Origin of the sequence: Kocuria sp. CPCC 205297 (genome assembly GCF_040981035.1) — a bacterium.
Taxonomy (GTDB): Bacteria; Actinomycetota; Actinomycetes; order Actinomycetales; family Micrococcaceae; genus Kocuria; species Kocuria marina.
On record NZ_JAVKPY010000010.1, the window covers coordinates 1 to 115343 of the forward strand.

The 115343-nt window shown below is 69.9% G+C and carries 103 protein-coding genes, 1 tRNA gene, 4 pseudogenes and 1 riboswitch (1 of these 109 running past the window's edge); of the genes and pseudogenes, 51 read left to right on the plus strand and 57 right to left on the minus strand.

Features of this window, described 5'->3' with window-relative positions; translation table 11 throughout:
• The first annotated feature begins 402 nt into the window (after positions 1-402).
• The 3 genes from RF650_RS10265 to RF650_RS10275 all read left to right on the plus strand — a co-directional run bounded on the left by RF650_RS10265 (position 403) and on the right by RF650_RS10275 (position 1328).
• Entirely contained in the window at positions 403-660 is a 258-nt protein-coding gene (locus RF650_RS10265) for a hypothetical protein (RefSeq protein WP_131333663.1), read from the plus strand.
• A gap of 75 nt (positions 661-735) precedes the next feature.
• Positions 736-912, plus strand: a complete 177-nt coding sequence (locus tag RF650_RS10270) for a hypothetical protein (protein ID WP_165489823.1) — start codon at positions 736-738, stop codon at positions 910-912.
• Between the two features lie 176 nt (positions 913-1088).
• Entirely contained in the window at positions 1089-1328 is a 240-nt protein-coding gene (locus RF650_RS10275; RefSeq protein WP_242670505.1) for a VOC family protein, read from the plus strand.
• Between the two features lie 201 nt (positions 1329-1529).
• Here RF650_RS10275 and RF650_RS10280 read toward each other — a convergent pair whose 3' ends face one another.
• The 5 genes from RF650_RS10280 to RF650_RS10300 form a co-directional block, all read right to left on the minus strand.
• Positions 1530-2720, minus strand: coding sequence for a cystathionine gamma-synthase (locus RF650_RS10280; RefSeq protein WP_131333661.1), 1191 nt, complete (start codon positions 2718-2720; stop codon positions 1530-1532).
• A gap of 31 nt (positions 2721-2751) precedes the next feature.
• Positions 2752-4059: an aminotransferase class I/II-fold pyridoxal phosphate-dependent enzyme gene (locus RF650_RS10285; RefSeq protein WP_131333660.1), complete on the minus strand. Its 1308-nt coding sequence runs from the start codon at positions 4057-4059 to the stop codon at positions 2752-2754.
• Positions 4060-4134: 75 nt separating this feature from the next.
• Positions 4135-6624, minus strand: coding sequence for a 5-methyltetrahydropteroyltriglutamate--homocysteine S-methyltransferase (metE, locus tag RF650_RS10290; protein WP_368814847.1), 2490 nt, complete (start codon positions 6622-6624; stop codon positions 4135-4137).
• Between the two features lie 197 nt (positions 6625-6821).
• Positions 6822-7811, minus strand: a complete 990-nt coding sequence (locus RF650_RS10295; protein WP_035964997.1) for a methylenetetrahydrofolate reductase — start codon at positions 7809-7811, stop codon at positions 6822-6824.
• 44 nt (positions 7812-7855) lie between these two features.
• Positions 7856-7972: riboswitch (SAM riboswitch) on the minus strand.
• An 860-nt stretch (positions 7973-8832) separates the two neighbouring features.
• Entirely contained in the window at positions 8833-9681 is an 849-nt protein-coding gene (locus RF650_RS10300; RefSeq protein WP_368814848.1) for a thermonuclease family protein, read from the minus strand.
• A 367-nt stretch (positions 9682-10048) separates the two neighbouring features.
• Between RF650_RS10300 and RF650_RS10305 the strand changes: the two genes are divergently transcribed.
• The 12 genes from RF650_RS10305 to RF650_RS10360 all read left to right on the plus strand — a co-directional run bounded on the left by RF650_RS10305 (position 10049) and on the right by RF650_RS10360 (position 20156).
• Positions 10049-10918 (plus strand): fructosamine kinase family protein, encoded by an 870-nt coding sequence (locus tag RF650_RS10305; RefSeq protein WP_368814849.1) that lies wholly within the window; start codon positions 10049-10051, stop codon positions 10916-10918.
• A gap of 172 nt (positions 10919-11090) precedes the next feature.
• On the plus strand, positions 11091-11597 hold the full coding sequence (locus RF650_RS10310) for a MarR family winged helix-turn-helix transcriptional regulator (protein WP_085106588.1): 507 nt from the start codon (positions 11091-11093) through the stop codon (positions 11595-11597).
• Entirely contained in the window at positions 11594-12880 is a 1287-nt protein-coding gene (locus tag RF650_RS10315) for a polyprenyl synthetase family protein (protein ID WP_368814850.1), read from the plus strand. The genes RF650_RS10310 and RF650_RS10315 overlap by 4 nt, the downstream gene beginning before the upstream one ends.
• Positions 12881-12891: 11 nt before the next feature.
• Positions 12892-13791: a phytoene/squalene synthase family protein gene (locus RF650_RS10320; protein WP_368814851.1), complete on the plus strand. Its 900-nt coding sequence runs from the start codon at positions 12892-12894 to the stop codon at positions 13789-13791.
• The gene (crtI, locus tag RF650_RS10325; RefSeq protein ID WP_368814852.1) at positions 13788-15416 is read left to right on the plus strand and encodes a phytoene desaturase family protein; all 1629 of its coding nucleotides are present in this window, start codon (positions 13788-13790) and stop codon (positions 15414-15416) included. The genes RF650_RS10320 and crtI overlap by 4 nt, the downstream gene beginning before the upstream one ends.
• Positions 15416-15781, plus strand: coding sequence for a lycopene cyclase domain-containing protein (locus RF650_RS10330; RefSeq protein ID WP_311254209.1), 366 nt, complete (start codon positions 15416-15418; stop codon positions 15779-15781). The genes crtI and RF650_RS10330 overlap by 1 nt, the downstream gene beginning before the upstream one ends.
• Positions 15778-16179, plus strand: a complete 402-nt coding sequence (locus RF650_RS10335; protein WP_131333651.1) for a lycopene cyclase domain-containing protein — start codon at positions 15778-15780, stop codon at positions 16177-16179. The genes RF650_RS10330 and RF650_RS10335 overlap by 4 nt, the downstream gene beginning before the upstream one ends.
• Positions 16169-17044 carry a prenyltransferase gene (locus RF650_RS10340; RefSeq protein ID WP_239321628.1) on the plus strand — a complete coding sequence of 292 codons (876 nt, stop codon included), beginning with the start codon at positions 16169-16171 and terminating at the stop codon, positions 17042-17044. The genes RF650_RS10335 and RF650_RS10340 overlap by 11 nt, the downstream gene beginning before the upstream one ends.
• Positions 17045-17193: 149 nt before the next feature.
• On the plus strand, positions 17194-17556 hold the full coding sequence (locus RF650_RS10345; protein ID WP_098053664.1) for a GntR family transcriptional regulator: 363 nt from the start codon (positions 17194-17196) through the stop codon (positions 17554-17556).
• Positions 17553-18488, plus strand: a complete 936-nt coding sequence (locus RF650_RS10350; protein ID WP_368814853.1) for an ATP-binding cassette domain-containing protein — start codon at positions 17553-17555, stop codon at positions 18486-18488. Before RF650_RS10345 ends, RF650_RS10350 begins: the two co-directional genes overlap by 4 nt.
• Positions 18488-19201, plus strand: a complete 714-nt coding sequence (locus tag RF650_RS10355) for a hypothetical protein (protein WP_131333649.1) — start codon at positions 18488-18490, stop codon at positions 19199-19201. The genes RF650_RS10350 and RF650_RS10355 overlap by 1 nt, the downstream gene beginning before the upstream one ends.
• Positions 19202-19340: 139 nt before the next feature.
• Entirely contained in the window at positions 19341-20156 is an 816-nt protein-coding gene (locus RF650_RS10360; RefSeq protein ID WP_131333648.1) for an alpha/beta fold hydrolase, read from the plus strand.
• A gap of 125 nt (positions 20157-20281) precedes the next feature.
• Here the strand turns inward: RF650_RS10360 and RF650_RS10365 are convergent, their stop codons facing one another.
• Positions 20282-21259, minus strand: coding sequence for an LLM class flavin-dependent oxidoreductase (locus tag RF650_RS10365; protein WP_131333646.1), 978 nt, complete (start codon positions 21257-21259; stop codon positions 20282-20284).
• A 281-nt stretch (positions 21260-21540) separates the two neighbouring features.
• Between RF650_RS10365 and RF650_RS10370 the strand changes: the two genes are divergently transcribed.
• From RF650_RS10370 to RF650_RS10385, 4 genes are all read left to right on the plus strand, one after another.
• Complete coding sequence (locus RF650_RS10370) at positions 21541-22251, plus strand: alpha-ketoglutarate-dependent dioxygenase AlkB (protein WP_368814854.1); 711 nt, start codon at positions 21541-21543, stop codon at positions 22249-22251.
• A gap of 141 nt (positions 22252-22392) precedes the next feature.
• Positions 22393-22920: a flavin reductase family protein gene (locus tag RF650_RS10375; protein ID WP_368814855.1), complete on the plus strand. Its 528-nt coding sequence runs from the start codon at positions 22393-22395 to the stop codon at positions 22918-22920.
• A 222-nt stretch (positions 22921-23142) separates the two neighbouring features.
• Positions 23143-23802 carry a flavin reductase family protein gene (locus tag RF650_RS10380; protein WP_368814856.1) on the plus strand — a complete coding sequence of 220 codons (660 nt, stop codon included), beginning with the start codon at positions 23143-23145 and terminating at the stop codon, positions 23800-23802.
• A 152-nt stretch (positions 23803-23954) separates the two neighbouring features.
• Positions 23955-24509, plus strand: coding sequence for a YceI family protein (locus RF650_RS10385; protein WP_368814857.1), 555 nt, complete (start codon positions 23955-23957; stop codon positions 24507-24509).
• 111 nt (positions 24510-24620) lie between these two features.
• On the opposite strand, the gene RF650_RS10390 is transcribed toward RF650_RS10385, so the two are convergent.
• Positions 24621-24872, minus strand: a complete 252-nt coding sequence (locus RF650_RS10390; RefSeq protein ID WP_318541144.1) for a hypothetical protein — start codon at positions 24870-24872, stop codon at positions 24621-24623.
• Positions 24873-24912: 40 nt separating this feature from the next.
• Entirely contained in the window at positions 24913-25668 is a 756-nt protein-coding gene (locus RF650_RS10395; RefSeq protein ID WP_368814858.1) for a cell division protein CrgA, read from the minus strand.
• 189 nt (positions 25669-25857) lie between these two features.
• On the opposite strand from RF650_RS10395, the gene RF650_RS10400 reads away from it, so the two are divergent.
• The gene (locus RF650_RS10400; RefSeq protein WP_368814859.1) at positions 25858-26499 is read left to right on the plus strand and encodes an aminodeoxychorismate/anthranilate synthase component II; all 642 of its coding nucleotides are present in this window, start codon (positions 25858-25860) and stop codon (positions 26497-26499) included.
• An 85-nt stretch (positions 26500-26584) separates the two neighbouring features.
• On the opposite strand, the gene pknB is transcribed toward RF650_RS10400, so the two are convergent.
• From pknB to RF650_RS10435, 7 genes are read right to left on the minus strand one after another with little or no spacing between them, the layout of a single operon-like run.
• Entirely contained in the window at positions 26585-28555 is a 1971-nt protein-coding gene (gene pknB / locus RF650_RS10405; RefSeq protein WP_368814860.1) for a Stk1 family PASTA domain-containing Ser/Thr kinase, read from the minus strand.
• 5 nt (positions 28556-28560) lie between these two features.
• Positions 28561-30372, minus strand: a complete 1812-nt coding sequence (locus RF650_RS10410; protein ID WP_368814861.1) for a protein kinase — start codon at positions 30370-30372, stop codon at positions 28561-28563.
• Complete coding sequence (locus RF650_RS10415) at positions 30369-31811, minus strand: peptidoglycan D,D-transpeptidase FtsI family protein (protein ID WP_368814862.1); 1443 nt, start codon at positions 31809-31811, stop codon at positions 30369-30371. The genes RF650_RS10410 and RF650_RS10415 overlap by 4 nt, the downstream gene beginning before the upstream one ends.
• Positions 31808-33538 (minus strand): FtsW/RodA/SpoVE family cell cycle protein, encoded by a 1731-nt coding sequence (locus RF650_RS10420; RefSeq protein ID WP_368814863.1) that lies wholly within the window; start codon positions 33536-33538, stop codon positions 31808-31810. The genes RF650_RS10415 and RF650_RS10420 overlap by 4 nt, the downstream gene beginning before the upstream one ends.
• Positions 33535-35127, minus strand: a complete 1593-nt coding sequence (locus RF650_RS10425; RefSeq protein WP_368814864.1) for a PP2C family serine/threonine-protein phosphatase — start codon at positions 35125-35127, stop codon at positions 33535-33537. The genes RF650_RS10420 and RF650_RS10425 overlap by 4 nt, the downstream gene beginning before the upstream one ends.
• 3 nt (positions 35128-35130) lie before the next feature.
• Positions 35131-35652 carry an FHA domain-containing protein gene (locus RF650_RS10430; protein ID WP_131333633.1) on the minus strand — a complete coding sequence of 174 codons (522 nt, stop codon included), beginning with the start codon at positions 35650-35652 and terminating at the stop codon, positions 35131-35133.
• A gap of 1 nt (position 35653) precedes the next feature.
• Positions 35654-36499 carry a DUF3662 and FHA domain-containing protein gene (locus tag RF650_RS10435; RefSeq protein ID WP_131333631.1) on the minus strand — a complete coding sequence of 282 codons (846 nt, stop codon included), beginning with the start codon at positions 36497-36499 and terminating at the stop codon, positions 35654-35656.
• 281 nt (positions 36500-36780) lie between these two features.
• Between RF650_RS10435 and RF650_RS10440 the strand changes: the two genes are divergently transcribed.
• Positions 36781-37512, plus strand: a complete 732-nt coding sequence (locus RF650_RS10440) for a hypothetical protein (protein ID WP_368814865.1) — start codon at positions 36781-36783, stop codon at positions 37510-37512.
• Between the two features lie 172 nt (positions 37513-37684).
• Here the strand turns inward: RF650_RS10440 and RF650_RS10445 are convergent, their stop codons facing one another.
• On the minus strand, positions 37685-39733 hold the full coding sequence (locus RF650_RS10445) for an FAD-dependent oxidoreductase (RefSeq protein ID WP_368814866.1): 2049 nt from the start codon (positions 39731-39733) through the stop codon (positions 37685-37687).
• Positions 39734-40429: 696 nt separating this feature from the next.
• On the opposite strand from RF650_RS10445, the gene RF650_RS10450 reads away from it, so the two are divergent.
• Positions 40430-41014, plus strand: coding sequence for a Dps family protein (locus tag RF650_RS10450; RefSeq protein ID WP_368814867.1), 585 nt, complete (start codon positions 40430-40432; stop codon positions 41012-41014).
• Between the two features lie 175 nt (positions 41015-41189).
• Here the strand turns inward: RF650_RS10450 and RF650_RS10455 are convergent, their stop codons facing one another.
• The 7 genes from RF650_RS10455 to RF650_RS10485 all read right to left on the minus strand — a co-directional run bounded on the left by RF650_RS10455 (position 41190) and on the right by RF650_RS10485 (position 49531).
• A complete protein-coding gene (locus RF650_RS10455) occupies positions 41190-42818 on the minus strand; it encodes a DASS family sodium-coupled anion symporter (RefSeq protein ID WP_368814868.1) in 1629 nt (542 codons plus the stop codon).
• 58 nt (positions 42819-42876) lie between these two features.
• A complete protein-coding gene (gene serA, locus RF650_RS10460; protein ID WP_064845622.1) occupies positions 42877-44073 on the minus strand; it encodes a phosphoglycerate dehydrogenase in 1197 nt (398 codons plus the stop codon).
• A 126-nt stretch (positions 44074-44199) separates the two neighbouring features.
• Positions 44200-45315 carry a glycosyltransferase gene (locus tag RF650_RS10465; protein ID WP_368814869.1) on the minus strand — a complete coding sequence of 372 codons (1116 nt, stop codon included), beginning with the start codon at positions 45313-45315 and terminating at the stop codon, positions 44200-44202.
• Positions 45316-45320: 5 nt separating this feature from the next.
• Complete coding sequence (locus RF650_RS10470) at positions 45321-45857, minus strand: DapH/DapD/GlmU-related protein (protein WP_035964957.1); 537 nt, start codon at positions 45855-45857, stop codon at positions 45321-45323.
• 80 nt (positions 45858-45937) lie between these two features.
• A complete protein-coding gene (locus RF650_RS10475) occupies positions 45938-47587 on the minus strand; it encodes a hypothetical protein (protein WP_368814870.1) in 1650 nt (549 codons plus the stop codon).
• Positions 47588-47627: 40 nt separating this feature from the next.
• A complete protein-coding gene (locus RF650_RS10480; protein ID WP_368814871.1) occupies positions 47628-48890 on the minus strand; it encodes a hypothetical protein in 1263 nt (420 codons plus the stop codon).
• Positions 48887-49531, minus strand: a complete 645-nt coding sequence (locus RF650_RS10485; RefSeq protein WP_368814872.1) for a YveK family protein — start codon at positions 49529-49531, stop codon at positions 48887-48889. Before RF650_RS10485 ends, RF650_RS10480 begins: the two co-directional genes overlap by 4 nt.
• Before the next feature lie 375 nt (positions 49532-49906).
• Here RF650_RS10485 and RF650_RS10490 point away from each other — a divergent pair, with 375 nt between their 5' ends.
• The 3 genes from RF650_RS10490 to RF650_RS10500 all read left to right on the plus strand — a co-directional run bounded on the left by RF650_RS10490 (position 49907) and on the right by RF650_RS10500 (position 52403).
• Complete coding sequence (locus RF650_RS10490) at positions 49907-50761, plus strand: glycosyltransferase family 2 protein (RefSeq protein ID WP_368814873.1); 855 nt, start codon at positions 49907-49909, stop codon at positions 50759-50761.
• Complete coding sequence (locus RF650_RS10495) at positions 50755-52014, plus strand: lipopolysaccharide biosynthesis protein (RefSeq protein WP_368814874.1); 1260 nt, start codon at positions 50755-50757, stop codon at positions 52012-52014. Before RF650_RS10490 ends, RF650_RS10495 begins: the two co-directional genes overlap by 7 nt.
• A gap of 173 nt (positions 52015-52187) precedes the next feature.
• Positions 52188-52403 (plus strand): phosphatase PAP2 family protein, encoded by a 216-nt coding sequence (locus tag RF650_RS10500; protein WP_368814925.1) that lies wholly within the window; start codon positions 52188-52190, stop codon positions 52401-52403.
• 70 nt (positions 52404-52473) lie between these two features.
• Here RF650_RS10500 and RF650_RS10505 read toward each other — a convergent pair whose 3' ends face one another.
• The 4 genes from RF650_RS10505 to RF650_RS10520 form a co-directional block, all read right to left on the minus strand.
• Positions 52474-52830: a zinc-binding dehydrogenase gene (locus RF650_RS10505; RefSeq protein WP_368814875.1), complete on the minus strand. Its 357-nt coding sequence runs from the start codon at positions 52828-52830 to the stop codon at positions 52474-52476.
• A 126-nt stretch (positions 52831-52956) separates the two neighbouring features.
• Positions 52957-53958, minus strand: coding sequence for a GDP-L-fucose synthase family protein (locus tag RF650_RS10510; protein WP_368814926.1), 1002 nt, complete (start codon positions 53956-53958; stop codon positions 52957-52959).
• A gap of 59 nt (positions 53959-54017) precedes the next feature.
• Positions 54018-55058, minus strand: a complete 1041-nt coding sequence (gmd, locus tag RF650_RS10515; RefSeq protein ID WP_368814876.1) for a GDP-mannose 4,6-dehydratase — start codon at positions 55056-55058, stop codon at positions 54018-54020.
• A 51-nt stretch (positions 55059-55109) separates the two neighbouring features.
• Positions 55110-56369, minus strand: coding sequence for a glycosyltransferase family 4 protein (locus RF650_RS10520; RefSeq protein WP_131333603.1), 1260 nt, complete (start codon positions 56367-56369; stop codon positions 55110-55112).
• 523 nt (positions 56370-56892) lie between these two features.
• Here RF650_RS10520 and RF650_RS10525 point away from each other — a divergent pair.
• The 8 genes from RF650_RS10525 (at position 56893) to RF650_RS10560 (ending at position 66501) form a co-directional block, all read left to right on the plus strand.
• Positions 56893-58566 carry a hypothetical protein gene (locus RF650_RS10525; RefSeq protein ID WP_368814877.1) on the plus strand — a complete coding sequence of 558 codons (1674 nt, stop codon included), beginning with the start codon at positions 56893-56895 and terminating at the stop codon, positions 58564-58566.
• A complete protein-coding gene (locus RF650_RS10530; RefSeq protein WP_368814878.1) occupies positions 58554-59699 on the plus strand; it encodes an alpha/beta hydrolase in 1146 nt (381 codons plus the stop codon). The genes RF650_RS10525 and RF650_RS10530 overlap by 13 nt, the downstream gene beginning before the upstream one ends.
• On the plus strand, positions 59696-60151 hold the full coding sequence (locus RF650_RS10535; protein WP_098053640.1) for a holo-ACP synthase: 456 nt from the start codon (positions 59696-59698) through the stop codon (positions 60149-60151). The genes RF650_RS10530 and RF650_RS10535 overlap by 4 nt, the downstream gene beginning before the upstream one ends.
• Before the next feature lie 82 nt (positions 60152-60233).
• Positions 60234-60488, plus strand: a complete 255-nt coding sequence (locus tag RF650_RS10540) for an acyl carrier protein (protein WP_064845610.1) — start codon at positions 60234-60236, stop codon at positions 60486-60488.
• The gene (locus RF650_RS10545) at positions 60481-61686 is read left to right on the plus strand and encodes an acyl-CoA dehydrogenase family protein (protein ID WP_368814879.1); all 1206 of its coding nucleotides are present in this window, start codon (positions 60481-60483) and stop codon (positions 61684-61686) included. The genes RF650_RS10540 and RF650_RS10545 overlap by 8 nt, the downstream gene beginning before the upstream one ends.
• On the plus strand, positions 61683-62624 hold the full coding sequence (locus RF650_RS10550; protein WP_368814880.1) for a hypothetical protein: 942 nt from the start codon (positions 61683-61685) through the stop codon (positions 62622-62624). Before RF650_RS10545 ends, RF650_RS10550 begins: the two co-directional genes overlap by 4 nt.
• Positions 62621-63727 carry a DUF1839 family protein gene (locus RF650_RS10555; RefSeq protein WP_239321254.1) on the plus strand — a complete coding sequence of 369 codons (1107 nt, stop codon included), beginning with the start codon at positions 62621-62623 and terminating at the stop codon, positions 63725-63727. The genes RF650_RS10550 and RF650_RS10555 overlap by 4 nt, the downstream gene beginning before the upstream one ends.
• A gap of 5 nt (positions 63728-63732) precedes the next feature.
• Complete coding sequence (locus RF650_RS10560) at positions 63733-66501, plus strand: glycoside hydrolase family 2 protein (RefSeq protein WP_368814881.1); 2769 nt, start codon at positions 63733-63735, stop codon at positions 66499-66501.
• A 162-nt stretch (positions 66502-66663) separates the two neighbouring features.
• On the opposite strand, the gene RF650_RS10565 is transcribed toward RF650_RS10560, so the two are convergent.
• Positions 66664-68415 carry an alpha/beta hydrolase gene (locus tag RF650_RS10565; RefSeq protein ID WP_368814882.1) on the minus strand — a complete coding sequence of 584 codons (1752 nt, stop codon included), beginning with the start codon at positions 68413-68415 and terminating at the stop codon, positions 66664-66666.
• Between the two features lie 215 nt (positions 68416-68630).
• Positions 68631-69584, minus strand: coding sequence for a hypothetical protein (locus tag RF650_RS10570; RefSeq protein ID WP_242670499.1), 954 nt, complete (start codon positions 69582-69584; stop codon positions 68631-68633).
• Positions 69585-69708: 124 nt separating this feature from the next.
• On the opposite strand from RF650_RS10570, the gene rlmC reads away from it, so the two are divergent.
• Entirely contained in the window at positions 69709-70848 is a 1140-nt protein-coding gene (gene rlmC / locus RF650_RS10575; protein WP_318541124.1) for a 23S rRNA (uracil(747)-C(5))-methyltransferase RlmC, read from the plus strand.
• Between the two features lie 167 nt (positions 70849-71015).
• On the opposite strand, the gene RF650_RS10580 is transcribed toward rlmC, so the two are convergent.
• The 3 genes from RF650_RS10580 to RF650_RS10590 all read right to left on the minus strand — a co-directional run bounded on the left by RF650_RS10580 (position 71016) and on the right by RF650_RS10590 (position 73226).
• Complete coding sequence (locus tag RF650_RS10580; RefSeq protein WP_368814883.1) at positions 71016-71546, minus strand: gluconokinase; 531 nt, start codon at positions 71544-71546, stop codon at positions 71016-71018.
• 5 nt (positions 71547-71551) lie between these two features.
• Complete coding sequence (gene manD / locus RF650_RS10585) at positions 71552-72781, minus strand: D-mannonate dehydratase ManD (protein WP_098053633.1); 1230 nt, start codon at positions 72779-72781, stop codon at positions 71552-71554.
• A gap of 106 nt (positions 72782-72887) precedes the next feature.
• Positions 72888-73226, minus strand: coding sequence for a hypothetical protein (locus RF650_RS10590; protein WP_368814884.1), 339 nt, complete (start codon positions 73224-73226; stop codon positions 72888-72890).
• An 18-nt stretch (positions 73227-73244) separates the two neighbouring features.
• Between RF650_RS10590 and RF650_RS10595 the strand changes: the two genes are divergently transcribed.
• From RF650_RS10595 to RF650_RS10605, 3 genes are all read left to right on the plus strand, one after another.
• Positions 73245-73865: a rhomboid-like protein gene (locus RF650_RS10595; RefSeq protein ID WP_368814885.1), complete on the plus strand. Its 621-nt coding sequence runs from the start codon at positions 73245-73247 to the stop codon at positions 73863-73865.
• 127 nt (positions 73866-73992) lie between these two features.
• Positions 73993-74604, plus strand: a complete 612-nt coding sequence (locus RF650_RS10600; RefSeq protein WP_368814886.1) for a GntR family transcriptional regulator — start codon at positions 73993-73995, stop codon at positions 74602-74604.
• Positions 74601-75824, plus strand: coding sequence for an MFS transporter (locus RF650_RS10605; RefSeq protein WP_368814887.1), 1224 nt, complete (start codon positions 74601-74603; stop codon positions 75822-75824). The genes RF650_RS10600 and RF650_RS10605 overlap by 4 nt, the downstream gene beginning before the upstream one ends.
• A 79-nt stretch (positions 75825-75903) precedes the next feature.
• Here RF650_RS10605 and RF650_RS10610 read toward each other — a convergent pair whose 3' ends face one another.
• Positions 75904-76653, minus strand: coding sequence for a sulfite exporter TauE/SafE family protein (locus tag RF650_RS10610; protein WP_064845599.1), 750 nt, complete (start codon positions 76651-76653; stop codon positions 75904-75906).
• A gap of 149 nt (positions 76654-76802) precedes the next feature.
• On the opposite strand from RF650_RS10610, the pseudogene RF650_RS10615 reads away from it, so the two are divergent.
• A pseudogene (locus RF650_RS10615) lies at positions 76803-77180 on the plus strand (urea transporter); the annotation flags it as partial.
• Between the two features lie 59 nt (positions 77181-77239).
• Positions 77240-77818, plus strand: a complete 579-nt coding sequence (locus tag RF650_RS10620; protein WP_242670497.1) for an urea transporter — start codon at positions 77240-77242, stop codon at positions 77816-77818.
• Positions 77819-77926: 108 nt separating this feature from the next.
• Here RF650_RS10620 and ureG read toward each other — a convergent pair whose 3' ends face one another.
• From ureG to RF650_RS10660, 8 genes and pseudogenes are all read right to left on the minus strand, one after another.
• Positions 77927-78538: an urease accessory protein UreG gene (gene ureG / locus RF650_RS10625; RefSeq protein ID WP_131333577.1), complete on the minus strand. Its 612-nt coding sequence runs from the start codon at positions 78536-78538 to the stop codon at positions 77927-77929.
• 34 nt (positions 78539-78572) lie between these two features.
• Positions 78573-79295 (minus strand): annotated as a pseudogene (locus RF650_RS10630) (urease accessory protein UreF).
• 98 nt (positions 79296-79393) lie between these two features.
• Positions 79394-79879, minus strand: coding sequence for an urease accessory protein UreE (gene ureE / locus RF650_RS10635; RefSeq protein ID WP_144998489.1), 486 nt, complete (start codon positions 79877-79879; stop codon positions 79394-79396).
• A 146-nt stretch (positions 79880-80025) separates the two neighbouring features.
• A pseudogene (locus RF650_RS10640) lies at positions 80026-81550 on the minus strand (urease subunit alpha).
• Positions 81547-81735, minus strand: a pseudogene (locus RF650_RS10645) (urease subunit beta); the annotation flags it as partial. The pseudogenes RF650_RS10640 and RF650_RS10645, both read right to left, overlap by 4 nt.
• 12 nt (positions 81736-81747) lie before the next feature.
• Positions 81748-82059, minus strand: coding sequence for an urease subunit gamma (locus RF650_RS10650; protein ID WP_131333572.1), 312 nt, complete (start codon positions 82057-82059; stop codon positions 81748-81750).
• A gap of 330 nt (positions 82060-82389) precedes the next feature.
• The gene (locus RF650_RS10655) at positions 82390-82686 is read right to left on the minus strand and encodes a hypothetical protein (RefSeq protein ID WP_368814888.1); all 297 of its coding nucleotides are present in this window, start codon (positions 82684-82686) and stop codon (positions 82390-82392) included.
• A gap of 46 nt (positions 82687-82732) precedes the next feature.
• The gene (locus RF650_RS10660) at positions 82733-84064 is read right to left on the minus strand and encodes a DUF2254 domain-containing protein (protein WP_368814889.1); all 1332 of its coding nucleotides are present in this window, start codon (positions 84062-84064) and stop codon (positions 82733-82735) included.
• Positions 84065-84184: 120 nt separating this feature from the next.
• Here RF650_RS10660 and RF650_RS10665 point away from each other — a divergent pair, with 120 nt between their 5' ends.
• Entirely contained in the window at positions 84185-84790 is a 606-nt protein-coding gene (locus RF650_RS10665; protein ID WP_368814890.1) for a class I SAM-dependent methyltransferase, read from the plus strand.
• Positions 84791-84823: 33 nt separating this feature from the next.
• Here the strand turns inward: RF650_RS10665 and RF650_RS10670 are convergent, their stop codons facing one another.
• Genes RF650_RS10670 through RF650_RS10680 form a run of 3 tightly spaced genes read right to left on the minus strand, consistent with a single transcriptional unit; the run spans position 84824 to position 86720 of the window.
• A complete protein-coding gene (locus RF650_RS10670; RefSeq protein WP_368814891.1) occupies positions 84824-85171 on the minus strand; it encodes a GNAT family N-acetyltransferase in 348 nt (115 codons plus the stop codon).
• Positions 85172-85200: 29 nt separating this feature from the next.
• Positions 85201-86211: a pirin family protein gene (locus RF650_RS10675; RefSeq protein ID WP_368814892.1), complete on the minus strand. Its 1011-nt coding sequence runs from the start codon at positions 86209-86211 to the stop codon at positions 85201-85203.
• Positions 86208-86720 (minus strand): carboxymuconolactone decarboxylase family protein, encoded by a 513-nt coding sequence (locus RF650_RS10680; protein WP_131333566.1) that lies wholly within the window; start codon positions 86718-86720, stop codon positions 86208-86210. Before RF650_RS10680 ends, RF650_RS10675 begins: the two co-directional genes overlap by 4 nt.
• A gap of 319 nt (positions 86721-87039) precedes the next feature.
• Here RF650_RS10680 and RF650_RS10685 point away from each other — a divergent pair, with 319 nt between their 5' ends.
• A complete protein-coding gene (locus RF650_RS10685; protein WP_064845586.1) occupies positions 87040-87510 on the plus strand; it encodes a MarR family winged helix-turn-helix transcriptional regulator in 471 nt (156 codons plus the stop codon).
• 129 nt (positions 87511-87639) lie between these two features.
• Positions 87640-88770, plus strand: coding sequence for a DUF808 domain-containing protein (locus tag RF650_RS10690; protein WP_368814893.1), 1131 nt, complete (start codon positions 87640-87642; stop codon positions 88768-88770).
• On the opposite strand, the gene RF650_RS10695 is transcribed toward RF650_RS10690, so the two are convergent.
• On the minus strand, positions 88748-89887 hold the full coding sequence (locus RF650_RS10695) for a trans-acting enoyl reductase family protein (protein WP_131333560.1): 1140 nt from the start codon (positions 89885-89887) through the stop codon (positions 88748-88750). The two genes, RF650_RS10690 and RF650_RS10695, sit on opposite strands and share 23 nt — an antisense overlap.
• 88 nt (positions 89888-89975) lie before the next feature.
• Entirely contained in the window at positions 89976-90719 is a 744-nt protein-coding gene (locus RF650_RS10700; protein ID WP_368814894.1) for a hypothetical protein, read from the minus strand.
• 129 nt (positions 90720-90848) lie between these two features.
• Here RF650_RS10700 and RF650_RS10705 point away from each other — a divergent pair, with 129 nt between their 5' ends.
• The 3 genes from RF650_RS10705 to RF650_RS10715 all read left to right on the plus strand — a co-directional run bounded on the left by RF650_RS10705 (position 90849) and on the right by RF650_RS10715 (position 93778).
• Positions 90849-91688 carry an arylamine N-acetyltransferase gene (locus tag RF650_RS10705; protein WP_368814895.1) on the plus strand — a complete coding sequence of 280 codons (840 nt, stop codon included), beginning with the start codon at positions 90849-90851 and terminating at the stop codon, positions 91686-91688.
• Positions 91689-91924: 236 nt separating this feature from the next.
• On the plus strand, positions 91925-93397 hold the full coding sequence (locus RF650_RS10710) for a hypothetical protein (protein ID WP_368814896.1): 1473 nt from the start codon (positions 91925-91927) through the stop codon (positions 93395-93397).
• Between the two features lie 168 nt (positions 93398-93565).
• Positions 93566-93778: a DUF2087 domain-containing protein gene (locus RF650_RS10715; RefSeq protein WP_035964901.1), complete on the plus strand. Its 213-nt coding sequence runs from the start codon at positions 93566-93568 to the stop codon at positions 93776-93778.
• Between the two features lie 179 nt (positions 93779-93957).
• Here the strand turns inward: RF650_RS10715 and RF650_RS10720 are convergent.
• The 3 genes from RF650_RS10720 to RF650_RS10730 all read right to left on the minus strand — a co-directional run bounded on the left by RF650_RS10720 (position 93958) and on the right by RF650_RS10730 (position 95951).
• A tRNA-Leu gene (locus tag RF650_RS10720) sits at positions 93958-94041 on the minus strand.
• Positions 94042-94160: 119 nt separating this feature from the next.
• Entirely contained in the window at positions 94161-95024 is an 864-nt protein-coding gene (locus RF650_RS10725; protein ID WP_085106523.1) for a metal-dependent hydrolase, read from the minus strand.
• A 288-nt stretch (positions 95025-95312) separates the two neighbouring features.
• Positions 95313-95951 (minus strand): YdcF family protein, encoded by a 639-nt coding sequence (locus tag RF650_RS10730; RefSeq protein WP_239321661.1) that lies wholly within the window; start codon positions 95949-95951, stop codon positions 95313-95315.
• A gap of 117 nt (positions 95952-96068) precedes the next feature.
• On the opposite strand from RF650_RS10730, the gene RF650_RS10735 reads away from it, so the two are divergent.
• Complete coding sequence (locus RF650_RS10735) at positions 96069-96545, plus strand: thioesterase family protein (protein ID WP_131333552.1); 477 nt, start codon at positions 96069-96071, stop codon at positions 96543-96545.
• Between the two features lie 33 nt (positions 96546-96578).
• Here RF650_RS10735 and RF650_RS10740 read toward each other — a convergent pair whose 3' ends face one another.
• From RF650_RS10740 to RF650_RS10750, 3 genes are all read right to left on the minus strand, one after another.
• A complete protein-coding gene (locus tag RF650_RS10740) occupies positions 96579-97130 on the minus strand; it encodes a DUF2617 family protein (RefSeq protein WP_064845577.1) in 552 nt (183 codons plus the stop codon).
• Between the two features lie 183 nt (positions 97131-97313).
• Positions 97314-98381, minus strand: a complete 1068-nt coding sequence (locus RF650_RS10745; protein WP_368814897.1) for an aldo/keto reductase family oxidoreductase — start codon at positions 98379-98381, stop codon at positions 97314-97316.
• Positions 98378-99013 carry a tetratricopeptide repeat protein gene (locus tag RF650_RS10750; protein ID WP_368814898.1) on the minus strand — a complete coding sequence of 212 codons (636 nt, stop codon included), beginning with the start codon at positions 99011-99013 and terminating at the stop codon, positions 98378-98380. The genes RF650_RS10745 and RF650_RS10750 overlap by 4 nt, the downstream gene beginning before the upstream one ends.
• A 105-nt stretch (positions 99014-99118) precedes the next feature.
• Between RF650_RS10750 and RF650_RS10755 the strand changes: the two genes are divergently transcribed.
• Both RF650_RS10755 and RF650_RS10760 read left to right on the plus strand, forming a co-directional pair.
• A complete protein-coding gene (locus RF650_RS10755; RefSeq protein ID WP_368814899.1) occupies positions 99119-99565 on the plus strand; it encodes a YsnF/AvaK domain-containing protein in 447 nt (148 codons plus the stop codon).
• Between the two features lie 197 nt (positions 99566-99762).
• On the plus strand, positions 99763-100308 hold the full coding sequence (locus RF650_RS10760) for a histidine phosphatase family protein (protein ID WP_368814900.1): 546 nt from the start codon (positions 99763-99765) through the stop codon (positions 100306-100308).
• Between the two features lie 13 nt (positions 100309-100321).
• Here RF650_RS10760 and RF650_RS10765 read toward each other — a convergent pair whose 3' ends face one another.
• Positions 100322-101155 carry a formate/nitrite transporter family protein gene (locus tag RF650_RS10765; protein WP_167318880.1) on the minus strand — a complete coding sequence of 278 codons (834 nt, stop codon included), beginning with the start codon at positions 101153-101155 and terminating at the stop codon, positions 100322-100324.
• A 340-nt stretch (positions 101156-101495) separates the two neighbouring features.
• Between RF650_RS10765 and RF650_RS10770 the strand changes: the two genes are divergently transcribed.
• Complete coding sequence (locus RF650_RS10770) at positions 101496-106574, plus strand: NAD-glutamate dehydrogenase (RefSeq protein ID WP_368814901.1); 5079 nt, start codon at positions 101496-101498, stop codon at positions 106572-106574.
• Between the two features lie 53 nt (positions 106575-106627).
• On the opposite strand, the gene RF650_RS10775 is transcribed toward RF650_RS10770, so the two are convergent.
• Positions 106628-109375 carry a multicopper oxidase domain-containing protein gene (locus RF650_RS10775; RefSeq protein ID WP_368814902.1) on the minus strand — a complete coding sequence of 916 codons (2748 nt, stop codon included), beginning with the start codon at positions 109373-109375 and terminating at the stop codon, positions 106628-106630.
• Between the two features lie 245 nt (positions 109376-109620).
• Between RF650_RS10775 and RF650_RS10780 the strand changes: the two genes are divergently transcribed.
• Entirely contained in the window at positions 109621-110124 is a 504-nt protein-coding gene (locus RF650_RS10780) for a DUF456 domain-containing protein (RefSeq protein ID WP_368814903.1), read from the plus strand.
• A gap of 286 nt (positions 110125-110410) precedes the next feature.
• Here RF650_RS10780 and RF650_RS10785 read toward each other — a convergent pair whose 3' ends face one another.
• From RF650_RS10785 to RF650_RS10795, 3 genes are read right to left on the minus strand one after another with little or no spacing between them, the layout of a single operon-like run.
• On the minus strand, positions 110411-111802 hold the full coding sequence (locus RF650_RS10785) for a molybdopterin molybdotransferase MoeA (protein ID WP_313362126.1): 1392 nt from the start codon (positions 111800-111802) through the stop codon (positions 110411-110413).
• Between the two features lie 22 nt (positions 111803-111824).
• Positions 111825-112433: a molybdenum cofactor guanylyltransferase gene (locus RF650_RS10790; RefSeq protein WP_368814904.1), complete on the minus strand. Its 609-nt coding sequence runs from the start codon at positions 112431-112433 to the stop codon at positions 111825-111827.
• Positions 112434-112436: 3 nt separating this feature from the next.
• Positions 112437-112826 (minus strand): hypothetical protein, encoded by a 390-nt coding sequence (locus RF650_RS10795; protein WP_131333536.1) that lies wholly within the window; start codon positions 112824-112826, stop codon positions 112437-112439.
• 408 nt (positions 112827-113234) lie between these two features.
• On the opposite strand from RF650_RS10795, the gene RF650_RS10800 reads away from it, so the two are divergent.
• Positions 113235-115343: the 5' portion of a nitrate reductase subunit alpha gene (locus RF650_RS10800; RefSeq protein WP_131333534.1), read on the plus strand. 1626 nt of this gene lie beyond the right edge of the window; 2109 of the gene's 3735 nt are visible here — the first part of the coding sequence; the start codon lies at positions 113235-113237; its stop codon lies off the right edge, out of view.

A 115343-nucleotide genomic window follows, 5' to 3' on the forward strand; every position in this document is an offset into this window, starting at 1 on the left:
AACATGAAAGAAAGAAGTGGTCGAGGCCGCACCCCCTTTAGGGGGCGCGGCCTCCCACCATTTAACACGCCGGAACGCTGTAGTGTCTGGGGCTATGGCCGTTGAAGCAGCTGTGAAGCCTCCGAACCGAGCGCGCGTCGGCGTGACACGGGTCCATCCCGAACTCTCCACGGTGACCCTGGGCAGCGGCGCGACGATCGGCTACGACCAGCTCGTGCTCGCCGCCGGCTCGCGTCCCGACTGGGACTTCATCCCGGGATCGGCTGAGGCCGTCCTGTCCGAGAACGCGTCCACTAACTATCTGTTCGACCTCGCCCCGAAGACGTGGCGACTCGTGGACGCCGCCACCTCGGGGACTGCTGTGTTCACATCGAGCTACGCACGCGCACCCGTGTCCGGTCGGTGGACTCGGGGACGACCGCGATCACGATCGAATCCGACGGTGCCACGGAGGAGATCTCGTACGACTTCCTGCACCTCACGCCGCCGCATATCGCCCCGGACTGGTTGGTGGACTGCGGCCTCTCCGCCGAGGGAGCGCGCGGGTTCGTGGACGTGGATCCCGAGACCCTGCACCATCGTCAGTACGAGAACGTCTGGGCACTCGGGGACATCGCGGCCACCCCGGGCTCCAGTTCCGGTGGTGCGCTGCGGAAGTAGACACCGGTCGTCGCGCAGAACATCCTGTCCGCGCTGCGCGGGCAGCCCGCCACTGCCCGGTACTCCGGGTACACCGTGAGTCCGTTCACCGTCTCCCGCCGCACGCTGGTGCTGGCGGAGTTCACCGCGGACGGCACCCCCAAGCCCAGCAGCAAGGTGTCCGACCTGCGGAAGGAACGCAGGTCTGCGTTCCTCCTCGACCGCTGGGGCCTTCCTTGGATCTATTGGCACCGCATCCTGCGGGGTAAGTGACGCTTCGCGCTTCCCCGCCCGGAGCGACCCCGCACCGATCACCGACCCCGAGGCGGGATCCCATGCAGAAAAGGTCATCCCGCATGTGTGGTGCCAGGGCACCGCGGAGGAAGCAGTCGCGTTCTACCGGAATGCCCTGCCGGACTGCACGCTCGCCGGCTCGTCCCGATATCCGGATGTACTGCGGTCCGGCGCAGAATCGCGCCGCGGAAGCCCTCCATTTCTACATCGATCACTTGTGGGTGGCGCTGTCCAAGCACCCCGAGGCGGAGGCCTGCGTGTGGTGCATGGACGATTTCGGCGTGAGCTGGCAGATCGTCCCCCGGGACAGGGGGGACTTGATGCAGCACCCCGGCGCGCATCCACGCATGCTGGAGATGAAAAAGCTGAGTATCGCGGGGTTGCGCGGGGACTGACCCCGAGGATCCCGCGCGTCTGCCTCTGGGTCGGCCCGCGCAGGTCGTTCCGGTCAGTTGCACCGGGCAGGTGGGTGACGGCTGCATTCTCGGGGGCCACCTGCCCGGGCCAAGATCGACGGTCCCCTGTTCCGGGCCATGATAGACGGGCCCCTGTCCCGGGTCGGGGTCGACGCGTCCCTCTTCCGGGTCAGGACCGGTTCACCTGGCTGCGCCGAGCGCCCGGTCCAGGTCCGCCAGGTGATCCTCGATGTCCTCGATCCCCACGGACAGGCGCACCAGATCCTCGGGAACCTCGTACGAGGTGCCCACCCGGGAACCGTGGGTCATGCTGTGGGGCACGCAGGTGAGGGACTCTACACCCCCCAGGCTCACCGAGAGGTTGTAGAGCTCGGTTTCGCGCACGAACGCGTGGGCGGCCTCGATGCCCCCGGCGGGCCGGAACGAGATGATGCCGCCGAATCCGCCGGTGAGGGTTTGTGCAGCCAGCTCGTGCTGCGGGTGTTCCTCGAGACCGGGGTAGTTGACCTCCAGGACGTCGGAGCGTGAGCGCAGGAAGCGGGCCACCTCAAGCGCATTCGAGCAGTGCCGTTCCATGCGCAGTGGGAGGGTCTTCAACCCCCGGGCCGCGAGGAACGAGTCGAACGGGCCGGCCACCGCGCCCCCGGCGAACTGCTGGAACCCGATGAGCTCGGACAGCGGCTGACCCCGCCACTCGGTGTCACCCACGACCACGGCACCGCCGAGCACGTCCGAGTGCCCGCCGATGTACTTGGTCGTGGAATGCACGACCACGTGGGCGCCGAGCACGAGCGGGTTCTGCAGGGCGGGGGACGCGAAGGTGTTGTCCACGACGAGGAGGGCGTCGGCGTCGTCGGCCACCTGCGCCCACGCGGCGATGTCCGCGACGCGCAACAACGGGTTGGACGGCGTCTCGAGCCACAGGACCTTGGTGCGTCCGGGGAGGACGGTCTCCGCGGCGTCGGACGCGGAGGCGGATGGCACGAAGCCGTGCTCGATACCCCACTTGGACAGCACCTGGTCCACGAGGCGGAACGTGCCGCCGTAGACGTCCGAGGCGAGCACGATGTGATCCCCCGGGGCAAGGACCGCGCGCAACAAGGCGTCCTCCGCGGCCATGCCGGAGGCGAACGCGAAGGCCCGGGTGCCCTGCTCGAGGGAGGCGAGCTGTTCCTCGAAACCGTTGCGTGTGGGATTGGAACCGCGGCTGTATTCGTGGCCCCCGGTGCGGAACTGGTTCACGCCGTCCTGGACGAACGTGGAGGTCTGGTAAATGGGCGGGACCACGGCGCCGGTGGTCGGGTCGGGCTGTTGGCCGTCGTGGATGGCGCGCGTGGCGAGTCCGGGCAGGCGGGTGTCGGTGCGGATCATGGGGTGGTCTCCTTCGGGGGGTGCGGGCAGCTCAGTGGGCCGCGGTGGTCGACGCCGAGCGGAGCTGCGGTGCGTGCGCCGGGGCGATGACCGACAGGGCTTGGAAGAGATCGGCCGTGAGATCGGCTTCGTCCTCGAGCCCCACGCTCACGCGCAGGGTCCGTTCGGTGATCCCGCTCGCGCGGAACTGCTCGGGCGTGAGGCGGCAGTGGGTCATGCTCGCGGGGTGCGCCACGAGGGTGCGGACGTCACCGATGTTGGCCGCGAGTTTGATCAGACGCAGCGAGTTCACGGCATGCTCGACCTGTTCCGGGGTTCCCTTGAGGTCGATCGAGAACACGCCGCCCACCCCGCGGTAGCCGCCGGTCTCCCGCAGCTGTTGCTGTCGCGGATCCCCGAAGCGGGGGTGGTGGACACGCTCCACCGCGGGATGCTCGGCCAGGGTGAGGGCGAGTCGCTCCGCCGTGGCGGACTGGCGTTCCACGCGCACACCCAGGGTCGTGATGCCCTGCAGGATCTCGTGGGCCGTGGTCGCGCCCATGCACGGGCCCAGGTCGTTGAGGTACTTGCACCGGGCGACACCCAGCAGCGCACGCCGGGCACCGAAGACCTCCACGGGAGAACGGTCCCCCCAGCGGTGGTGCTTGCGGGTCAGCCACGGCCACCGTTCGGGGTCCTCGGTGGGGTCGAAGGCCCCGGTGTCCACGAGCACACCGCCCAGGGGCCCGCCGTGTCCCGAGAGGTACTTGGTGGCCGAGTGCACCACGAGGTCCGCACCGTGGCGCCCGGGAGTGTAGAGGTGCGGCGTGGCCACGGTGTTGTCCACGATCACGACCACACCGTTGCGGTGCGCGATCTCCGCGATCGCCTCGAGTTCGGGCAGTTCCGTGAGCGGATTGGCCACGGATTCGAGGAAGAACACGCGCGTGCCGGGGCGCAGGGCATCCTCCCACTGCTGCGGTTCGCGGGGATCCGCGAACGTGACCTCCAGGCCCGTGTCCGCGAGGGTGTCCGTGAGCAGGTCCACCGTCCCGCCGTAGATCCGCGAGGAGACGACGACGTGCGCGTCCTTCGCGGGCCCGGTCAGCGTGAGCAAAGCGAGGCTCACCGCGGCTTGTCCCGACGACGTCGCGACCGCGCATTCCCCTCCCTCCAGCCGCGCGACCTCGGCCTCGAGCGCCGCGACGTTCGGATTACCCGTGCGGGCGTACGTGAAACCGCTCGCGCGCTGGGCGAAGACCTCGCGGGCGTCGGCCAGGGTCTCGAACGCGTACGCGGCACTGTGGTGGATGGGCCGGACGATGGGTGTGCCCAGCGGTGCGGGGGTGGCTGCGGTCATGGTCTTCTTCCTTCCTCGGCGCACCCGGTGGCCGCGCGGCGGCGGCCACCGGGTGGACGTTCCCTTACGGGTGAATCAGCGCTGCGCCGGAGTATCCGCGGCAGGGGTCGACGACGCGGCGACAGTGACGCTCCCGGACACGGTCGTCGCGTCGTTCGGGTCCACGTTCGCCGGTGCACCTGCGGGCGCGCCGGCCGTCCGAGCGGCGTCGTCGGCGGAGAGTTCCGCGCGCACGGTGACCGCCGCGGCGACCAGCCGGTCCAGTGCGGCCTCGGTCTCGGGCCAGCCGCGGGTCTTCAACCCGCAGTCGGGGTTAACCCACACGCGCTCGGCGCCGATCTCGTGCGCCGCGTGGCGGATGCGCCCCGCGACCTCCTCGAACGTGGGGACCCGGGGCGAGTGGATGTCCCACACGCCGGGACCCACGTCCCGAGGGAAGTCGGATGCCGCGAGCCCGGTCACGATGCCCGAACCGGAGCGGGACGCCTCGAGCGTGGTGACGTCCGCGTCCAGGGCGTCGATCGCGTCCAGGACGGTCTCGAACTCCGAATAGCACAGGTGGGTGTGGATCTGGGTGTCCGTGGCCGCCCCGCCCGTGGCCAGGCGGAACGCCCCCACGGACCATTCGAGGTACGCCGGGCGCTCGGCCGCCCGCAGGGGCAGCAGCTCGCGCAGCGCGGGCTCGTCCACCTGGATCACGGGCGTTCCCGCGCGCTCGAGATCCGCGATCTCGTCCCGCAGGGCGAGTGCGACCTGGTCGGCGACCTCGGCGGCCGGAGCGTCGTCGCGCACGAAGGACCACGCGAGGATCGTGACCGGCCCGGTCAACATGCCCTTGACGGGGCGCTCGGTCAGGGACGCGGCGTACGAGGTCCAGTCCACCGTGATGGGCGCGGGGCGCGAGACGTCCCCGAACAGGATCGACGGGCGCGTGCAGCGCGATCCGTAGGACTGCACCCAGCCGTGCTGCGTGGTCACGAAACCGTCCAGGCCCTCCGCGAAGTACTGCACCATGTCGTTGCGCTCGGGTTCGCCGTGCACCAGGACGTCGAGCCCCAGTTCCTCCTGGACGCGCACCGTGTGGGCGATCTCCGCGCGGATCGCGTCCGTGTACTCGGCCTCCGTGATCCGCCCCGCGCGGTGGTCCGCCCGGGTCTTGCGGATCTGCGGCGTCTGCGGGAAGGATCCGATGGTCGTGGTGGGCAGCACGGGCAAGCGCAGACGGTCGCGCTGGGCAGCGCGGCGCTGTTCGGCGTCCGCGCGCTGGCGGTCCGCGTCCTGCACCGCGGCGGTGCGCTCGCGGATCTCGGCCTTGTGAGTTGCCGGGTGCTCGGCGCGGGCCGCGCGGATCGTGGCGTCCTCGTCCAGGGTGTCCCGGATGGCATCCCAGCCGTGCTCGACGCCGCGCGCGAGCCCGACCACCTCGGTCACCTTCTGGTCAGCGAACGCGACCCAGCTGGTGACGTCCGGATCCAGCGCGGTCTCGCGGGCGACGTCGTGCGGGACGTGCAGCAGCGGCGTCGCGGTGCCCACGGCCACCGGCCCGCGGGCCGCGGCGCGCAGCCGGTCCAGGGTCTCGACGGCGCGCGCGAGGTCGGTGCGCCACACGGTGCGCCCGCCCACGACGCCGCCCACGACGGGGCGTTCGCCCCATGCCTCGAGTGCCTCCTTGCCGGGGACGTCCCCGCGGTCGAGGTCGATGGCCAGGGCGTCGACGTTCGTGTGGGCCAGGGCGAGCTGGGCGTCCTCGCCGGCATCGCCGTAGCCCACCGTCACGAGGATCGCGGGGCGCTGTTGCTCGTTCGAGAGTTGGGTGTAGGCGCTCTCGAGGGCGGCCACGAGTTCGGTGCGTTCCACACTCCACCCGTCCGCGGCGAGGGCCGGCTCGTCGAGTTGCACCCATTCGACGCCGGCCTCGGCCAGGGCTCGCAGGATCGCGGCGTATTCGGCCACGACGTCGTCGAGGCGCTGCAGGGGGTGACTCGCGACGGCATCGGTGGTCTCGGGGCGTGAGAGCAAGAGCAGGCTCACGGGACCCACGAGGACCGGGCGGGTGGTGATCCCGGTGGTCCCGAGGGTGGTCCGGTAGCGGGACACGAGGCTCTCGGGGTTCGCACGCAACGAGGTGTCCGGGCCGATCTCGGGTACGTAGTAGTGGTAGTTGGTGTCGAACCACTTGGTCATCTCGAGCGGCTCCAACCGATCGGTGCCGCGGGACAACGCCGTGATCAGCTCGATCCCGCGGGGCGTGTCCGGGGCTGCGGGCTCGTAGCCGTCCGCGATGAACCGCGTGGGAACCGCGCCCAGCGCCAGGGACGTGTCCAGGACGTGGTCCACCGCGAACCCCTCGGACGGCACAGCGTGATCCGCGGTGAGGCCGAGTTCGGACAATCGCGTGGCGGTGCGCTCACGCAACCGGGCGAGGGTGTCCAGCACCGTGGTGGCGGGGTGCTGTTGCGGGTCCTTCCAATAGGACTCGAGTGCGCGCTTGAGCTCGCGGTCGGGGCCGATGCGGGGGTAGCCCAGGATCGTGGCGGCGGGGAACGGGACGGGCTGGGTGCTCATGGGAACTCCTCGGAGCTGGTGTGGGGTATGGCGGTTAGGGGGTGTGATGAGCCGCGGCAACGGGTGTGCTCCGGCGCGGCGGGGTAAGGGGAACGTCAGCGTGGGTGGTGCCGCTACGAACGGTTTTCGGCCTGCCCGGATGTGGCGGTCGAAGCCAACACGATCGGTTCACGGGTCGGTCGGGGCTGGTGCGGCGGTCAGGCCGCGGGGCTGCGGCCTCGGTATTCGCGTGCGGCATCCCGGACCCGCAGGTGCTCCAGGATGGTCAGCGCCGCCTCGGGGCGGTTGAACGTGTACAGGTGGAAACCGGCGCAGCCCAGATCCATGAGGTCGTCGATCAGGGACAGGGTGGCCGCGACCCCTCGGTGGCGCAGTTCCTCAGGAGTGTCGGCGCGCAGGAACCGGGTGAGGCGTTCCGGGACCCGGACCCCGGTGATCTCGGTCATGCGCTGCAACCGTTGCGGGTTGCTCAGCGGCATGAGCCCGGCGACCACGGGGATGTGGATGCCCTCCGAGCGCGCGCGTTCCAGGAACGTGGCGTAGTCCTCGGGTTCGTAGAGCACCTGCGTGATCGCGTAGTCCGCGCCGGCCTCCTGCTTGTCCCACAGGGACGCGAGATCCGCCTCGAAGTCGCGGCCTCGCGCGGGGGACGGGTAGCACGCCACCGACACGGACAGCGGTCGCTGACCCGGGCGGAACCCGGTGCCGAAGCGACGTCGTTCGACGTCCCGGATCAGCTCCACCAGTTGGGAGGCCCGGCCCAGGCCACCCGCGGGGGTCCGCCATTCCCCGGTACCCAGGGGCGGGTCGCCGCGCAGCGCGAGGAGGTCGCGAACGCCGTCGTCCAGCAACTGGTCCACGGCGCGCTCGAGACCCGCGCGGTCCGTGCCACCGCACGTGAAGTGCGCCATGACCGGGGTCTTGGTCGTGCGGCGCAGGTGGCGCAGCGCCTCGCGGGAGACGCCGTGATGGCCGGCGTGACCGTGGGTGACGGAGAAGAAATCCGGCCCGGCCTGGGCCATGGCGTCGATGTTGCGCCACACGGTGTCCGGGTCCGCGGTGGGCCGCGGCGGGAACACTTCGAACGAGACGAGCGTGGAGCGGCGCGGGCGCCGGACCAGCCAGGACGTCCCCGTGGGCGGGCCAGTCACGGGCGCGGGTTCTGACGCTGCGAGGGGTGCGGGCATATAAAAAATCCTCCGGCCTTAGGACGCCGGAGGACGAGCTCCGAGCGCCGTACTTGCCGACCACGCGGTTGCGCGGCGGCCGGATCCTCATCTGGGGCACCCCACTACAGCTGGAGGGTTGCCGCCCGGCTAGCCAGAGCTTCGCGCCGGGACTCATGATCCTTTGTTACGAGTAAGCGTAGCACAGCCCCGCGACGCGGCCCACGAACGATGACGGAACCGCCGGCCTCCCGCCGCGCTCGTCTTCCCAAGCGGGCGGATTGGACCGCACGGGGGCACCTGGGCCCTGCCGTGGTCATCCTGCCCCACGACGTGCAGGACATGAAGATGCCCGAGTTGGGAGCCGAGAACTGGGTCTTGCGCTCGATAGCCGTCGCGCCGTCGACCGCGGAAGCCTCGGAGCAGGACAGTGTGACGCCGTCGCCCTCCGTCACCGCCACGCCCACCGCGAGCGAGGCGGCGGTGACGGCCGGGGCACTCACCCAGACGTTCACGACCCCGGGCGGGACCACGAGTTTCCGATACCCGACGAACTGGACCGTGGCTCCGTCCGCGACCTCCACCCCCGAGTACCGTACGAGGGACGTCCGGGTTGCCCGCCACGAGAAGGTCCTGATGCTGTCGCTGCGGCCCGACGCCGGCATCGCGAGCCCCGCGATCCCCACGCACGAGACCACGCTGGGGACTTTCCCCGGGGCGCGCGACGCACATGGCACTCCGTTGCGGATCGCCGCCGGCCCGTTGTCGGGGCAGGCCCCGGGTGTGAACATGGCGGTCATCTACGGCATCACGCCCGCCGCGGACGACGCCGTCCCCCTTGCGCAGCGCGACCGCCAACCCCGGTCGTCACGACCCCCGGGACCTGCCGGGATCGACGTCGTCCACGCAGGAACCCTGAGTTCGGGCCGCCGTGCATCCGGCGGCTCGCCGGTGCACCCGCGTGACGAAAGCGCGGCGAAAAGCAGGGACGCCCACCCGGTCAACCGATCGGTTGGGCGCGCCTTGGCGTGTCATCAGCGACTCAGCACGGGTGCCAGACCTTGCCTCCCGGTTCGTAGCACCGGGGGCCGGTGTAACCGGGATAGCCGCCATCACTCTCGGGAGCCGGGGGCACGTGGGGTGCCGCCGGCAGCTGCGGGGCAGCAGGTACCCGGGGCGCGGCCGGTAGCTGAGGTGCCGCGGGCTGCGCGGGGGCGGGGTCGTAGTTGTAGCTTGGTTGCGGAGCGGGATTGGGTTGGGGTGCCGGATCGCCCACGGCGACCTCGTCCTCCACGACCGCGGGAGGCGCCTCGAGCGTCGGCGTGGGAGTGGGTGTGGAGGACGGGGTGGGACTCGGCGTCGCGCTCGGGCTCGCGGTGCTCGAAGTTGTGGTGCCGGGGGATGCGGATTCCCCCGGCGGTGCGCAGTCCTGCTTCGGGTCGAAGAAACCGACCTGCATGGCCTGGGCCACGTTGTACGCGCTGTCCATCTCTCGCCGGTACGTGCTGTTGGCGCCCACGGTCATGGGCGTTGCCAGGCCCGCCTTGACGAGTGCCTGGTTGACGTTCAACCCGTCGTCGTCGCGGGTCACTCGGGCGAGGGTGCGCCCGTAGCGGTCCGTGCGTTCCACGTCGTAGTCCAGGTGGATCGTGGTTCCCTTGGGCAGGAGGTCGTCAAGCTTGGCCGTGGCCTCGTCCGCGAGGCACTCGCCGGGCTGACCGTCCCGCGCGACCTCCGGGGTATTGATGTTCAGCAGCCGCACCCGCGCGGACTTCCCCGCGATCGTGGCGTCCAGGGTGTCCCCGTCCACCACGCGTTCCACCGTGGCCACCGAGTCGTCCGGGGTGGGCGCGGACTCTGCGGCGCCGCCGCACGCGGTCAGGGCGAACAAGCTCGCCAGGACGACGGTGCTCGCACGGGCCCTCGGACCGGCGGCCCACCGGCGGCGGGCAGGATGGTGAATGGTCTCGGCAGGCATCGCGGTCCCGGGTCTCGGAGGAAGCACCCGGCATCATGTCGGTGCATTTGCAACGACGTTATTGTGCCAGAGGGTGTTCACCCTGCAGGGATCGGCGATCCGTGTCGCGTCACGTGATGCCTAGTGGAGTAAAAGCACCTGGGGGTGCCTCAAAACTGCTTTAGCTCAGTAAAAGCAGAGGGGGGGGGTGAGGCGGAGCTAGGTGTCGGGCGGGGGATGCGTTCGGGGCAGCGGGTGGGCGCGGGGTGGTGCGCTGTGCGGCATGGTGTAGACAAGACGCATGGCCACCATCGATGAGCTTCCCGGTGAGATCGTCGCGGACCTGCGTGTGAGCGATGCCCGTCCCCTGAGCGGCGGGGACACCGCCCACGCATACTGGCTCGAGACCCCGGACGGGCCCCTGTTCGCCAAGACCATGCCGGGTGCCCCGGCGGGCGTGTTGGCGTTGGAGGCGGCGGGACTCGAGGAGCTGCGCGCCGTCGCCCCCGCCGAGGTGCGGGTGCCCAGGGTGCATCACGTGGGCGATGAGGCCCTGGTGCTCGAGTGGATCGACGAGGGTCCCGGACGGCAGGACCGTGCCACGGAACGCAGCATGGGGGCCGGTCTCGCGGCCATCCACCGCGCGCGAGCCCCGCACGTCGGGTGGCTCTCGGCGGAGCTGCCGGAACGCATCGGCTCGTTCCCGGTGGATCTCACGCCCACGGACGACTGGGCCGACTTCCTGTTGCACCGCCGCATCGAGCCGTTACTGCGCGCGGCGATCGACGCGGGACACCTGGACCTCGCGGCGTCGGACCTGCTGGCGCGCGTGGCGCCGCGAGCGGACGAACTCGCGGGCCCTCCCGAGCCACCGAGCCTGCTGCACGGTGACCTGTGGGCAGGCAACCGCGTGGTCGATCGCAACGGGACGAACTGGCTCATCGATCCGTCCTCGTTCTACGGACACCGCGAGTACGACCTGGCCATGATGCAGCTCTTCGGCGGTTTCGGGCGGGAATGCTTCGCGGCGTACGACGACGTCTACCCCCTCGCGGACGGCTGGCACGACCGGGTGCCGTGGTACCAGTTGCCGCCGCTGCTGGTGCATGCGATCAGGTTCGACGGTGGTTACGGCGGGGCGGTCCTGCGGGCCCTGCGCAGTCTGATGTGACACTACGGGGCGCGTCCATCACCCGCTGAGGACAGGGCGTTCTCGGCCGATGACCGCGACAAGGCGGGTGCGGACAACGTTTTCCACCCGCGTGACATGGGTGGACACGTCCCCCGCACGTGCAGCATGATGTTTACTAGATTGTCTAGTTATCCACAACGCGAGGAACGCGATGGAGAGCAGTGCAACGTGGTACGGGCCGGTGAGCCCGCAGTCGCGTGCGCTGCGCCGGGTGGTCGTGCTCAACGCGGAGATCGCGTACGAGATCCGCCGCATCTTGGGGCTCAAGGGAACCGATTACGCGGCCATGGCCATGCTCATAGTCCATTCCATGGGGCCCACGGAGCTGGCTCACGCGCTGCACATCACGACGGCCTCCGCGACCGCGGTGGTGGACCGACTGGTGCGCGCGGGTCATGTGGTCCGGGAGCCCGTGGAGGGGGATCGACGCCGGATGACTGTGCGCGCGGTGACCTCGTCCAGGGAGCGGACCCGGGAGCACGTCGTGCCGGTAATCGGGATGGTCGAGGACGAGCTCGACGCCCTGGACGAGCCCGGGCGTGAGGCCGTCCTCCGGTTCCTGAGAGGTACCGAGTCCCGTCTGGAGGAGTACTTGGAAGACTTGCGTGGGCGCGCGGACCAGGCGTCCCAGGACGATCCCGGGGCGGGTGGGTCATGACCGAACGCGTACGCACCGCCCGGTCCCGTGAATCCCACCGAGCGGCTCCCGGGATCCCGTCCGTTACCGATCCTGGGGCCTCCCCGAGTGTCGCCCCCGCCGACGACGCCGCCTGGCGCCGTTTCCGCACCGCCGTGGGGGAAGAGCTGGACGCGTTCTTCGCGGCCCCCGCGAATCGAGTTCCCACGAGCCCGGGTTTCGGGGTGCTGTGGGAGCGGGTGCGCGAGCACATGGTGGGCGGCAAGCTCATCCGACCGCGACTGACGTGGATCGCGTGGTCTTCCTTCGCCGGGGGCGCGGGGGATGGATCGAGCGCGCCTGACCCGCTCGTCGCGCCGGACGCCGGGGATGCCGCGGAGACGCCGGGTGTGCGCGATGCGGCCGGAGACGGGAACCACACGGCGGGCGACCGAAAGACAGAGGTGCCGGACCCCGAGTGCGTGCGCCTGGCGGCGTCGTTCGAGATGCTGCACGCGGCCCTACTGGTCCACGACGACGTGGTGGACCGCGACTGGCTGCGCCGGGGCATGCCCACGGTGGGAGAGCTGTTCCGCCGTGACGCGGCCCGCGCCGGCGCACCCGAGCACGAAGCGGAACACGCGGGGGCCTCGGCGGCGATCCTCGCGGGGGACCTGTTGTTGGCGGGGGCACTGCGGCTCGCGACCACGTGCGCATCGGACCTCGCGCGGTGTCGCGCCGTGGCGGACGTGGTGTTCGACGCCGTGACCGCCTCCGCGGCCGGGGAGCTGGATGACGTGCTGTTGTCCCTGCATCGCTTCGGCGCCGAGCACCCCGGGGTGCAGGACATCCTGGACATGGAGCGGCTCAAGACCGCCACGTATTCGTTCGAGGCCCCGCTGCGGGCCGGCGCACTGCTCGCGGGTGCTCCCGCGGACGTCGCGGAGCGGCTGGCCCAGGCCGGCGCCATGCTGGGCGTGGGGTACCAGGTGGTGGACGACGTCCTGGGGACGTTCGGTGACCCGGGACTGACCGGCAAATCGGTGGACGCGGATCTACGTTCGGGCAAGGCCACCGTGCTCACCGCCCACGGGATGGGGGTACCCACGGTCCGCCGGGTCCTCAAGGACCTGGCGGCGGAACGCACCACGGTGCATCACGCGCGGGAAGCGCTCACGGCCTCCGGCGCCAAGGACGTGGCCGTGGAACTGGCCACGGATCTCGTGGACCGCGCCCGGACCACCCTGGACGAACTGCCCCTGCCCGCGGCGCAGCGCGATCAGCTCGTCGCGCTGTGCCACCACGTCCTGAACAGACACTCGTAGTGAGGACCCCCATGCCGGATTCGGACGCGCCGCCCCTCGTGTCGCTTCGCCTGTACACCGCCACGGCCCTCGCGGCCTCCGGGTCGGTCATCGGCCGGTACTCCACATCCTTCTCGCTGGCGTGCCGCACCCTGCCGCCCGCCGTGCGCCGGGACATCGCGGGGATCTACGCGCTCGTGCGCGTCGCGGACGAGGTCGTGGACGGCACCGCGGGCGCCGCGGGTCTCGAAGCCGCCCGCGTGCGCACCGCCCTGGACGGGTACGAGGCGGCCGTGAACTCGGCCCTGGCCACGGGATTCGCCACGGACCTGGTGATCCACGGCTTCGCGGACGTCGCCCGCCGTCACGGTTTCGGGCGGGAGCTGACCGAACCGTTCTTCGCGTCCATGCGCGCCGACCTGGACGTGGCCGAGCACGACGGCGCGTCGCTCGAGTCGTACATCTACGGTTCCGCGGAGGTCGTGGGACTCATGTGCCTCGAGGTGTTCATGGACATGCCCGGCACACGGGCGGACACCCCTGAGCAGCGGGCCATGCTGCGGGCCACGGCCCGGCGGCTGGGAGCGGCCTTCCAGAAGGTGAATTTCCTGCGTGACCTCGGGGCGGACCACGACCAGCTCGGTCGCACGTACTTCCCGGGCGCGGACCCCGCCCACCTGGACGAGACCCAGAAGACGCAGCTGCTCGCGGACCTCAATGCGGATCTCGACGCCGCGATGCCCGGGATCCTGGCCCTGGACCGGCGCGCTCGCCGGGCGGTCCTGATTGCGCACGGACTGTTCACGGAACTGTCCCGGCGGATCGAACGCGTCCCCGCGCGGGAACTGACCAGACAACGCATCAGCGTGCCCACCGCGGTGAAACTGCGGATCGCGGCGCGCTCCCTCTCGGATTCGGTGGTGACACGATGACACGGACGGTGGTGATCGGCGGCGGTTTCGCGGGCCTGGCCACGGCGGGGCTGCTCGCCCAGGACGGGCACCGCGTGACCCTTCTGGAACAACAGGACATCCTGGGTGGGCGCTCCGGGCGTTGGTCCGCGGAGGGCTTCTCGTTCGACACCGGCCCCAGTTGGTACCTCATGCCGGAGGTCATCGACCGGTGGTTCCGGCTCATGGGCTCCAGCGCCGCAGCAGAACTGGACCTGCGCACCCTGAGCCCGGGCTACCGCACGTTCTTCGAGGAGCACCTGGACGAGCCACCGACGGACGTGGTCAGCGGGCACGCGGAGGAACTGTTCGAGCAACTGGACCCGGGATCCTCCCGCGCGCTGCGCATGTACCTGGACTCCGGCGCGGAGGTCTACGAGCTCGCCAAGAAGTACTTTCTCTACACGGATTTCGCGCACCCCCGTGAGCTCATGACCCCGCAGGTGCTCAAGAACCTCCCGCGGCTCGGCACACTGCTGACCCGGTCCATGAAGGGCTACATCGACCAGCGGTTCACCGATCCGCGGGAACGCCAGATCCTGGGGTACCCCGCGGTGTTCCTGGGCGCCTCGCCCTCGAGCGCTCCGGCCATGTACCACCTCATGAGTCACCTCGATCTCACGGACGGAGTGCAGTACCCCGTGGGTGGGTTCAGCGCGCTCGTGGACGCGATGGCCGAGCTGGTGCGCGCGGCCGGGGTCGAGATCGTGACCGGGGCGACCGTCACGGGGATCGACGTCGAGCGGGCACCGCGCTCCGTGCGTTCCCAGGTGGCGGCCGCCCGTTCACGACGTCGCTCGGCCGGCTCCGTGCGCGGCGTACGCTACCGCGCGACGTCATCGGCCTCGAATGCGCCGCGGACGGCGGCCGACGGTGCGGAGACCACCGTGCCCGCCGATCTCGTGGTGGGTGCCACGGACCTGCACCACATCCAGACCAGGTTGCTGCCCGAGCGGTACCGGGCCCCGGAATCGCGGTGGAAGCGCCGGGACCCGGGCCCGTCCGGGGTGCTCGTGTGCCTGGGCGTGCGGGGGAAACTGCCGCAATTGGCCCACCACAACCTGCTGTTCACGGCGGACTGGGACGACAACTTCGCGCGCATCGGTACCGGGCGGGAGCTCGCGGAGGAGACCTCGATCTACGTGTCCATGACGTCGGCCACGGACCCCGCCACTGCGCCCGAGGGGGACGAGAACCTCTTCATCCTGGTGCCCGCACCGGCCGTCCCCGAGTGGGGTCGCGGCGGGATCAGCACGCCGGAACGCCACGAACCGGGTTCGGAACAGGTCGAGCGGGTCGCGGACGCGGCCATGGCGCAACTGGCCCGCTGGGCGAAGATCCCGGATCTCGAGTCCCGGGTCGTGGTGCGGCGCACGTACGGGCCGGGGGACTTCGTCGCCCAGTTCAACGCGTGGCGCGGTTCCCTCCTGGGCCCCGGTCACACGCTCGGCCAGTCCGCGATGCTGCGCCCCGGTGTGACCGATCCCGGGATCCGGGGCCTGTTCTACGCGGGGTCCTCGGTGCGCCCGGGGATCGGCGTGCCCATGTGCTTGATCTCATCCCAGGTGGTGTGGGACGCCATCCGCGAGGACAGCGGGGTGTCCTGATGTATTTGCTCATGCTGCTCGTGTTCCTGGGGTGCTACGCGCTGATCGACCGGCGGTGGAACCTCTACTTCTGGTCGGGGCACAAACTGCGGGCGTGGCTCGTGCTCGTCGTGGGGGTCCTGTTCTTCCTCGCGTGGGACGTTGTGGGGATCGTCAACGGGCTGTTCTGGCACGGCGAGAACTCGCTGACCCTGGGGATCTTGGTGGCCCCCGAACTGCCCCTCGAAGAGGTCTTCTTCCTGGCATTCCTGTGCTACCAGACCATGATCTACGTGCTCGGGGCACCCGTGCTGTGGCGGTGGCTGCGCGACCGGCGGGGCACCGCGGCGTCGTCGTCCGAACTGCGAGGAGGTCACGGAGCGTGACGTACTGGAGCGTGAACTTCATCTTCTTGGGCATCTCGGCAGTGGTGCTGCTCGTGGCCGTGCTCGTGCGGCGCCCGCGGGGGCTGTTCTGGGGATCCCTGGTGGCGTCCTTCGTGCTGCTCGGGGTGCTCACCGCGATCTTCGACAACCTCATGATCGCCGCCGGGATCATGACCTACACGGAGCACAACATCTCCGGCGTGCAGATCGGACTGGCCCCGCTCGAGGATTTCGCGTACCCGTTCGCGGGGGTGCTCCTGCTGCCGGCGCTGTGGTTGTTGCTCGGTGGTGCCCGCCAAGAACGCGGTGCCCGTGAAGAACGTCGTGCCGGCGACGGACGCGGCGCTCGCGGTGCCCGAACGCCGGAGGCTGAGGAAAGGGGAGTCCGTGCTGAGTAAGCTCTTCTGGGCCTCGCGCCCCCTGAGCTGGGTGAACACCGCGTACCCGTTCACCGCGGCGGTGCTGTTGACCGGGGGCATCCCGTGGTGGCTCGTGGTGCTCGGCACGGTGTTCTTCCTGGTGCCCTACAACCTGGCCATGTACGGCATCAACGACGTCTTCGACTACGAGTCCGATCTGCGCAATCCCCGCAAGGGCGGTGTGGAGGGTGCCGTGGTGGACCGTGCGGCGCAGCGCCCCGTGTTGCTGGCCTCGTGCCTGGTCCCGGTGCCCTTCGTCCTGGTGCTCCTGGGGTACGCGGTGGCCACGGGCAACTGGGTGTCCATCGCGGTGCTCGCGGTCTCGCTGTTCGCCGTGGTGGCGTACTCGTGGGCCGGGCTGCGGTTCAAGGAACGCCCGTTCGTGGACGCGATGACGAGTGCCACCCACTTCGTCTCGCCCGCGGTCTACGGCCTGACGCTGGCGGGCGCCACGTTCACACCGGGACTGTGGGCGCTGCTCATCGGGTTCTTCCTGTGGGGCATGGCCTCCCAGATGTTCGGCGCGGTCCAGGACGTGGTCCCGGACCGGGAGGGCGGACTCGCGTCCGTGGCCACGGTGCTCGGGGCCCGGCCCACCGTGTGGGTGGCCGCGCTGCTGTACGCCCTGGCGGGCGGGCTCATGGTGTTCACCGAGTGGCCAGGCCAGCTCGCCGCACTGCTCGCGGTGCCGTACCTGCTCAACGTGCTGCGCTTCAGCGGTGTCACGGACACCGATTCCGGGCGGGCCAACGCGGGGTGGAAGACCTTCCTGTGGTTGAACTACCTCACCGGTTTCCTGGTGACCATGCTGCTCATCTGGTGGGCCGCGGTGCGCCCGGTCTGACCCCGGCCGGTCGCTCGACGCCGCTCGCCCCCTTCCGGGGGCGGGCGGCGTCGTCGTTCTCGTCCTGATCCGATTCGTGAACCCTTGACCGCCTCGCCGGTTATGTGGTTCATTAGTAGAGTAATGAACCAAGGAGCTGGAAGTTCTCCATGACACCCAAACAAGACGGTCGCCCGATCTTCATGGTCCTGGCCGATCAGATCGCGGACGACATCCTCCAGGGCAACTACCCGGTGGATTCCGCGGTGCCATCCACCAACGAACTCGCCGCGTTCTACCGCATCAACCCCGCGACGGCGGGGAAAGCGCTGGGACGCTTGGTGGATCAGGGAGTCTTGGAGCGGCGTCGTGGGATCGGGACGTTCGTGGCCGCGGATGGCCCGGACATCCTGCGAGCGCAGCGCCGGGAGGCGTTCCATGAAGACTTCATCCAACCCGCCGTGGCCGAGGCCCGGAGGCTCGGACTCACACTCGACGACATGGTCGCACTCATCAGAAAGGTCTCGCCATGAGTTCTCCCGTACGACACACGGATCACCGCGAGAGCGCGCCGGGGCAGGGGATCCGGATCAGGAACCTGAACAAGTCCTTCGGCAAGAAGCACGTGCTGCGGGACATCACCGTGGATTTCGCGCCCGATCGGGTGCACGGGCTGCTCGGGGCCAACGGGGTGGGCAAGACCACGCTGATGTCCGTGATCCTCCATCACACGTTCCGCAGCTCCGGTGAGGTGCTGATCGACGGTGAGGATCCGCGGGAGAACGCGCGGTTGCTCGAACGCACGTGCTTCATCCACGAGGACCAGAAGTTCCACGACGACGACACCCCGGCCTCCCTGCTGCGCATCCTGCCCACGTTCTACCCCACGTGGGACACCGGGCTGGCCGAGCGCCTGGCGTCCCGGTTCAAGCTGCCGATGAGCACGCGCACCACCAAGCTCTCCCGCGGGCAGCGCAGCGCGCTGGCGATCGTCATCTCACTGGCCGCGCGGGCGCCGTACACCTTCATGGACGAGCCGTACCTGGGGCTCGACCCCGGGCACCGTGCCCTGTTCTACGAGGAGTTCGCCCGCGCCCTGGCCGAACACCCGCGCACCGTGATCCTCTCCACGCACCTGATCGACGAGGTGTCCGACCTGCTCGAGAACGTGGTCATGATTGAGGACGGCCGGGTCACGGTGGACGCGGACATCGACGACGCCCGGGACAGCGCGTTCGTGCTGCGCGGACTCGAACCCGTGGTCCGGGACGTCGTGGGCGCTCGCAGGGTCCTGCGCGAGTACCGACTCGGCAACATCCTCTCCGTCACCGTGGACGGCACCGCGACCGCTGAGGACCGGCGCCGCGCGGACGCCGCCAATGTCTCGTTGGAACCCGTCACCTTGCAGGAACTCGTGGCCGCGCGGGGCATGCGCGGCACCGACGACGCAGAAATGAGTGTGTGATGCAGTACGCCCGCCGGAACCTCGCGCTGTACCTGACCAACCGACTCAACTCCTTCGTGGTGGCCCCGGCCATCCTGGTCCTGGTCGCGATCCTCACGGTCGTGATCGGGCTGATCATCGGCATCCGCACCGGTCTGCCCCTACCGCAGCCTGTCCAGGACGGATTCCAAGCCAACCTGGCCGTGTTCTGGGCCCTCCCGGGCTTCCTGATCTCCCACGGCGCGCTGACCGCCAACCGGGGTTTCGCCGGCGCGCTCGCGTTCGGCAGCACCCGCCGGAACTTCTGGGCGGGCACGGCCATGGGTTTCATGATCACGTCCCTGGTGGTCGCAGCCGTGGGTCTCGTGATCCTGGCCGCGGAGGCCGCGACCGGGTTCGGGCTGGGGATCAGTTTCCTCACCATTCACGCCCTGGGTGACGGCAACCCCCTGATCGTGGCCGTGACATTGTTCCTGCTGAGTCTCATGAGCCTCTTCGCGGGCATGAGTTTCGGCGGGATCTACCGCGCGGCCGGGGTGATCTGGACCGTGATCTCGATCGTGGCCGTGGTGCTCGTGGCACTGGGTCTGCTCGCCGCGATCGTGGCCTGGCCGGACTTGTGGTTGGACCTCGCGAGCGAGCTCGGACGGTGGGGCATCCCGCTCGGCCTCGTGGTCGTCACGCTGATCGCCGGTCTCGCGAGCCGCGCGGTGGTGCGGTACGCGGAGATCTGAGCTCCCGGTACGACGCCGCTCGCTCCCTTCCCGGGGGTGGGCGTCGTCGTCGTGTGCGGGCCGTGTCGTGCGGGCGGTGCGTGGACTGCACCCCTGACACCACCCGCTCCCGGGCCACCCCACCTGACATCATGGCCCCATGAGCCGATCGACATTCACCACGCACACCGCCCACGTCAACGACACCGAGCTGGCCTACACGGACGAGGGCCGGGGCGAGTCCATCGTGCTGCTGCACGGCCACGCGTACGACCGCTCCATGTGGGACGGGCAGGTCACGACTCTCGCGGAGCAGGGTTGGCGCGTGATCGCCCCGGACCTGCGCGGGTTCGGCGAGTCCCAGGTCACCGAGGGGATCGTGTACACCGAGGAGTTCGCCGCGGACATCGTCGCGCTGCTGGACGAGCTCGGCCTGGAGACCGTGATCCTGTTGGGCTTCTCGATGTCCGGTCAGGTGGCCATGCAGATCGCCGCGTCGTATCCCGAACGGGTGAGCGCGCTGATCATCAACGACACGGTGCCCACGTCCGAGGACGCGGCAGGGCGGCGGCGTCGTCATGTGGCGGCGGACGGGATCGTGCGGGACGGAATGGAGACCTACGCGCAGAACGTGCTGTCCAAGATGATCGCGGAGGAGAACGTGGAGCGGCTGCCGGAGGTCGCCGAGCGCGTGCGTGAGATGATCCGGACCGCCCCGCTCGAGGGCTCCACCGCGGCCATGCGCGGGCGCGCCGAACGCAACGACTTCACCGAGACGCTGCGTGCGTGGGAGAAGCCCGCGCTCGTGATCGTGGGGGACTCGGACGCGTTCGACAACGGCGCGGGCCAGGTCATGAGCGAGCTGCTGCGCCACGGTGAGCTCGAGGTGGTCCCCGCAAGCGGGCACACGCCCAACATGGAGAACCCCTCGGAGTACGACGCCGCTCTGGGTGCCTTCCTCTCGCGCCTCGTCTGATCGGGAGGCTCGCGGGTGCCGCTCACGGGCGGAATGGCGGGCGAACATCTGAGTCCCGAGAATGCCTCGGAATCGCGATCCGGGTGCTTTATCGGGGCATGGATGTACCCGGGGATGCCCGGCGCTCAGTTCCAGTTGTCGGCGAGCAACTCCATGGCTGTGAGGACGTCCGGTTGACGCGTGGCGGTGGGGGAGATCATCAGCTCGTCCGCATCAGCGTGTTCTGCGAACCGGTGCAGGTAGTCCACCACGGTGTCCGGGGTGCCCGCGCCGGTGTAACTGATCATGTGCAGGATCTGGGCGGCAGCGGGGGAGGCCATGACCATGTCCATCTCCTCGTCCGTGAACTCCCGGCCGCGGCCCACCATGGCCTTGACCCGGGAGCGCTGGGTCGCTTCCAGCTGACGGGCGGCGTCCTGCGCGTCCTCGGAAATGATCACGTTTACCGCGGCAATCACGTACGGCTCCGCGAGCTGTTCGGACGGCTGGAACTGGGACCGGTACGCGGCCACGGCGTCCACGAGGGCGTCCGGCGCGAAGTGCGATGCGAACGCATAGGGCAGCCCGTAGGCCGCGGCCAACTGGGCCCCGAACAGGGACGAGCCCAGGATCGTCAGCGGCACGTCGGTCCCCGCACCCGGCATCGCCTGCACGCCCGGGATGAGTGAGTTGCCGGTCAGGTAGCCCCGCAGTTCCTTGACGTCCTGGGGGAAGCTCTCGGCGGATTCGGGGGAACGACGCAGTGCGCGCAGCGTGCGCGGATCCGTCCCCGGGGCGCGGCCGAGCCCCAGGTCGATCCGGCCGGGGTGCAGCTCCGCGAGGGTGCCGAACTGTTCCGCGATCGTGAGCGGGGAGTGATTGGGCAGCATGACGCCGCCCGAACCGAGCCGGATGCGTTCCGTGTGCGCGGCCACGTGGGCGATCAACACTGCCGGTGCGGAGGACGCGATCGTGGGCATGTTGTGGTGCTCCGCGTACCAGACCCGCGTGTATCCCAACCGCTCCGCGTGCCGGGCAAGGGTCACGGAATCCGCGAAACTCTCACCCACCGATTGGTTCTCGCGTACGGTGGCGAAGTCGATGACCGATAGGGGCAGTGCCATGAATGAAACCCTTTCCAGAGAAAACTTGCTGTAGGAATAACGGGCTCACGGGGCCCGATATTCCGCGGGCCGCTGCTCTCCCGGGTGTGCTGAACGGGTTGCTCGGGGTGGGAGGGGATGAGCGGGGGAGCGGGATGAGGGAGCGCCTACCGGCAGACTCGGGGCCACCACCGGACCCGGACTTGCCGGTTCAGTTCTCGGGGCGCCCTGCTCGGATCGCCCCAGCCGGCGCCTGGCGGCGCGCGTTGTGGGTGTCGCGGGTCGGTCATAGGCTCACGGGCATGGCCGAGTACGAGGTCACCGAGCTGTTCACCGTCCCCCGCGAGCCCACCGTGCTCGCGCCCGGGGCCGTGCACGTTCCCGATTGGCTCCCCGTCGCCCGGCAGCACGATCTCGTGGCCGCGTGCCGTGACTGGGTGCGCTCGGCCCCCATGCGTCACCAGGTGATGCCGGGCGGCGGTCGGATGTCCGTGCAGTCGGTCATGCTCGGCGCGAATCGGACCCCCTACCGCTACGGGGCCACCGGGGGAGCGGAGGTCGCGGTCCTGCCGGACTGGCTCGTGGACCTGGGTGCGCGGGCCGTGGCGGACGCGTACGGGGTGGTGGACGCGGGAGATGTGGGCGCCCCCGAAGTCGAGGACGTCGTCCGCGGTTTCGTCCCCGACTCCGCGCTGGTCAACTACTACGACGGCGCCGCGCACATGGGGATGCACCAGGACAAGGACGAGTTCTCGGCGGCGCCCATCGTGTCCCTGTCCCTGGGGGACACGTGCACGTTCCGCTTCGGCAACACCGAGACCCGCACGGCTCCGTACCGGGACGTGGAGCTGCGCTCGGGGGACCTGTTCGTGTTCGGCGGACCCTCCCGGTACGCGTTCCACGGCGTGCCCAAAGTGTTCCCCGGAACGGGTGGCCTGCACCTGGGGTTGAAGAACGGCGGGCGGTTGAACATCACGCTACGCATGACGGGTGGGCACCGGCGAGCGCGCTGACGTGCTGAGAGCGACCCCGTCTGTCGGCACACGAGGGCGGGCGCCCCGCTCGAACGCGAGGGTCTGCGCGCCGCTCGGCCACGAGAACCGGTGCCCCGCTCGGACCCGGGGCCGCGACGGGCGCGATGACACACTGGGGTCATGCAGAACGAGGCCCTGGATCCCCGCCCCACGGACGTGCAGGTGGAGCGCTACCGCACCCTGGCCGCCGATCACGCGGTGGGGGTGGGCGTGGTGTGCTCGCGCTACCGGGGCAAGGACCACGCGATCACCGTCACGGCGTTCGCGGACGTCTCCTACGATCCGCCCACCATGCTCGTGTGCCTGTACGACATGGGGCGGATGTGCGAGGCCGTGGAGGGCTCCGGATCCTGGGCCCTGTCCCTGCTGAACGCGGATCAGCGCTCCGTGGCGAATTGGCTCGCGAGTCCGGGCAACCCCGTGGACGGACTGCTGGACACCGTCCCGTTCCACCGCACCGAGCGCACGGGGACGCCTGTGATCGACGGGTGCCTGAGCTGGTTCGAGCTGGACACCGTGTCCACCCACACCGCGGCAACCCACCTGGTGGTCGTGGGGCGTGTCACGGCCATGGGCCGAGGGGTGGACGCGGGTGCCGCGGACCGTCCCCTGATCCATTTCGCGAGGGAGTACAAGAGCATCGGGTGATCCCGGCCGCGGGTGGGCGTACGGTGAGAAGTGGGGGCTCGCTCGTCGCACGGTGCGTAGCGGTGGTGTCCCCCCAATGTGACGTCTCATTGCGCCGTGTGGCCCAGAATGTGGACTACGAAACCATGTGTTGGACATGAGATGCCTGGCAGGATTTAGCCTGTCCGGATAACGGCGGCCGGACCGCCGATCCGGGAACACAGCCGTGTGAGAGGACCCACCATGCCGGACCGCGTCAGCCAGAACACCTCAGCAGATCCCGAGACCCCCGACCCCGGCCAGGGGTTGGACGGTGTCCCGGCATCCGGGGGTGAGGCAGAACGGGTCGCCGCACATGCCGTGGACCTCGTGGCCCCCACGGAGGCGCTGCACAGCGATCCGCGCCTGACGGAAGGGTTCAAGTCCGCGTTCGGTCAGCATCCCGCGGGCATCGCGATCATCACGGTCGCCGGGCCGGAAGGCCCCGTGGGCCTCACGGCGTCCTCCGTCTCCTCCATCTCCGCCGACCCCCCGATCCTCGGCTTCTCACTGCAGGCCAAGCGCGGTTCAGCGGCCGTCGTGGCAACGGCCGATTCCTTCGTGGTGCATTTCCTGGATTCGGACAACGTGGAACTCGCACGATCCTTCGCCATTTCGGGTGCACCCCGTTTCGGGGACGACATGGAGTGGACCACGCTGTCCACAGGCGAGCCCCGCTTGCTCGGGGTGCGCCGCGTGCTGAGGGCCATCCCGCTCGCGCGGATCAAGGCCGGGCCGGCGCTCGTGTTCAATGCCGCCGTCGTGGAGGTCCTGGGTGAAGAGGGCTCGGGCAGCCCGCTTGTGTACCACCAGCGGCAGTTCCACGGCCTCAGCGACAGCTCGGTGCTGGACCTGCACCTCTGACGGGCGGGCCTTCGCCGTGCCGTGTGTGACGCTGTTCACCCAAAGTTTTCTCCAGAATAGGTTGACGCATCAAACAGCGGGTCGTAAATTAGTTTCCGAAGCAACCAATTGGGCCGTCCGACGACGGCCCGCCCGATGCCAAGGAGAAACGAATGACCACGCTCGAAGGTATGACCCCCGGAACTTGGACCCTGGACCCCGCCCACACGGAGGTCGCGTTCTCCGTCCGCCACGCCGGTATCTCCAAGGTGCGCGGTGTGTTCAGCGACGTCTCCGGTGAACTCAACGTGACCAAGGACGCTTCGCAGTCCAACGGCCAGGTGGCCGTGGGGATGAACTCCGTGGACACCAAGAACGAGACCCGCGACAACCACGTGCGCTCGGCCGAGTTCTTCGACGTGGAGAACCACCCGCAGATGACCTACAAGATCACCGGCCTGGAGCTCAACGACGGTGAGGGCACCGTGACCGGCGAGCTCACCCTGCGTGGCGTGACCAAGCCCGTGAAGCTGGACGCCGAGTTCAACGGCGTGGCCGTGGACGCCTTCGGCACCACCCGCGCGGGCTTCACCGCCTCCACCTCGATCTCCCGCAAGGAGTTCAACGTGACCTGGAACGCCGCCCTCGAGGCCGGCGGTGTCATGGTCTCCGACAAGGTGCGCATCGACCTGGACGTGGAGTTCACCGCTCCGGAGTCCACCAACTGAACGACTCGCACCTGAGCATCTCGTGCCCGAGCGACTCGCTCCCCGCGTGAACAGTGCCCCACCGGTTGTCCGACCGATGGGGCACTTGCGTTCTGCGGGGCAGGAGCGCGGCTAGCGCAACGACTGCACGATGAAGTAGATCAGCGGCACGAGCACGAGTCCCACGAGCGCAATGCGCCGCACCCGCACCTCCATACGCGCGGGGTTGATCCGGTACCCCTCGCGGCGAGTTCCGTTCGCGCCTCGGCGCGACGACGCCTCGGACAGGGGCCCCGGAGCGGCGTCGTCGTCCGGGAAGTTCCGATCGGGGGGCCCGGCGCCCCGCCCGTCCTCGGGTGACGAGGGGTGAGGGGAAGTGTTCACGAGGCCTCCTGCGGGGCGCGAGTGCGGATCGGTGGCAGGGTCAACGCCATCTGGTGGTCATGATGAGCCCCGCCAGCATGAACCCGAGCCCGATCACCAGATTCCACACGCTGATCCCGGGGATGGGCACCACGCCTTGGAACAGGTAGTAGGTGATGATCCACAACAGCCCCAGGATCATCAACCCGATCATGACCACCTTGTACCACAGCGGCGTGGGCTGGTAGTCGGTGGACCGGCGCTCGCGCTTCTCCGCCTGGGCGGCCTTCGCCGCACGACGTCGCTCGTCCCGCCGCAGCTTCTTGCGCGCCGCGGGCGTCTCCGCGTCCTCGCCCGTATCGGACGTGCCGACGCCCGGCTCGTCGGTGGACCCGGCCTCGCCGGACGCGTCCGCTCCGGACGTACCGGCCCGGGCCACCTTCATGCCGGATTCGTTCGCTACAGCGGTCCCGGAAGCGGACACGGATGCCGCGGCCGCCCGCTTCTTCCTTGCCCGGCCCTTACCGACGGACGTCGTCGTGCCAGCGGGCACAGCCGGGTCACCGGACGCATCCCCGGTACCGGGCGCAGCGGCGTCGTCGGTGAGACCGTGGTCGGTCGCCGCATCCTTGGTGGAGACGGCCGAGGACCCGGATTTGCGCGCGGCAGAACGCTCGAAGGACGCGGCGGCGCTGTTGCGGGGAAGGATCTCCGCCGCGAGGGCGGCGAGTTCGCGGTCCCGTTCCGTGAGGGCGAAGTCCTGTGTGTCGTCCTGCGACTTACGGGATCGACCGAAGCGCTTCTTGGGCTCAGACACTGGCGTTCTTTCCTCCTGCTGCGTGGGCACCACGTCCGGGCGTGGCCCGGGGGCGGGTTCGCGGCCGTGGCGGCCCGCGGGTGCGGCGGGGACCGGTTCCTGCCGCGAGATCGGCGTTCAGTCTATCCGCCCGAGCGGGCGTAGACTGGCGCGAGTTCTGTCAATTGGTGAACGCGCAGGAGTTCTTGAGTGTCTGTGAAGATTCTCGTCGTGGATAACTACGACAGCTTTGTCTACACCTTGGTGGGGTATCTGCAGCAATTGGGGGCCCAGACGACCGTGGTGCGCAACGACGACCTGGACGTCGCCGCGGCCACCGCTCTCGCCGGTGAACACCAGGGTGTCCTGCTGTCCCCCGGCCCCGGTGCCCCCGCGGACGCCGGCGTGTGCGCGAACCTGATCCGCTGGGCGGAGCACACCAGGACACCGTTGCTCGGCGTGTGCCTGGGCCACCAGGCGCTCGGTGAGGTCTACGGCGCTCGCGTGGGCCACGCCCAACAGCTCATGCACGGCAAGACGTCCCAGTTGGTGCACCACGGGGACAGCGTCTTCGCCTCGGTCCCGTCGCCGTTCACCGCGACCCGGTACCACTCGCTCGCCGTGGCCGCGGACACCGTCCCGGACTGCCTCGAGGTCACCGCGACCACCGAGGACGGGCAGGTGGTCATGGGTCTCAAGCACCGCTCCGCCCCGCTGCACGGTGTGCAGTTCCACCCCGAGTCCGTGCTCACGGAGGGTGGCTACCTCATGCTCGGCAACTGGCTCGAGGAAGTGGGCCAGCACGGTGCCGCCGCGGCGGCCGCGGGGCTGTCCCCGCTCATGACCGCCTGAGAACCATTTCCGTCAGAGGCACCCGGACCGCACACTCCGTCGGAGCGAGGTCCGTCGGGCCCCGCACAGTAAGGCCCGGCCGATCTCAGCCGTCGCCCCCGCGGGATGCGGTGGGGCGACTCGTGGGTTGGGGCTGCGTGGGTTGGGGTGCGGCATCCGTGGGTTCGGCGGGAGTCGTGGGTTCCGCCGTGGGCTCGTCCTCGTTCGTCGGGGACGGGGTGGGGCTCGGCGTGGGCGTCACCTTCCGGGCCACCGTGAGCGTGATCGTGGACCCCTGGCTCACGGAGGACCCCGCGGGAGCGGACTGCCGCAGCACCGTGCCAGCCTCAGCATCCTCGGTCTCGCGGATCTCCACGTCGTAGTTGAGTCGCACGTCGTCCGCCCGCAAGGCCTGTTCGGCCTCCGCGCGGCTGCGGCCGACGACGTCCGGGACCGTGACCTTGCCCGTGGACACCTGCAGTTTGACCGCGCTGTCCCGGGCCACCGAGGCGCCCTGTCCGGGATCGGTCGAGAGCACCACGTTGTGGGGCACGGTGGCGCTGTTGACCGTGCTGACCGGGCCCGCCGTGAGGCCGGCCTGCTGCAGGGACTGGCGGGCGTAGTCCAAGGATTGGCCCACGAGATCGTTGGGCACGGTCACGTTCTCGGGCCCCTCGGAGACCACGACGGCCACCGAGGACCCCTGGTCCACCTGGGCCCCCGCGGCGGGGCTCATGCTGATCACGTGCTTGTCCGGCACACTGTCACTGTGCTGCGTGGTGAACGTGGGGTTCAGCCCCGCGTCCCGCAGGGTGTTCTCCGCCGTGGTGCTGTCCATCCCCGTGACCTGGGGGACGCTCACCTGCGCGACCTGTTCGACCTGCTGGTCCTGCCACCACCGCACGCCCAGCACGGTTCCGCCGACCAGCAGCGCGAGCACGAGCAGCAGCACCACGGGCACGACCCACAGGGGCCTGCGACGGCGCCGTTCGTACCGCGCGGAGGCGGACGCGGGGGCGGCGACGGGCGCTGGGTCGTCGGCCGCGGCGTCGTCGTCGAACCGGCCGTACTGTGCGGAGACGGTGGGCTCGGCGTCCTCGCTGCGTCCCGCGGCGGTCACGGCGGCGGCCGGGGTACCGGCGCCCACTGCGGGCAGGGTCTTGGTGTGAGAGTCGGCAGTGTGGGCGACGTTGATGGGCTGGGTCGCCCCGAGGTTGCCGGGCAGTTGCCCGCCGAGTTCCCGCAGCGCCCGGCGCATCTGCCCGGCGTCCACGAACCGGTCCCTGGGGTTCTTGGCCAGGGCGCGCTCCATGAACCGGTCCACGGCGGGCGGCAACTGCGGGTTCACCGCCGACGGCGCGGGCGGCGCGTCCCGCACGTGCTGCGCGGCGATCGCCACGGAGGATTCCCCCACGAACGGCGCGCGCCCGGTCAGCAACTCGAAGAGCACGCACGCGGCGGAGTACAGGTCCGAACGGGGATCCACCGCGGCCCCGCTGGCCTGTTCGGGGGAAAGGTACTGTGCGGTGCCGAGCACCGCCTGGGACTGGGTCAGCGCGGCCTGCGTGTCCTCCACGGCACGCGCGATCCCGAAGTCCATGACCTTGACGCTGCCGTCCGGGGTGACCTTGACGTTGGCGGGTTTGATGTCCCGGTGCACGATCCCCGCGCGGTGGCTGAAGGACAGGGCGTCCATGATGCCGAGCATGTACTCGATGGCCTGTTCCGGGGTGACCCCCGGCCCGTGCATGAGTTCCCGCAGTGTGCGCCCGGGGACGTATTCCATGACGATGTAGGGGCGCAGGACACCGTCCGGGCCCTGGGGGCGGATCTCACCGGTGTCGTAGATGGCCACGATCGAGTGGTGGTTGAGGGACGCCACGGCGTGGGCCTCGCGCTGGAACCGCTCGTGGAACGTCTCGTCCGCGGCCAGCTCCGGGCGCAGGATCTTGATCGCCACGCGACGGCCCAGACGCACGTCCTGTCCCACGTGCACCGTGGCCATGCCACCGCGGCCGATGACCTCACCGACCTCGTACCGGTCGTTGATCAGATCCGGCAGTCCCGACGTCCCCATGCGTGTCAGCCGCCCGCGCCGCTGCCGGGAGCGCTTGGAGCCGCGAGCGCCCCGTCACCGGTGCCCTGCACGGGGTCGGACTGCCCCGATCCTGCCTCGGTGCGGGCGCTCTGATCCGTGGTCCCCCGGGCGCCGGTGTCCGCCTGGGTGTTCGCTCCGTTCTGGCCGGTCTCCCCGGCGCCGTTGGTGGCTCCGTTACCGGCCCCGCCGTTGTCCGCGCCGCCGCCGTTACCGGCGCCATTGCCCCCGCCGTTGGTGGGAGCGGGCTGAGCGGTCTGCTGCGGTGCCTGGGTGTTCTGGTTCTGCTCGGGCTGTTGCTGCGGTGACCGCGTGGCACCGGTGCCCCCGGTCCCGGCGCCCGAGGTCGTCTGGGCACCCGGGGTCCACGCGACGTACATCACCACGGTGGAACCGACCTTCACCCGCGAACCGGCCGCGGGTTCCACGGAGACCACGGTGTTCTCCGCCTGACCCGTGCCCTGCTGCAGCCGCTTGTCCACGTTCACGCCCATGGCGGTGATCTCGGAGGCGACCTTGTCCGCGTCGCGGCCCACCATGTTGGCGGGCAACACCACGGTGTTCGCGGTGGGGCTCACGGTGGAGGACGTGACGGTGCCCGGTGCGGGGGAGCCGGAATCGTCCCGCGAGGAGAAGAAGTACACCCCGGCCACGGCCAGGGCCACCAGAAGTGCAAGCAGCGGCAACAACCACGCCCACACGGACGTCTTGCGCCGCTCACCCTGCGGGGTGGAACCGCGCTGCGAGTTCGGTGGCCGGTTCACGGCGTCGAACTGTGCGGTAGAGGGGTGGGCGCTGTACTTGGGGTCCGGCTGGGCCGCGGCTGCGGCCGAACCGGTCACTCCCGCGGCGGCCGTCCCGGACATGGGCCGGGTGCTCGGTCCCGAGACCGGTGCGATGGCCTCGGTGGGTTGCTCGTCGGAGAAGTCCTGGGACAGGAACGGCTGCATCCCTGGGACCATCGTGACCGCGGCCGTGACGTCCCCGCGGCGCAGCGCATCCACGGCGTTGGCGAGCTTGCCCGCGTTCTCCGGGCGTTCCTCCGGGTCCTTGGCAAGCATGGACATGATGAGGGCGCGCACCGGGTCCGGGATGGAGTCCGGCAGCGCGGGAGGGTTGTCGTTGACCTGGGCCAGGGCGATTGCGATCTGGGATTCCCCCGTGAAGGGGCGCCGGCCGGCGAGCAGTTCGTAGCCGATGATCCCCAGGGAGTAGATGTCCGAGGAGCCCGTGGCGGTCTGACCGGTGGCCTGCTCGGGAGCCAGGTACTGGGCCGTGCCCATGACCTGGCCGGTGGCCGTGAGCGGCACCTGGTCCGCGAGCCGGGCGATGCCGAAGTCGGTGACCTTGACGCGGTTGTCCGGGGTGATGATCAGGTTGCCGGGCTTCACGTCCCGGTGCACGAGCCCTTGCGCGTGCGCGGCGGCCAGGGCGCGGGCGGTCTGGCCGATGTAGTTCAGGACCGTGTCCGGGTCCAACGACTTCTGCCGGTCGATAATGTTGGACAGCGGTTCGCCGGGCACGAGTTCCATGACCAGGAACGCGGAGCCCTCGTCCTCGCCGTAGTCGAAGACGTTGGCCACACCCGGGTGGTTGAGCAGGGCGGTGTGGCGGGCCTCCGCCCGGAACCGCTGCAGGAACGTGGGATCCCCGTTGTACTCGTCCTTGAGGATCTTCACCGCGACGATCCGACCCAGGACCTGATCCTTGGCCTTCCACACCTCGCCCATGCCGCCGATGGCAATTCGTTCCGTCAGGGCGTAACGACCGCCCAGGGTGGTGTTCGACGATGGTCTCACTTGTTCAACACCGCCTCGAAGAGTTGCCGTGCACTGGGGCTGGTCAGGGAAGACCCTGTGGTGACGTCCACGTCCTCGACCACCACGGCCACCGCCAACTGGGGGTCGTCGGCGGGCGCGAATCCAGTGAACCACGAATCGTTCAATCCGTCCCTGCCGATCTCCGCCGTGCCGGTCTTCCCGGCCACCTGCACGCCGGGCACGGCCGCGCCGGACGCGATGCCGTTACTGACCACGGAGGTCATCAGGTCCTTGACGGTGCGCGCGGTCTCTGCGTCCGTGGAGCGGCGCAGCTGCTCGGCCTGGAACTGGTCGATCACGGACAGGTCCGAGGAGCGCACGGTCTTGATGAGGCTGGGACGCATCATCACACCGTCGTTGGCTATAGCCGCGGAGGCCATGGCCACCTGCAGCGGGGTGGTGCGGACGTCGTACTGCCCGATCGAGGACAGGGCGAGTTGGGCCTGGTTCATGTCCTCGGGGAACATGGACGGGGTGACCTGCAGCGGGATGTCCAGGTTCTGGCCGTAGCCGAAGTTCTGCGCTGTCTGGCGGATCTTGTCCTGGCCCAGGTCCATGGCGATGTGCGCGAACGGGGTGTTGCAGGACTGCTCGAGCGCGAAGCGCAGGTCCACCTGGGAGCGCGCGGCACACCCGCCCTGGCGGTAGTTGGGCAGGCTAACTGTCGTGTCCGGGAGCGGGAGCTCGTTGGGGTTCGGCAGCGTGGTGTCGGTCGTGTACTTCCCGGACTCCAGCGCGGCCACGGTGTCGATGATCTTGAACGTGGAACCGGGGGAGTACAGGTCCCCGCTGATCGCGCGGTTCACGAGCGGCTTGTCCGGGTCCGCGTTCAGGGACTGGGCGGCTGCGACCACCTGGTTCGTGTCGTGGGAGGACAGGGCGTTCGCGTCGTAGCTCTTGCGGGAGACCATGGCCTTGATCTCGCCGGTCTTGGGGTCCACGGCCACGATGGAGCCGTTGTGACCCTCCAGTGCGTTGTACGCGATGCGCTGCAGCTCGGGGTCCAGGGTCAGCTCCACCGAGGCGCCCTTGGGCTGGTTCCCGGAGAACAGGGACACCACGCGGTCGTAGAACTGGTCGTCGGACGCGCCCGAGAGTTGGTCACCCATGGCGGATTCGAGTCCCGTGGCCCCGTAGACCAGGGAGAAGTACCCGGTGAGGTTCGCGTACAGGGGGGAGTCCGAGTAGACGCGCTGGTGCGCGAAGTCGCCGTCCGCGGGCACGGAGCGAGCGATCTCCTTCCCGCCCACGAGGATCGAGCCGCGGTCCCGGCCGAACTGTTCGTACAGCGTGCGGTTGTTCCACGGGTTGGCCTGGAGGGCGTTGGCCGCGAAGAACTGCACGTACGTCAGTGTCAGTAGCAGCACCACCATGATGGCCACGGCCATGAGCCACATGCGCCGGATCGCCTTGTTCATCGGGTCCCCCCTTTCTGGTCGTGCACGTTGCCGCCGGATGCGCCGCGTTCACCGGACGACGACGCCGCGTCACCCCGGGTGCGGTCGCTCCGGGAGGCGCGCGTGGCGCCGTGGCCGGCGGAACCGCTCGAGCGATGCGTGATCCGCGAGATCGCCTCGGTCGCGGATGCCGATTCCGCCGCGCCCGGGGACGCCGCGGCGTCGTGGGATACGGACGTGGTCCGCGACAGCGACGGGGTGGGCTCCGTGGCCGGCTCCCGGACCGGGGCGGCGTCGGCGCCGTCGGTGCGGGTGCGCTCGTCGTCGCGGCGTTCCTCGCGGGCGCGGAGGCGGCGCTCGAAGGTCGCGAGGTCCTCGTCCGTGGCGGGACCGGTGACCACGGGGCGCCGCGCGCTGTGGGAGATGGCCAGCAGGATCGCCACGATGATCCAGTTGGACAGCAGGGACGACCCACCGGCGGACATGAACGGGGTGGTCAGACCGGTCAGCGGCAGCAACCGCGTGACACCGCCGATCACCACGAGCAACTGCAGCACCATGAGCGAGGACAGGCCCGCGGCCAACAGCTTGCCGAACGCGTCACGGGTACCCAGGGCGGCGCGCAACCCGCGGGTCGCGAAGAGCAGGAACATCACCAGGATCGCGCCGAGCCCGATCAGCCCGAGCTCCTCACCGAACGCCGTGATGATCATGTCCGAATTGGAATAGGAGACCAGGTCCGGGCGCCCCTGACCCAGGCCCTGACCGAACAGCCCGCCGGAGGCCAGACCGAACAGTCCCTGCACGATCTGCGCCGAGCCACCGGGGGAGCGGTTGTAGACGTCCGGGTTGAAGGCGTCCAGCCACGCGTCCAGGCGCAGGGCCACGTGGGAGAACATGCGGCTCGCGGCGAAACCTCCCACGGCCATGAGCAGCACGCCCAGCACGATCCAGCCCAGGCGTCCCGTGGCCAGGTAGACCATGGCCAGGAACAGGCCGAAGAACATGATGGCGGTACCCATGTCCTTCTGCAGCACCAGCACGCCGATCGCGATCACCCACGCCGCGAACATGGGGGCGATGTCCCGGAACCGGGGCAGGCGCACGGGGCCGATCTTGCGCCCAGCCAGCAGGATCAGGTCCCGGTTGGTCGAGAGGTAGCCCGCGAAGAAGATGGCCAGCGTGATCTTGGCGATCTCACCGGGCTGGAACGTGCGCCCGGCCACCGAGATCCACAGTCGGGCGCCGTTGATCTCCACGCCGAGGCCCGGGATCATGGGCAGCAGCAGGAGCACGGCGGAGAGCAGCAACATGATGTACGTGACGTTGCGCAGTCGCCGGTGGTCCTTGAGCAACCACAGCACCACGCAGCACGCGAGCATGGCCACGCCGGTCCACACCACCTGGGTGTTGGCGGCACTCTGGTTGGTGGACAGGTCGATGCGGTGGATCATCGCCAGCCCGAGCCCGTTGAGCGCCACGGCCAGCGGGAGCAGGTAGGGGTCCGCGTAGCGCGCCCGGATCCACAGCACCACGTGCACCAGCAGGGCGCCCACGCCCAGCACGGTACCGCTCATGATGATGTGGCGGGGATCCGCTTGGGCGCGTTCGGGATCCACCAGGATGTTGGCGCTCACGCCGATCGCCAGGGCCACGAGCAGCAACAGCAACTCGGTGATCCGCCGCGGCCTGGGGCGCACGGGAGCCCCTGTGCCGCGTTCGGGCGCGGCGTTCACGGTCGAACTCATCGGTTCTCACCCCCGGGGGTCCCCGAGGCACCGGGGGACGTGCGCGGGGTGGCCGAGCCACTCGGCGACGCGCTCGCGGACGGGTTCGGTGTGGGGGTCGTGACCGTCACCCGGCCCGTGGGGCGGGGTTCGGGTCCGCGCGAGGACTCCAGGTCCGTGACGATCTGTTCGGCCTCCTCGCGGCTGCCCGCGGGGATCGTGGCGCGCACGCGGTCCTGCGCGTACTGGGACAGGGAGTCCACGGGGATCTCGGTGGTCGCGCTCAACTCGCTCAGCGAAATGGGACCCAGGGACTGCGAGACCCCCTGGAACACGGCCACGTGACCCCGGTCCTCACCCACGTAGTACTGGGACGAGGTCCACGCGCGCGCACCCCACCCGCCGAGCAGCAGCGCGAGGGCGAGCACGACGACGCCCACGATCCACGCCGCACGACGGCGTTTGGTCCCGCGCGCGGGGTCGTCACCCTTGCGACGCAACAGGCTGCGTACCTCGGCGGGATCGGTGGTCACGTCCAGCGTGGAGGTCGCGAGCATCGTGGCGCGGCGCTGGATCGCCGAGTCCGAGACGGTAGGGATACGCCCCGTCTGGGTCGCGTTCGCCGCGGCACCCACGAGCAGGTGGGGACGCTCGGCCAGGTCCCGGCGCAGCACGGAGGCCGAGGACTGGGTGGGCTGCGATGTGGTGTGGGGGTAACCGGGTTCGCGGTAGTCTGTGCCGCCGCCGGCCACGGGGGAGTCCATGGGTCCGTCCCAGTGCTCCACCTCGGACTCGCTCATGAGTTGCTCATCCGACGTGCGGGACTGATCCGGCACGGCCCCCTGGCTCTCCCCGGTCATGGGGTGGGCCTCGCTGCCCTGGGGGATCTCGTCCACCTGCACCACAACCACGGTCACGTTGTCCGGGGCCCCGCGGTCCAGGGTCAGTTCCACGAGGGAGTTCACGATCTGGTTCAGATCCCCCGTGGAGCGCATCACGTTCTCGATGGTCTGAGCGTTCACCACCGCGTTGAGGCCGTCGGAGCACAGCAACCAGCGCTCACCCACGGCCGGGCGCACGGTGCGCACCTCGAGTTCGGGGGAGGCGTCCACGTCACCGAGCACCCGCATGAGCACGTTCTTGTGGGGGTGGGTCTCGGCCTCCTCGGGCTGCAACCGGCCCTCGTCGATCAGCCGCTGGACGAACGTGTGGTCGGTAGTGACCTGCTCGAAACCCTCGGCCTCGGACAACCGGTACGCGCGGGAATCCCCGATGTGCGCCACGCAGATCTCGTCCCCGTCGATCAGCAGGGACGTCACGGTGGTGCCCATCCCGCCCAACCGTGGATTGGACTGCACGAGTTTCGCGAGGTTCTGGTTGGCGTTCTGGATCTCGTCCGCGAGCACGGTCTCGGCATCACCGTCGTAGCCGGCGTGGTCCAGATGGGTCAGGTCGATCACCGCGGAGGCCGAGGCGACGTCACCCCCCACGTGACCACCCATCCCGTCCGCGACGACGGCCAGGTAGCGGCCGGCGTAGGCGGAGTCGTCGTTCTTGGAACGGGCCCGGCCCACGTCGGAGCGAGCAGCATATCGGAAAGCAATGGGCATGGGCTACGGCCTCAGTTCCATCACGGTGCGCCCCACCCGGAACCGGGCGCCCGGGTCCACCACGGTGGCGCGGGACAGTCGCTGGTCCTGCAGGTAGGTGCCGTTCGTGGACCCGAGGTCCTCCAGGAACCACTTGGATCCCTGCGCGAACAGGCGGGCGTGGCGCCCCGAGGCGTAGTCGTCCTCGAGCGGGATGGTGGCCTCTGCGGAACGGCCCAGCATCACGGGGGCCGATCCCAGTTGGAAGCTCCGCCCGGCGAGCGGGCCGTCCACGACCACGAGCTGTTGCGCGCGCGTACGCGCACCCCCGGTGGTGGGGGCGGCGGGGCGGGGGTTCTGGGGTGCCTCCTGGCGGGGTTCCCGTGCGCGGGCGTCACGCAGTTTCTCGCGGCCACCGCGCACGGCCGCGCGGGCCTTGCCGCCCACGGTCAGGTCACGCGCCTGGGAGAAGACCACGGCGGCGATGAAGATCCACAGCAGCGCCAGGAATCCGTAGCGCAGCAGGGTCACGGTCAGTTCGGACACGTCAGCGCCTCTCCCTCGGGAGCATCAGTCGGAAGGTCAACCTGGTGCGCCCCACGGTGATCACGGAACCGTCCACGAGCTGGGCCCTGCCCTGGATCCGCTGGCCGTCCACATAGGAACCGTTCGTGGAACCGAGGTCCACGGCCAGGAAATGGTCCCCCTGGCGCCGGATTTCGAGGTGCTCGCGGGAGACCCCCGTGTCCTCCACGGTCACGTCCGCCTGCGCGGAGCGGCCCACGCTCACGCGGTCCGCGTTGAGCGTGAAACGTTCGGCGCCCACCTGGATCACCGGCACCGGTTGCAGCCCGGCCTGGTCGTCGACCGGGTCGTGATAGCCGCCGGGAACGTGGTCCGCAGCGTCGTCGTCGGCCGAATGAGCGGCTTGGCCATCGCGCGGGCGGGCGTGCGGGGCGGGCACCGGGGGTTGGGGTGCGCGCGCGGAGGTCCCGGCGTCCGCGGGAACCTCCGGTGTGCTCGTGCGCTCGAACGAGGATAGGATGTCGAAGTGGCCGGCCTCGAGTTCGGACTGGCGCGTGAAGCTCACGCGCACCGCGCCCTGCAGGGTATAGGCCTGCGAGCGCGCGTGACGGATGACGACGTCACACAGTTCCTCGGCCAGTTGGACGCCCCATTCCTGGGCCCGGGGGAAGTCGTCGTCGGAGAACTCCACGGTGAAGACGTTGGGTGCCATGGTGCGGCCCGCGGGAACGGTGAAGGACTCCTGGTCCAGTTCACGGCGCAGGGCGCTTGCGATCTCCACGGCCTCGACCCGCTTGCGAGAACCCGCGGTGAAGGCGGTGCGGACCACCTTCTCGATCCCGTTCTCCAGCCCGGTCCAGAAACCCATCCCGCCTCCTTCCTCGGTCAGCCAGTGGCGCTGCGCGGCGTGCGACCGCAGGGGGCGGCGGTACACACGGTCATGGACAGTGTTCAGAATAGTAGCCGGACAGGCTGAGTGGGCGGTGACAGCGCGCGTGATCCCGCTGGGAGCGCGCCCGGCCGGGCAGGACGCGGTGGCCGGCCCGGCGCGTCGCGGCGTACCGCGGTGCAGCGCGGGTGGTCAACACACTGCGACTTCTACCGACGGACCCTCGACCCAGTCCCCCGGGGCGGGCGATACTCGGGACCATGAAGCGACCCCAGAAGATCCTGACCCTCGGTTCCGCCGCACTGCTGAGCGCCTCGTTGCTCGTGGGCTGCGGGAACACCACCCAGAACCAGGCCCCCGCGCAGAACGACGCGACCCAGGGCGCCGGGGACGCCACCGCGGCGGCCACCGGCACCACGCAGGACGCGGCCACGCCCGACGCGACCGGTGCATCCCCGTCCGACACCGCGTCCGCCACGGACAGCGCCTCGCCGTCCGACAGCGCCTCGCCCACGAGCAGCGCGTCCGGCAGTGCGAGCCCGAGCGGTTCGGCGTCCGGCGCGGCCGTCAACGGCGGGCAGGCCGCCGCGCTGGCCGCCGTGGACTCCGCGCTGGCCCGGCACCAGGGTGGTGACGTGGTGGAGATCGATTACGACCGCCGCGCGGACAAGTTCGAGGTGGACCTGATCGCGGACGGTAACGCCCACCAGGTCACGGTGGACGCCACGGGCAAGGACGTCCAGGAGGACCGTGCGGACGGCCGCGCGGACGAGGACGACGTGGCCGAGCTGCGTGCCGCGGCCGTGGGCGCGAAGGACGCGATCAAGCGGGTCTTCGAGTCCGCCGAGTCCGAGTCGGGCACCAAGGTGCTGGACGAGGCCTCCCTGGACGAGGACGACGACGTCGTGCGCTGGGAAGTTGAGCTCGACATCGACAACCGGGACAAGGAGTACACGGTCAACGTGCAGGACGGCAGCGTCACCGCGCGCTGACGTCCCGAGGCGCCGCTTACATACCGTCTTGCCCCCCCCTCGCGCCTGTCGCTTCGTGGGGGGGGAGGCGGGGGCGGATCACCGGGGACGCCCCTATGAGCCGCTGACCGAGCGCCCCGCTGCACACTGACAGCGGGGCGTTCTGTGATCGCGTCGTGACTGCGACGCCGTATCAGGGCAGCGACGCGGCCAGTTCCACGGCCTCACGGATCGCGCGTTTCGCGTCCAGTTCCGCCGCCACGTGCGCGCCGCCCACCACGTGCACGGGGCGCTCCCCGTTCTCTCCCGCGAGTTCCCGGGCGAGCTCGGCGCGGGGTTCCTGGCCCGCGCACAGCACCACGGTGTCCGCGGGGATGATCCGTTCGATCCGGTCCTCGGTGTCCGGGTCGCCGGTCTGCGACGCATCCCGCTGCGCGGGCGCCAGGACGTGCACGCCCTGTTCGTCGATCCGCACGTACTGCACCCCGGTTACGAACTCCACGTCCGCCATGCGCAGTTCGGCGCGGTGGATCCACCCCGTGGTGGTGCCCAGTCGCGCTCCGGGCTTACCGGCGCTGCGCTGCAGCAGGGTCACGCGCCGTCTCGGTTTCGACGGCGCCGGGGCGAGCAACCCGCCCCGCGCTTCCAGCGAGCGGTCCACTCCCCACTCGGTGTAGAAGTCGGAGTGCGGGTCGTGCGTGAGGAAGTGCGCGACGTCGAATCCGATCCCGCCGCCGCCGACGACCGCCACGCGCTCACCCACGGGGGCGCCGGCCAAGACGTCCTTGTACCCGAGCACCGTGGGGCCGTCCTCCCCGGGGATGCCGGGGACGCGCGGGGTCACGCCGGTGGCCACGACCACGCGGTCCGCGAAGGCCACGTCCTGCGCGGTGGCGGTGTGCCCCGTGCGCACGGTGACCCCCAGCTCGGCCAGGCGCGTGCTGAAGTAGCGCACGGTGTGGGCGTAGTCCTCTTTGCCCGGGATGCGCAGCGCCAACTGGAACTGGCCGCCCAACTCCGGTTGCTCCTCGAACAGGGTCACCCGGTGACCCCGCTGCGCCGCAGCCTCCGCGAAGGCCAGCCCGGCCGGTCCGGCACCCACCACCGCGATCCGCTCCGCGGTGCGCGTGGGGCCCAGCACCAGCTCGTCCTCGCGCATCGCGCGCGGGTTCACGAGGCATGACATGCGGCGGCCGGAGAAGGTGTGGTCCAGGCACGCCTGGTTGCACGCGATGCACGTGTTGATCTCGGCGGGGCGCTGTGCGCGGGCCTTGGCCACGAATTGCGGGTCCGCCAGGAACGGGCGGGCCAGGCACACGAGGTCCGCGTCCCCGCGTTCGATCACCGCTTCTCCGATCTCCGGGGTGTTGATCCGGTTGACCGCGGCCACGGGTAATCTCAGGTGCTCGCGCAGTGCCCTGCTGACCCATGTGAACCCCGCGGGCGGCACGCTCGTGGCGATCGTGGGGATCCGGGCCTCGTGCCACCCGATCCCCGTGTTGATGATCGACGCCCCCGCGGCCTCGATCTCCCGGCCGAGCTCCAGGACCTGCGCGAACTGCTGGGCGTCCGGCACGAGGTCCAGCGCGGAGAGCCGGTACATGATGAGGAAGTCCGGGCCCGTGGCCTCGCGCACGCGCCGGACGATCTCGGCGGCGAACCGGCGGCGAGCGGCGTCGGACCCGCCGTACCGGTCGGTGCGCTCGTTCGTGTGGGCCACGAGGAACTCGTTGATCAGGTATCCCTCGGAGCCCATGATCTCCACGCCGTCGTAGCCCGCGCGCTGCGCGAGGTGCGCGGCGTTCGCGAAGTCCTCGACCGTGCTCTCGACCTCCGCCGTACTCAGCTCGCGCGGCGTGACCTTGTTGATGGGAGCGCGGATGGCCGACGGCGCCACGGCGTTTTCGTGCATCGCGTACCGTCCGCTGTGCATCAGCTGCAGTGCGATCAGCCCGCCCTCGCCATGTACCGCGTCCGTGACCGTGCGGTGGGGGCCCAGTTGGTCCTCGCGGCTGAGGTGCGCACCGCCGCGGCGGGCAGCGCCCTCCGGGTTGGGGGAGATCCCGCCCGTGACGATCAGCCCGGCGCCGCCGCGCACGCGTTCCACGTAGAAGCGCGCGAGCTCGTGCTCACCGCCCGGGACCTCCTCGAGGCCTGTATGCATGGACCCCATGATCACGCGGTGGGGCAGGGTCAGCGAACCCACGCGCAGTGGGGACAGAAGATGGGGATAGGAACTCATCCGATACTCCAGGTCTCAGGTATTTCTTCCACCCTAGAGCCCGTGAGCTGGATCACCAATCCGACCGGGCCGTGGCAGCTACAACTGGACCACGGATCACGCCACCGCCGTGAGGGGGTACCGCCAGGGCGGCGCCCACGATGGGGATGAACGCTCCCAGGAACATGATCATGGTCAGCGGGGTCGCGAGCGGCACACCGAGCAACCACAGCCGACCGCGACCGCGAGCATCTCGATCACCGCCACCGCAGCGGTGCCCCGCACGTAACCACCCAGGATGCGCACGGTGTCCCGGCCGGTCCGGCGTAGCTTCTCGGTGTGGCGCGGCGGGAACCAGCTCAGCAGGAAACCCCCGATCCGTTCGGCGTCCGCGGCGGAATGGGCCGAGGGGTCGGTTTAGGCGGAGTTCACAGCCCGCATCCGGGCGGCTCGCGGATTCCCACTCGCGTTCCGTCAGCGGGGTGTCGTGCCGCGGCACCGTAGAGGCGCTCCGGAGCCAGAGCACCGTGGAGGCGCTTCGGGACCAGAGCGCCGTCTGGCCGATCTCCGGGCACCCCGAGGCCACGAACGCCCCAGGGCGGTGGCTCCCGAGTGACCCCTGGTGCAATGCTCGCGTCCTTGTTATTCTGAATACATCAAAATAAGACGGCATGGTGTGGTTCCACCCCGGGACCACCGCCCCACGAGGAGGTTGTCATGGCCAAGAAATCCACGAAGAACGCCAACTACACCGTTCCGGGTCTCACCACGGAGCAGGGCCACGGTGTGGCCGAGATCCTGCAGCAGCGGCTGCACGCGCTCAACGACCTGCAACTGACCCTCAAGCACGCCCACTGGAACGTGGTGGGTCCCAACTTCATCTCCGTCCACGAGATGCTGGACCCGCAGATCGATGAGGTCCGCGGGTACGTGGACGAGCTCGCGGAGCGCATGGCCACCCTGGGTGTGTCGCCGAATGGTCTGCCCGGCGCCATCGCGGCCGAGCGCACGTGGGACGACTACGACGTCCAGCGCGCCTCCGGCGTGGAGCACCTCGCGGCACTGGACCTCGTCTACGACGGCGTCATCACCGACCATCGGGATGCCCTGGCCCGCATCAGCGACGTGGATCCCATCACCGAGGACATGCTGATCGCCCAGGTCCGCGGGCTCGAGCTCTTCCAGTGGTTCATGCGCTCGCACATCGAGTCCGATTCCGGCGTGCTGGAGAACTCCGCCGCCCGCACGGAGAAGGACGCCGCCAAGGCCGTCAAGCGCGGCCGGGTCGCCAAGAAGAAGTAACCACACATGTAGTAGAAGGACCCCCGGATCCGCATCATGCGGGTCCGGGGGTCCTTCCTCTGCGGTCGGGTGCCGCCGCACGCTGTCGTATGCCTTGGAGAACGACGACGCCGCCGCTTGCGGTCACCCTGCTAAGGCGGCGCCGCGCCGTCGTCGCCGGATGGGCGACCGCGGGTCAGAACGCCAGGTTGAACACCCACACGCCCAGGGTCATGGTCGTGGCGGTGATCAGGACCAGGGCGATCAGGTTGAGCCCGATCCCGCCCTTGATCATCTGCCCGATGGTCACGTACCCGGAACCGAACGCGATGGCGTTGGGCGGGGTGGCCACCGGCAGCATGAACGCGCACGTGGCGGCGAGCGCCACGGGGATCGCCAGGAGCATGGGGTCCACGCCGATCCCCATGGCCACACCGCCGGCCACGGGCAGGAACGTGGCCGCGGTGGCCGTGTTGGACGTGAGCTCGGTGAGCAGCAGGATGCCGCCGGCCATGATGAGCACGAGCAACACCACGGGCAGTCCGCCGAGACCCTGGGCGCGCTCGCCGATCCACTCGGTGAGCCCGGAGGTGGAGAACTGCGCGGAGAGGGCCAGGCCACCGCCGAACAGCAACAGCACGCCCCACGGCAACTTGACCGCGGAGTCCCAGTCCAGCAGGCGCACGCCCGGTGCCGCACCGGCCGGGCACAGGAACAACAGCAGCCCCACGGCCATGGCGATGCCCGCGTCGGAGATGATGGGATCCGCGAAGAGCACCGGCACGAAGACCCAGGACAGCGCGGCGAGCACGAAGATGGTCAGCACACGCTTCTCACCCGGGGACATAGGGCCGAGCTTGGCGAGTTCGTCGTTGATGAGTTCCTTGCCGCCGGGGATCTCGGTGATCTCGGGCTTGAACAACACCTTGGTCAGCAGCACCCAGCACAGCGCGAGCAGCACCACGGCCAGGGGCACGCCCACGAGCATCCACTGACCGAAACCGATCGTGATGTCGTGCGCATCCGAGAGGTAGCCGGCCATCAGGGTGTTGGGCGGGGTGCCGATGATGGTTCCCAACGAACCGATCGACGCCGCGTACGCGATCCCGAGCATCAGCGCGGTGCCGAAGTTGGACTTGACGATCTCTTCCTTGACCTCGCTGTCCTGGGGGTCGATCTCCTCCGGGGCGGGCGCGGCGGAGGTGCCCTGCGCGGCGTCGGCACCGGAACCGATCTTGGTCACGAGCAGCAGCACGGACACGCCGATCGACAGCATCATCACGGCGGTCGCGGTGTTGGACACCCACATGGACAGGAAGCCCGTGGCCACCATGAACCCCGCGATCATCTGTGTGGGCTTGGTACCGATCACCTTGACGGTGAGCAGCGCGATCCGCCGGTGCAGGTTCCAGCGCTGCATCGCGAGCGCGAGCAGGAACCCGCCCATGAACAGGAAGATGACGTTGTTGCCGTAGGACGCCCCGACGGCGTCGAACTTCACGTCCGTGCCGAGCGTGGGGAACACCACCAGGGGGACCAGGGCGGTCGCGGGCAGCGGCAGGGCCTCGGTCATCCACCACACGCCCATGAGCACGGCCGTGGCGGCCGTGAGCCGGGCGGCATGGGGAACGTCCTGCGGCATCAGGGTGTAGACGAGCACCGCGAGCAACAGACCGCCCGCCAGGCCGATCCAGCGCACGGTGCGGGTGCGGGGTTTCTCCGCCTCCGCCCGCTCGCCCGGGGACTGGAAGTCCACCTCCTCACCGCGGTGAGGGTCCGGATCCATATTCTGCAGGTGTGCGCCGGGTACGGCCGGGTGACTCATGATGTCTCCACATCGTTGTGGGGAAAAGGTCGGTCATCCCAGCGTACGGCAGCGCGGCTCAGCTGACCGTGGCCACCCGGATGGTTTCGGGCAGGGCCTTGACGGCCGCCACGACGTCCTCCGTGACACCGTTGCCGCAGTCCGTGACCAGGTAACCCATCTGCCCCTTGGTCACGAGCTGCTGGCGGTCCACGTTGATCCCGTGCTCGCCGAGCACCGCGTTCACGCGAGCCAGCATGCCGGGCAGGTTGCTGTGGATGTGCAGCAACCGGGTGCCGTGGATGTGGGGGTCCAGCTGCACCTCGGGGAAGTTCACGGACAGGCTCGTGGTGCCGTAGCGGCAGTAGTCGATGAGCTTGCCGGAGACGAAACCGCCGATGTTCTCCTGGGCCTCCGCCGTGGAACCACCCACGTGCGGGGTGAGGATCACATTGGGCAGCCCCTGCAGCGGGGACTCGAACGCCTCGCCAGCGACCTTGGGTTCGGACGGGTAGACGTCCAGGCCCGCCCCGGCCAGGTGGCCGGAGACGAGGGCCTCGCGCAGGGCCTCGATGTCCACCACGTGACCGCGGGACAGGTTGAGGAACAGGGAACGGGGGCGCATCTGGCGGAACTGCTCCCGGCCGAACATGTTGGTGTTGCTCTCGCGCCCGTCCACGTGCAGGGTCACGGTCTCCACCGTGTTCAGCAGTTGCTCCAGGGAATCGCACTTGGTCGCGTTGCCCATGGCCAGGCGGTCCACGATGTCGTAGAAGTAGACGTTCATTCCGAAGGCCTCCGCCACGACCGACAACTGCTTGCCGATGTTGCCGTAGCCCACAATCCCCAGGGTGCGGCCCCGCACCTCGTGGGAGCCCTTGGCGGACTTGTCCCACACGCCCTGGTGCATCGCGGAGTTCTTGTCCGTGAGGTGACGCGCCAGCGCGATGATCTCACCCAGCGCGAGCTCCACCACGGAACGCGTGTTGGAGTACGGCGCGTTGAACACGGCCGTGGCGGTGTCCGTGGCGGCGGTGAGATCGATCTGGTTGGTCCCGATGCAGAACGCACCCACGGCCTTGAGGGTGGGGTGCGCCTCGAACACTTCGCGGGTCACGCGCGTCTTGGAGCGGATCCCCAGCAGGTCCACGCCGTCCAGCGCGGCCATCAGTTCCTGCGGGTCCAGGGCACCCTTGCGGGTCTCCACCTCGAAGCCGCGGCTACGCAGCGAGTCGACGGCGTCGGTATGAATGTTCTCGAGCAGTAAGGCCTTCACCCGTCCATCCTATGGGGTGGGGCGCGGGCGCCCCGTTTCACGACGTAGCATTCCGGGTCACCCCCGAGCGCGGCGCTCGCGCGCGGGGTGACCGGCGGCGTCGTCCTCCGGGACCGCGCCGTCTGCTCAGTCCCGGTACGCGCCCAGCAGCTTCTCGACGACGGCGCGCATCCCGTACTCGCGCGCGATCGTGTCCGCGGCCGCCCGACCCGCTCGCCGTCGCCGCTCGGGATCGGCGATCAGCTGCGCGAGGGCATCTTCGAGGGATGGCTGGGTGTCGTCCACGACCGCGCCGGACCTCGTTCGCGCGACCGTGGGCGCGAGCCCGCACGTGTCCGTCACGACCACGGGCAGTCCCGCGGACATGGCCTCGAGAACCGACATGGGGTACGGCTCGTGGACGGAGGGCAGGACGTACACGTCCGATTCCGCCATCCACCGCGCCGCGCCCGCGGAGTCCACCGGGCCGGCCCACGTGAGGCGCTCGCCGAGGCCCGCGGCCGCGATCGCCGCGCGCACCGCGTCCCCCTGGCCCTCATCCGGGCCCACGAGCGTGAACGTGGCGCGCGGGAACCGCTCGGCCAGGGATCGCGCGGCGGCCACGAACGCGAGCGGACGCTTGCGCTCCTGCAGACGCGCGAGGAACAGCACGCGACACTCGTCGTCTTCCCGCGGCACGCGGGGGCGCGAGGATACGGGCATCCCATTGTGCAGTTCCATGAGGTTCACGGGCCCGCGGGCGACCTCGGTGAGGTCCTGTTCCTCCTGAGGGGTGAGATAGCAGACCCGGTGCGCGTCCCGCAGCACCCGCCGGGTCAGCAGGGCGTCCAGGGGCCCCGCGAGGGGATTCTCGGACGGATCGATCATCCCGTGGGTCTGCAGGACGGTTCGGGTGCCCGCGCGCTCCGCGAGCCACGCGGCCGGCAGAGTCAGCAGGTCACGCGCCGTGTGCACGTGCACCACGTCCGCGGTCGGCGCGACCCGGCGCAGCCACGACAGCATGGCCGGCGAGGTGAGACCCGCGAAACCCGCACCCGGCAGGGCCTGGACGGGACGGAAGAGCTGCGTGCGCACGCCGTCGCGTTCGGTGGGCAGGGGCGCGCCCAGATCGGAGCCGGTCGCAGCGAGGATCACGTCGTGCCCGGCGGCGGCGAGCGCGCGGCACTGGTTGAGGGCCACCGTGGTGGGTCCGCCGTATGCATTGGTCCCCGAGACCAGGGCGACGACCTGCAGGATCCGCATGCTGCTCACGCCTTCGTGGCCACAGGGGCGAGCACGCGCTCCCCGGCCGGGACGTCCCGCGTGACGAGCGCGGTGGCTCCCACGACGGCGCCCTCGCCCACCGTGACGCCGCGCAGGACGGTGGCGCGCAGGGCGATCCATGCGCCGTCGGCCACCGTGATGGGGGCGTTGTCGAACTCGAAGGCCGGGTCGTCCGCGCGGTGGCTGCCCGTGCACAGCATGGCGCCCTGCGACACGCACACGTCAGAGCCGATCGTGATGGGCTCCAGGTTGAGCAACCATGCGCCCACGCCGATCCACGAGTTCTCGCCCACGCTCAGCTTCCAGGGCCAGTGGATCCGCACGTCGTGGCGGATCAACGTGCCGTCCCCGATCCGCGCACCGAACGCCCGCAGGATCCGGGTGCGCACGCGCGGCGGGCACAGGACGGAGCGTTGCAGCGGTTCCGCCACGAGGGCCCACGCGGCGCACTGCAGCGCCCCCCGGCCCTTGTCGTAACCGCGGCCGGTGAAGGTGGCCAGGCGTCTCGTCGTGTGTGTCATGTTCTCTCCCTTGCCCGCAACCGCGATGGCGGCGCGATGGTCGTGGTCTGCGTGCCGAGGTGCGTGCCTCGGAGGTCTTCTCATGGGTCGTCCCGGCGGTACACCGGGGTGGAATAGGCGATGGTGCCGTCCTGACCGACGGCGCGCGCCACCGTGAAACCGTGCGCCGGGGTGGTCACGTCCTGCCCGCCCACGATGCTCCGCGGCGGATCCTCGTACGCCACGTCCCGCTGTCCCACGGCGAGGCCGGCGGGCCACGTGTTGTGCAGCACCTCGAGCGAGCGCACGGGTTCGCGTGCGGTCAGCCGGAGGGACCGGGCGTCGGCGTCGCGGGACGGTGGCGTCACGAGGTCGGTGAACGCCGCGCTGCGATCGGAGGCGAGCGAGTAGTACGTGCGGCGAGCGGGTTGCGGGACGGCCGGGTCCTCGGGCGCGTAGACGACGACCGGCGCCCCACGGGTGCTGCTGAGCTTCCGCCCGGTCCCGTCCATGACGTCCACGACGGCGTACACCCAGCTCCCGGCGTCCGCCTCGATCCCACGATCGAGCACCGCCGCCCCGGCCTCGCCCGCGGCGACCGTGACGGGGTCGGAGCTCGCGAGTTCGCGCTCGTCCAGCGCAATGACGCGCACCCGCACCCGGACGGGGTCCGCGCCGTGGTTGATCACCAGGCCCTCCGCCAGGACGTTACGACCCTCGAGCACGAACTGGGGGGACGTCACGTACCCCACGGGGTCCCGGGTGGGCGGGCTCTCGCCACGGAACTGCGCCGCGTAGTGGGCCGTGAGGTCCGCGCGCGTGGTGCCCCAGTCGGTGGTCGGTTGCACGGCCGTGCGTTCCACGACGTCGTTCCAGGTCACCGCGGTGGCCCACCCGGCGCCGGCATCGCGTTGCAGCTGCCACTGGGAGCGCCACAGTTCGGTGGCCCGAGCATCCACGTACCCGCCGTTGGTGGTCTCCCGGTTGTACCCGGGCAGGATCCCACCCGCGAACGCGGTGTCGTGTTCGCGGGCCCAGCGGGCGACGTCGGGAAGGATCATGAAGTCGTGGTCGTCGAAGAGCCACACCGCTTCGAAGAGACCGGCGTACGGGTCCACGGCGGCCGCGTCGAAGGCATTGTCGTTCTGGCTCGCGGCGGTGCGCAGCTCGGCCACGATGTAGACGGCGATCCCGTCCCGTTCGAGGCTGCGGCGGCACGCGAGCCAGTCGTCGGGGGACAGCGCACGGGCGTCGTAGACCCACACGACCAGGGCGTCGTCGATCCGCGCGGCGGACGGGCGGTCCCCCGCCGCGGCCACGTACTCCCGGATCAGGGATTCCGCCCCGGAGCGGGACGTGGCCTGGAGGCACGCGGCGACCGCGAAACCGCGGGCCCCGTCCTGCCAGGTCGGGTCCGCCGCCGCCATCCAGTCGGTGACGAAGTCGTCACCGGAGTTGACGTCCTCCAGCAGCAGGATCTGCATCCCCGTGAGACCCGCGGCCCGGGCCTGGTCCAGCTGGGACTGCACGAGCTGCGGGTAGGGCGTGTCCGCCGGGGCGAGGAACAGTGGGCGCTCACTGCCGTAGTGGGTTTGTGGATCCTCGCTCAGCGGCAACCCCTGGGGCACCATGTGCGCCCAGACCTGCCGGTCGGGCAGGGAATCCGCGCCCCGCGTCCACGTGGTCCGGTCCGGATCCTCCCCGCAGGACGCGGCCAGCAGGACCGCCGCGGATCCGGTCAGGACGAACAACCCACGGCGCGTGACGGAGACTCCCCGTGACGGGGCCCGCTCATCCCGCACCGATGACTGCATCCTCACGCACCCCGTCCGCGCGGTGCCATCGCGCGAGTCGCGCGGACCGGCGCTGCAGATAGCGTGCGGTCCAGGGCCGGACGAGCCGGTCCAGGATGGTCACCAGGACCATCATGGACACGATCCGACTGACGGCGCGCGTGTTGTACTGGGTGATCATCACGACCATGAGCAAGGACATGCCCAGTACCGCGGAGAGGAACAGCACCATGGTGGGGTGGGGGTTGGACGCCACGCTCTTGAGGCAGATCCGCACCACCAGGGCCCACACGAGCGTGAAGAGCAGCAGCACGAACCCGCCGAAGCTGGCCCATTCACCCAGCGCGGAATACGGGATGAACTCGTGGACGCGCATGTGGAAGAGGATGTCGTACCAGCCCACCATGGATCCCGGGCCGGGGTTGAGCGAAATGAGCATGTCCGACGCCGTGATCCCCTGCTGCCGGCTCACGAAGATCAACAGCGGGACACTGAACCCGAAACTGCTCGTGGTGGTCACCAGGGACTTCCCGAAGAACGCGGGGTCCTGGAGGATCTTCTCCATCGCATGGGCGTAGGGGATCAACCCGTGCATGTTCAGTTCACGGCAGTAGAGCGGGATGGGCAGCAGGATCACGGTGATGATCGCCGTGCCGAGCCAGCCCAGCCAGGACACCCTGCCGCCCGCCAGGAACTTGCCCACCGTGTAGAGCAGGATGACGCCGGCGAACACCCGCGTGGCGGACGCGAACAGGACCACGAGCCACAACACCATGGCCACCCGTGCCAACGTGGGATGCTTCACGGACAGGAACCCCGCCGCCAGCACGGCCGCCGGTTGTACCACGCTCACGGCCGAGACCAGCGGTGCGGGTGCCACGAACTCCAGGTACCGGGGCGCCTCCAGCAGGAAGTGACCCTTGGTGAGGATCATCAATGCCAGGGTCCCGAATGTGACCAGCAACCACAACCAGGACAGTGACTGCACCTGGGCGCCCACCGTGTGGATGAGCGAACGCCAGGAGACCGTGGCCCCCGGGAGCGGGACCAGCAGGGCCAGGATCAGCCCCGCGATCGCCCAGGACACCAGGCGCGCGGCGTCCTCGTGGTCGTAGGCACCCCACACGGGTGTGAAGGGGCTGGGGATCGTCACGACGGAGTGGTCCAGAAAGTACACCGTGGACGCCCAACTGACCAGCAGGAAGACGATCAGTGTCAGGATCGGGACCCGGTCCAACGTGACGGCACGCTGCCAGTTCACGACGCCGAGTAACTCGAGCGGTTCACCGCGGTGGCTTCGGACGGGTGCCGGTTGGAGCGGCGTCGCCGTCCGAGTGCCTGCGCCAGGGCGATGCCGGCCACGGCCCCGATCCCGGAGCCGATCAGGGCCCAACGCTTCACGCTGGGCTTGTTGTCGGACGTGGCGGCCTCCGCCTGCTGGACGATGGCCACGTCCACCTGGGACATGCCCTCGCTCTGGGGCGAGAACTGCCGGATGGAGTCCCGCAGGCCGGTCGCGAGGTCATCGGCGATGGCCGCGCTGCGCTGACCGTCGGTGTCCGTGTACGCGAGCTTCACGAGGCTCGAGCCGGTGGGGACCTCCACGGAGAGGTCCTTGGCGATGTCGTCCGTGCTCCGGCCGTGATCCGCGGCCTCGTTGAGCACGCTCGAGGTCATGGCCAGGTTGTTGTACGTGGGCATGTTGCTCAGGATGTACTGCGACACAGATTCGGTCTGACCGCTCGGCAGGTTCTGCGCCGGGGTCACCATCACGGTGGTGGTCGATGTGTAGGTCTGTGGTCGCAGCGCCGCGGCGAGCCCTCCGACGAGCGCGCCGAGCACGATGGTGCTCAGGACGACGCCCAAGAATTTGGCAACTGTGTTGCGTGCACGTGAAGACACGTGATCCCCCAATTTCCTCTGTGCTCCCGTCAGCCCGACGAGAGCACACCCCTTTGATTAAATTTGTCGTCCTGAATGTGGACTAATCTTTATCTGATTACCCCTGTTTAGGGGACAAGATTTACTTCGATCCGCGGGCCGTAAATTCCCGTGGACGGTTCGCAGAACCCCCTGGAAACAACCCCTACAGCCCGCTACATCCGCATGATACCGGGGGTAAAACCGGTGCGCGGTCTCCCTGGGCCGCGGATGCCTGTAACCATGATAGCCTCCATGTGATCTATTGTTTATATGACAAAGAATTTGTCAGCAATTTCTCACTCCGGGGAGCCTCGACGGGTGGAGTGGGATGTGGTGACGGGGGAGAGGACCACCATGCCCAGGCTTACTGTCATCATGCCCGCCTATCGGGCGGGCGCCACCGTGGAGAGCGCCATGCGCTCCACGCTGCGGGCCATGCCGCGGGACGCGGAGTTGGTGGTGTCCGTGGACGGCCCGGACGTCGAGACCGAACGTGCGGCCCGCCGGGTGACGGACCGCCGCGTCGTCGTCCGGACCGATGCCGTCAACCGGGGGACCGTGGCGTGCATGCGCCGGGCCCTGGAGTCCACGGACAGCGAGCTCGTGGCCCGCATGGACTCGGACGACATCTCCCTGCCGTGGCGTTTCCGGGTGGGCTTCCGGGCCGTGCGCCATGCGGACATCGTGTGCGGCACGGGGATCCGCTTCGGGCGGGGGATGCTCCCGCGCCCCGGGTACCCGGGCAGTCTCACGACCCGCGAGATCGGACTGCTGCTGCCGTTCGTCAACCCCTTGTTCCACTCGAGCATGCTCGCCACCCGGGAGGCGCTCGTGGCCGCGGACGCCTACGCGCGGCCCAACACCGCGGAGGACTACGTCCTGTGGTTCGACGCCCTGCGCGCCGGGGCCCGGATCGTGAAACTGGCCACCCCCGTGGTGGCCTACCGGTTGAGTGAGAGCCAGCTGTCGAGTTCGGACACCTACTTGGAGCGCGTCGTCTCCGACCCCGAGATCCGGCGCGCGTGGACCGCGTGGGCCCATGCCTCCGGGCGGCCGTGGCTCGAGGCCAACGGCGGGGTCCCCGGATCCATCCGGGGCACGGGGGGACAGCTCGAGGCCATCGTGGCCGGGGTGCGTCCCGGGACGCGGCACTACGCGCGGCGTCAGTTGGCGAGAGCCGCCACCCTCATCCCGGCGCCGGCATGCTGAACCAGATCAAGTCGCTCATCGAGCGCGCGATCCCGCGGATGTCCTCCGCGATCGTGATCCTCACGCTCGCCGCGTTCACGTCCCCGCACTACGTGGGTATTTACAACGTGGTGACCCTGCTCTACACGGCCATCCAGGTCACGATCGACTCCGGGGCCCGGTTCGCGGTGATCCGTGTGCTGACCGAACCCGGGGGCATGAAGATCATGAACCGCTACCGGGTGATCATGCCCGTCCTGGCCTTCGTGATCCTTACCGGGCTCATGCTGTTCCTTCTGCACAACGGGACGCTCGAGAACTGGGGCGAGTTCTTCCAGGTGCTGCCCGTGGCGCTCGCGCCCGGTTTCGGGGCCCTGGGTCTGCTGTACGTGGGCACGCTGCAGGCCACCAACCAGTGGGGGACCCTGGCCCGGATGCAGTTGCGGGCCTCCCTCGCGGGTCTGCTCGTGGGCGGGACCATCCTGGTGCTGACCCACTCGCTGCTGGGCCCGGCCCTGCAGCTGGCCGTCACGGAGGGCATGTTCGCCCTGCTGTGCTGGCGCCGTGCGCGCCTTAACACCCAGCCCCTGCCGCACTCCACGCCGGGCGAGCGTTCGATCCTCTCCGACATGGGCACGATGTCCAGCTACGCGCTGGTGTCCTGGTTCCAGGGCCAGGCCGAGCGACTGTTCATGGCCGTGTTCGCCGGCACCGCCGTCCTCGGTACCTACACCGCGGGCAGCGCCGTGGGCCGCGCCCCGGGGGACGCCCTGGCCGCGTCCACCGCGAACGTGGTGCGCGTGGGGATCGCGGACAAGGAGACCCCGGAGGAGATCCGGAGCGCGAGTGACCATTTGTTGCTGCGCGCGCTCATGCTCGCGTTCGCGTGCGTGCTGATCGCCCTCGCGGCGAGTGTGGTCCTCACGCCCCTGCTGGGTGGCGACTGGAAACCCGCGATGTCCATGGTGCCGTTCATCGCCATGGTGTCCTTCCCCGTAGTGCTGTCCTGGGCGGCCTCCGTGCTGCTCGTGCGCACCGGTGCGGCCTGGAAGACGTTCGTGGGTCCGGTGATCGGCGTGGTCTTCGGTGCGCTGATCGCATGGGTCGCGTCGTTCGACCTGCACCTCGCGGCCACGCTGCTGGTCATCCGTGAGTTCGCCGTGGTCCTCGTCGCATACGTCCTGGTGGGACGCAGTGCGCCGTGGCGGTCGTTCCTGGTGGCTGCGGTCCTCTCAACCATCGGGCTGGCGGGCTGCTGGCTCCTGGTGGCGTAGGGCCAACGCACAGCCCGTTCCCGGTCTGCGGACGCAGCATGACGACATGACCACCTCGACCCCGGCGACCGGACGGTCCACCTTCCTGCGCGGGCGCCTCGACGAGCCCGCGGTCACCGGCGGCGGGTACCGCGGCGGCGTCGTCCTTTGAGGCCGCAACGGGTACGACGACGCTGCGCCCCTCCCGCTCCCCGCTCACCCGATGGTGGGTGGCCGCGGCGGGGGTGGTGCTGATCGGGGTGGTCGCGTTCAGTCGGCTCTACCTGGGGTACCACTGGCTCACGGACGTGACGGCCTCGCTGCTGCTGGTGATCGCGATCCTCGGCCTGGTCGTGGGCGTGGACGCGTGGCGCCCCACGACGCGGCGGGCGGAGCTCACTCGAGCGTGAGCACCGCCTCGATGGCCTCCTCGAGCACGGCGATCACACCGGTGCATTGGATGGCGTAGTCCGCTGCCCCTCAGGTGATCTCCCGGATCCGTTCCAGCGAGTCCTCCTTCCCGGAATTGATCACGTGCGTGGCCCCGTAGCGCTGGGCGAGCTCCAGGCGGGAGTCATGCAGGTCCACCGCGATGATCGTGGCTGCGGCCGAATTGCGGGCAGCCATGATGGCCCCGAGCCCCACGGCGCCCACACCGTAGACCACCACGGATTCACCCGGGCCGGGGTTCGCGGTGTTGAGCACAGCTCCCGCCCCGGTGGTGATACCGCACGCGAGGGGGCCCGCGAGTTCCAGGGGAACGGACTCGTCCACGGTGAGTTCTTCCCACCGGAACGGCGCATCGACGTGATCGACCACGTAGGCGTGGATGTTCATGGCCGCCTTCTCGAGCAGGGCGCTCGGCTCTGAACGCCGGGCTCCCCTGCTATTTGCGGTCGGCACGCCGCGGCCATCCCCGCGGGGCAGCGGAGATGGCCCGCATCAAGTGGGGCATCCGGTCGCTCAGGCGCCCCGCGCCTGCTCGCGATTCGCGCGGTACCAGGCCACGGCGTCGTCGAGCCCGGTGGGCAGGTCGATCGAGGCGGACCAGCCCAGCGAATGCAACAGGGACACGTCCATGAGCTTGCGGGGCGTCCCGTCCGGCTTGGAGGTGTCCCACGAGGTGGAGCCCTCGTACCCGGTGGCCGCGGCCACGAGACCGGCGAGTTCCTTGATGGTCACGTCCTCGCCGGTGCCCACGTTGACCTGCTGGGGCCCGTCGTAGTGCTCCATGAGGTACAGGCACGCCGTGGCCAGGTCCGACACGTGCAGGAACTCGCGCCGCGGTGAACCCGAACCCCAGTTGGTGATCTCGGTGTCACCGGCACGCACGGCCTCGTCGTAGCGGCGGATCATGGCGGGCAGCACGTGGGAGCCGGACGGGGAGAAATTGTCCCCGGGGCCGTAGAGGTTGGTGGGCATCGCGGAGATCCACGGCAGCCCGTACTGGCGTCGCATCGACTGCACGTGCAGGATGCCGGCGATCTTGGCGATCGCGTAGGCGTCGTTGGTGGGCTCCAGGTACCCCGTGAGCAGCGAGTCCTCGCGCAGCGGTTGTTCCGCGAGTTTGGGGTAGATGCAGGAGGAGCCCAGGAACAGCACGCGTTCCACGCCCTCGGTGCGTGCGGCGTCCAGGATGTTGAGCTGGATCCGTAGGTTGTCGGACAGGAAGTCCACGGGCTGGGAATTGTTCGCACCGATCCCGCCCACCTTGGCCGCCGCGAGCACGAGGTAGCGCGGCCTGTGTTCGGCCATGAACGCCTCCACGGCCGCGCGGTCCCGCAGGTCCAGCTCACGGGAGCTCGCACCGATCAGGTTCTCGAAACCCTCGTCTTGGAGGTGACGCCAGATGGCGGAACCCACGAGACCGCGGTGACCGGCCACGTAGAACGGCGCGGAGCGGTCCAGCGCGCCGGGGGTGTAGGCGACGTCGTCGGTGGTGCGGGCATCGGCCGGGTCGCTCACCGTGTGCGGCCAGTGCTCCTGGCCGGCCGCGGTGTCCCGGCGGTTCGTCACGTCCGCGCTCACGCCGCGTGCTCCGGGGTCCAGATGCGCTCGGACACGGTGTCGATCCACGGGGAACCGGCGCACTCCAGGGCAGCGCGGTCCGCGTCCACCATGATCCGCGCGAGCTCCGGGGCGTGCACCGTGGCCTTCCACCCGAGCTTCTGCTCGGCCTTGGACGGGTCACCGATGAGCGCGTCCACCTCGGTGGGGCGCAGGTAACGGTCGTCGAAGCGGACGTGCTTCTCCCAGTCCAGCCCGGCGTGCTCGAACGCGGTCTCCAGGAACTCGCGCACCGTGGACGGGCGGCCCGTGGCCAGCACGAAGTCCTCCGGTTTGTCCACCTGGAGCATGCGCCACATGCCCTCCACGTACTCCGCCGCGTAGCCCCAGTCGCGCACGGCGTCCAGGTTGCCCATGTAGAGCAGGTCCTGCTTGCCCGCCGCGATCGCGGCCACGGCACGCGTGATCTTGCGGGTCACGAACGTCTCGCCGCGGCGCGGGGACTCGTGGTTGAAGAGGATCCCGTTCACGGCGAACATGTCGTACGCCTCGCGGTAGTTCTTGGTGATCCAGTAGGAGTAGATCTTGGCCGCGCCGTACGGGGAGCGCGGGTAGAACGGGGTGTCCTCGTTCTGCGGCGGGGGAGTGGCCCCGAACAGCTCGGACGTGGAGGCCTGGTAGAAGCGGCACTTCACCCCGGCGCGGCGCACGGCCTCGAGCAGACGCACCGTGCCGAGGCCCGTGGTGTCACCCGTGTGCTCGGGCTCGTCGAAGGACACGCGCACGTGCGACTGGGCCGCGAGATTGTAGACCTCGTCCGGGTCTATCTCGCCCAGCAGCGTGACCAGACGGGCGGCGTCGGAAAGATCGCCGTAGTGCAGGAACAGCCGCGCCTGCGGGTCGTGCGGGTCCTGGTACAGGTGGTCGATGCGGGACGTGTTGAACGTGGACGCGCGGCGGATCAGGCCGTGGACCTCGTAGCCCTTGGCGAGCAACAGCTCCGCGAGGTAGGAACCGTCCTGCCCGGTGATGCCGGTGATGAGTGCTTTCTTGGTCATGAGTGGTCTCCCCTGTGTGACGTGGTACGTCGGGACGGGTGTCCCGGCCGATCAGGAATGCAGTGCCGCCGCAGGCGCGGTGGTCTCAGTGGGTAGCAGTGCGCGCAGCGCGGTGCTGAAGGCGCGGACCGCGGCGCCGGCGCTGAGCACGTCGCGCACGTAGCGGCGTCCGCCGCGGTGCGTGGCGCCGCCGGTCGCGATCCACTCCTCGTGCAGTTGCAGGGCGCCCGCCACGAGTGCCTCGGGATCCCCGGGCGCCACACGGATGCCCGCGTCCGCGGCGTCGAGCTCGGCGGCGGACGGGCTCTCGGCCTCGACGGCCGCGAGCACGGGACGGCCAGCGGTGAAGTAGCTCGTGAGCTTGCTCGGGACGCACATCTCCTTGAGCCCTGGTCGTTCGTTGACCAGCAGGACGTCCGCGGCGCGCAGCAGTCCGGCGTAGGTCTCGTCGTCGACCCCGGGCAGGACCTCGAAGCGCGGCGTGCGCCGGGCCAGCTCCTCGAGCTGCGGGCGCTGGTGCCCGCCGCCCACGAGCACGAACCGCAGCGGCGCTCCCGTGCGCTCGGCCACGTCCGCGGCCGCGGCGACGTTCGCGAGGTCCTGCTTGGCCCCCATGTTGCCCGTGTGCAGGACGACGACGTCGCCCGCGCCCCACCCGAAACGACGCCGTAGTTCGTCGGTGTCCACCGAAGGGGTCTGGGAGATGTGGGTCCAGTTGCGCACGGTGCTGATCCGGCGCGCGGGCACGGCCATCTCGCGGCGCAGGTAGTCCGAGAAGCGGTCGTGGATCACGACCACCCCCTGGCACGAACGCAGGAAGGTGCTCTCGATACCGCGCATGACGCGCGCCACGGGTCCGCTCGCCGCGCCGGTCTCGGTGAGCCCGGCGGTGTAGATGTCCTGCACCCACGCGATGACCGGCGTGCGGCTCAGCGCGGCGCGCACCCGCACGATCGCGGACGAGAACAGGGCGGGGCTCACGACCACGACGGCGTCGGGATCGCCCCACGCGGCGGTCGCGGCACGCAGACCGAAGACGATCTCCATTCCCAGCCGGCGCAGCTGTCCGGCGTCGTGGGGAACGGGGTGCGGCACGCGCAGGACGGGTACGCCGTCGATCTCCTCGTGCGCGGCGCGGCGGTGCGAATACCCTTCGTGGACGCGCCACTGCGGGTAGTGCGGGAGACCCGTGATGACCCGGGCGTCCCATCCCTCCTCGCGCAGCGCGCGAGCCATGCCGGCGGTGTACGGCGCGATGCCCGTATGTTCCGGTGAATAGTTGAGTCCGATGATCAGGACGCGTGCTGCCACGCTATCTCCTCCCCCATGAAAAGCGGAGCAGCTCAGCCGCTGCCGCCTTTCCCGAATGGGCGGACTTCCCCAGTCCGCCTCCGCGCCACGTGGTGCAGCGATGCCTCATGGCTGTCCCACCGGGAGCGGTGAATGTCGCCGAAACACGAATCCCGCGTGTCCCGACGTTTGCCATCATAATCGTGTGCACAAGCACCTAACACCACAGTGGTGACAATTCTGTGTGGGCTCATATAGGTACACGTCGGTATCGCCTCAGGTGGGAGCGCGAAAAACAGTGATCTTGATGTAAAAACACACATTAGGGGACGGTAATCTCGGTTACGACCGGCGTCTCCCTGGCTATGCTTTATGAGTGCAAACATGCACGACTCCCGCGGGGGAACGCGGAAGTGACGCGGAGTTCGGGGCATCGATCCGCACTTCGGGGTGGGGCCCGGTCTTCGAGAGGGCACCCATCGCCACGGGGGACGGGCGAAGGGGCGCGGCTGAGGCGCACCGGAGCAGAACTGGGGGAGATTTCATGCGTATTGCCGGGCAGGCAACTTTCGTGACGGACCACGACCACACCTTCCACGCGTGGGTCCACGGCCCCGCGGACGATCGTGTGCGCGGCGCCGTGATCGTGGCGCCGGCCTTGGCGCGCGAGGAGGTCGTGAGTCACCGCAGCATGCGCCTCGTGGCCGCGCGCGCCGCGGAATCCGGGTGGCTCGTGATCCGCCTGGCGTGGAGCGGGACCTCCGAATCCGGTGCGCGTCCGGCCCTGAGCAACCCGCTCGAGGTGTGGCACGAGGACCTTGCGGTGGCCCACCGTGCCGCGCGGGAGCTCGTAGGACCTGATCTGCCCGTGCACGGGATCGGGCTGCGCATCGGTGCGGGTGTGCTCGCGACCTCACCCCTGCCGTTCGATCGGCGCGTGCTGTGGGAACCGGTCTCGGGCGCCGTCTACATGCGCCAGTACACGGGCCTGCGGCGCACGAGCGGGTTGATCCTGCCGCCCGAGGTCCCCGACGGCGTGGAGATCGGCGGCGCACACTTCACCGACGCCGAAGCCGCGGCCATCCGCGCCCTACCGGATCCCCGCAAGATCAAGATGCCGGGTCTGATCACGGTGCGCGAGGAGGACCGGCGCATCGCCAAGAAGTTATACGGCGTGGCCGCGATCTACGCGAAGGCGAGCCCGGAGGCGATCGCCGCCCTCGTGGGTCGACTGGACCATTCCGTCCCCACCACGTCCCACAGGGAGGACTGGGTGGACGTGAGCGGCTGGCGTCCCACGACGACCGCGTGCTTCCATGTGGCGGAGTTCGGCGCGGAGGTCCAGGAGGACCTGCTGGAGCTGGGCCCGGACCACTTGCCGGCCTCCTACACCCACCCCGTGGGCCGCGACGGCACCGGGGCCGGCGCGGTGGTGCTCGCACCGCCGTCCGCGGACCCCAAGGACGGGCCCACGGGACTGTGGACCGTGCAGGCACGCCGACTCGCCGCGCGCGGTGTCCCCGCGCTGCGCATCGAGCGTCACCACTGCGGTGACGCCGCTGGCCTGGATGAGGTCAAGGACATCAACCCTTACACGGGGCAGGGCGTGGCGGACCTGGACCTGGGTGCCGCGTGGCTGGCCGAGCGCACCGGGGAGAAGGTCACCGGGGTGGGGCTGTGCGTGGGCGGCTGGCTGGTCGCCATGGCCCCGCCCACGAGCGCCATGACCACCCGCGTGGTGCTCAACAACGTGGCGTGGCGCGCGGCGGAGAGCTACTACGACAAGCTCTATCGCAACTGGGACGTGGACGCCGTGCTGGAACAGTTGCGCACCATGAGCGACGTGGAGGTCACCACGAGCTGGCGCACGCGCGCCAAGGACCGGGTGCGCCGCCGCATGCCGTACATCGCGTGGCTCGTGCTGGGCCGGCGCAACATCCCCAACGTTCCCGAGGTGGTCATGGAGTACGCGTCCCGGGGCGCCGAGGTCACGTTCTACTTCGGGCCGGAGGACGGTCTGCTCTTCCAGCAGGAACGCGGGGAGGAGGGTCTGGCCCGGTTGCAGCGCCAGGGCCGCCGGATCAGGGTGGCCCACGTGCCCGCCCTGGACCACTCCCTCCAGGCCCACGCCTCACGCCTCACGGCCCTCGAGATCGTGGACGCCGCCCTGGGCCTGAGCCCCTCGCCCGCCGAGGAGGTCGTCCCGTGCGCCGTCTGAGAACACGCAGCGCCCGCGCGCTCGCCGGGTGCGCCCTCACGGCCGTGCTGCTGAGCGGCTGCGCGGCCGGCGGGTCCGGCGACCACGCGCCGTCCTCCTCCGGTGAGAGCCTGGGTTTCGACGACGCCGCGCTGTCCCGGGTGGGTTTCGCGGACCCGCAGCAACTCACGCAACCGTCCCACGGGATCACCGTGACGGGTGCGCAGGGGCTCTCGGAGCGGGCCGCGGAACTCGCGGTGAGCACGGACCAGGTCTCCGCCGAGGCCCCGGGCGGGCGCAACTCGGTGGTGGTGATCACCCCGCAGGACTACGACCCCGCGAAGAAGTACCCGGTGGTGTATCTCCTCCCGGGCAGCGGTGCCACGGAGTCCCCTGCCCTGCAGTGGTACGAGGCGGGTCAGGCCGAGCAGCTCACCCAGGGTCTGCCCGTGATCACTGTCATCGTGAGCGGGGGCAAGGTGGGCTGGTACTCGGACTGGGCGTCCCAGGAGGAACTCACGCAGAACTGGGAGACATTCCACCTGGACCAGGTGGTCCCGTGGGTGGATCAGCACCTGTCCACCAGGGCGGACCGCGAGCACCGCGTGATCATCGGCAACTCGATGGGCGGGTACGGCGCCATGCGCTACGCCGAGCAACGTCCCGATCTCTTCGGGGAGGCCGTGAGCCTGTCCGGGTTACTGGACCTGTCCTCGGACGAGGCCAAGCAGACGATCGCCACGGGATCCCAGGAGGCCACGGGCCGCACCGATTCGGTGTTCGGCAACGGCTCGATCACGACCGAGGAACAGTGGCGTGCGAACGATCCCGCGGTCCGGAGCGGGGAGCTCAAGAATGTCCACGTGCAACTCTTCGCCGGCCGGGGCAACGGCCAGGAGGGGGACATCGAACCCGCTCTGAAGGACACCACGGTGACCATGGCGCGCGAGCTCGAGTCACAGGGAGTGGATTACCAGTACACCGAGTACGGCCAGGCGGGCCAGTGCAACGGCGGCCACGAGTTCCCGTGCTGGACCCCCGCGGCCACGGTCGCCCTCGGGCGCTGGGCCGATCGGGTGGGCGTGAAGCGCACCTCGCCCCAGCCGTCGGTGCCCTCGGCATTCGAGGACGTGACCTCACGGAGCTCGTCGTGACGAGCGCGCCCGTGACCGTGACACGCGGGACCGAGGCCGGGGACGGTGTCGTCGGCGTACCCCGCGTGGGGTGCGACCTGCAGGAGGTCGCGCCCGTGGCCGAAGCGCTCGCGCAGCGCGGGCAGCGGTACCTGCGGGCACTGTTCGCGCCCGAGGAGATCGCCGACCTCACGCGTCCGGACGGACGCCCGCTCGCGGCGGAGTCCGTGGCGGGGCGCTTCGCGGCCAAGGAGGCCGTGCTGAAGGTCTTGCGCCCGAGCGCCGACGACGCCGTGGCCTGGCCCCAGATCATGATCCGCTCGGACGCCCACGGTGCCCCTCGCGTGGAACTGCGGGGCACGGCCGCCCGCCTGGCCCGCGGCGCCGGACTCGGGGCGTGGAGCGTGAGCACGTCCCACGACGGAGGCTTCGCGATGGCCGTGGCCCTGGCCATCCGCTCACCTCAGCCCTGACCGGAGGCCAGACCACCGCGCCGACCGGTACCCGGGGCGCGGACATCGAAAACCACCACATCAACCGAAAGAGGTTCACCCCATGGATTCCACCGCCATCGAGACCACCGTCCGCTCCGTGCTGGGCCAGCACGGGAAGCTGTCCGAGGACGCCGGGACGATCGCCGCGGATGCGGACCTGTACCGCGCAGGCATGACCTCCCACGCGTCCGTGAACGTGATGCTGGGCCTGGAGGACGAGTTCGACATCGAGTTCCCCGAGGAGCGCCTGACCAAGGCCACGTTCACGTCCATCAACTCCATCACCGAGGCCGTGGAGGCGATCAACAATGACTGATCATGCGGTACTGACCGACACCCCGCAGCGGGGTGCCGAGGACACCGACCGGGCCGAGCGGGTCGCCGCGCGCGCGGAGGCCGTGGCCGCCGTGGCGCGCGAGTTCGCGGACGCGGTGGACTCGGAGTCCCGGTTCCCGCGGGAGGCCATCGAGGAGGCCCGCGCCCAGGGCCTGTTGGCCGCGCCGATCCCGGAGGCGGACGGCGGGCTGGGCTACAGCATCACCGAGCTGTGCCGGATGCTCGAGCGCGTGGGTCGGGAGTGCACCTCCACGGCCATGATCCTGGCCATGCACCACTCCCAGGTGCTGTGCCTCACCCGCCACGCGGACACCGACTTCCTGCGGGACTACACCCGCCGTGTGGCCACCGAGGGGCTGTTGTTGGCCTCCGCCACGACCGAGGCCCAGATCGGCGGGGACACCCGCAATTCCACGTGCGCCGTGCGCCCGATCGAGGACGGCCGGGTGGCCCTGCACAAGAGCTGCCCCGTGATCTCCTACGGTGCGTACGCGGACGCGATCCTGGTGACCGCGCGGCGCAGCGAGGACGCGGCGTCGAGCGACCAGGTGCTGTTGGTGGTCGAGGCCGAGAACCTGCAGCTGGACCGCCAGCGTGGCTGGGACGCCCTGGGGATGCGGGGCACGTGCTCCGAGTCCTTCGAGCTGGACGCCACCACGCCCGCGGACGCCATGTTCACGGTGCTGTTCGAGATGATCTCCGCGCAGACCATGCTCCCGGCGGCCCACTGCCTGTGGGCCTCCGCGTGGTTGGGCATGGCTACCCAGGCCGGGCTCACCGCCCGGTCCGTGGTGCAAAAGGCCGCGCGTAAGACCCCGGGGACCACACCGCCGTCCGCGCTGCGGCTCGCGGAACTCGAGGTGCAGCTGCAGTCCATGACGGACGTGGTGCGTGCGAGCGTGGCCCGCTACGAGGCCGCGTGGGACGATCCGGCCGTGACCGAGTCCATGCAGTTCGCGATCGCCATGAACACCCTCAAGGTCTCGGGCGCGGAAGCAGTGCGCCGGATCGTGGGGGACGCCATGGTGATCGTGGGCATCACCGCTTTCGCCAATCGTTCGCCCGTGAGCCTGGCCCGGTTGTACCGGGACAGCATCGGGCCCTCGGTCATGGTCAACAACGACCGCATCCTGCTCCACACCGCCACACTCCAACTCGTTTCCAGGGGGCAACGATGAGCGCCACGGACACCACACAGGACCTCTCCCAGCTGCAGGACACCTTCCGCGAGGGCCTCGAGGCCCACGGCTGGTTCCTGCCCACCCTCGGGGACGGCGTGACCGGGCTCGGTCCGCAGGCCGAGGACGTCGTGCAGGGCATCGCCGCCGCGGCCCGCAAGGTCGCGGCGCGGCTGTCCCCGGACGCCGGCACGCGCCGGTTGCGCTTCCCACCGGTCAACGGGACCCGGTTGCTCGAGCGCACGGACTACGTCGCGTCCTTCCCGCAACTGCTCGGGACCATCTCCGCGTTCGAGGGCGACAACAAGGCCCACCGTGAGCTGCTCGGCACGTACGAGGAGCACGGTGACTGGTCCGCCCAGCTCACCCCGGCCGGCCACGCGCTGGTCCCCGCGGTGTGCCACCCCTTGTACGCGTACCTCGAGGGCTCGCAGGTGGACGGCTCGGTGTTCGAGCTCGTGGGCGAGTGCTACCGCCACGAGCCCAGCCCGGACCCCATGCGTTTCGTGACCTTCCGGATGTTCGAGGCGGTGTGCCTGGGCACGCCGCAGGAGGCCCGGGAGCACCGCGAGAAGTGGCTCGAGGCGGGGACCAACCTGCTGAGCTCCCTGGGGCTCGAGGTCCAGGCGGACACCGCCAACGACCCGTTCTTCGGCCGCGCGGGCAAGCTGCTCAGCGCGGGTCAGCGCGAGGCGCAGCTGAAGTTCGAGATCCTCACGGAGGTCTACCCGGGCCACCCCACGGCGATCGCCTCGGCGAACCTGCACGAGGACCACTTCGGTGAGAGCTTCCACCTGCGCACCGCCGACGGCGCCGTGGCCCACTCCGCGTGCTTCGGCTTCGGTCTGGAGCGGGTGGCCCTGGCCCTGGCCATGCGCCACGGTTTCGACACCGCCGCGTGGCCCGCGACCGTGCGTCAGGAACTGGGGTTGCCATGACCGCCGTGACCGTGAACCACGGTGGGTCGGCGGGTACCGCGTCCGTGCGGGAGCCCTTCGGCCACGAGGTCCTGGCCGTGCGCGGGTGCGAGTCGCTCACCGTGGCGAACGCACCGCGCTCCGTCCTGCACGACCCGGCGGAACCGTGGTCACCCACGAACTGCTACATGGACGTGTGGATCGGTCTCACCGCGACCCTCGGGTTGGACCCGCTGCCCATGCTCGGGGCCGCGTTCAGCGCGGACTTCCTGGGGGACCAGTGGGAGTTCCTCAAGCCCCGGCAGGAGGATCTCGAGACGCTCTACGGCCTCACGGTGGGGGAGTACGACACGTGGCGGCCCCTGGCCGAACACGTGCAGCTGGTGATGTCCCGCGGGGACGCCCTGATCGTGGAGGTGGACGCCTACCACCTCCCGGACACCGAGGGCGTGTCCTACGGGCGGGTCCATACCAAGACGTCCATCGTGCCGTTGCGCCTGGATCCGGTCGCGGGGGAACTCGTCTACCTGCACAACGACGGTGTCCACGTGCTGCACGGGGAGGACCTCGACAACGCGCTGGGCACGGGTGTGGGTTCCGGGTGGGTCCCGTACCCGTACGTGGAACTCGTGCGACTGGACGGCATCCGGTCCCTGGCGCCCGAGGCGCTGTGGCAGCGCGCCGTCGAGATCGCGCGGGGGCACGTGCGCCGCGCCCCGGACGCCGGGACGGGCAATACCGCGCACCCCGATCCGGCCGACCGGCTCGTCGCCGCGATCCGGGAGCACGTCCCGGTGCTCGCCGAGCGGGGCATGGAGTACTTCCACCAGTACTCGTTCGCGACGACGCGCCAGGCCGGTCTCACGTCCGGGCTCGCCGCCCACGCGTGCCGGTACCTGTCCCGCGGTGCGCAGGAGTGGCCGAGCGACTTGGACGCGGAGCAGCTGATCGAGGCCGCCGAGCAGTTCGACGCCGCCGCCGGCGCCGCCAAGGCCCTGCAGTTCAAGCTGGCCCGGGCGGCCTCGGGCAGGACACCGCGCATCGACTCGTCCGCGGAGGCGTTCGTGGCCGGGCACACCGCGGGCATGCGCGCGGTGCGTGAGGCCCTGGGCCTGGGGGAGTGACCGGGGTGCGCGACGCCGCGTGGACGCTCCGGCGCCTCGACCCGTCGCAGGACCCGGGGGATGCCCTCGCTCGTGGGATTCCCGCGCGGGTCCCGGGGACGGTGTCCGGTGCCCTGCGGGACGCCCTCGGGGAGGACCGCGTGGCCACCGTGCTGGCCACTGACGGTCCCGACACCGTGTGGGAGTACCGCACCCGGTTCACCACCGCCGGTGGTCGGCACCGGTTCATGTCCACGGGCGTGGCCACCGTGGCGCAGCTGCTGGTCGCGGACCGGGTCGTGCACGAGTCCCACAGTGCCTTCGCACCGTGGGACGTGATCGTGGAGCTGCCGTCCGGGCCGTGTGAGATCGCCCTGCGGGTCCTGCCCACGGCGTCCGTGAGCGTGCCGCGCAAGCCGCGCGCCCGCTGGTTGTCGCCGCTCGTGTCCGACCGCTCCCTGCGGTGGCGCCGCACCCCGCTGATCGGCTCGATCGACTGGCCCGGTGCGCTGCCCGTGCTGGGTCCGTGGGGCGGCCTGCGCGCTGTCCCACTTCCTTCTTCCGCCGACGACGACACTCCCCACCCCTCGCTCGGACTCGTACCGCGCGCGGTGCGCACGCGGGTCGGGGAGGACGGTAGCGGCGTCGTGACCGTGGAACTCGGCCCGACCGCGGGTACGACCCCGGATCTTTACGCGGACACGGCCGGGAGCGCGGGCGCGGCCACGGAGCTGGCGGGCGTCGGATGCTCAGCGGACCCGGATGTTCCGGTGGCCCGCGGCGCTGCGGTGGAACATGCGCGTGAAACCGTACACATCACCGTGGAGCCTCCCTATGAGGTGGACGCGCAGCCGGTGACCGCCGAGCGCGTCGTGACCGCGTCCGATGCCACATCGCGCGAAACGTTCAGTGTGGACGTGACCGTGCCCGACCCCGCGCTGTGGTGGCCGCATGGGATGGGCGAGCAACTGCTGTACCGGGTGCGGGTGCGCACCGGGCAGGGGGAATGCACGTACGCCGTGGGGTTCCGGTCGGTGTGTGCCGAACCGCGGGACCGGGACCATCGCGGTTTGGCCCTGCGGATCAATGACGTCCCCGTGTTCGCGAGGGGTGCCGTGTGGGCCGGTGCGGACCCCTTCGAGGTGGCCGCGGACCCGCAGCGCACCCGCGACGTGCTGGAACGCCTGCACGCGGGCGGCAGCACCATGATCCGCGTCCCGGGAACGGCGTGCTACGAGACCGAGGACTTCCACCGCGCCTGCGACGAGCTGGGTCTCATGGTCTGGCAAGACGTGGCCCTGGGGCCTCAGGACCCGCCGGACGATCCCGAGTGGCGCGCCGGGCTGCGCCACGAGGTCCGATACCTCGCCTCACGGTTGGCCTCTCATCCGTCCACGGTCGTGATCTCCGGGGGCACCGAGGTCATCCAGGCCCCCGTGCTCGCGGGCCGGCCCGCCGAGCAGTGGCGCACGGACGTGGTCCTGCGGGACGTTCCCCGCGCGGTCGGGGAGGCCGATGCGGACGTGGTGGTCGTCCCGTCCTCTCCGTGCTCGGACGCGGACCTGGACGCCGCACAGCACGCGTACGAGACGGGCGAGGCCTCGGGGGAGCGGGCGGCGTCGTCATCGGTGCCGACCGTCGCTCCCACGGACGCGGCCGACGGCGTGTCCCACTACTTCGGGGTGGGGGCCTACGGGCGACCGCTCGAGGACGCGGTGGTCCGCGGGGTGCGGTTCGCGGCGGAGGCGTTGGCCTTCGCGGTGCCGCCGGAACCCGCCGCGGTGCGGGAGCAATTCGGGACGGACGGTCCGCAGGACGATGGGGATTCCGCGGACGCGTGGCGCGCCGGTGTCGCCCACGACCCGGGGGCGGAATGGACCTTCGAGGACACCACCGCGATCTATGTCCACCGACTGTTCCTGGACCGGGACAGCGATCCGGACGCCGGTCTGGCGACCCCGGGGCAGCCCGCGTCCGACGGCGCAGGGGCGGGTCACGTCGAGCGCCTCGAGTACGAGCGCGCCGCGCTCGCCCACGTGTTCCAGCGGACTTTCGCCCAGTGGCGCAGCGAGGAGTCGCCGTGCCGGGGAGCGCTCGTGCTCTCGGCGCTGTCCATGGCCGCGGGGCCCGGGTGGGGTGTCCTGGATGCTTCCGGGCGGCCCACCGCCGCGTGGTACGGGATGCGCCGGGCGTGCGCGCCCGTGGCCGTGTCCTTCCTCCCCGCCGGCGGCGACGGACTACCCGTCCATGTCTGGAACGACGGCCCGACTCCGCTCACGGCCACGCTGCGACTGACCGTGGCCACGGTGCACGGCGGCTGCCAGCAACCCCTCGACATCCCGGTCACGGTGCCCGCGCGCGGCGAGACCGTGATCCGCGCGGACCTCGCGGACGGTACGTTCCGGGACCTTGACCACGCGTACGGTTTCGGCGAGCGGGAGTACGACGCCGTGTCCGCCCAGCTCGTGAACCCCTCCGGTCGCGTGCTCGCCCGGGACGTCCACCTGACCGGGGGACCGCGACGCAACGATGCACCCGATCCGGGACTCGACGCTCACTGGGTCAGGACGGAACAGGGGGAGTGGTCGGTGGCCGTGACGGCGTTCGGACTTGCGCGATTCGTGGCGCTGGACCTGCCCCGCGGGGCCGTGGCCGAGGACGGCTACGTCCATGTGCTCCCGGGTGAGACGGTGCACGTTCCGGTCAGCGGAGCCCTCACCGACGAGGGTCGTGCGGCCACGCGGGTGCGGGCGCTGGGCGTCCCATCGGTTCCGGTGGGCGCCGAGTCCGAGTAGCCGACGATCCATCAACGGGCCAGGTGAAGCGTCACCTCATGACGGCCCCATGAGCCGTATCGACGAGAGAGCCCCGCACGTGCTGGCAACGCCACCCGTGCGGGGCTCCTGAGTCATTTGCCGGCGGCTGTCATCGGCCCGCTGTCCCGTACACGCCGCGGTTCACACCTCGGGCACGTACGCCAGGACGTAATCCACCATCCGGCGGCACGATTCCGTGGCGAACAGCGAGTGGTCCAACGGGTCCAGGACGGTGAGCGTGCTGCGCGGGCCCAGGCGCTGAGGTGTGACCCCGCAGTGCTTGGCATCGGCGGGTCCGAAGACCGCGTCCACCGTGAGTCCGGGGATCTTGGCGAGCCGACGCAGCGTGGGTTGCGGGACGTCGATGACCCCCACCCCGGCCGCGAGCGCATTGACCCGAGGTGACGCGTTGCGGGCGCGGTGACGGGTGCCGCGTACCACGGTGCGCGCCGTCGTCCCCACGTAGGCGTTGAGCCCGGCCAGGACGGCATCCCAGCGGGAGCCGGCGGGTGCGTCGTCGGCGGCGGGAGTGGACGACCGCGCTGCCGCCGCCTCGTCCTGCCCGGGCAGGGTTGGGGCCAGGGGGCCGCCGCGCAGGCCCTGGCGCCAGTAGCGCCACGGTGCCCGCTGCCACGCAACGTTGTTGATGACCATGAGCGTGAGTCGTTCGCTCACGGTTGCGGGCAGTCCGTGGGCCGAGGCCACCAGGCCCCACGCGCCCAGACAGATGCCCGCCCCCAGGAGCGGACCGTCCGTGAGTTCGCTCAGGTGCATCACGAGTTCCCGGGACTCGGTGAGGGTGTGGTGAGCGTACGGGTTGGAGTCCTGCGTGATGTCCGAGCGCACGAGCTCACCGGTGTCGGAGCGTTCGGCGAGCAAGCACACGGCGCCGCGCGCGGACGCGAGCAGCGCGGTGCGCAGCCACAGACCGCCGGAGGCCTCCATGACCTCCGAACCCGGGGAGATGAACGCCAGCCCGGGGGCGTCGTGGTCGCGGGTCACCGGCTCGGTGATGATGGCCGGGCGTCGGGCGGCCCCGCTGGTCGAGCGCCGCAGCACCACGGGTGTCCCGGCCACGTCCACGGTGATCTCCTGCTCGGGGACCAGGCCGTCCCCGTCAGGACGAGCGGTGTCATCCGGCGTCGTCCCGGCCGGGGCGGCGTCCAGCGCGGCACGCACGGTGGCGATCAGACGGGCGGGGACGGCGGCCGCGCGGGGGTGCACGTTGATTGGGAGTGCGCCTGCTTCTTCGTCGGACAGGATGCGGATCCGACGATCGGGACCGTCCGCGGGCTCGGGAAGCGCCTTGAGCGCGGCCGCGCCGTGCGAGGACAGCTGCAGGTTCATCAGTTCCGTGCCCTCGCTCACGCGGGGCGGTAGGTCGGGTCCGCCCATGCGGCGCAGCGCGCTCTGGTGGCGCACCCACTGCTTACCGGACACGGGGGCCAGCACCAGCCGGGAGGCCCAGCCATGATCCTCGGTGGCGGCGAGCACGGTGCCGCCCAGGCTGAAGCCCACCCCGTGGACGGGACCGTGGGAGCTCGCCCAATCGCGGACGGTGGTCAGGTCGTCGACCCACAGTCCGGCGTCCACGGCTTCCTCGGCGGTGGGGCTCTGACCGGTCCCGGACCAGTCGAGGCGCACCACACGCCACCCGTGAGCGGCCAGCGCCCGGGCCGTGTGGATCATGCTGCGGGTCAGGGTCACGCGGTCGCGTCCCGGGGACCCCACGATGATGACGGTCCCGCCGCGCTCGGTGGCCGTGGGTTCGTGCACGTCCACCGCGATCCACCGGTTCCCGGCAGGCACCCACCCGTGGCGTACGGAGTCCTCCTCGCGAACGCGTGAGCGGTGGCCGGGCCTGGAACGGCGCAGCTGCGAGTACGTGAGCATGAATGATCCCCCAAGTAATACGTGTCTCCGCCGCGGGCGTCCGGTTCTTCCCCAAGAACCTCGACGCGCTTGCCCCCTGACGAACTTTTGCCCAGACTAACCATTTTCCCCGGGACGGGCGGAGTGAACTGTGCAAAAGCATACGCCTTTGGCACGTGATTCCGGGGTTCCCGAGGGGAAATGCCTGCCCTCCCTTTAGGGGGTACTTAGGGCAGTTACCGGGTTTTCGCGGGGTCCCGCAGGTCGATCCCGAAGACCCGCTTCACCGCGGTGGTCACGTGGCGGCCATAGCGCTGCGAGGACGGTGTCGAGGAGAACGGCAGGAACCTACCGGGGACGTCCGGGTGGGTGATCTTCCCGTGGGTGGGCCCGGACGTGGTGACCTCGAAGCCCGCCCCGCGCAACCGTTCGAGCAGTTCCCTGCGGTTGGTGGGATAGCGGGTGCCGCTGCCCCCGGGTTTCGCGCCGGTGTGCTCGAGGGAGTCGGGGGTGTCCGCCCAGGTCTCGTCCGGGCGCCGGGCGATCGCCCACCCGCTGCGGTAGATCCCCACCACGCGGTGCTCCGCCCGGGTCACCTGCACGCACAGCCGGCCGCGCACGTAGTAGTCGGTGCGCCCGAGGTCCGCGGTCCAGGTGTCCTCGGGGTCCGCCACGACGGCTTGCAGCGCGCTCTCGCTCACGTCCCACACGCCCTGTACGACGACGCCGTCCGCGGGCACCTCGAGCGCCGGGGCCCCCGACAGATCGGAGTCCACGGTGTAGAACGCACGCTCGGGGGCAGTGGTGTCGGGGGTGATGCCCGCGCGCAACAGGCGAACGAACTCTGCGAGCTGCGGGTCCACCGTGAGCTCGCGTGGTGCTTCGGACGCGATGGGCGTGGTGGGTTCCCCGGCGGGGACCGTGCGCGGCCCGGGGCCCGGTTTGGGTGCCCCGCCCGCGGCAGGAACAGCACGGGTGCCGTCCGCGCCGGGAACTGTTCGGGGCCCGGGACCTGACCGAGGCGTCCCGTCCGGCGCTGCTCCGGCCCGAGGTTCGGAGTCATCGCCGGCGGCGTCCGCGTCCCCTTGCCGCTCGGAAGGGCGCCACGAGGTGTAGTCCACCGGGCGGACGCCCAGTGCGGGGTCCTTGCGGCCGCGCATCGCGGCGGGGGAGGGGTGTGGGGTGCTCATGGCAGGTCCTCGGACGGAAGGGGCGGTGTCCGTGCCACGCTGTCACGATACCGCCGGGATTACCAGCGGGCGGGCGGCCCGAGTGGGGAAGGGGCGCGTGCGGCGTCGTCGTAGAATCGAGCGGGTGGAATGCGGATATTACGATCGGGACCTGTGCCGATCCTGCACGGTGATCGAGGTACCCTACGCGCGGCAGCTCGCTCGCAAACAACAGCTCGTGCGCGACCTCGTGGACTCACACGGTGAGCCGCGGTGGCTCGAGCCGGTCGCGTCCGTGGAGGCGGGGTTCCGCAACAAGGCCAAGATGGTCGTGGCCGGGAAGGTCGGCGCACCGACCCTAGGCATCCTGGACCGCGGGGGCCGTGGGATCGACCTGCGCGACTGCCCGCTCTACCCCGAACCCGTGACGCGCGCGATCCACGCGCTCGCCGAGTTCATCGCGAGGGTGCGGCTGTTGCCGTACGACGTGGCCAAACGGCGCGGCGAGCTCAAACACCTGATTGTCACGGGGAACCCGGACGGGCGGCTCATGATCCGGTTCGTGCTGCGCAGCACCGGGCAGCTGGCCAAGATCCGGGACAACACGGATCTGCTGCGCGAGCTCGTGCCGCACGCGGACGTGCTCTCCGTGAACATCCAGCCCGAGCACAAGGCCGTGATCGAGGGCGCCGAGGAGATCCTGCTCTCGCGGCAGGGCGAGCTGATCATGCCGGTCAACGGCATCGACCTGCGAGTCCGGCCGCGCTCGTTCTTCCAGACGAACACACGGGTCACGGAGCAGCTGTACCGCCAGGTCGCGGACTGGGTGGACGCCGTGGACCCGGCGAGCGTGTGGGACCTGTACTGCGGGGTCGGGGGTTTCGCGCTGCATGTCGCCGCTCCCACGCGCGAGGTCGTGGGCACCGAGATCTCCGCCGAGGCCGTGGCCTCCGCCCGGGACACCGCCCGCGCCATGGAGCTACCGGATGAGGGTCCGGGCTCCGTGCGTTTCCTCGCCGACGACGCCGCCGCGACCCCCGCGGATCTGCCCGGCACTCCGGAGCTCGCGATCGTCAACCCGCCCCGCCGCGGGCTGGAAGCGTCCCTGTGTGCGTGGCTCGAGAACTCATCGGTGGGTCACGTCGTGTACTCGTCGTGCAACGCCACGACGCTCGCGCGGGACCTGGGCCGGATGCCGTCCTTGCGGCCCGTGGAAGCACGACTGCTGGACATGTTTCCCCACACCGGACACTACGAGGTCGCGGTCCTGCTGCGCAGGGGGTGAAGGGCGGGACTACCGGTTCGGTGCCGGCGACCCGGCGAGGCTGACGACGGCGCCGGGCCCAGCGCCGTCGTCCCGGGTCGCGGACGGGCACGCGCATCGAAGAAGCGTCCCGGGGTGCCCTGTCGAGCACCCTGGGACGCTTCGGATGCTCACCGCGAAGGCGCGGACTACGAGTTCGCCGCCGCCATGGCCCGCAGCTTGGTCACCGCCTCGTTCACCATATCCGGCACGGACTGATCGATATCGAGCTTGTAGCCGCCCTCCTCCTGCGCGAGCGGCTCGAGGGTGTCCAGCTGGGACTGCAACAGCGTGGCCGGCATGAAGTGCCCGCTGCGGCCCTCGATCCGCCGGGTCAGCACCGCCACGGACCCGTCCAGGTGCAGGAACAACGCCGACGGCGCTTGCGAGCGGATCCGTTCCCGGTACTTACGCTTGAGCGCGGAGCACGCGATCACCATGCCCTCGTGCTGTTCACCCCGCTCGTGCAGTGCGCGGCCCACGATCTCGAGCCAGGGCCAGCGGTCGTCGTCGTCGAGCGGCGTGCCCGAGGCCATTTTCTGGACGTTCTCGATGGGGTGCAGGCTGTCCCCGTCGATGAAGTCCACACCCAGCTCGTGGGCCACGAGCGTGCCGATCGTGGTCTTGCCCGACCCCGAGACGCCCATGACCACCACGAGCGGTGCGATGTCCGTGCTCACCCCGCTCACCGGTCGTGCACCGTGCCGTCGGTGAGGCGGTTGTAGGGCAGGTGCGCGGTGGTGTACTCGTACTTCTCCGCCTCATCCTCGTCGATCTCCACGCCCAGGCCCGGGGTGTCGGAGGGGTGCAGCAGACCGTTCTCGAACGTCATGTGCTGACGGAAGACCTGGTTGGTCTTCTCCGAGTGAGGCATGTACTCCTGCAGGCCGAAGTTGTGGATGGCCATGCCCACGTGCAGCTGCGCCGCGAAGCCCACGGGGGAGACGTCCGTGGAGCCGTGGAAGCCGGACTTGACCTGGTACATCGCGGCGTAGTCCATGACCTTCTTCAGCGGGGAGATCCCGCCGAAGCGCGTGGACGCGCAGCGCACGTAGTCGATCAGCTGTTCGGAGATCAGGTCCTTGATGTCCCAGATCGTGTTGAAGACCTTGCCGATGGCGAGCGGCTGCGTGGTGTGCTGACGCACCAGCCGCAGGGCCTCCTGGTTCTCCGCCGGGGTGCAGTCCTCGAGCCAGAACAGGTCGTAGGGCTCGAGCGACTTGCCGAGCTTGGCGGCCTGGATGGGAGTCATGCGGTGGTGGCCGTCGTGCAACAGGGGCAGCTCCGGGCCGAACTCGTTGCGCACGGCCTCGAAGACGGACGGAATGTGGCGCAGGTACGGGCGGGTGTCCCAGTTTTCCTCCGCGGGCAGCGCGGCACGCTGTGCCGGCTGGTAGTCGGAGCGCTCGCCGGAGGCCTGCGGCTGGGCGGCCACGCCGTACAGCGCGGTGATCCCCGGGACCGAGGACTGCACGCGGATCGCGGTGTAGCCGTGCTCCTGCTCGGAGCGGATCGAGTCGAAGATCTCCTCGGTGTCCCGCCCGGAGGCGTGGCCGTACGTGGACAGCCCGCGGCGGGAGGCGCCACCGAGCAGCTGGTACACCGGCATGCCGGCCACCTTGCCCTTGATGTCCCACAGGGCCATGTCCACCGCGGCGATCGCGGCCATGGTCACGGGGCCGCGGCGCCAGTAGCCGGAGCGGTACAGGAACTGCCACGTGTCCTCGATGTTTGCCGGGTCGCGGTCGATCAGCAGGGGTGCCACGTGGTCGGACAGGTACGTGGCCACCGCCAGTTCGCGGCCGTTGAGGGTCGCGTCACCGATCCCGGTGACACCCTCGTCGGTCGTGAGCTTGAGCGTCACGAAGTTGCGTGAGGGACTGGTGACGATGACCTTGGCTTCGGTGATCTTCATGGTGTTTCCTCTCTGGAACGGTGGGCCCGCTCGATTATGGCGGATCAGCGTGTGGACGGGCCGGACCCGTCGCCGCGCTCGGACGGCACGGACGGGCCCTGGGTGGTCATGGGGTGGGAATCCCGGGCCGTGGGGCCGGGGCGGTCGTGCGGGTCCCCGCGGGAGCCGGGACCTCACCGGGGTGCAGCTGCTCGTGGCGCAGCGAACGGTTGGCCTCGATGGACTTGATGATGTCCTTGAACTTTGCCTCCGTGAGCGGGTAGCCGGCCATGATGAGCATGACGATCAGGAAGATCACCGCGGGGATCAACCCGCCCGCGACCGCCATGCCGTTCACGGTGTCCGGGCTCTGCTGCGGGGCGTGCTGGTCGAACGCCACGACCACGAGCGGCAGGGCGCGCTCGGCGAGGGAGAGTTCCTCGTGGAGCAGTCCACGAGTCTGCATTAGCTGGGCATCAATCCGGTGACCGTTCTGCTGCGCAGCGCCATGTACGTCTCACCCATCGAGCTCGCGGTGTGGTGGGTCGCGTTCTCCCTGGTCGTGGTGCCCAGGGAACATCGCTCCGGGTGGCGGCGCGTGTTCGCCGGCTTCGTGATCGGGCACGTGGGTGCCACCGTGTCCACCGCGGCACTGCAGATGTGGGAGGCCCAGGCCTTCCCGAATCCCGACCTGATCCCGGAACGGATCGACGTGGGCGCGAGCTACGGGTTCTTCGCGTTCGCCGCGCTGGCCACCTATCACGGTTCCGCGCGCCGCAGGCTCCTGTGGGCCGCCGGGCTCGTGGCCGCGGCGGCCGGGGGGAATGGTCCTGGATTCCGGATGGACGGCCATCGGGCACGCGATCGCGGTGCTGCTGGGTTTCGCGTGCTACCGACTCGTGAATCCCGACGCCGCCGTGCACCACGAGGCGCGCGTCCGGGCCCGGCGGCTGTACGAGATGGAGCACTGATCCGGCACGGGCCTCGGTCCCGTGGGTTCGGATCGGCAGAGTTCCACCGCGCTACGGATTGCGGCGGCGCAGCAGAGTTCGACGACGCTGCGGAGCCACTCGTCCCGGTTGCCCGCGTGACGTGCGACACTTAGTATGCAGCTTGTATCTATGCAACCCGCGGACTGATCGCCGCGGGTTGCCGCTCGCCCCACACCCCGGGGCACGCGGCCGTGCCAGCGGGTACGGAACCGGCCGGAGCGACGTCGAACAGGGAGCACCATGGCGTACAACGCGGCCGAGCGCGCGTACGGGCACGTCAAGGCCAGGATCCTCACGGGGGAGCTGGACGGGCACATGTTGTCCGAGGGCGTCTTCGCCACGGAGCTGGGGGTCTCCCGGACTCCGGTCCGTGAGGCGTTCCTGCGGCTCCAGGTGGAGGGGCTCATGCGGCTCTACCCCAAGCGTGGTGCGCTCGTGGTGCCGGTGGGCCCGCACGAGTCCCGCGAGGTGCTCGCTGCGCGGCGGGTCGTGGAATGCGCGAGCGTGAAGGAGGCGATCGGGGATCCCGATCTGCCCGACACCCTCGCCGACCTCCTGGAACAGCAGCGAAAGGCTGCGGGCACGCCGCGATTCGGTGAGCTGGATGCCGCGTTCCACACCGCTCTCGTGGAGGCCGCGGGCAACAGTCTGTTGAGCGGTTTCTACCAGGGGTTGCGGGACCGGCAGATCCGGTTGATCGCCACCGCGGTGCGCACGGCCCAGGAGCGGTCTGACGAGATCCTGGCGCAGCACGCGGAGATCGTGGCGGGCGTTCGGGAAAAAGATACGGAACGGGTGGAAGCCCTGTTGGCGGAGCATTTGCAGCGCGTGTACGAAGGGATCGTGTCATGAGTGTGAAACCCTGGATGAGGGTCAGTTCGGCGCTGTTGGCGGTGGCGTGGGGTGGTAACGAGTTCACCCCGTTGCTCGTCATGTACCGCACGGTGGAGGGGTACGAACAGGTGGCCGTGGACATGCTCCTGGCCGCGTACGTCCTGGGGATCGTGCCGGCCCTGTTGATCGGCGGGCCGTTGTCCGATCGGCACGGGCGGCGGGCACTGATGATCCCCGCGCCCATCCTCGCGATGGTGGGCAGCATCCTGTTGGCCATGGGGGCCGGGAGTCTGGTGCTGCTTTTCGTGGGCCGGGTCTTCTCCGGGCTGGCCCTGGGACTGGGCATGGCCGTGGGGACCTCGTGGATCAAGGAGCTCTCCGACCGGCCGTACGAGGAGCACCCGGAGCGGGTCTCGGGCGCTCGCAGGGCGTCCCTGTCGCTCACGGCCGGTTTCGCCCTGGGTGCCGTGATCGCAGCGACGCTCGCCCAGTTCGCCCCGCTGCAAACCGTGTTGCCGTACGTGATCAACCTCTTGATCTGTCTGCCCGCGGTCCTGCTGGTCGTGGGAGCACCCGAGACCCGCCACGCAAGCGCACCGCACGGCTCCCTCCTGTCCGATCTGAAGATCCCGGCCACGCGTCAGCACCGGTTCTGGTTCGTGGTGGCGCCGTCCGCGCCCTGGGTGTTCGGATGTGCGGCGTCCTCGTACGCGATCCTCCCGGCGCTCATGGCGGACGTCGTGGGCCCGGACTACGGCATCGCGTTCTCGGGGCTCATGTGCCTGGTGGGCCTGGGCTGCGGGTTCTTCATCCAGCCCCTGGGCCGTCATCTGGACCGGGACGGTTCCATCCGTTCGCTCGCCGTGGGCATGGTCGCGGTGATCCTGGGCATGCTCACCGCGGTGGCCGCCGCCTCGACCCTGAACATCCTGGTGGTCCTCGCGGCTTCCGGGGTCCTGGGTTGCGGCTACGGGCTCGTGCTGGTCTCTGGGTTGCAGGAGGTCCAACGCATCGCCCGCCCGGACGACCTCGCGGGACTCACCGCGGTCTTCTACTCCCTGACCTACATGGGCTTCTTCGTGCCCATGGTCCTCGCACTGATCGCCCGGTTCACGTCCTACCCGTGGCTGTTCGCCTCCGGTGCCGTGATCGCGGCCCTGTGCCTGGGCGTCATGGCCTACGGGCGGCGGCACGAGGTGCGCGACCTGGACGCGCTCGAGGCGGCGGCCGCGCGGTAGCAGGGGCAGCGGCGTCGTCGTCCCGTGACGAATGCGCCCGTACGGCGGGTGATGCCGGGTCGTCGCGGGGCGGCCGTGCTCAGCCGAGGACCAGGGTCGCCGCGCCGCGCAGCAGGACGACGACGCCGCCCGCGGCCGCGAGCGCCATGGCCAGTTTCTGCGCGGTCGCCTTGGTGAGGTGGCGGGACAGCCAGGTCCCCACCGCGATCCCGGCCAGGACCGTGAGCACGAGCGCGCCCACGGCCGCGAGCGCGGGGACGGGCAGGGCGAAGTGCACCCCGGCCGCGAGTTTGGAGACCACCGACAAGGCCCCCATGGACATGAATACGGGCTGCATCGTGGCCGCGAACCGGTGTTGGTCCCAGCGGGTCACGCGCGAGTAGATCACCATGGCGGGGGCCGCCACACCCGCGGTGGAGTTGAAGAATCCCCCGATCACCCCGGTCGGGACCATGGCCTTGCGGCGGGAGAGCTCGGGGGTCGCGGGGGAGAAGCGCGTGACCGCGAGGCCCGCGAGCACCACCGCACCCACGGCCACCTGCAACCACGCGCTCGGCACCCAGCGCACCACGAGCGCTCCGGCCACGATCCCGGGCACGGCGGACGCGACCAGCACCGCCGCGTGCCGCCATTCCACGAATCGGCGCACGGACAGGGTGATCAGGAAACCGGAGCACGTGGTGGCCGCGTTCGTCGCGAGGACTCCCGGGCCGGGACCCATGATCAGGGACAGCACCGGTGCCACCACGAGGCCCACCCCGGTGCCGGACACCCGTTGCAGGACGGTACCCACGAGCACGGCGAGCAGGGCGGCGATGAGGATCAACATGGGCGGCTTCCGGTGAGCGGGGTCAGTGGTTCGAGGGTATCCGTGTGTGCGCCGCCGGGTGGCACCGCGTGGGATCCGTGGCGCATGTCATGGGTGCTGCACCCGGGACATGGGTCGCGACCTGGGGATGACGGTAGGAGGATAGGGGCATGAACTTCCTCCGCGGCATCGTCCGGGCCCAAGGCCAGATCTTCCTGCAGGCCGGATGGGGCCCCGCGGTGTTCGCGCTCGCCGCCATGACGGTGGCGTCCGCGTGGTTCGCGCTCGCCGCGCTCGCGGGGGCGGCGGTCCAGGCAGGGTGTGCGCTGGCGCTCGCCGGGTGGGACGACGCGCGGGGCCTGCACCGTCTCCGGGAGGGCGGGACCCGGGCCCGGAGTGGCATCCCGGGACACGATCCCGAGAGCTCACGGGTCGGTGCGAGGGCCCTGGCCCGGAGCCGAGCCGGGGTGATCCCCGCAGAGGTAGACCAGGGATTGCACGGGTTCAACGGTGCCCTGACGGGGTGTGCCGCGGTGCTCGCGTGCGGGCCCGGGATCCCCGCGGCGTTGTGGACCCTTGCGGGTTCGGCGGTCTGCGCGCTGATCGTGTGGGGCGCCCCAAGTTCTCGTGGCCCGAATCCCTTCCGCTGCTCACGGGGCCGTTCTGCCTGGTCAACAGCATTGCGGTGGCCGTTGCGGTCCCGTTCGAACGGACCCAGGGAGCCGTGGTGCCCCTGGGCTCCCCCGTGCACGACGTACTCGCCGGGGCCGTGCGGGGAGCGCACCAGGTAATCCTGGGCGGTTCCGTGCTAGGCGGGTTGTTGGTGCTCGCGGGGATGTTCGCCGCCGGGTGGCGGGCCGGTGTGTGGGCGGCGACCGGGACCCTGGTGGGCACGCTCGCCGGGTTCGTGGGGATCGGGCAGGGCCCCGCCGCATCCGGGTTGCTGGGCTACGGCGCGATGCTCGTGACCGTGGCGCTCGGTGTCGCGTTCCCCGCGCGGGGGTCCCGCATCCTGCGGATCGGGGTGCCCGTCCTGGCCGCCGCGCTCACCGTGCCGCTGTGGTGGGTCATCACGGCCGTGGGGGTCGCGCCGTACACGTGGCCCTTCGTACTCGTCACGTGGACCGTTCTGGCGCTACGCTCCCGTCAGTGGAGGGCGGGGGAGGCCCGCCACGACGAGCGATGAACCAGGGCGAAGATCCCCCACACCGCGAGCAGCCCCGCGATCAACAACAGTCCCGCGTGGCCGTCGGCGCGGCGGAGGCGTGCGTGTCGGTCACCGGTGCGGCTGGGCTCACGCGAGGTCCTGCATGAGGACGTCGTGGCGCAACCACTTGATCACGTGCTCGAGGCCCTCGTCCGTCTTCAGATTGGTGAAGCAGAACGCCTTGTCCCCGCGGAACTGGCGGGAATCGGCCTCCATGACCGTGAGGTCCGCCCCCACGTGCGGCGCCAGGTCCGTCTTGTTGATGATGAACAGATCGGACTTGATCATGCCCTGGCCGGCCTTGCGGGGGATCTTCTCGCCCTGGGCCACGTCGATGATGTAGATCGGGAAGTCCACGAGCTCGGGGCTGAACGTGGCGGAGAGGTTGTCCCCGCCGGATTCCACGAACACGACCTCGAGGTCCGGGTGCTCCTGCTCCAACCGGTCGATCGCCGCCTGGTTCATGGAGGTGTCCTCGCGGATCGCGGTGTGGGGGCACCCGCCGGTCTCGAGTCCCACGATCCTGTCCAGGGGCAGCACGCTGTTGCGGGAGAGGATCTTGGCGTCCTCGATCGTGTAGATGTCGTTGGTGATCGCCGCCATGGAGATGTCCTGGCTCAGCGCCCGGGTGAGGCGTTCGATCAACTGGGTCTTGCCCGCGCCCACCGGTCCGCCGATCCCGATCTTCACTGCCGTCATGTGGTTTATTCCTCCGTACGTTCGGTGGCGCGGTTCAGCTCATGAACATGCGCGCGCGTTGGGTTTCGTGGTGCATCTGGGCGATCTCCAACCCCGGGGAGACCACGCCCAGATCGGACATGTCGAGTGCGGAGATGCGTTCCCACGCGGCCGCGACCCGGGGGCGCAGTGCCCCCAGGGTGCGCTGGCCCGCGTTCTGCCCGATGGGGATCCCGCGCACCGCGTTCTGGGTCAGCGAGGTGAGGGTGGAGAACAGGAAGGCCTGCGTGATCGCTGCCGGGGGCACACCGTGGTCCACCCCGATCAGCGCGAACACGATCGCCTAGTGGCCGCGGCACGTCCCCTCCGCCACGAGGCGGGCGTAGCGTTCCAGTCCCGGGCCGGGTAGGGACAGCGTGCCGATCTCGAGCAGCCGGCGTCCCATGGTCAGCCCGGCTTGTCGCACCTGGGCCGGTAGGGCCTGGGCGAACATGAGGGCGTCGAGTCGGACGAGGCCGGCGTCGAAGTCGGAGTCGGGTGTCGCGTCCGCCGGGGCTGCGGGGGGATCCGCGGGCGACGCCGCGCCGTCGGCGGCCGCCAGCGCGGAAGGTGCCGTACCCGCCGAGGCTCCGTTCGCCGTCGTCCCCGCGAACAACTCCGCGGTGAGCCGCACGGCCAGACCGTCCGCGTAGACGAGCTGGTGGTCGAGGAAACGTTCCAGCCAGTCCTGGAAGCTCGCTTGGTCCGACACGGTGCCACGTTCCAGGTAGGTCTCCATGCCGAACGTGTGCGCGAACGCCCCCGTGGGCAGCGCGGAATCGCAGATCTGCAGCAGCGGCAACAGGGAACCCGCCCAGTCCTGTGCGTCCCCGGCCACTAGTGCGTGTGCTCCGCGTGGCGGAACGGGACCGGCATCACGCGTTCCTGCCGCTCGTACGGCACGCCGTGCTCGTCCAGGTACTGGGTCACCGTGTGGTCGAACTGCACCACCATGACCTCTGCGCCGTATTCGGAGGACGTGTCGAAGAACTGGGCCTGCAGGTGCCGGTTGCCCAGCCCGTGCGCCGTCACGCCCATCTCGGTGATGGTGCGCGGGGCGATCACGAGCACGTCCGTGGCCTCGACGGACACGACGACGACGCCGCGCTCGTCCCGGAGCAGGATGTCCCCGTCCTGGAGGTCGCCGGCCGCGCCGCGCGGACTGTCCAGGCGCAACCCCAGGGTGCGGCCGTGATCCGTGGTCACGCGCTGGATCCGCTTCACGAGTTCGGAACTTGGCAGCACCACCTTCTCCACGTGCAGCCCCTGCCGTTCGGAGGGGGACAGATCGGCCAGGTTGCCCAGGACGCGGTCGACGATCACGAGATCCTCCTTGTCGGGAACGTGTCGGGAATGGTTGGTCGGGGTGCCGGTGCCGGGGCGGCAACGACGGGCCCGTAACGACTGGTTGGCGGCGCCGGGTGCCCGCCGAGCGCCGTCGTCCGCGGATTGCCGGCGGCCGCGTGGGCTCAGAACAGGAAGTACCGCTGGGCCATGGGGAGCACGTCCACGGGCTCGCACGTGACCTTCTCGCCGTCCACGCGCACCTCGTAGGTTTCGGGGTCCACGTCCAGCTCGGGGGTCTCGCCGTTGAACGCGGGGTCGGACTTGCGCAGGGACCGGATGCCGTGGACCGCCTTGACGGTCTTCCGCAGACCGAGCTGCTCCGGGACGCCCGCGTCCACGGCCGCCTGGGACATGAACGTGATGGAGGAGGAGTGCACCGCGGAACCCAACCCGCCGAACGAACCGCGCATGGTCATGGGCTGGGGCGTGGGGATGGACCCGTTGGAATCACCCATGAGGGAGGAGACCACCTGCCCGCCCTTGAACACCATGAACGGTTTGACGCCGAAGAACGCAGGTTCCCACAGCACCAGGTCCGCGAACTTCCCGGCCTCCACACTGCCCACGTAGTCACCCACACCGTGGGCGAGCGCGGGGTTGATCGTGTACTTGGAGATGTAGCGCTTGAGCCGGAAGTTGTCGCCGCGCTCGGTGTCCCCGTCCAGCTTGCCGCGCTGCTTCTTCATCTTGTCCGCGACCTGCCACGTCCGCAGGATCACTTCCCCCACGCGGCCCATGGCCTGGGAGTTAGAGCTCGTGATGGAAAAGATGCCCATGTCCTGCAGCACGTCCTCCGCAGCGATCGTCTCCGGGCGTGTGGAAGACCCGCCCGTCGATGGCCTTGATCGTGTCCTCCACGAACCCGGCCTCGTTGAGGGTGTCCGTGTGGATGGCCACCTGCACGTCGTAATGGTCGGCCACCTTCAAGGAGTTGTCGATCGCCGCGGGCGTGGCGCCCCAGTCCTCGTGCACCTTGAGCCCAATGGCCCCGGCTTTGATCTGCTCGGCCAGCGGTTCCACCGCACTCGCGTGCCCCTTGCCCAGCAGGCCCACGTTCATGGGAAAGTTCTCGACGGCGCGCAGCATGTTCGCGAGGTTCCAGGACCCGGGCGTGATGGTCGTGGCCTTCGTGCCCTCCGCGGGTCCGGTACCGCCACCGATCATGGTGGTGATCCCCGAGTTCAGGGCGGTAGCGAACTGGTCGGGGCTGATGAAGTGGATGTGGGTGTCCAGGCCCCCGGCGGTGAGGATGCGGCCCTCACCGGCCACGGCCTCGGTCGCGGGACCGATCACCACGTCCACGCCGTCCATGATGTTGGGGTTGCCGGCCTTGCCGATGGCCAGGATCCGTCCGTCCCGCAGCCCCACGTCCGCCTTGTAGATGCCCGTGTGGTCCAGGACGATCACGTTGGTGATCACGGTGTCTGCCACGGCCAGGTCACCCGGGGCGCCGTCGCGGACGGTGTTGCCGTCCTGACCCATCCCGTCGCGGATGACCTTGCCGCCGCCGAATACGGTCTCGTCACCGTGGCTCGTGAGGTCCTTCTCCACCTCCAGGAACAGGTCCGTGTCCGCGAGCCGGACGGCGTCCCCCGTGGTGGGGCCGTACAGAGCGGCGTACTGCCGCCGGGACATCTCGAAGCTCATGAGCGTTCCTCACTGTCCAGAGGGCCGTTAACGGCGTTGCGGAATCCGAACACGGCACGGTCACCGGCCATCGCCACCAGGCGGACGGTCTTCTTGTCCCCCGGTTCGAAGCGCACGGCCGTGCCGGCGGGGATGTCGAGGTGGAAGCCGCGGGCGGCGTCGCGATCGAAGCGCAGCGCCGGGTTGGCCTCCGCGAATTAGAAGTGGGAGCCCACCTGCACCGGGCGGTCGCCGGTGTTGGTGCCGTCCGGGAAGGTGGCCTCCACCTGGACGTCCGAGATCATCTCGGGCACACCCTCCATGACGTCGTCCCGGCCGAGGATGGTGGTCCCCCAACTCAAGAGGTCCGCCACCGTGCGGCCGTCCCGGGCGCCCTCGATCAGTTCGTAGCTGATGATCGCCACGGCCTCCGGGTAATTGAGCTTCAGGCCCCGGGCCTGGCGTCTGCGTGCGAGGTCCGCGGCGACGACGATCTGCAGTTTCTCCTGCTCGCGAGGGATCAAGTGCATTGCGGCCTCAAGGATGGTCAGAAGGACGTCCGGCAGGGAAAGAAGACTACCTAACAATCGGCATGCTACGCCTGACGTGTGGAAATACACCCCGTAGTGCTCCGTCGTGTTCTTAGGAGTTGCCCGGGAGCCGTCCGGGCCTGTGCTCGGAGGTGCCCGAGTGGCAAAGGTCGCCGGGTCCGGTCGACGACGTCGCGCAGTGCCCGACGCCGCGTTGGGTGCGCTCCGCGGGTACGACGACGCCCGGGCTTCGTGTGCGGAGCCCGGGCGGCGTCGTCGTGCAGTGGTCGCGGCGCGTTCGCTACGCGCGGGCACCACGAAGGATGGAGCCTACAGCTTCCACTCCCAGGCCTGGTCCACGAAACCGGGCGCATAGACCAGGGTTCCCGTTTTCGCGGGCACGTCCAACACGATCTTGCCGGTCGCACGCTCGGCGGGCCCCATCTCCGGGAGCCGCTCTGCATCGGGCAAGCACATGTAGGACGCGGCTGATGCCACCGAGTTCGCCGTGGTCCCGGCCGGAGTGATGAATTTCCATTCGTGCGGATTGAACATGTAATCAGTGCCGTAGAAGGCCTCTTGGAACTGTTCCCTCGGTCCGGTCTCAGCGGACACATCGAGGGTCACGAAGTGCCCGTTCTCGGGTTTCTGTGCGTAACCCGGCGGGGGCGGGTCATCGACTGTGGTCGGCGGGATCCGTGTGGTCGGAGGACAGGGAGCGGAGGTGGCGTAGATCCTCGGGGTGCATGTCCTTCTGCGCTTCGAGCCCGTCGAGCAGCAGTTGCATCTGTCGCTGCAGTGCCGGAACCAGATCGGGGTGCCCCTGGTCTCGCAGGTGGGTGATCAGCATCCGCAGCCCCCGCAACATGGTGGCGGCCACGTCCGGCTGGTCGAGGCACGTCTGCCGGAGCTGATCGAAGGCGTGGGCGATGTATTCCTCATGGGAGAGGTTCCAGGGCTGGACGAGCACCCGGCGGGATCCGTCCTGCAACGCCGGGGGCGGAAGTGGAGTGATGAGCAACGTCCGCATCAGACTCCCCAGCCGCAGGATGACCTCCACGGCGGTCGTGGGGTCATTCACGGCCGGACTCAGGGCACGCAGCCCGATGTCTACGAGCTGCCGGATGGAGAAGTCGACGTCCTGGAGCGTGGTGCGCATGTCGGACACGCCGATCGACTCGGCGAGACCCTTCCTGCTGGCGGCCGAGGGGCGGGGCCACACCGTCAACAGGGGTTCACCGGCGTGGATGTAAGCACCCACGCGGGTGTCCATGCGCACGGTCGTGTCGGGGGAGGCGGCCGCGAGGAGCTGGCGGATGTCCACCTGGCTGATCCATCCGCTGCGCGTGGCGGGAATGACCGCGGCGTCATCGGGGGCATCGTGGAAGTCCCCGGGGTCGACCTCACGCATCCCGGAGGGCACTTCGTCGAGTGCGGCGGCCACCTTCTCTCCCTCGTCCGCGATGACCCGGGCCACGTTGCCCACCTGGAGCCCGTGGGCCAGGTGATCCAGATGCACGATGATGCCGATCATGGTGATCAGCGTCAGCACCACGGCGAGCGTCAGCGACACCTTCGGCGCAGGGGCCGTGGTCTCCCCGCTGACACTGGGCAGCGCCAGCACGCAGTAGAAGAAGGTGGCCACGAGCAGGCCGATCACGCGCTGACTCAGCCGGTCCCGGATGAAGGACCGCATGACCCGAGGTGAGAACTGGCTGCTGGCCAACTGCAGGCTGACCACGGTCAGGGAGAACACCACGCCCACGGTGGTGATCATCGCCCCGGCCACGGTGGCCAGCAACCACGTGGCCGCGTTGCTGCTCATCTCCAGCGTGAACGGCACGTGGGTGTCGTACCCCAGGGCATGATCGACGGACGTCGCGATGATTGCCAACACGATCCCGCCCAGCATGATGATGGCGGGATAGAGGAACAGGCTCTCCTCGAATCGGTACCGCAGCGCCGCGAGGCGCAGCCGCCACGAGACGCCTCCACGTCCAGTCACTGTCTGTCCTCCGAGCATTGTTCGCCGACGAGCCTGCCGATCGTCAGCCTACCCAGACCGTTCACGGAGGCGGGCACGCGGAGCGTGGGCAAGGGGGCGGCACCTCGATAGCCTGGCCCCATGACGGAACAGAACAAGTGGCTTGCCCAGGTGGCTCGGAACCCCGGGCATTCCCAGTGGTACATCGAACGGTTCCGCACCATGGCCGCGCGCGGGGAGGACATAGTGGGGGAGGCCCGGCTCGTCGACGCCATGGTTCCCCGCGGCGCTCGCATCCTGGATGCCGGGTGCGGAGCGGGGCGGCTGTCCGGGTACCTGCACGCGGCCGGGCATCGGGTGGTCGGGGTGGACGTGGATCCCGAGTTGATCGATGCCGCCCGGCAGGACTACCCGGGCCCTGAGTATCGCGTGGCCGATCTCGCCGTACTGGCCGACATGGACCTCGGGGACGCCTTCGACGCCATCGTGTGCGCGGGCAACGTGGTCACGTTCCTAGCGGAAAACACCCGGCGGGACGTGCTGCGCGGTTTCCGCAGTCACCTGGGTCAGGACGGCCGCGCGGTGGTCGGTTTCGACGCGGGGCGCGGCTACTCCGCCGAGGAGTTCTTCGCCGACGCCGCTGCGGAGGGTCTCACACCGCAACTCACCCTGGCGGGGTGGGACGTACGCCCCTGGTCCCCGGACAGTGAGTTCCTCGTGACCGTGTTGGGACCCGCGGTCGGGTGAGTGGAAGCGGCTGTGCTGAGGCGCCGATAGAAGTTACCGATTCATCCCCGACAACGCCTGCAAGTGCGTCGGGCGGACCGCAGTGGCGTGGGGTTGGTAGTCGTCGTGCTTGCCGAGCCAGGACTTGATGTAGGGGCACACCGGGACGATGGTCTTCCCGTCGGCGATGGTGCCGTCCAAGGCCACCCTCGAGAGCGTGGATGCGAGACCCTGACCGCTGTAAGCGTCGTCGACGGTCGTGTGGTAGAAGATCCGCTGCGGCTCGTCGGCGCCGTCGAACGGCAGGTAGCGCGCCTCGCCGATGACCGCGTCACCGTCGAGGAGTTCGTAGCGGTGCCCGTCGGCGTTGTGGCGGACGGTGATGTCGGATTCGGTTTCCACGGGACTCTCCTGGGTGGGATCGGGCGGGCTCAGCCGCGGGGTCGCAAAGTGACGGTGGGCAAAGTCGGGGCCGGCATTGGCGCGGGCTGATCGTCGGGAAAGGGGCCGAAGCGCGGGTACGGGGTCCCGTCCGAGTAAGTTCCGGACTCTGGGGTGGGGGCCGGTTCGGCGTCGATCTCGGCCTGCCACTGCTCACGGTAGGCCACGACCTCCTCGTGGGTGCGGCCCACGAAGTTCCACCACATCACGATCTGCTCCCCCAGGGGCTCCCCGCCCAGGAGCATGGCCCGCACGGGCTTCTCGCCGGCGGTTAGGACCACGCTGTCCCGCCCCGTGGGGAGGTAGGCCAGGTGGTCCTCCGGGATCGGCGCCGAGTTCAGGCTCAGGTCCCCGGTGTCCACCAGGACCCCGTGCTCGAAGGACGGGTCCAGGTTCAGTTCCAGTTCCGTTCCCGGCTCCATGAGGATTTCGGCGGCCACCAGCGGGGGTGTGTAGGTGTTCACCGGGGACGTGGATCCGGCCAGCTCACCGATGAATATCCGCAGCTCGGCACCGTGGTTCTTCACGGGCTCTGGCGTGTAGTGCTCGAAGGTCGGTGCCATGTGACGGGTGTCGTCCGGCAGGGCGTACCACAGCTGCACGCCGTGCAGGGTGGTGGTGTCCGGGGTGGAGAACTCCTGGTGGGAGATCCCGCGCCCGGCGATCATGAGGTTGACCTCCCCGGGGCGCACGTCCGCGCTGTACCCGGCGGAGTCCAGGTGGGAGATGCCGCCGGTGAACAGCCAGCTCACCGTGGCCAGGCCGGTGTGCGGGTGGCGCGCCACGGACATGCCCCCGGTGTCCGCCACGGGATCGGGGCCGTAGTGGTCCAGGAAACACCACGCGCCGATGAGACTGCGATGGCGCTGGGGGAGGGTGCGGCGCACGGTCATCGCCCGCGGGCCACCCAGGGGCACGTCCCGCGGGGTCAGCAGGGCCGCCCCGGCGCCGATCGCCTCGGTGCACAGGACCTCTTGCGGGTTGCGTTCCAGGTTGGTCATCGTGCACCTCCGCTGCTCGTGGTCGCACCGGCCGGCGCGGACGCAGTCTTACGGGGACGGACGGGGTGTCCGGACAGGATGGAGATCCGGTTGAAGGCATTGATCGCGATCGCGGTCCACTGCAGAGCGGAGTACTGCTCGTCGTTCAGTGCTTCCCGGGCCGCGGCCTGCTCGGCGTGCCGCGTGTTCTCGTCGGGCAGCAGGGTGGCCGTTTCGGCGATGATCAGGGCGGCCCGTTCTACGGCATTGAAAAGAACGGTGTCACGCCATGCGGGGAGCACGGCGAGTTGCTGCGCGGTCACCCCGGCAGCCTCGGCCTTGCGGACGTGCAGGTCCAGGCAGAACGCGCACCCGTTGAGCTGGGACACCCGCACGTTGACCAGTTCCACGACCGAGGCGGGGATGCCCGCGTCCTCGGCCGCGGCCCCGACCTTGCGGGAGAAGGCGTTGACCGCCCGCCAGCTGGAGGGGTCGGACTTGTCCAGGAAGAAGCGGTCCTGCTCGGTCATGGCGGCTCCTCGTGGTTTCGTGCGCCGGCTGCGTTCGCCGGAGACGACGACGCTGCTGTCGCGGCCTCCCGGCGTGGGTCCGGGATGCGACGGGGCGGTCCGGGGGGGGGGGGGGATGAACTCATTTGAACAGAAATATCTTCCTCGCAAGACTAACTTGCGGTCGGGGTCCGCTCAAGGGGTCGGGACAGGGTACGGGGCTGGGGATGGCTGGGCAAGAAGATTCTTGGACAAATGTTTCCGTGGCGAGGTAAAATCATCCCTCAGCTCAACGAGTTCTAAGGGCTCGAAGGGCTCGAAGGGCTCGAAAGGGGAGATCATGACCGCGCACACCGACACCGCTGCCCAGGCGGTGGACCCCGTGACCCTGTGGGGCCAGGTGATCGAGGGGTTCCAGAGCACCAACAAGAACCTGCACCGAGAGGTGGCCGCGGCCCATGCGTTGAACGCCGCGGAGGCCGAGGCGTTGCTGCGGCTGACGCGCACCCCGCACCAGCGCATGCCCATGGCCGAATTGGCCCGTCAGGTGGCCTTCAGCACCGGCGGTTTCACCAAGGTCGCGGACCGGCTCACCAAGCGCGGCCTGGTCCGGCGTGCCCCGTGTCCCGAGGACCGGCGCGTCGTCTACCTCGAGCTCACCGCCGAAGGCCGCACCACGGCAGGGAAGGTCCGTGATCTCGTGGCCGAGACGATGACGGCCACGTTCGTGGACGTCCTGGGCCCCGAACGCGCCGTCGTGGTCGCACAGGCGATGGCCGATCTGCACCGCAGTGGAATCGACCGCGCGTAGCGGTCTCGGCGACCGAGGCGCGAACCACCTCGGACAGGGGCCGATGCCGCTCGTGGTTCGCGCCGGCCGCGGCACCCTTTACGCTTGTCCTTAATCAAGATGGCTGAGCACATGGATTGAGGGAGCCTGATGGCCGCTGGACTGGCTGCGCTGCTGGATGACATCGCGGCACTCGCCAAGCTGACCGCCGCGAGTGTGGACGACATTGCCGGGGCGGCGGGGCGCGCGAGCGCCAAGGCCGCGGGCGTCGTCGTCGACGACACCGCGGTGGCCCCGCGATTCGTGCAGGGTGTTAACCCCAAGCGGGAACTACCGATCATCAAGAAGATCACGATCGGCTCCCTGCGCAACAAGCTGCTGATCATCCTGCCGGTGGCCTTGATCCTGAGCCAGTTCGCGCCGTGGTTGCTCACGCCGCTGCTGATGCTGGGCGGCACGTATCTGTGCTTCGAGGGCGCGGAAAAGGTGATCGAGCACCTGTCCCACCAGGAGCACGCCCCCGACGAACCCGCCGCGGACCGCGGTCCGGAGGCGGAGAAGAAGATCACCTCCGGGGCGATCCGCACGGACCTGATCCTCAGCGCGGAGATCATGGTGATCGCGCTCAACGAGGTCTCCCACGAGCCGTTCCTGTCCCGCACGCTCATCCTGATCGTGGTGGCGATCGTCATCACGGTGCTCGTCTACGGCGTCGTGGCCCTGATCGTGAAGATGGACGACATCGGCCTGGCCCTGGCCCAGAAGGACTCCGAGGGCGCCCAGAAGTTCGGGCGGGGCCTGGTCAAGGCCATGCCCACGGTGCTGTCCGTGATCTCGATCGTGGGTGTCTTCGCCATGCTGTGGGTGGGCGGGCACATCATCCTGATGGGCATGGCCGACCTCGGGTTCACCCCCGTGTACGACTGGGTCCACCACCTGGGTGAGTCCGTGCACCACGTGGCCGGGGTGGGCCCCGCGCTCGCGTGGCTCGTGGAGACGTTCTGCGCCCTGGTGCTGGGCATCGTGTGGGGTTCCATCATCGTGGGCATCGTCCACGTGCTGCCCTTCGGGAAGAAGCACGGCGACGACGACGTTCACTCCTCCGATGCCGCCGGCCGTGAGTCCTCGGATGCCGACGACGCCGTGTCTACCCACCGGGGGAACGTCGCCGCGGTGCGCGGAGCACCGTCGTCCGGGGTCTCGGCGACCGGGGCGTCGTCATCGGCAGATCCTCATGTGGAAGGCGGCTCGACCGCGGTCAGCGAGTCGCCCCGGAGCTGACCTCCCGCAACCCCGCCGAAGCGCACAGCTCCACGAGGCCTTCCATGCCGAAGGCTTGCAGCGGGCCCACCACCCCGCGCGCCCGTGAACGGTCCTTGAGCACGTGCTCCGCCCCGGCCGCCAAGAGGTGACCCGTGAGCGTGTAGACGTTGGGACCCGCCACACGGACCTCGGACACGGTCTCGCCCCGGGAGTCGGTGACCACTGCGGTGGCCAGGGAGGACGACTTCGCCCGCTCACTCGCGCTCGGCCCGCCCTCGGACCCGGTCAGGGCGGTGATGCCCTTGCCGAGCGCCTTGCGGGCCAGGGACGAGGAACCGGCCACGGCCATCACGGGTAGCGCAGCCTTCATGACTGGCCCCGGCGCGGAGAACCACCCGTTGAACACCTCGATGTTCGCAACCTCCGGGAACGCCTCCGGCAGGAACACGATCTCGCTCCCGGGGACCATCACCGCATTGCGCTTCGCCCCGTCTACCGTGAACGTGTGTTGCCGCGGTATCCGCCCCGGCTTCTGCCACCGGTGACCACGCCACACCAGGAACGGTTTGCTCAGCTCCTCGAGCATGGTGGTCATGGTCCCGCCGCTCAACCCGGTAGGGCCCGCCCCGGGGGCGAAGTAGCCCACCCGCAGAGTCTCGGCGCGGTCCCCGGCGCGTTCCAGAGCCAGGGATCCCGCGAGGATCCCGGGCACGTAGTCGTAACCGAATGCGGGCAGCATGGTGCCGCGGGGCGCATCACCCGGCGCAGCGGCGTCGTCGGACGCGGCGGCGGGATAGCGCTTCTGGAGCCGACGCACGAAGCCCACCTCACCCGTCGAGTCCAGGTAGTGGGCACCCTGCGACGCGGCGGCGTTCGCGGCCACGTCCCCGAGTCGCTCGAAGGGACCCACGGTGGTGACCAGGACGTCCCCCTCGGAGACCAGCGCGCGGACGGAATCGGGCTCGGCCAGGTCCGCGGTCCGCACGTCCAGGCCGCCCAGCGTGCAGGCCAGCTGGTTCAGGGGCCGTTCGCGGCGCCCGGCGAGGACGGGGCGGACTCCCCGTTCCACGAGGGACTCGACCACCAGGCGGCCGGTGTATCCGGTGGCTCCGAAAACCACCACGTGAGCGTTCATGGGTGTCCTCCTGCGCTGGGACGGACCGCAACGGGTGCCGTGCGGGCTGGTTCGTCACGTTACGGGATCGGGCCGGAGTGTGCGACGACTACGCGGGCTCCCCGCGCACCACGTCCACGTGCACGTGGTCCCGGTGGCGCAGGATCTCGTTCGCGGGCGGCGGCGCGTCGTAGGGGTGCCAGCGCCCGGCGGGGGAGCGCGAACCCCAGACCATGTCGTCGAAGATCACGTACTGGACGTCCAGGTCCTCGGCGTGGGCCACGAGCCAGTGCGCGAGCTGCCACCCCTGCCGGCGGTTCTCCTCCGTCACGGGGCGGAAGAACACGTCGACGGCGCGCCCGTCGTAGTGCGTGGAATTCTCGCCATGTCCGTGGCCCACACCGCCCGGGGCGTAACCGCCGAGGCTCAGGGGGCCGAAGACCTCGATCATCGCGTCCCGGACCGCTTCGGCCCGGGGCGTCAGCCCGGAGGGGGTGATCTCCTGCGCCTCGAGTCCCTCGCTGCTGTGCCCGCGGCAGCGCAGGCTGGGCCCGGCGTCGTCGGGCGGGCCGTGCGTGAGACGCTCCATGACAGTCGGCTCCACGCCGGGTACCGCGGAGGCGTCCGCACCGCGCACGACGGCGGTGGTCGCGGCTTTGGCCTCCTCGCGGGTCAGAGGGACGTCCCCGTCCTGCGTGGTCACCGTGCATTCCGCCCTGCCCAGTGCGGGAGGGGCACTCGACACGATCGAACGCAGCGGTCCCGAACCAACCCACACGGCACCCACCACGAGGGCGAGCACCACGAGCAGACCCAACATCCAGCCGGCGGCGCGTCCCGGAGCGTGGCTCATGAGGGGGACGGGGACGTGGTGTGCGGATGCATGACGGGTCCTTGTCGGGGCGCGGTCGTGTGTCACCATGATGCCGGGTCAACCCTGCCGTGCCCCGCGTACCGGCCCGCTCCCGTGCCCCCGGAGGTCATGATGAACGAACGCCCCGCGTCCCCGTGGCGGATCGAGGACGTGGACGTCCCCGGCTACCTCGCGGCATTGGACGTCGACGCCGCGCAGCTCGCCGCCGCCCCGCGGGACCTGGGCCTGCTCGAACGGCTGCACCGCGCCCATGTTTTCACGTTCCCGTTCAGCAACGTGGAGGTGCTGCTCGGACGGCATCCCGGGGTGGAATTGGCGACCGTGCAGGACCAACTCGTCCGACGCCGCCGCGGCGGGTACTGCTTCGAGCACTCGCAGTTGTTCGCGGCCGTTCTGGAAACGCTGGGCTTCACCGTGCGCCGCGCTCTGGGCCGCGTGCGTTCGTTCGACAGCCCCCGCACCCACATGACCGTGCTCGTGGACCTCGCCGGCACACGCTACCTGTGTGATCCCGGCTTCGGTTTCAGCATCACGGGTCCCATCCCGTTGCACGACGGCGCTCGCCGCGTGGAGGGGGACCGCACCTTCTCGATCGGGCGGGTCACGGACGAGGGCTGGCCCGTGTGGTCGTTCGAGCGGGACGGGGCCATGGAACACGTGCTGGACGAGTCCACCATCCACCCCGCGGACGTGCGGATGGGCCACCTGCAGACCTCGACCGGTGCGGAGTCCATATTCCGCCATCACCTCATGGTCATGAAGCACACCCCGCGGGGCCACGTGACCGTGACCGAACACGGCACCACCGTGCGCACCCCTGGGCGGCCGACCCGGCAACGGGAACTGACGGCCCCGGAGATCGTGACCGAGGTCCGGGATCTGGGCGTGCGGATCACCGAGGAAGAAGACGCGCAGCTCACCGACGTCGTGACCCGGATGAGGGGCTGATCGGGGCGGGATCGGCGGCCGCGGGCGGCCAGTCGTGGGGGGCGACGGCTGCGAGCGGCCGGGACACCAAAAATTAACGCGGCACGGGCTTCGCGTTCGCAAAATTCGATCACGCCGATGGCATGATCTTCACCTGGCTGAGCATTTCCCCCGATGGTCGGCCAGCGCTGCGCCCGGAATGAGCTGACCGAGCGGGCCACAACTGAATACCCCCCCCATGTAGAAAGCAGCCCCCCATGCGTTTCTTCCGTTCCTCCGTGGTGCCCGCGGCGGCCCTCGCCGTGGTCACGGCGCTGTCCCCGTTGGCGCTCTCCCCGTCATTCCTGGCCCCGGCGAACGCCGCTCCCGCAGTGACCGCTCCCGCGGTTCCCGCGGTCCGGACCGCGCCGCGGGTTCCCGAGGCGCCCGTGCACGCGGCTCAGGCCCCCGCCCTTCCCGCGACCGCCCATCACAAACCCTTCAAGGCCGCGGGCAAGAACTCGAGCTACCACATCTACACGAACGGCATCGACCGTTCGAAGGCCGTGGGTGTGCTGTTCTACCTGGGCGGGGACTACGACAACCCCGGCGAGACCTGGGTGCACAGCCCCCAAGGGACCGCGCTCACAGCACTGGCCGCTCAGGCCCGCAAGAAGAACATGATCCTGGTGGTCCCCATCTCCCCGGACCACAAGCTCAAGCCCAACGGCATCACGTGGTGGGAGGACGCGGACGGCAACGGCGACTACTTTCGCGCGCTCAAGGACAGCCTCGTGAAGACCTACGACCTGGACACCTCCCGCGTGTGGCTCGCCGGCTACTCGGGTGGCGCGGAGTTCATCACGTACGAGCTGCTGGCCGATCGGCAGAACTGGATCCGTGGCGGCGGTGCGACAATCATCGGCGGCGGCGGTGCCAGCGGCATGCAGACCGCGCCGAGTGCCGCGGTGCGCTCCCTCCCGATCACGTGGCACGCGGGGACCAAGGACGTGGCCGGCAGCACCAACCCGCCCACGTGGTCCGCGTCCGCCGCCGCAGCCCAGGGCATGAAGCGGTTCCGGGCGGACGGGTTCACCCGCGCCTCCCTCAAGACCCTGCAGGGCTACGACCACGACGACTACGACGTCGTGGGCCTGATCGCCCAGGGTTTGGCCACGCTGCCGCCCGCGCCGACGACGACGGGCCAGACCGCCACACGGGGCACCCCTCAGACGTCCTGGCTGCGCGGGGCCATCCGGACCGACTACGTCGCCACGGGTGGGATGGGGACATATGGGCAACCGACGTCGGCGGAGAAGCCCACGGGCCGCGCGGGCGGGGTCTACCAGGGCTTCACGAAGAACTACACGTATTACTGGAGCCCCGCGACCGGCGCCCACCCCGTGAAGTGGGGGACCGGCATCGGTAACGCCTACAAGGCTGCCGGTCTGGAGCGCGGGTGGGGCTATCCCGTGATGGCGGAGCGCAAGATCCCCGGCGGCGCCTACCAGGACTTCCGCAACGGCAACGCCCGCTACCGCGCCATGTACTCCCCGGCCACGGGCACCCGCGTGATCAAGCTCAGCGGCGGGATCGGTACGGCCTGGCAGAAGGCCGGGCACGAACACGCGTGGGGGTACCCCGCGACCGACGAGTACGCCGTCTCCGGCGGTATGGCCCAGCGCTTTTCCCGCGGTGTGGTGGCCACGTGGCACCGCTCCACCGGCAAGGTCACGGTGAGTCGGGGGTAGCGGTACCCAACCGGTGCCCCGGACGCACGGCAACCACCGTGCATCCGGGGCGTGCCACCCGGGGTGTTGCGTCCATGGTCCGGACGAGGGCGTGATGCCCCGGTCCCCGCGCAGGGACACGACCGGTGCCTGCAGTTTCTCGGCCAGCGCGCGGATCTGATCCGCAGCGTGCCGGGCCTGCCCGTGCGCTGGGTCGACGACGTCGTGGCCGCGGTGGCCCGGCGGGTCGTGCGCCCCGGGGAAGCCGTCGCGGAGTCCGCGCTCAACGAGCGGCTGCGGATGTTCGTGCTCGACGCCGCGTTCTTCCGCCGGCACGCCGTGGACATGGGAGTGCTCAGGCGCGCTCCGGACGGGACCCGGTACGAACTGACCGAGGATTGAGCGGGGGCCGCGGCGCGAGGGGCCGGCCGCACCATCGATACGGAGGGTTCCCGCGGTCTCCGTCGGCTTCGGTTCTACGGAGCCGTCCGGTGGGGAGCGCCGGATAACGGTTGCCTTGGACCGGCCCCGCGAATGACGAAGTCCCGCCCGACCTTCCGGTCGAACGGGACTTCTTGCGGTGCGCGAGGGGGGAGTTGAACCCCCACGCCCTCTCGGGCACACGGACCTGAACCGTGCGCGTCTGCCTATTCCGCCACTCGCGCTCGTTGTTCCACGCGGCATTCGCCGGTGAGCAACGTCGAAAAGAATACCTGACGCGTGCGACGTTTGGCGAATCGCGGCGTCGTCGAACTCTCGGTAGGGGCGACGGCGCTGTGGCGCCTCAGATGCTCACCGTGAGTCCCGCCCACGTGACGCCGGCGCAGAACAGTCCGGCGAGCGCGTAGAGCGTCACCGGGACCAGCAGGGCGATCTCCCGGGCGGAGCCCGCGTTGCCGAGCACGGGGAAGCGCACGAACGAGCGGCCTTTGTAGAACGTGGTGGGCAGCGGCAGGGACGTGCGCAGGGGCCACAACAGGTGGATCCCCTGGGTCGTGAGCAGGTCCCCCAGCATGTGCACGGCGCACCCGAGACCCACGGCCACCACGAACCAGCGCGGGTTCTGCGGGGGATTCGCCGCGACGAACGCCCCCAGCAGGATGCCCACGATCCAGTTCGCGTGGGAGAGCCGGTCCGGGACGAACGCCAGGACCTTCACCGCGCACGCGATGAGCAGCACGGACAGCACCGCCGCCAGGGGCCACACCTGTCCTGGTAACGACGCCGCGGCGTCCGGGATCTCTCCCGCCTGACCTTCCGTCCCGGGCCAGGAGAAGGAGTTCCAGCGCAGGGCGTCCCCCACGGGGACGGACGCGCGCTGGGACAACAGCGCGAGGACGATGATCAGGAGCAGCCCCACGAGCGAGTGTGTGGCCCTGCGGTGGCCCCCGGAGAGTTTGCCGACCGCCCGGGCCACCCACGTGGACAGTGGCGGGAGGGAGCGGGCGACCGTGCCCCCGGGGTGGTCGAGATCCGGGAGCAGGGCCGCGCCGGCGCAGATCAGCGCGCCGGTGATGACGCCGGGGTCGCCCACGGGCATCACCCCCAGACCCACCGGCACGGAGACGTCGGCGAGGTGCACGGTGTAGGTACCGGTCAGCGCCACCCACGCGGCTGCACCGCACGCGGCATGGCTGGGGCCCATCATCGGGGGAACCTGGGCATGGTGGTGGTCCTCTCAAGACCTCGGGGAAGAAGCAGACCCCAGGGTAGGAACCGGTTCCGACCTGCATAAGCGGCTGCGGAGGCCGCCTCGGCGACCTGCTCGGATCCGCACTGTGCGCGGCAGTCGACCACCGCGCGTCCATGCCCCGCGCCATCCGTTCACGACGGTCGGCGCACCGCGCCTCAGTCACCCGCGTGGGGCCATGTCCTGCCCTGCCGAACCAGCGTGGGTGGGTCCGCGCACCACCCCTCGATTCGTGAGCGTGAAGCGTCAGTCCAGAGACTTGGGGTTCCAGGGGAGCTGCTGATCGCACCCCGGTGTGAGCCAGGCCTTGATGAAGCCGCCCGTCTGGTGCAGGTACTGCATGAGCAGGCTCTTGCCCGTGATGTGGAAGTCCACGGCGGACATGCGTAGCTCACCGGGATAACAGCGGGAGAGGATGAGCCGCGATCGGGGCGCGTGCTGGGTGAAGGTCACGGCGGTCACGGTGTCCCACCCGCGTTCCTCGAAAAGCTTCTGCAGCTCCATGGCCTCGCCCTGGGTCGTGGACGGATCCGGTTTGAAGCAGATCACCTCCACACCCTCCCGGGGCGCGCAGAACGGGCGGGTCGAGTAGTACTCCTGCATCTGCGGTGGTTCGTACGGCTGGGGGTCCGGGGCGGAGATCACCAGCGTGTCCGCCACGTGCTGGTTGAACACGAGGTCCTCCGCGTAGGCCATACGGGACGTGTCCGGCGGTCCGAGCACGAACACCGCGTCAGATCGTTTCGGCGGATCCACGCGGGGGTTGTCCAGCACCGCGTGGCACACCGCGAGCCACAGCACCACGAGGATCGTCAGGACGGTCAACACCAGCAGGGGCCACCGCCGCTTCTTGGCGAGGGTCTGCCCGGGGGCCGCGTGTGCCACGGATGTCCTTCCGATGCGGGGCTTTACAGGAATGCCGCGGATATCATCTCATCCAGCGGAACCCCCTCCGAGGCTTCTGCATCTCGTACCGGTAAACACCCACCAAGGAGTCAGCTCATGCGCTCGAACGACCACCTCGAACGTTCGATGACCTGCCAGGTTCCGCTCCGGTGGGGGGACATGGACTCGTACGGCCACGTGAACAACGTGGAGGTCGTCCGTGTGCTCGAGGAAGCGCGCATCGCCGCGTTCGGCGTCCCCGTAGGCACGGGCGAGCAGGTCCTGCCGGCCAAGATCCCCTTGTTCTCAGTGCTCCCGGAGGGCACCCAGGCGCTGATCGCCGAGCACCGGGTCAAGTACCTGCGCCCCCTGGCGTACCGCAACGTCCCCGTGGATGTGCGCGTGTGGGTGGTCTCCGCCCGGGCCGCCACCCTGGTCCTGGGATTCGAGATCCTCGACTTCGCCGACGGCGCTCCCTGCGTCCGCGCGCAGACCCAGCTCGCGTTCTACCTCCCGAGCACGCGCACGGTGGTGCGCCTGACCCCCGAACAGCGCGAACTGCTGGAACCGTATACGGGGCCGTCGCCGTTCTGACCTGCGCACACCCGCGCACCGCGCCGACGTCGCTCAGGCGGCGAGCTTCACCGGGGTCCGCAACCGCAGCTGCGCGCGGGTGCGCAGGATGTGGCCGCTTTCCGGCAAGACCCGCCACGTCCACCACAGCACGGCGTGGGAGTCCGGGTCCGCGTGGCACGTGGCAGCGGTGACCGCCGCGGGGTCCTCGGTGTCCTGGACGCACACCGCCAGGGGCGCCGCATCCAGGGTGTCGTGCAGGCGCGCGAGCTCCCGCTGCAGACCGCGAGGGGAGTGCTCGGTGACCGTGCAGCCCACTTCCACGTGCGAGGCGAACGGCGTGGGGTGGGCGATGCTGCACAGCGTGGGCAGTTGCGCTGCGGTGTCCTCGAACAGACCCACGGTCTCGACCCACTGCTCCCCGGCGTGGGTGATCACGCACTGGTGGTGCAAGGAACCCACGCGCAGTTCCACGACCGTGTGCTCGTCCACTCGCAGCGAGCGCCCGGCCGGTGCGTCCAGCACGCCCAGGTCCGTGCGGTACCCGAACTGTTCCGGGCGGCACACGACATGCCCGTGCAACGGGGTCAGCCAGCGATGCTCCATAGCCTTGTTCTCCCTCTTCGGCCCCGCGGCAGTCCGCCGCATCGGCTTTACAGAAGAAAATATCCACCAAGCAGGGGCGCGAGCAAGCACCGGAAGGTCACCGTTTGATGACGACGCATATATGCCATCCGGGCCCACACGGACGCGGCGCGTGCCGGAACGGCCGCGGTGACAGGGGCTGGATCAGGGCAGCGGACGGCCCCGCGCCGCCGTCCACAGTGCGTACCAGTCCTCGTGGGTCATGAGCTCGGCGGCCCGCGGCGCCTGCGCGCACGCGGCGATCCGCTGCGGGTTCAGGGTCCCCACCATCGGGCGGATACCGTACGGGTGGCGCAGCAACCAACCCACCACCACGGCCTCGCGGGACACGCCCATGCGCTGGGCGAGCTGCTCCACGAGGGCGCTCGTCCGCCGTACGGGGTCCTCGTTCACACCGCCGGAGGACGACGCCGCACCCCCGGTCTCCGCACCGCCCATTCCGTCCTCCCCGGACGAGGCAGCCGGCGCGGACGAGGCAGCCGGCGCGGACGTAGCTCCGGACGCGGGCGCGGGTGCACCCGAATAGATCCCGCCGGCCATGGCACCCCATGCCTGCAACTCGATCTCGTCCGCGATGCACTGGGCGAGCAGCCCACCCGGGAACGACACCCCGGTCCCCTCCGGGTGATTGGCGAGCACCTGGGACTCCACGAAATCGCGGTGCGCCAGGCTCATCTGGATCTGCACCGCGGTCACGGGCACGCTCAACAGTTGTTGGAACGCGGCCACGTGATGCGGCGTCATGTTGGACAGCCCCACGGAACCGATCAGGCCCTCACGGTGCAGTTCGTCCAGGGCCCGCGCGGTCTCGCCCAGGGGTGTGAGCGGATCCGGGCGGTGCAGGAACAACCGCTCCACGTGGTCCACGCCGAGCCGCTGCAGGGACCCCTCCAGGGAGGACCGCACGGAGTCACGGTCGAGTCGGTAGTGGACGGGTGAGCCCTGGGGCCCGGTGTTACCCGGCAGCTTGATCCCGCACTTGGTCTGGATCCGCACCGCGCGCCGCAGCAGGGCGTCCTCGGCCAGGATGCGACCGAACAGGGTTTCAGAGGCGCCGCCGATGTAGATGTCCGCGTGGTCGAAGAGTTCGAACCCGGCCCGGTGCGCGGCGTACACGGCCTCGCGAGCGGCGTCGTACTGGGACGCCGGGACGGACTCCTGACCCCAGGAGCCACCCAGGGTCATGCACCCGTAGATCAGGGGAGTGCTCACGGGCGCCCGCCCTGCTGCTCGGCGCCGCGGCGCAGGCGGGCGGCCTCGGCGAACGCGGCGGCGGCCTCGTCGAGTTTGCCGGTGCTCTCGTAGACCGTTCCGAGCTCCGTGAAACAGTCGGAGCGGTCGCGCCAGGAATCGGGGACCTCCTCGTAGAAGTCCACGGCGCGGTTGTACGCGGTCACGGCCTGGGCGTTGCGCTGGGTCTCGCGGTAGACCCGTGCGAGGTTGCTGTAGCAGTCGGCCTGATCGCGGGGTTCGTGGGGGGCGTCCAGGTACTGGCCCAGGGCGTCCAACAACTGGGTCTCGGCCGCGCGCAACTCCCCGGTCTCGACCAGCAGGGACCCCAGGATCAGGTGCGCGCGGGCCTTATGCTTGCCACTGCCCGGGAGCTGGGAGAAGTACTCGAGCGCGGTGCGGTATTCCGCCACGGCTTTGCTGGTGCGTTCCATGACCACGTAGATGTGGCCCAGGTTGTAGTGGCACGCGGCGAGTTCCTTGGCGGTGTCGCCGGATTCGTGAAACAGCTCGATGGCCTGCCGGTACGCGGTCTCCGCGAGGGCGTGCTCACCGCGGTCCTCGGCGTCCAGAGCACGCGTGAAATAACCGTTGCCGTCATCCGAGTAACTCATCAGATCAACCTCCCGGGACCCAGTAAGAATCTAAGGATGCTACATGGTGAGCCGATTCGGAACCCGGCTGCTAATCTCAAAACCACACTCTCCCAGGAGGTCAGGATGGCAGTACAGAACACCGCACCGGGGCAGGACTCGCGCGACCCCCGCCACGCAGCAGCCCCGGACGACGAGCATGCTTCCGTGATCCGTCACGAGGAGCGTCTGGTGATCAACCGCAAGGAGGAGGTCACCGGCCGTGCCCGGCTGCGCAAGTACGTGGTGAGTGAGCCCGTCCGCCAGGAGGTCACCCTCGCCTCGGAGGAGGCCAACGTGGTGCGCACCCCCATCACCGAGGAGGAGCGTCAGGCGTTCCTGGACGGTCGCGAGCTGCCCGTGGGTGAGGACGAACTGATCCTGTACCGCACCGAGCCCGTGGTGCAGACCATGCGGGTCCCGTACCAGCGTGTCCGACTGGTCGCCGAGCGCGTCGAGCGCACCGAGGTGATCGAGGAGACCCTGCGCAAGGAGCGCGTGGACATCGAGACGGACGAGCGCCCCGCGCACTGAGCCACGCGGCGTCGCCCGCGGCAAGAGCTTCCAACGGACCGGCATCTCCGAGCGGGGTGCCGGTCCGTCGTCGTCCGCCCTCGCGACGGAACCCCCGGCCCGCGGCACCCGCGGTGGGTGCGGCGTCGTCCGCGTCCCCGCCACAGGGGGACGACGCCGCTGCGGCACCCCGGGTGCCCGCGGGGTAGTTTGGTGGGGTGAGCGAAACGACCCTGACCCTGATCCGCCACGGCCAGACGCACTGGAACCTGCAACGGTTGTTGCAGGGCCGCACGGACATCCCCCTCAACGACACGGGTAGGGAACAGGCCCGCGTGGTGGGCCGGGAACTCGCGGCGTCGGGGCGACACTGGGACGCGCTGGTCTCCTCTCCCCTGCAGCGCGCACGGGAGACGGCCCGGATCATCGGGGCGCAGCTCGGACTCGCACCGGCGGGGACCTACGCGGACCTCGCGGAGCGCTCCTTCGGGGACGCGGAGGGCTACGACTGCACCGGGATGACAGAGGACGAGCGGCACGCGTTCATGGAGGAGCACGGTGAGGCGGCCGAGCACGTGGTGCAGCGGGGGATCGCGGTACTGCGCGAGATCGCCGCGCGGTACCCGCAGCAGGACGTGATGATCGTGGCCCACGGGACGTTCATCCGCCTGACTGCGGGCCGGATCCTGGGGGTCGAGCTGCCGAGCCTGCAGAACGGGGAAGTGGTCGAGGTGACCACGCAGCAGCTGGCTGCCGCCCCCTGACCGACCTACCGGACTACTGCTCTGCGCCGGGGCGAGCGGCCGCGGTCTCGGTGGCCTCCGTGCGGGCCGGACGGTGCGCGTACATCAGCGCGAGTCCGGTGAAGACGAAACCACCCACCAGGTTGCCCAGCAGCACAGGGATCTGGTTCCAGATCCACCAGTCGCCCAGCCCCACGTCCGCGCCCATGAGCATGCCCATGGGGATCATGAAGAAGTTGACCACGGCGTGCTCGAAGCCCAGGCCGAAGAACGCCATGATGGGCAGCCAGATGGCGGCGATCTTGCCGATGGTGTCCTTGGAGACCATGCCCATGAACACGCCCAGGGACACGAGCCAGTTGCACAGCACGGCCTTGACGAACACCGTGACCATGCCCGCGAAGCCCATGGCCTGGTAGGCAGTGGTCTTGGCCGCGGCGGTGTCGGCGAACTTCTTGCCCAGCGCGCCGGCGTCGTGGGAGCCGAAGCCCGTGAGGGTGCCCGCGTAGAGCAGGGCGAACAGCGCAGCCCCGATGATGTGGCCGATGGTCACCATCAGGCAGTACCGGGCCACGGCCGACCACGGGACGAGTCCGCGCAGCGCGGCCATGGGGGTCAGGGCGAAGCCGCCGGTGAGCAGCTCCATGCCCATGAGGATCACGATGGTGATGCCGGCGGGGAAGAGCAGGGCGCCCACCACGGGCGAGCCGGAGCTCACGGTGGCCGACACTGCGAACGAGGTGGTGGCCGCGAGCACGGCACCGCCCAGCACGCCGCGCAGCACGAGGGCGCCGGAGGGCGCTGTGGCCTTGGCCTCCCCGGCGGTGACGGCGTTCGCCACCACATCCGATGGGTTCACGTTGGTCATGACTGCTCTGCTTTCTGTCGTGGGGGGGGCGGGCCTGCGCCCCGGCTGCGGGGTCACGGGCACCCGCAGTCGCCGGTGGGCGGGGTGCGAGGGGAAAACCGTAACTGCATGAGTGTAGGGCCGTGCAACGCTTGCGCGAACACGCGCGGCGTCTGGTCCCGGTGCTCGCGGGGTCCTATGGTGGTGGAACATGCGGCAGTGTGGCCGTGGGTTAGGCAGACGTCATGGGTTCCGGGGCGAGCGGTCCGGCGGAGGTCTGTGTGCCGTGCCCCACCGGGCACCATGAGCCACGCCGTGGAGTGACATCCCAACTCAACGACAGCTAAGGCGTGATGCAGCAGTGACCTCTCCTCAAGCCACCACCCAGGCCATCCCCACGGTGTGGCAGCGGCCGCGATGGAGTGCAGAGCAGGCGTGGCTCAACGAGTACTACCGCTCGGTCCCGGACGCGGACATGGCGGGCACGGACCAGCAGGTGCTCACGGAACGGGCGGAGAGCCACCGGGAGGTCGGGCGCAGCCGCCGGACGGACGAACTGTGCATCGAGGTCCGGGAGGACCACGGGGACACCGTGCTGTACATGGTCACCACGGACATGCCGTTCCTGGTGTCCACGCTGACCACGGAGATCGCCGCCAACTGGGGCGGCGCGAAGCTCGTGCTGCACCCGCTGCTGCTCGCCGCACGTGACTCCGAGGACGTGCTGAGATCCCTGGGGGAGGTCCCCAACATCTCCGCGGTCTCCTCCGGGGACACCACCTCGATCCCCATCACGGACGAGCTCGTGGGCGGCGCCGCCGGTGGGCGCTCACACACCGCCGTGGAGTCCTGGATCCGCGTGGAGCTGCACCGCACCCTGGACGAGCAGGCCCGCGGGGAGCTCGCGCGCCACATCGAGGCGCTCGTGGCGGACGTGCGCCGGGTTGCGGAGGACCAGGAGGCCATGCTGGAGCAGACCCGACGCATCGCCGACTCCCTCGCGCCCCTGGAGGACATCACGTTCGAGGACGGCTCGCGGCTGCCGGACGTGGGCGCGTCCCAGGAGTTCCTGGAGTGGCTGCGCGGCGGCAATTTCGTGTTCATGGGCATCAAGCGCTACGACCTCGAGGTGGACGGCGAGGACGCCGTGCTGCACTCGCGACCGGACACGGGCCTGGGGCTGCTGCGGGAGCAGGGCACCGAGGGTCATGCCCAGAAGCTCACGGGCCTGGGCAGCGCCCACGCGCGCGACCACCAGGTGGTGTTCGTGACCAAGGCCAACCGCCGCTCCTCGATCCACCGCCGCGAGTACCTGGACTACATCGGGGTGCGCACGTTCGCCGAGAACGGGGATGTGGATGGCGAGTACCTGATCCTCGGGCTGTTCTCCCGTCACGCCTACTCGGTCCCGGTCCAGCAGACCCCGCTCGTGCGCGAGAAGGTGCAGCGGGTGGTCGGGCGCTTCGGCTTCCTCCCGGACTCCCACTCCGCCCGTGACCTCATGGGCATCATCGAGGACTACCCACGGGACGAGCTGTTCCACATGTCCGCGGAGAAGCTCTACGAGACCGCGGGGGGTGTGCTGGGGCTCAACGAACGACGCCAGACCCGTCTGTTCCTGCGCCAGGACACCTTTGGGCGCTTCATGTCCGCCGTGGTGTTCCTGCCCAGGGACCGCTACAACACCTCGGTGCGCCAGCGCATCGAGGCCCAGCTGTTCGAGGTCTTCGACGCCGAGGCCATCGACTTCGAGGTGCGCCTGACCTCCTCCTCCCTGGCCCGCCTGTTCTTCCGCATCCGGCTGCCCTACACGGGTGAGGTGCGGGACTTCGACCACGAGGACCTCGAAGCCCGCCTGCGCGCGGCGGTGCGCTCCTGGCCCGAGTCCCTGGGCCGGGCGATCGGCCTGGAGTTCGAGGATGACAAGGCCGGTGCGCTGGGCCCCGTGTGGGAGAACGCGTTCCCGGGCTCGTACCGCGAGGACTACGAGATCGAGGAGGCCATCCAGGACCTCAAGCGCTGCGAAGAGCTGTGGGGCCGCGACCCTGACCTGCCCGCGGAGGTGCGCGTGGCGCAGACCGCGGACGGCCAGGTCCGGCTGAACATCTACCTCACCCAGGCGCTGTCCCTCACCGAGCTGCTGCCGCTGCTGCACAACATGGGCCTGACCGTGCTGGACCAGCGCCCCTACACGGTCACCCCCGCGGACGGGCGCGAGTTCCAGCTCTACGACTTCGGTGTGGAGCTGCCCGAGGGTGTGGACCCCCAGGGCCCCGAGGACGCCAAGACGGAGGACCTCATCGAGCACACCCTGTGCGCGGTGCTCTCCAACCGCTCCGAGTCGGACAGCCTGGACCGCCTGGTGCTCACCGAGCGCATGGGCTGGCGCACCGTGGCCGTGCTGCGCGCCTACGTGCGCTACCTGCTGCAGCTGAACTACCCCAACTCGTTCGAGTTCATCGCGGACACCCTGGTGGACTACCCGCGGGCCACCCACGAGCTCGCGGAGCTGTTCTCGGCGAGCTTCGACCCCTCCCGCTTCACCGACGACGCCGCCCGCGACGAGGCGCGCAACGGCGCCCTGGAGCGCCTGGCCGGGGTGCTCGACGAGGTCCCCAGCCTGAATGCGGACCGGCTGTTCCGCGCGCTCGCGGACGTGGTCACGGCCACGCTGCGCACCAACGTGTTCCAGAGCCGGCCCACCATGGCGTTCAAACTGGACCCGGCGGCCATCCCCGCGGCCCCGCAACCGCGCCCGGCCTTCGAGATCTGGGTGTGGTCCCCGCGCGTGGAGGGCACGCACCTGCGCTTCGGCCAGGTGGCCCGCGGCGGTCTGCGCTGGTCCGACCGGCGCGAGGACTTCCGCACCGAGGTGCTGGGGCTGGTCAAGGCGCAGATGGTCAAGAACGCGGTGATCGTGCCCACGGGTGCGAAAGGTGGGTTCTTCCCCAAGCAGCTGCCGGACCCCGCGACCGACCGCGAGGGCTGGCTGACCGAGGGTCGGGAGGCCTACAAGCTGTTCATCGCCTCCCTGCTGGACGTCACCGACAACATCGAGCGCGAGGCCGAGACCGGCACCGCGCAGGACGGGACCGGCGAGACCGCGCGGGACACGGCGTCGTCGTCCCGCGGTGATGCCACCCCGGGCTCCGAGGGCGGTGCGAGCGAGTCGGCCGAGACCTCCGGTGTGGCCGGGGACACCGTGGTGCACCCCGAGAACGTGGTGCGCCGCGACGACGACGACTCCTACCTGGTGGTCGCCGCGGACAAGGGCACGGCCGCGTTCTCCGACACCGCGAACGCGATCTCCCTGGAGCGCGGCTTCTGGCTCGGTGACGCGTTCGCGTCCGGTGGGTCCGTGGGTTACGACCACAAGGCCATGGGCATCACCGCCCGCGGCGCGTGGGAGTCCGTCAAGCGCCACTTCTTCGAGCTGGGCGTGGACACCCAGTCCGAGGCGTTCACCGTGGTGGGCGTGGGCGACATGTCCGGGGACGTGTTCGGCAACGGCATGCTGCTGTCCGAGCACATCCACCTGATCGCCGCGTTCGACCACCGGGACATCTTCCTGGACCCCTCCCCGAACGCCGCGGCCTCCTACCAGGAGCGCGAACGGCTGTTCACCGCCGGGCGCACCTCGTGGCAGGACTTCGACCGGGACGTGATTTCCGAGGGCGGCGGCGTGTACTCGCGCCGGGACAAGTCCGTGCCCATCACTCCGCAGGTGCGCGAGGCTCTCGGGATCGAGGACGACGTCGAGTCGCTCAGCCCGCAGGAACTCGTGCGCAGGGTGCTGCTCGCGCCCGCGGACCTTTTGTACAACGGTGGCATCGGTACCTACGTGAAGGCGTCCACCGAGACCAACCAGGAGGTCGGGGACAAGGCCAACGACGCCATCCGCGTCAACGGCGAGGACCTGCGCGTCAAGGTCATCGGTGAGGGCGGCAACCTGGGGGCCACCCAGCTCGGGCGCACCGAGGCCGCGCTGAACGGGATCCTGGTCAACACGGACGCGATCGACAACTCCGGCGGCGTGGAATCCTCCGATCGCGAGGTCAATATCAAGATCCTGGTGGACGGCATGGTCCAGGCCGGCCTGCTCTCCACGGACGAGCGCGCGGAGTTCATCGAGTCCATGACGGACGAGGTCGCCGAACTCGTGCTCCGCACCAACGTGGCCCAGAACGTCCTGCTGACCACCGAGCGCGCTCGCGGTGTGGAATTCACCGAGACGTTCATCCGGCTCATGCACTGGTTGGAGGAGCACGCGGACCTCAACCGGGAGCTGGAGTTCCTGCCCTCCGACTCCGAGCTGCGCGAGCGCGCCGCCCAGGGCCAGCCCCTGACCGGCCCGGAGCTGTCCGTGCTCACGGCGTACGCGAAGATCCAGCTCTCCGCGGCACTCGTGGACAGCGACCTCGCGGACGACCCCTGGTTCCACCGCACGCTGTCCCAGTACTTCCCGGCCCAGATCCGGGAGCGCTTCGATGACAAACTGGACACCCACCCGTTGCGCCGGGAAATCATCGCCACCGTGGTGGCCAACCAGATCATCAACTACGGCGGGATCGCCTTCGCGTACCGCGTGGTGGACGACTCCGGTTCGGACCTCGTGGACGTGGCCCGCGCGTTCACTGTGGCCATGGAGATCTTCGAGCTCGAGAGCTATGCCACCCGCCACGCCCAGCTGGACGCGGACGTGCCCCTGGAGCTGTGGAACCGGATGTCGCTGCGCATGCGGCGGCTGCTGGACCGCGTGGTCCGCTGGTTCCTGCACCGCCAGGACACCGACTCCGGAATCCAGGAGCTCGTGGAGATGTACCGGCCCATCGTGGCACTGCGCTTCGGCAACGACCGCTTGCTGGGCGAGGAATCCGCCGAGCGCGCCCGGACCGAGGCCGAGCTCGCCGAGCGCCAGGGCGTGCCCCGCGCACTCGCCGTGGAATGGGCGGAACTGCTCGACGCGTTCGCGCTGCTCGACGTTGCCCGGCTCGCCCAGGCGCAGGGCATCGCGGGGTACGAGCCCGGCGACGCCGCGGCGTCGTCGGACGACACCGCGCAGGGTTCCGGCGAGGGCGTGACCGTGCAGATGATCGCCCGCGTGTACTTCGCCCTGTTCGACCGCTACGGCCTGGAGAACCTGCTCAACCGGATCACGGCCCTGCCGCAGACCACGCGGTGGGAGAACATGGCCCGGATCGCCATGCGCGAGGACCTGTACTCCACGCTCGTGGCGCTCGCGGGTCAGGCCCTGGACTCCCCGGGGGACAACGCCCAGGAGAAGGTCCAGGCGTGGGAGCAGGAGAACGCGGACCGGCTCGAGCGGTTGCGGGAGGTCCTGGACGAGATCGAGTCCATGGCCGACAGCGGAGACGCCGGCGCCGAACTCGCCGCGCTGTCCGTGGCGCTACGGACGCTGCGCAGCGCACTGACCGACTGAGTCGGGACGTGACCGGGGGCCCGGGTGACGATGCGACGTCGCCCGGGCCCCGCTCACTCCTGGACCCGGATCAGCCCCCGGGCGCCCCGCTCGGCCTCGGCGAACGAGTGATTGACGAACGTGTAGGTCCCGGGCTCGCGGAAGTCGAGTTCCACGAAGCCGCCCTGCGCTGGTGCGAGATCCAGGGCCTGAGCACCACCCGTCCCACCGGGATTACCGGGTCCATCGGGAGAGAGCTGGTACGCGCCCTCCGTGTAGACGGTGTCGAACTGGCCGCCCACCACGTGGAAGCTCAACCCTTGGGACGGGCCGGCCGCGAGCACCCAGATCCGTACGCGCTCTCCCGGGCGGGCCGTGAGCGGGTCGTGCATGTACTGGGTGGCATGGCCGTTGAACATCGTGAACGAGGGTTGCTTCGCGGCGATCTTCTCCGGATCCAGAACCGCGTTGACCCCCTCCGGGAGACCGGGTTGATCCGGGGACGGGGCCGCGAGGTACGTCTCGCTCTGCACGAGCAGGTACTCACGGTCCACGCTCGGCAGGTTCGGGGGATCGATGATCACCGCGCCGAACATGCCCGCTGCGACATGACTGCTCATGGGCATGGTGGAGCAGTGGTAGAGCCAGATCCCGGAACGGTGGGCCGTGAACCGATACACGAGCGATTCGCCGGGGGCGATCGTGCGCATGGCCTGGTCGGGGGAGATGTCCCCCGCGTGGAAGTCCACGGAGTGACCCATGGTGCCGCCGTTGGTCAGGGTGATCTCGAAGGTGTCACCCACCTTCCCGCGCAGCGTGGGCCCCATGTATTGACCGTTGTAGGTCCACACGTCCTGGGTCACGCCGGGGGCCACCTCGCGGGCCACTTCCTGGACGTCCAGCGTCATCCGGTGCACGGTTTCGTTCGATGCGGGGGCCAGTTCGGGGGAGCGGGTCGTGAAACCCTCACCGGGGACGGCGTTGAGATCCGCCGCCTGCGCCGGGTCCGTTCCGGTGTGCTCCGCGTGCCCGTGTGAACCGTGGGCGTCATCCGTTCCGGTGGCGGTGACCTCTTGGCCCTGTGCGTCCACGGGAATCACGTCGACGGTCATCCCCATGGAGCGGTGACCGATCACCGAGCACCAGCCTTCCAGCCTGTCGGTGATCACTCCCACGTCCACGGTCGCGGAGGCTCCCGGGTCCAGGCGGCCGGAGGTGGCGCCGTTGGCGACGACGAGATCGTGCACCGTGGTGGGGTCGTCGTTGGTCAGGTGGATCACCAGGCGGTTTCCCTGAGGTACCCGGATCTCGGACGGGTCGAAACGCATGTCCTGCTGGGCATGCATCCTGATCTCGGTGGTTTCCCCGGTGCCCTCCGCGCTCGAACTGTTGCTGCCCGTGAGAGAGAAACCCGCGGACTGGGGTGCGACGGCGATCCCCGCGGCGATCGCGAGCAGCACCGTGAGTACCCCGGCCAGGAACTGGGGGGCCGTTCCCATCCCGTGGCGGGAGGACTCGGCAGCGGTCGCCCCGGTGCGGTCCGTGGGTGCGGTGCCGGCCGCGCGTTCGGCGACGGCGCGGCGTCGTGCGGCGATGGCCGCCTTGGCCGAGGAGATCATGAGCGGGATGAAGGCTGCGAGGGCCACGGCCCCCACGATCGACACGAGCGCGCGGACCCACGAGGGCAGGACCCCGGCGGGCAGGGCGAACAACGCGATGCACAGGTTGGCGACCGTGACGCGGTAGACCCCGGCGCGGTTCATGGCGGCCAGAGATGCGCGGACGGTTGCGGGGCCGCCGCCCATGGTCGAGGGCAGGATGTAGCTCATGGCGCCGAAGAGAGTCTGCACCAGGAATCCCGCCACGAACGGGATCGTGAGGGACTGCGCCACGGAGGTCTCCACCCCGCGGGTCAGCACGAGCCACCCGGCCAGCACCGTGGTCATCACGAGCCAGGCGATGCCCGAGGCCACGGACCATCCCATGTAACCCTCGGGGCGGCGCTGCATCCCGGTGCGCAGCATGAGCCACCCCACCGTGGCCGCGCCGGCGGCGTAGAGCAGCAACGCGGCGGCCGTGAGCGAAGCCGTTCCGAGCACCGCGAACACGGCAGCGAGGAGACTGCCCGCGGCCATGAGGGGCAGAGCGATGCGTGACAACCGCACCGCGTCGTCACGCATCCGGGTGCGCAGGATCGTGGGCCACAGCGTCAGCAGGGTCGCGCACACGGTGAGGCCCACGAAACCCAGGACATTGACGGCCTGGTGGGCCAGCAGCAGCCGGGAGTGCCACGTCGCGGAGAGGTCGCGGGCCAGGATCGTGCCGAACACCGCCCCCACGGGCAAGAAGAACGCGGCCGTGGCGTACCAGCGCACGGTGAGTCCGAATCTCGCGGGCAGTGCGGTGCGCGATTGTGCCAGCAGGGCCAGGCCGTGCCAGGTGAGCATCACGCCGATCACGGTGGCCGCGGCCACAGTGAGCCACCGCCACCCCGCGAGCATCCCCACGATCAACAGGGCGGTGCCCACCGTGACCCCGTAGATCCGCACGATCTGCCGCGGACGGCCAGAGTCCGGGAGCTTGTGGTGCAGCAGTGCCTCGGTGAAGTGCTGGGACCACACCATGATGGACGTGGTGATCAGCCCGAGCGTGACCATGTGCACCATGAGCCATCGGGTGTCCGGGATCCACCGGTGCGCTGCGATCACGATCACGAGGGCCACGAGCCACCAGCGCACGGGCTTGCCCGCGGTGCGGTGCCATGAGCGGCCCCTGCGGGCGGTGGAGGTGCTGGGCCGCTGCGGGGCACTGATGGGGGGCACGCTGAATCCGTTCCATAATTGGTGTATGAAATACCATAATAGGCGGCTGCCGGTTCCGCCCGGACCGCCGCCCGGAGCGCCACGGGGACCGCTGTTCGGATCGCGGTTCACGGGCCATGGGTCTGCGGAACCACCGGTGCCGCCGGGTGTTGTGCATGGGTTGCGCAGTCGATGACGGCCCCCGCGCGCGCCGCGTTCCGCCGCGGCGGGCCGTTCGTCAGCGGCCTTGCCCGTACGATGAGGGCGTGACTGCAGACATCATCGCCACCATCGCGACAGCCGTCCTCATCGTCATCGGCTGCGTGGGGATCGTGGTCCCGGTGCTCCCGGGCTCCATCACCGCGTTGATCGGATTGATCATCTGGGCGTTCGTGGTGCGTGCCCCCGAGGGATGGGTCGTGCTCGCCCTGGGCGGCACGCTCCTCCTCGCGGGAATGTCCGCGAGTCTCGTGCTCACCGGCAGCAAGCTCAAACGCCGGGCCATCCCGAACCGCACGCTGCTCTTCGGTGTGGTGGGCGCGGTGATCGGGATGTTCGTGATCCCCGTGGTGGGCCTGTTCATCGGTTTCGTGGTGGGGCTCCTGCTGTCCGAGACCGTGCGCAACAAAGACTTCAACACCGCACTGAGCACATCCTGGGTGGCCGCGAAGGCCATGGGCGTGGGCATCCTGGTGGAACTGTCGTGCGCCCTGCTGGCCTCGCTGACGTTCATCATCGGGGCGATCGTCTATTTCGTCACCGCGAACTGAGGTCCACCCCGGTGCCCGCCCGCGGGCGAATTTATGAGTTACCCCGGGCCACGCGGTAACTCTCAGCCATGCCCGGGCCGCTGAGTAACTCCCAGGCGTTCCAAAGCTGTCCTGGACATATCAGTCATTCCGGGGCCAGCCGCGAATTCCGAGTCACTCTGGAGCCACCATCGGCTGGGCTCCATGGCCTCACGGCGCCTGAAAATTGCGCGGGGGGGGCTCAGGGCACCCAAAAGTTCCTGGCGGCCGGACGCACCCCGTAGGTCCATCCCGTGGCGCCCCCGCCTCAGCCCCGCCAGGGGAGGGGGATGACCTCCACGTCTTGGCCCGCGCTCATGCCGTCCTCCGGAACCACCAGGAGCACATCCGCGTGGGCGAGACCCGAGAGCATCGTGGGACCCACGGTGGGTTCCGGCAACACATGGCCGTCCTGAAGGTAGGCGGGAATCACGCGGGTGCGGCCTGTGGCCTCAAGGTCCTGACCCGCGGTGACGCGGCGCGTGAACGGCATGGCCTCACCTTTGGCCCCGGCGATCAGGGCGTGCCCCACACTCAGCAGACCGGTCATCGCGGACAGCGGTGAACCGGGCAGCGCGAGCACCACGGGACCGTCGTCAGGCAGCTGGGCCACGATCACCCCGTGGGCGGGTTCTTGCGCCACGCCGTCGATGATGAGGTGGGCCCCGAGATCCTCGAGGGCCTTACGGACGTGATCGTCCTCCCCATGACCCGTGCCGCCGGTGGAGACCACGATCTCCGCACGGGCGTCGAGCAGCGAGCTCGCACCCATGGGGGCTTCCGTGAATGCGGAGATCATCCCGTCCGCGCCGTCGGCCACGCGCCGGACCTGATCCACGTTCGCGCCCAGTTCGCGCAGCGCGGCGGGCAGCTGCAGTCCGAGGACGTCGCGCACCTCACCGGGGCCGGGAATGCCGTCCTCGACCACGTTGGCGAAACCCAGCAGCACGGTCACGCGCGGGCGGCGTCGTACGGGGAGCATGTCGTGGCCCGCGCTCGCGGCGAGACCGAGGTGGGCGGGGTTGAGCTTGCGACCGGCGCGCAGCAGGAGGTCCCCCTGCTCGATCTCCTCGCCCACGGCCCGGACGTCCTGGTTCTTCACGAGGGTCGCTGCGGGTGTGGCGTCCTCGAGGGTGTCGCCCTCCTCGGGTCCGCGGCCGTGCTCACCGGTCGGCATGTCGCGAGCCGCGGGGTCGGCGGGGACCACGTGACCCCGGTGGGCCTCGAGAACCGCGCGGGTCCCGAACGGGACGGCGTCCCCGGCATTGACGTGGGTGGCCTCACCCGGCTTGAGCTCCACCACCGGGAGGATGCGCTGGTCCGGGGGCAGGGTCAGCAGCAGGCGCTCGTCGGTCTCGGCGGGGCGCGGCATGCGGATCCGCCACGGGCCCTCCCCGGCCACGGCCCAGCCGTCCGCTGCGGCGGAGGCGTAGTGGGGCACGGGCATCTCGGCGGTCACGGACTCGGCGAGGATCTCGTCGAGGCATTTCGCCAGCGGCAACAGGATGTTGGGGAGGGAGTGCGGGGTGCCGTAGGCGATCCGTCGGGCCTCGTCCCACGAGGCCCAGCGCACGGTCGGTTCCGACGCCGCCGAACGGTTCTCGCGCTGGTCGTCGTCCTCATGAGCGGCGGGATCGTGCTGGTGCGGAAGTCCGGGCATGATGTCTCCTCGACGTGGCGATTCAGTGCAGGTCGAATCTACGCACATCTTCCCATGTATCCACGTCGCTCGTGCTGGCGTGGGGGACGGGGACGGTGTCCAACGTCAGATGACGCCACACCGAGCGCACGGACACGTCCACCGTGGGCACCTCGCGCAGCACCGCGCTCAGCGCCGCGGAACGGATCAGCACGGCGAGGTTCTCGGCCCGGCCCTCGTCGGACAACGCCATCACGCCGTCGACCTCCGGGGGGACGTCCTGCGCAGCCCGCACGAGCGCGGGCAGTGCGCGGTCGACATGCGGCATGTCGCATGCGAGCACCGCCGTCCACTCGTGACGTCCGCTCACGCCGTCCAGGACGACGACGCCCGCGGCCACCGCCGCCGCCGGTCCCGAGAAGGGCGGATCCTCCCGGGCGCGTAATACGTCCGGCGACAGCCGCGGATCCTCGGGCCCCACGACCACCACGGCACCGAACAGGCGCACCGCCGCGACCGTGTGGGCCACCAGCGTGGAGCCCTCGAAGGACAACTGGGCTTTGGGGGCGCCTCCGAGTCGGGAGGAGCGGCCCCCTGCCACGACCACGGTGTCGAAGGGCAACTGCAAGGACGCGTTCGGGGAGGAGGGCACGGCTCAGTGGGTGGGGGCGGCGTCGTCGGACTCCGCACCCACGGCACGCGACTTCTTGGGCAACCCGGCGATGCGCAGCGCGCATTCCACGGCCACGAGCACGAACGCGATGTAGTACAGGATCATGGTGGGGTAGAAGTACGGGAGCTGCTGGCTCATGCCCACGAGGGACAGCACCACCAGGACCACGGACAGCACCAGGATGACCATGTGCGCCGTGCCGAACGCGCCGGGGCGACCCTTGCGGGCCAGGTACATGGCCGCGAGCGCGAAGAGGATGGGGAACAGCAGCTGCCCCGTGAGCGTGATGCCGTCCTGGACGTAGGGGTAGATGCCCATGGCCTGGACGAGCGCGGTGATCACGAGCAGCACGGGAGCGACGAACGACTTCATGGGGCACCAGTCTACGGGCGCGGGCCCCGGCCCTCCGCGACCGGGTCGGGCACCGTCGGCCGGGAGGGGACGACGTCGCTCGGTCGCCCGCGAGCGCCTGGAGCCATTCGCGCGGACATCCGGGAACGACGTCGCATGGTTGCCTCGCGAGCCCCCGGGAACCGGTGCGCGGACGCCGTCGGGAATCGCCCGGCAGCCTTGGGGGGCCGTGCGTGCGGCCGCCGTCGGGACCGGGACGGCGAACCGCGAGACCGCTCCTGAAAACCTCGGGAACCAGCGGCAGCACCCAGGCTTATTAGTCCAGCTAAATATGCCGTATTCCCGCACGTCACACGGGTTCACCGCAATGTCCGAGCCACGCCGAACAAAATACGCATTTTCGATACCAAATCGACCTAGCATGCCGGTATGGCAACCACCGAGACCCCTGCCGGGATCGACGGACCGGCATCAGATGCGCTGTTGAAAATGGGACGTTTCTTCTCCCGCTGGGAGGAGACGCCGGACGGCCGCGCCGTCTTCCGTGAGGGTGGTCGCGCGGGTGACGCCTTCTACCGCAACCGCTGGAGCCACGACAAGGTGGTGCGCTCTACCCACGGTGTGAACTGCACGGGGTCGTGCTCGTGGAAGGTGTACGTCAAGGACGGCATCATCACGTGGGAGGCGCAGGAGACGGACTACCCCTCCGTGGGTCCGGACCGCCCCGAGTACGAGCCCCGCGGGTGCCCGCGCGGTGCGGCGTTCTCGTGGTACACCTACTCGCCCACCCGCGTGCGCTACCCGTACATCCGGGGCGTGCTGTTGCAGATGTACCGCGAGGCCAAGCAGCTCCACCACGATCCGGTGCTCGCGTGGGAGTCGATCGTCAACGACCCCGTCAAGCGTCGCGAGTTCCAGCAGGCCCGCGGCAAGGGCGGGTTGGTGCGCGCGAGCTGGCAGGAGGCCGTGGAGATGACCGCGGCCGCGCACGTGCACACCATCAAGACCTACGGCCCGGACCGGTGCACGGGGTTCTCGCCGATCCCCGCGATGTCCATGGTGTCCCACGCGGCGGGTGCGCGGTTCATCAACCTCATCGGCGGGGTCATGAACAGCTTCTACGACTGGTACGCCGATCTGCCCGTGGCCTCGCCGCAGGTCTTCGGCGACCAGACGGACGTCCCCGAGTCCGGGGACTGGTGGGATGCCACCTACCTCATGATGTGGGGTTCCAACATCCCCGTGACCCGCACCCCGGACGCGCACTGGCTCGCGGAGGTGCGCTACCGCGGGACCAAGGTGGTCTCGGTGAGCCCGGACTACGCGGACAATACCAAGTTCGCGGACGAGTGGTTGCCCGCACAGGCCGGCACGGACGCCGCGCTCGCCATGGGCATGGGTCACGTGATCCTCAAGGAGAACTTCGTGGACCGTCGCGTGCGGTTCTTCGAGGAGTACGTGCTGCAGTACACGGACCTCCCGTTCCTCATCTCGCTCGACGAGCGCGCGGACGGCACGGTGGTCCCGGACAAGTTCGTCACCGCGGAGGATCTCGCGGCAGCGGGTGATCCCGCCGCCGCGGGGCAGGCCGATCCCGCGTTCAAGACCGTCCTGCTGGATCGGCACACGCACAAGGCCGTCATCCCGCAGGGCTCCATGGGCTTCCGCTACAACGACCAGGACGAGGGCAAGTGGAACCTGGACCTGGGGGATACCCTGCCCGCGCTGTCGATCGCGGATTCGGCCGGGTACGACGGCGGTGTCACCCACCTCGATCTGCCCGCGTTCACCGACCCCACGGGGGCCGGTTCCACGATCCGCCGCGGCGTACCCACCACCACGGTGGCCGGGCGCACGGTGACCACGGTCTTCGACATCATGCTCGCGCAGTACGGCGTGGGTCGCGAGGGCCTACCGGGTGAGTGGTCCGCCGGCTACGACGACGCACGGACCCCCTACACCCCCGCGTGGCAGGAGGAGGTCACGTCCGTCCCCGCGGAGGCCGTGATCCGCACGGCACGCGAGTTCGCCGCGAACGCGGAGAAGTCCCGCGGACGCTCCATGATCATCCTGGGCGCGGGCATCTGCCAGTGGTACCACGGTGACACCACGTACCGGGCCATCCTGGCCATGCTCATGCTGTGCGGGTGCCAGGGACGCAACGGCGGCGGGTGGGCCCACTACGTGGGTCAGGAGAAGGCCCGCCCCATCACCGGGTGGGCGGCCATGGCGTCCGCGAACGACTGGATGCGTCCCCCGCGGTTCATGATCGGCACCGCGTTCTGGTACATGCACACGGACCAGTGGCGCTCGGACGGGTACTCCTCCGACTCCCTGCAGTCGCCGCTCGCGGAGGGTCACCTGAGAGGCATGCACACCGCGGACGTCGTGGCCCAGTCCACGCGGCTCGGGTGGATGCCGTTCTACCCGCAGTTCCACGAGAACTCGCTGGACGTCGCGGACGCGGCGATCGCGGGTGTGGAACGCGGCGAAGCGGCGTCGGAACCCGAATGGATCGCGGCCAAGCTCAAGAACGGC

Excerpts from the sequence above, each read along its gene's own strand:
- RF650_RS10380 (WP_368814856.1), top strand. The coding sequence starts at position 23,143 with ATGCCGGACCGCGTCAGCCAGAACACCTCAGCAGATCCCGAGACCCCC.
- RF650_RS10755 (WP_368814899.1), top strand. The coding sequence starts at position 99,119 with ATGGCAGTACAGAACACCGCACCGGGGCAGGACTCGCGCGACCCCCGC.
- RF650_RS10420 (WP_368814863.1), bottom strand. The coding sequence starts at position 33,538 with ATGAGTTCGACCGTGAACGCCGCGCCCGAACGCGGCACAGGGGCTCCC.
- RF650_RS10310 (WP_085106588.1), top strand. The coding sequence starts at position 11,091 with ATGGAGAGCAGTGCAACGTGGTACGGGCCGGTGAGCCCGCAGTCGCGT.
- RF650_RS10570 (WP_242670499.1), bottom strand. The coding sequence starts at position 69,584 with ATGAGCACCCCACACCCCTCCCCCGCCGCGATGCGCGGCCGCAAGGAC.
- RF650_RS10455 (WP_368814868.1), bottom strand. The coding sequence starts at position 42,818 with ATGAGTCACCCGGCCGTACCCGGCGCACACCTGCAGAATATGGATCCG.
- RF650_RS10725 (WP_085106523.1), bottom strand. The coding sequence starts at position 95,024 with ATGATGGGCCCCAGCCATGCCGCGTGCGGTGCAGCCGCGTGGGTGGCG.
- pknB (WP_368814860.1), bottom strand. The coding sequence starts at position 28,555 with ATGGGGACGTCGGGACTGCCGGATCTGATCAACGACCGGTACGAGGTC.
- RF650_RS10590 (WP_368814884.1), bottom strand. The coding sequence starts at position 73,226 with ATGCAGACTCGTGGACTGCTCCACGAGGAACTCTCCCTCGCCGAGCGC.
- RF650_RS10680 (WP_131333566.1), bottom strand. The coding sequence starts at position 86,720 with ATGACCGAGCAGGACCGCTTCTTCCTGGACAAGTCCGACCCCTCCAGC.
- RF650_RS10315 (WP_368814850.1), top strand. The coding sequence starts at position 11,594 with ATGACCGAACGCGTACGCACCGCCCGGTCCCGTGAATCCCACCGAGCG.
- RF650_RS10690 (WP_368814893.1), top strand. The coding sequence starts at position 87,640 with ATGGCCGCTGGACTGGCTGCGCTGCTGGATGACATCGCGGCACTCGCC.
- RF650_RS10705 (WP_368814895.1), top strand. The coding sequence starts at position 90,849 with ATGATGAACGAACGCCCCGCGTCCCCGTGGCGGATCGAGGACGTGGAC.
- RF650_RS10425 (WP_368814864.1), bottom strand. The coding sequence starts at position 35,127 with ATGCCCATTGCTTTCCGATATGCTGCTCGCTCCGACGTGGGCCGGGCC.
- RF650_RS10650 (WP_131333572.1), bottom strand. The coding sequence starts at position 82,059 with ATGCACTTGATCCCTCGCGAGCAGGAGAAACTGCAGATCGTCGTCGCC.
- RF650_RS10450 (WP_368814867.1), top strand. The coding sequence starts at position 40,430 with ATGGCCAAGAAATCCACGAAGAACGCCAACTACACCGTTCCGGGTCTC.
- RF650_RS10505 (WP_368814875.1), bottom strand. The coding sequence starts at position 52,830 with ATGAACATCCACGCCTACGTGGTCGATCACGTCGATGCGCCGTTCCGG.
- RF650_RS10285 (WP_131333660.1), bottom strand. The coding sequence starts at position 4,059 with ATGACCGCAGCCACCCCCGCACCGCTGGGCACACCCATCGTCCGGCCC.
- RF650_RS10440 (WP_368814865.1), top strand. The coding sequence starts at position 36,781 with ATGAAGCGACCCCAGAAGATCCTGACCCTCGGTTCCGCCGCACTGCTG.
- RF650_RS10600 (WP_368814886.1), top strand. The coding sequence starts at position 73,993 with ATGGCGTACAACGCGGCCGAGCGCGCGTACGGGCACGTCAAGGCCAGG.
- RF650_RS10695 (WP_131333560.1), bottom strand. The coding sequence starts at position 89,887 with ATGAACGCTCACGTGGTGGTTTTCGGAGCCACCGGATACACCGGCCGC.
- RF650_RS10280 (WP_131333661.1), bottom strand. The coding sequence starts at position 2,720 with ATGATCCGCACCGACACCCGCCTGCCCGGACTCGCCACGCGCGCCATC.
- RF650_RS10710 (WP_368814896.1), top strand. The coding sequence starts at position 91,925 with ATGCGTTTCTTCCGTTCCTCCGTGGTGCCCGCGGCGGCCCTCGCCGTG.
- RF650_RS10275 (WP_242670505.1), top strand. The coding sequence starts at position 1,089 with ATGTACTGCGGTCCGGCGCAGAATCGCGCCGCGGAAGCCCTCCATTTC.
- RF650_RS10525 (WP_368814877.1), top strand. The coding sequence starts at position 56,893 with ATGCGTATTGCCGGGCAGGCAACTTTCGTGACGGACCACGACCACACC.
- RF650_RS10355 (WP_131333649.1), top strand. The coding sequence starts at position 18,488 with ATGCAGTACGCCCGCCGGAACCTCGCGCTGTACCTGACCAACCGACTC.
- RF650_RS10385 (WP_368814857.1), top strand. The coding sequence starts at position 23,955 with ATGACCACGCTCGAAGGTATGACCCCCGGAACTTGGACCCTGGACCCC.
- RF650_RS10470 (WP_035964957.1), bottom strand. The coding sequence starts at position 45,857 with ATGACACACACGACGAGACGCCTGGCCACCTTCACCGGCCGCGGTTAC.
- RF650_RS10435 (WP_131333631.1), bottom strand. The coding sequence starts at position 36,499 with ATGGGTTTCTGGACCGGGCTGGAGAACGGGATCGAGAAGGTGGTCCGC.
- RF650_RS10465 (WP_368814869.1), bottom strand. The coding sequence starts at position 45,315 with ATGCGGATCCTGCAGGTCGTCGCCCTGGTCTCGGGGACCAATGCATAC.
- RF650_RS10795 (WP_131333536.1), bottom strand. The coding sequence starts at position 112,826 with ATGAAGTCGTTCGTCGCTCCCGTGCTGCTCGTGATCACCGCGCTCGTC.
- RF650_RS10345 (WP_098053664.1), top strand. The coding sequence starts at position 17,194 with ATGACACCCAAACAAGACGGTCGCCCGATCTTCATGGTCCTGGCCGAT.
- RF650_RS10765 (WP_167318880.1), bottom strand. The coding sequence starts at position 101,155 with ATGACCAACGTGAACCCATCGGATGTGGTGGCGAACGCCGTCACCGCC.
- RF650_RS10330 (WP_311254209.1), top strand. The coding sequence starts at position 15,416 with ATGTATTTGCTCATGCTGCTCGTGTTCCTGGGGTGCTACGCGCTGATC.
- ureG (WP_131333577.1), bottom strand. The coding sequence starts at position 78,538 with ATGACGGCAGTGAAGATCGGGATCGGCGGACCGGTGGGCGCGGGCAAG.
- RF650_RS10750 (WP_368814898.1), bottom strand. The coding sequence starts at position 99,013 with ATGAGTTACTCGGATGACGGCAACGGTTATTTCACGCGTGCTCTGGAC.
- RF650_RS10610 (WP_064845599.1), bottom strand. The coding sequence starts at position 76,653 with ATGTTGATCCTCATCGCCGCCCTGCTCGCCGTGCTCGTGGGTACCGTC.
- RF650_RS10490 (WP_368814873.1), top strand. The coding sequence starts at position 49,907 with ATGCCCAGGCTTACTGTCATCATGCCCGCCTATCGGGCGGGCGCCACC.
- RF650_RS10740 (WP_064845577.1), bottom strand. The coding sequence starts at position 97,130 with ATGGAGCATCGCTGGCTGACCCCGTTGCACGGGCATGTCGTGTGCCGC.
- RF650_RS10365 (WP_131333646.1), bottom strand. The coding sequence starts at position 21,259 with ATGGCACTGCCCCTATCGGTCATCGACTTCGCCACCGTACGCGAGAAC.
- RF650_RS10665 (WP_368814890.1), top strand. The coding sequence starts at position 84,185 with ATGACGGAACAGAACAAGTGGCTTGCCCAGGTGGCTCGGAACCCCGGG.
- RF650_RS10785 (WP_313362126.1), bottom strand. The coding sequence starts at position 111,802 with ATGCCCGGACTTCCGCACCAGCACGATCCCGCCGCTCATGAGGACGAC.
- manD (WP_098053633.1), bottom strand. The coding sequence starts at position 72,781 with ATGAAGATCACCGAAGCCAAGGTCATCGTCACCAGTCCCTCACGCAAC.
- gmd (WP_368814876.1), bottom strand. The coding sequence starts at position 55,058 with ATGACCAAGAAAGCACTCATCACCGGCATCACCGGGCAGGACGGTTCC.
- RF650_RS10540 (WP_064845610.1), top strand. The coding sequence starts at position 60,234 with ATGGATTCCACCGCCATCGAGACCACCGTCCGCTCCGTGCTGGGCCAG.
- RF650_RS10305 (WP_368814849.1), top strand. The coding sequence starts at position 10,049 with ATGGCCACCATCGATGAGCTTCCCGGTGAGATCGTCGCGGACCTGCGT.
- RF650_RS10555 (WP_239321254.1), top strand. The coding sequence starts at position 62,621 with ATGACCGCCGTGACCGTGAACCACGGTGGGTCGGCGGGTACCGCGTCC.
- RF650_RS10550 (WP_368814880.1), top strand. The coding sequence starts at position 61,683 with ATGAGCGCCACGGACACCACACAGGACCTCTCCCAGCTGCAGGACACC.
- RF650_RS10295 (WP_035964997.1), bottom strand. The coding sequence starts at position 7,811 with ATGCCCGCACCCCTCGCAGCGTCAGAACCCGCGCCCGTGACTGGCCCG.
- RF650_RS10545 (WP_368814879.1), top strand. The coding sequence starts at position 60,481 with ATGACTGATCATGCGGTACTGACCGACACCCCGCAGCGGGGTGCCGAG.
- RF650_RS10375 (WP_368814855.1), top strand. The coding sequence starts at position 22,393 with ATGCAGAACGAGGCCCTGGATCCCCGCCCCACGGACGTGCAGGTGGAG.
- RF650_RS10700 (WP_368814894.1), bottom strand. The coding sequence starts at position 90,719 with ATGAGCCACGCTCCGGGACGCGCCGCCGGCTGGATGTTGGGTCTGCTC.
- RF650_RS10320 (WP_368814851.1), top strand. The coding sequence starts at position 12,892 with ATGCCGGATTCGGACGCGCCGCCCCTCGTGTCGCTTCGCCTGTACACC.
- RF650_RS10565 (WP_368814882.1), bottom strand. The coding sequence starts at position 68,415 with ATGCTCACGTACTCGCAGCTGCGCCGTTCCAGGCCCGGCCACCGCTCA.
- RF650_RS10360 (WP_131333648.1), top strand. The coding sequence starts at position 19,341 with ATGAGCCGATCGACATTCACCACGCACACCGCCCACGTCAACGACACC.
- RF650_RS10605 (WP_368814887.1), top strand. The coding sequence starts at position 74,601 with ATGAGTGTGAAACCCTGGATGAGGGTCAGTTCGGCGCTGTTGGCGGTG.
- RF650_RS10675 (WP_368814892.1), bottom strand. The coding sequence starts at position 86,211 with ATGACCAACCTGGAACGCAACCCGCAAGAGGTCCTGTGCACCGAGGCG.
- metE (WP_368814847.1), bottom strand. The coding sequence starts at position 6,624 with ATGAGCACCCAGCCCGTCCCGTTCCCCGCCGCCACGATCCTGGGCTAC.
- RF650_RS10735 (WP_131333552.1), top strand. The coding sequence starts at position 96,069 with ATGCGCTCGAACGACCACCTCGAACGTTCGATGACCTGCCAGGTTCCG.
- crtI (WP_368814852.1), top strand. The coding sequence starts at position 13,788 with ATGACACGGACGGTGGTGATCGGCGGCGGTTTCGCGGGCCTGGCCACG.
- RF650_RS10685 (WP_064845586.1), top strand. The coding sequence starts at position 87,040 with ATGACCGCGCACACCGACACCGCTGCCCAGGCGGTGGACCCCGTGACC.
- RF650_RS10370 (WP_368814854.1), top strand. The coding sequence starts at position 21,541 with ATGGCCGAGTACGAGGTCACCGAGCTGTTCACCGTCCCCCGCGAGCCC.
- RF650_RS10495 (WP_368814874.1), top strand. The coding sequence starts at position 50,755 with ATGCTGAACCAGATCAAGTCGCTCATCGAGCGCGCGATCCCGCGGATG.
- RF650_RS10445 (WP_368814866.1), bottom strand. The coding sequence starts at position 39,733 with ATGAGTTCCTATCCCCATCTTCTGTCCCCACTGCGCGTGGGTTCGCTG.
- RF650_RS10350 (WP_368814853.1), top strand. The coding sequence starts at position 17,553 with ATGAGTTCTCCCGTACGACACACGGATCACCGCGAGAGCGCGCCGGGG.
- RF650_RS10415 (WP_368814862.1), bottom strand. The coding sequence starts at position 31,811 with ATGAACAAGGCGATCCGGCGCATGTGGCTCATGGCCGTGGCCATCATG.